This is a genomic window from Mycolicibacterium holsaticum DSM 44478 = JCM 12374 (genome assembly GCF_019645835.1).
Classification (GTDB): domain Bacteria; phylum Actinomycetota; class Actinomycetes; order Mycobacteriales; family Mycobacteriaceae; genus Mycobacterium; species Mycobacterium holsaticum.
The window spans coordinates 790971-904229 of sequence record NZ_CP080998.1 but is presented as its reverse complement, the minus strand read 5'-3'; the positions used below and the strand labels follow the sequence as shown (position 1 = coordinate 904229).

109 protein-coding genes, 4 tRNA genes and 1 riboswitch (2 of these 114 running past the window's edge) are annotated in these 113259 nt (G+C 67.9%); of the genes, 55 read left to right on the top strand and 58 right to left on the bottom strand.

All coding sequences use genetic code 11. The features are described from left to right. Window positions 1–51, top strand: the end of a protein-coding gene (locus K3U96_RS04480; RefSeq protein ID WP_220692198.1) for an epoxide hydrolase family protein. 1086 nt of this gene lie to the left of the window's left edge; only the last 51 of its 1137 coding nucleotides appear in the window; the start codon falls outside the window, past its left edge; its stop codon occupies window positions 49–51. A gap of 18 nt (window positions 52–69) precedes the next feature. Here K3U96_RS04480 and K3U96_RS04475 read toward each other — a convergent pair whose 3' ends face one another. From K3U96_RS04475 to K3U96_RS04465, 3 genes are all read right to left on the bottom strand, one after another. Continuing rightward, complete coding sequence (locus tag K3U96_RS04475) at window positions 70–1911, bottom strand: ABC transporter ATP-binding protein (RefSeq protein ID WP_069403230.1); 1842 nt, start codon at window positions 1909–1911, stop codon at window positions 70–72. Continuing rightward, the gene (locus tag K3U96_RS04470) at window positions 1908–3842 is read right to left on the bottom strand and encodes an ABC transporter ATP-binding protein (protein WP_220692197.1); all 1935 of its coding nucleotides are present in this window, start codon (window positions 3840–3842) and stop codon (window positions 1908–1910) included. The genes K3U96_RS04475 and K3U96_RS04470 overlap by 4 nt, the downstream gene beginning before the upstream one ends. Window positions 3843–3945: 103 nt before the next feature. After that, window positions 3946–5868: an ABC transporter ATP-binding protein gene (locus K3U96_RS04465; RefSeq protein WP_220692196.1), complete on the bottom strand. Its 1923-nt coding sequence runs from the start codon at window positions 5866–5868 to the stop codon at window positions 3946–3948. Between the two features lie 150 nt (window positions 5869–6018). Between K3U96_RS04465 and prrA the strand changes: the two genes are divergently transcribed. Next, window positions 6019–6720 carry a two-component system response regulator PrrA gene (prrA, locus tag K3U96_RS04460; RefSeq protein WP_069403227.1) on the top strand — a complete coding sequence of 234 codons (702 nt, stop codon included), beginning with the start codon at window positions 6019–6021 and terminating at the stop codon, window positions 6718–6720. Beyond that, window positions 6720–8063 carry a HAMP domain-containing sensor histidine kinase gene (locus K3U96_RS04455; RefSeq protein WP_069403226.1) on the top strand — a complete coding sequence of 448 codons (1344 nt, stop codon included), beginning with the start codon at window positions 6720–6722 and terminating at the stop codon, window positions 8061–8063. The genes prrA and K3U96_RS04455 overlap by 1 nt, the downstream gene beginning before the upstream one ends. Window positions 8064–8066: 3 nt before the next feature. Here K3U96_RS04455 and K3U96_RS04450 read toward each other — a convergent pair whose 3' ends face one another. Beyond that, window positions 8067–8450, bottom strand: a complete 384-nt coding sequence (locus K3U96_RS04450; protein WP_220692195.1) for an FKBP-type peptidyl-prolyl cis-trans isomerase — start codon at window positions 8448–8450, stop codon at window positions 8067–8069. Window positions 8451–8472: 22 nt separating this feature from the next. On the opposite strand from K3U96_RS04450, the gene K3U96_RS04445 reads away from it, so the two are divergent. Further along, the gene (locus tag K3U96_RS04445; RefSeq protein WP_069403260.1) at window positions 8473–8721 is read left to right on the top strand and encodes a DUF2630 family protein; all 249 of its coding nucleotides are present in this window, start codon (window positions 8473–8475) and stop codon (window positions 8719–8721) included. Between the two features lie 3 nt (window positions 8722–8724). Next, on the top strand, window positions 8725–10287 hold the full coding sequence (locus K3U96_RS04440) for a phytoene desaturase family protein (protein WP_220692194.1): 1563 nt from the start codon (window positions 8725–8727) through the stop codon (window positions 10285–10287). Here the strand turns inward: K3U96_RS04440 and K3U96_RS04435 are convergent. The 5 genes from K3U96_RS04435 to pdxH form a co-directional block, all read right to left on the bottom strand. Next, a complete protein-coding gene (locus tag K3U96_RS04435) occupies window positions 10284–13421 on the bottom strand; it encodes an AAA family ATPase (RefSeq protein WP_220692193.1) in 3138 nt (1045 codons plus the stop codon). The two genes, K3U96_RS04440 and K3U96_RS04435, sit on opposite strands and share 4 nt — an antisense overlap. A gap of 128 nt (window positions 13422–13549) precedes the next feature. After that, the gene (locus tag K3U96_RS04430; RefSeq protein WP_220692192.1) at window positions 13550–14962 is read right to left on the bottom strand and encodes an MFS transporter; all 1413 of its coding nucleotides are present in this window, start codon (window positions 14960–14962) and stop codon (window positions 13550–13552) included. A gap of 76 nt (window positions 14963–15038) precedes the next feature. After that, entirely contained in the window at window positions 15039–16346 is a 1308-nt protein-coding gene (locus K3U96_RS04425) for a citrate synthase (RefSeq protein WP_220692191.1), read from the bottom strand. 99 nt (window positions 16347–16445) lie between these two features. Continuing rightward, window positions 16446–17105 (bottom strand): TetR family transcriptional regulator, encoded by a 660-nt coding sequence (locus K3U96_RS04420; protein WP_220692190.1) that lies wholly within the window; start codon window positions 17103–17105, stop codon window positions 16446–16448. Between the two features lie 106 nt (window positions 17106–17211). Next, window positions 17212–17862, bottom strand: coding sequence for a pyridoxamine 5'-phosphate oxidase (gene pdxH / locus K3U96_RS04415; RefSeq protein WP_275085257.1), 651 nt, complete (start codon window positions 17860–17862; stop codon window positions 17212–17214). Window positions 17863–17967: 105 nt separating this feature from the next. On the opposite strand from pdxH, the gene K3U96_RS04410 reads away from it, so the two are divergent. The 4 genes from K3U96_RS04410 (at window position 17968) to K3U96_RS04395 (ending at window position 21167) form a co-directional block, all read left to right on the top strand. Beyond that, the gene (locus K3U96_RS04410; protein ID WP_069407119.1) at window positions 17968–19098 is read left to right on the top strand and encodes a citrate synthase 2; all 1131 of its coding nucleotides are present in this window, start codon (window positions 17968–17970) and stop codon (window positions 19096–19098) included. Beyond that, window positions 19095–19703 (top strand): maleylpyruvate isomerase N-terminal domain-containing protein, encoded by a 609-nt coding sequence (locus tag K3U96_RS04405; RefSeq protein ID WP_220692188.1) that lies wholly within the window; start codon window positions 19095–19097, stop codon window positions 19701–19703. Before K3U96_RS04410 ends, K3U96_RS04405 begins: the two co-directional genes overlap by 4 nt. A gap of 74 nt (window positions 19704–19777) precedes the next feature. Further along, window positions 19778–20593: a glycoside hydrolase family 16 protein gene (locus K3U96_RS04400; protein WP_220693391.1), complete on the top strand. Its 816-nt coding sequence runs from the start codon at window positions 19778–19780 to the stop codon at window positions 20591–20593. Window positions 20594–20714: 121 nt separating this feature from the next. Further along, entirely contained in the window at window positions 20715–21167 is a 453-nt protein-coding gene (locus K3U96_RS04395; RefSeq protein ID WP_220692187.1) for a VOC family protein, read from the top strand. Window positions 21168–21206: 39 nt separating this feature from the next. Here the strand turns inward: K3U96_RS04395 and K3U96_RS04390 are convergent, their stop codons facing one another. The 4 genes from K3U96_RS04390 to K3U96_RS04375 all read right to left on the bottom strand — a co-directional run bounded on the left by K3U96_RS04390 (window position 21207) and on the right by K3U96_RS04375 (window position 27472). Next, window positions 21207–24002: a family 1 glycosylhydrolase gene (locus tag K3U96_RS04390; RefSeq protein WP_220692186.1), complete on the bottom strand. Its 2796-nt coding sequence runs from the start codon at window positions 24000–24002 to the stop codon at window positions 21207–21209. 139 nt (window positions 24003–24141) lie between these two features. Continuing rightward, the gene (locus K3U96_RS04385; RefSeq protein WP_220692185.1) at window positions 24142–25821 is read right to left on the bottom strand and encodes an FAD-dependent oxidoreductase; all 1680 of its coding nucleotides are present in this window, start codon (window positions 25819–25821) and stop codon (window positions 24142–24144) included. 23 nt (window positions 25822–25844) lie between these two features. After that, window positions 25845–26870, bottom strand: a complete 1026-nt coding sequence (locus tag K3U96_RS04380; protein WP_069407177.1) for an AurF N-oxygenase family protein — start codon at window positions 26868–26870, stop codon at window positions 25845–25847. A 161-nt stretch (window positions 26871–27031) separates the two neighbouring features. Beyond that, window positions 27032–27472: a CAP domain-containing protein gene (locus K3U96_RS04375; protein ID WP_230982362.1), complete on the bottom strand. Its 441-nt coding sequence runs from the start codon at window positions 27470–27472 to the stop codon at window positions 27032–27034. Between the two features lie 211 nt (window positions 27473–27683). Between K3U96_RS04375 and serC the strand changes: the two genes are divergently transcribed. Both serC and sepH read left to right on the top strand, forming a co-directional pair. After that, window positions 27684–28796 carry a phosphoserine transaminase gene (gene serC / locus K3U96_RS04370; protein WP_220692183.1) on the top strand — a complete coding sequence of 371 codons (1113 nt, stop codon included), beginning with the start codon at window positions 27684–27686 and terminating at the stop codon, window positions 28794–28796. A gap of 86 nt (window positions 28797–28882) precedes the next feature. Next, window positions 28883–29677 carry a septation protein SepH gene (gene sepH / locus K3U96_RS04365; RefSeq protein WP_220692182.1) on the top strand — a complete coding sequence of 265 codons (795 nt, stop codon included), beginning with the start codon at window positions 28883–28885 and terminating at the stop codon, window positions 29675–29677. Between the two features lie 39 nt (window positions 29678–29716). On the opposite strand, the gene K3U96_RS04360 is transcribed toward sepH, so the two are convergent. After that, window positions 29717–29989 (bottom strand): DUF2537 domain-containing protein, encoded by a 273-nt coding sequence (locus K3U96_RS04360; RefSeq protein WP_220692181.1) that lies wholly within the window; start codon window positions 29987–29989, stop codon window positions 29717–29719. Next, window positions 29986–30834, bottom strand: a complete 849-nt coding sequence (locus tag K3U96_RS04355; protein ID WP_220693390.1) for a TrmH family RNA methyltransferase — start codon at window positions 30832–30834, stop codon at window positions 29986–29988. The genes K3U96_RS04360 and K3U96_RS04355 overlap by 4 nt, the downstream gene beginning before the upstream one ends. A gap of 30 nt (window positions 30835–30864) precedes the next feature. Here K3U96_RS04355 and K3U96_RS04350 point away from each other — a divergent pair, with 30 nt between their 5' ends. Both K3U96_RS04350 and K3U96_RS04345 read left to right on the top strand, forming a co-directional pair. Then, a complete protein-coding gene (locus K3U96_RS04350) occupies window positions 30865–31113 on the top strand; it encodes a DUF2530 domain-containing protein (protein WP_220692180.1) in 249 nt (82 codons plus the stop codon). A gap of 27 nt (window positions 31114–31140) precedes the next feature. Next, on the top strand, window positions 31141–31596 hold the full coding sequence (locus tag K3U96_RS04345; RefSeq protein WP_069407184.1) for an SRPBCC family protein: 456 nt from the start codon (window positions 31141–31143) through the stop codon (window positions 31594–31596). Here K3U96_RS04345 and K3U96_RS04340 read toward each other — a convergent pair. Next, on the bottom strand, window positions 31593–32363 hold the full coding sequence (locus tag K3U96_RS04340) for a DUF3027 domain-containing protein (RefSeq protein ID WP_069407186.1): 771 nt from the start codon (window positions 32361–32363) through the stop codon (window positions 31593–31595). The genes K3U96_RS04345 and K3U96_RS04340 overlap by 4 nt on opposite strands. Before the next feature lie 88 nt (window positions 32364–32451). Between K3U96_RS04340 and K3U96_RS04335 the strand changes: the two genes are divergently transcribed. Both K3U96_RS04335 and K3U96_RS04330 read left to right on the top strand, forming a co-directional pair. Further along, the gene (locus tag K3U96_RS04335; protein ID WP_220692179.1) at window positions 32452–34155 is read left to right on the top strand and encodes an MFS transporter; all 1704 of its coding nucleotides are present in this window, start codon (window positions 32452–32454) and stop codon (window positions 34153–34155) included. Beyond that, a complete protein-coding gene (locus tag K3U96_RS04330; protein ID WP_069408147.1) occupies window positions 34152–34634 on the top strand; it encodes a DUF2771 domain-containing protein in 483 nt (160 codons plus the stop codon). The genes K3U96_RS04335 and K3U96_RS04330 overlap by 4 nt, the downstream gene beginning before the upstream one ends. A 5-nt stretch (window positions 34635–34639) precedes the next feature. Here the strand turns inward: K3U96_RS04330 and K3U96_RS04325 are convergent, their stop codons facing one another. Further along, window positions 34640–35653 carry a glutathione S-transferase family protein gene (locus K3U96_RS04325; RefSeq protein ID WP_069408148.1) on the bottom strand — a complete coding sequence of 338 codons (1014 nt, stop codon included), beginning with the start codon at window positions 35651–35653 and terminating at the stop codon, window positions 34640–34642. A 72-nt stretch (window positions 35654–35725) separates the two neighbouring features. After that, window positions 35726–36136 (bottom strand): cold-shock protein, encoded by a 411-nt coding sequence (locus K3U96_RS04320; protein WP_069408149.1) that lies wholly within the window; start codon window positions 36134–36136, stop codon window positions 35726–35728. 212 nt (window positions 36137–36348) lie between these two features. Between K3U96_RS04320 and K3U96_RS04315 the strand changes: the two genes are divergently transcribed. From K3U96_RS04315 to K3U96_RS04300, 4 genes are all read left to right on the top strand, one after another. Continuing rightward, window positions 36349–36762, top strand: coding sequence for a YccF domain-containing protein (locus tag K3U96_RS04315; RefSeq protein ID WP_220692178.1), 414 nt, complete (start codon window positions 36349–36351; stop codon window positions 36760–36762). Beyond that, window positions 36759–37817 carry a GTP 3',8-cyclase MoaA gene (gene moaA, locus K3U96_RS04310; RefSeq protein WP_220692177.1) on the top strand — a complete coding sequence of 353 codons (1059 nt, stop codon included), beginning with the start codon at window positions 36759–36761 and terminating at the stop codon, window positions 37815–37817. Before K3U96_RS04315 ends, moaA begins: the two co-directional genes overlap by 4 nt. Before the next feature lie 19 nt (window positions 37818–37836). Beyond that, complete coding sequence (locus K3U96_RS04305; RefSeq protein ID WP_230982361.1) at window positions 37837–38088, top strand: MoaD/ThiS family protein; 252 nt, start codon at window positions 37837–37839, stop codon at window positions 38086–38088. Between the two features lie 248 nt (window positions 38089–38336). Next, a riboswitch (cyclic di-AMP (ydaO/yuaA leader) is annotated at window positions 38337–38520 on the top strand. A 9-nt stretch (window positions 38521–38529) separates the two neighbouring features. Continuing rightward, the gene (locus tag K3U96_RS04300) at window positions 38530–39924 is read left to right on the top strand and encodes a transglycosylase family protein (protein ID WP_220692176.1); all 1395 of its coding nucleotides are present in this window, start codon (window positions 38530–38532) and stop codon (window positions 39922–39924) included. Window positions 39925–39938: 14 nt separating this feature from the next. Here K3U96_RS04300 and K3U96_RS04295 read toward each other — a convergent pair whose 3' ends face one another. From K3U96_RS04295 to K3U96_RS04280, 4 genes are read right to left on the bottom strand one after another with little or no spacing between them, the layout of a single operon-like run. Next, window positions 39939–40364 carry a molybdenum cofactor biosynthesis protein MoaE gene (locus K3U96_RS04295; RefSeq protein WP_069408081.1) on the bottom strand — a complete coding sequence of 142 codons (426 nt, stop codon included), beginning with the start codon at window positions 40362–40364 and terminating at the stop codon, window positions 39939–39941. Beyond that, on the bottom strand, window positions 40361–40837 hold the full coding sequence (locus K3U96_RS04290) for a MogA/MoaB family molybdenum cofactor biosynthesis protein (protein WP_069408082.1): 477 nt from the start codon (window positions 40835–40837) through the stop codon (window positions 40361–40363). The genes K3U96_RS04295 and K3U96_RS04290 overlap by 4 nt, the downstream gene beginning before the upstream one ends. Beyond that, window positions 40834–41340: a cyclic pyranopterin monophosphate synthase MoaC gene (moaC, locus tag K3U96_RS04285; protein WP_268928467.1), complete on the bottom strand. Its 507-nt coding sequence runs from the start codon at window positions 41338–41340 to the stop codon at window positions 40834–40836. The genes K3U96_RS04290 and moaC overlap by 4 nt, the downstream gene beginning before the upstream one ends. A 2-nt stretch (window positions 41341–41342) precedes the next feature. Then, entirely contained in the window at window positions 41343–41543 is a 201-nt protein-coding gene (locus K3U96_RS04280) for a hypothetical protein (RefSeq protein ID WP_084223834.1), read from the bottom strand. Between the two features lie 59 nt (window positions 41544–41602). Here K3U96_RS04280 and K3U96_RS04275 point away from each other — a divergent pair, with 59 nt between their 5' ends. Together K3U96_RS04275 and K3U96_RS04270 are read left to right on the top strand one after the other, a co-directional pair. Next, window positions 41603–43852, top strand: a complete 2250-nt coding sequence (locus K3U96_RS04275; RefSeq protein WP_220692175.1) for a helicase-associated domain-containing protein — start codon at window positions 41603–41605, stop codon at window positions 43850–43852. Between the two features lie 98 nt (window positions 43853–43950). Continuing rightward, complete coding sequence (locus tag K3U96_RS04270; protein ID WP_220692174.1) at window positions 43951–45600, top strand: DNA repair helicase XPB; 1650 nt, start codon at window positions 43951–43953, stop codon at window positions 45598–45600. 10 nt (window positions 45601–45610) lie between these two features. Here K3U96_RS04270 and K3U96_RS04265 read toward each other — a convergent pair whose 3' ends face one another. Then, window positions 45611–45955, bottom strand: coding sequence for a cupin domain-containing protein (locus K3U96_RS04265; protein ID WP_069404280.1), 345 nt, complete (start codon window positions 45953–45955; stop codon window positions 45611–45613). Window positions 45956–46067: 112 nt separating this feature from the next. Here K3U96_RS04265 and K3U96_RS04260 point away from each other — a divergent pair, with 112 nt between their 5' ends. Beyond that, complete coding sequence (locus K3U96_RS04260) at window positions 46068–47090, top strand: nitronate monooxygenase (RefSeq protein WP_220692173.1); 1023 nt, start codon at window positions 46068–46070, stop codon at window positions 47088–47090. Here the strand turns inward: K3U96_RS04260 and K3U96_RS04255 are convergent. Next, window positions 47087–48079: an LLM class F420-dependent oxidoreductase gene (locus K3U96_RS04255; RefSeq protein ID WP_220692172.1), complete on the bottom strand. Its 993-nt coding sequence runs from the start codon at window positions 48077–48079 to the stop codon at window positions 47087–47089. The genes K3U96_RS04260 and K3U96_RS04255 overlap by 4 nt on opposite strands. Window positions 48080–48090: 11 nt before the next feature. Beyond that, window positions 48091–49503: an amidase gene (locus K3U96_RS04250; protein WP_220692171.1), complete on the bottom strand. Its 1413-nt coding sequence runs from the start codon at window positions 49501–49503 to the stop codon at window positions 48091–48093. A 386-nt stretch (window positions 49504–49889) separates the two neighbouring features. Here K3U96_RS04250 and K3U96_RS04240 point away from each other — a divergent pair, with 386 nt between their 5' ends. Next, window positions 49890–50315 (top strand): pyridoxamine 5'-phosphate oxidase family protein, encoded by a 426-nt coding sequence (locus K3U96_RS04240; RefSeq protein ID WP_069404283.1) that lies wholly within the window; start codon window positions 49890–49892, stop codon window positions 50313–50315. Window positions 50316–50339: 24 nt separating this feature from the next. Then, entirely contained in the window at window positions 50340–50780 is a 441-nt protein-coding gene (locus tag K3U96_RS04235; protein WP_069404284.1) for a TIGR03618 family F420-dependent PPOX class oxidoreductase, read from the top strand. A gap of 95 nt (window positions 50781–50875) precedes the next feature. On the opposite strand, the gene K3U96_RS04230 is transcribed toward K3U96_RS04235, so the two are convergent. Together K3U96_RS04230 and K3U96_RS04225 are read right to left on the bottom strand one after the other, a co-directional pair. Then, window positions 50876–53023: a 3-hydroxyacyl-CoA dehydrogenase NAD-binding domain-containing protein gene (locus K3U96_RS04230; RefSeq protein WP_220692170.1), complete on the bottom strand. Its 2148-nt coding sequence runs from the start codon at window positions 53021–53023 to the stop codon at window positions 50876–50878. Window positions 53024–53032: 9 nt separating this feature from the next. Then, window positions 53033–54244, bottom strand: coding sequence for an acetyl-CoA C-acetyltransferase (locus K3U96_RS04225; RefSeq protein WP_220692169.1), 1212 nt, complete (start codon window positions 54242–54244; stop codon window positions 53033–53035). Between the two features lie 250 nt (window positions 54245–54494). On the opposite strand from K3U96_RS04225, the gene K3U96_RS04220 reads away from it, so the two are divergent. Beyond that, on the top strand, window positions 54495–55976 hold the full coding sequence (locus K3U96_RS04220; protein ID WP_220692168.1) for an FGGY-family carbohydrate kinase: 1482 nt from the start codon (window positions 54495–54497) through the stop codon (window positions 55974–55976). Window positions 55977–55995: 19 nt separating this feature from the next. Next, window positions 55996–57168, top strand: coding sequence for a pyridoxal phosphate-dependent aminotransferase (locus K3U96_RS04215; RefSeq protein ID WP_220692167.1), 1173 nt, complete (start codon window positions 55996–55998; stop codon window positions 57166–57168). 32 nt (window positions 57169–57200) lie between these two features. On the opposite strand, the gene K3U96_RS04210 is transcribed toward K3U96_RS04215, so the two are convergent. Together K3U96_RS04210 and K3U96_RS04205 are read right to left on the bottom strand one after the other, a co-directional pair. After that, a complete protein-coding gene (locus tag K3U96_RS04210; RefSeq protein WP_069404289.1) occupies window positions 57201–57671 on the bottom strand; it encodes an SRPBCC family protein in 471 nt (156 codons plus the stop codon). Window positions 57672–57729: 58 nt separating this feature from the next. Next, window positions 57730–58806 carry a CaiB/BaiF CoA transferase family protein gene (locus K3U96_RS04205; RefSeq protein ID WP_220692166.1) on the bottom strand — a complete coding sequence of 359 codons (1077 nt, stop codon included), beginning with the start codon at window positions 58804–58806 and terminating at the stop codon, window positions 57730–57732. Window positions 58807–58907: 101 nt separating this feature from the next. On the opposite strand from K3U96_RS04205, the gene K3U96_RS04200 reads away from it, so the two are divergent. From K3U96_RS04200 to K3U96_RS04185, 4 genes are all read left to right on the top strand, one after another. Further along, complete coding sequence (locus tag K3U96_RS04200) at window positions 58908–62078, top strand: ATP-binding protein (protein ID WP_220692165.1); 3171 nt, start codon at window positions 58908–58910, stop codon at window positions 62076–62078. A gap of 6 nt (window positions 62079–62084) precedes the next feature. Continuing rightward, window positions 62085–63992 (top strand): AAA family ATPase, encoded by a 1908-nt coding sequence (locus K3U96_RS04195; RefSeq protein WP_220692164.1) that lies wholly within the window; start codon window positions 62085–62087, stop codon window positions 63990–63992. Further along, on the top strand, window positions 63989–64489 hold the full coding sequence (locus K3U96_RS27200; RefSeq protein ID WP_220692163.1) for a hypothetical protein: 501 nt from the start codon (window positions 63989–63991) through the stop codon (window positions 64487–64489). Before K3U96_RS04195 ends, K3U96_RS27200 begins: the two co-directional genes overlap by 4 nt. A gap of 78 nt (window positions 64490–64567) precedes the next feature. Beyond that, a complete protein-coding gene (locus K3U96_RS04185; protein WP_220692162.1) occupies window positions 64568–68098 on the top strand; it encodes a cadherin-like domain-containing protein in 3531 nt (1176 codons plus the stop codon). Here the strand turns inward: K3U96_RS04185 and K3U96_RS04180 are convergent. Further along, window positions 68095–70671 carry a helix-turn-helix transcriptional regulator gene (locus K3U96_RS04180; RefSeq protein WP_220693388.1) on the bottom strand — a complete coding sequence of 859 codons (2577 nt, stop codon included), beginning with the start codon at window positions 70669–70671 and terminating at the stop codon, window positions 68095–68097. The genes K3U96_RS04185 and K3U96_RS04180 overlap by 4 nt on opposite strands. An 88-nt stretch (window positions 70672–70759) precedes the next feature. Next, window positions 70760–71203, bottom strand: a complete 444-nt coding sequence (locus K3U96_RS04175) for an SRPBCC family protein (RefSeq protein ID WP_220692161.1) — start codon at window positions 71201–71203, stop codon at window positions 70760–70762. Between the two features lie 61 nt (window positions 71204–71264). On the opposite strand from K3U96_RS04175, the gene K3U96_RS04170 reads away from it, so the two are divergent. Genes K3U96_RS04170 through K3U96_RS04160 form a run of 3 tightly spaced genes read left to right on the top strand, consistent with a single transcriptional unit; the run spans window position 71265 to window position 72276 of the window. Further along, window positions 71265–71708: a nuclear transport factor 2 family protein gene (locus K3U96_RS04170; protein WP_069404294.1), complete on the top strand. Its 444-nt coding sequence runs from the start codon at window positions 71265–71267 to the stop codon at window positions 71706–71708. 39 nt (window positions 71709–71747) lie between these two features. Continuing rightward, window positions 71748–72095 (top strand): UBP-type zinc finger domain-containing protein, encoded by a 348-nt coding sequence (locus tag K3U96_RS04165; RefSeq protein ID WP_069404295.1) that lies wholly within the window; start codon window positions 71748–71750, stop codon window positions 72093–72095. Window positions 72096–72114: 19 nt separating this feature from the next. Continuing rightward, window positions 72115–72276: a hypothetical protein gene (locus tag K3U96_RS04160; RefSeq protein WP_164890149.1), complete on the top strand. Its 162-nt coding sequence runs from the start codon at window positions 72115–72117 to the stop codon at window positions 72274–72276. On the opposite strand, the gene K3U96_RS04155 is transcribed toward K3U96_RS04160, so the two are convergent. From K3U96_RS04155 to K3U96_RS04145, 3 genes are read right to left on the bottom strand one after another with little or no spacing between them, the layout of a single operon-like run. Further along, complete coding sequence (locus tag K3U96_RS04155; protein WP_220692160.1) at window positions 72273–73253, bottom strand: NAD-dependent epimerase/dehydratase family protein; 981 nt, start codon at window positions 73251–73253, stop codon at window positions 72273–72275. The two genes, K3U96_RS04160 and K3U96_RS04155, sit on opposite strands and share 4 nt — an antisense overlap. A 53-nt stretch (window positions 73254–73306) precedes the next feature. Beyond that, the gene (locus tag K3U96_RS04150) at window positions 73307–74869 is read right to left on the bottom strand and encodes a phytoene desaturase family protein (RefSeq protein WP_220692159.1); all 1563 of its coding nucleotides are present in this window, start codon (window positions 74867–74869) and stop codon (window positions 73307–73309) included. 54 nt (window positions 74870–74923) lie between these two features. Further along, entirely contained in the window at window positions 74924–75538 is a 615-nt protein-coding gene (locus tag K3U96_RS04145; protein ID WP_069404298.1) for a TetR/AcrR family transcriptional regulator, read from the bottom strand. 73 nt (window positions 75539–75611) lie between these two features. Between K3U96_RS04145 and K3U96_RS04140 the strand changes: the two genes are divergently transcribed. Genes K3U96_RS04140 through K3U96_RS04130 form a run of 3 tightly spaced genes read left to right on the top strand, consistent with a single transcriptional unit; the run spans window position 75612 to window position 77368 of the window. Next, window positions 75612–76100, top strand: a complete 489-nt coding sequence (locus K3U96_RS04140) for a DUF2834 domain-containing protein (protein ID WP_220692158.1) — start codon at window positions 75612–75614, stop codon at window positions 76098–76100. A gap of 27 nt (window positions 76101–76127) precedes the next feature. Continuing rightward, a complete protein-coding gene (locus K3U96_RS04135) occupies window positions 76128–76580 on the top strand; it encodes an ester cyclase (RefSeq protein ID WP_220692157.1) in 453 nt (150 codons plus the stop codon). Beyond that, window positions 76577–77368 (top strand): MBL fold metallo-hydrolase, encoded by a 792-nt coding sequence (locus K3U96_RS04130; protein ID WP_069404301.1) that lies wholly within the window; start codon window positions 76577–76579, stop codon window positions 77366–77368. Before K3U96_RS04135 ends, K3U96_RS04130 begins: the two co-directional genes overlap by 4 nt. Window positions 77369–77371: 3 nt before the next feature. Here the strand turns inward: K3U96_RS04130 and K3U96_RS04125 are convergent, their stop codons facing one another. The 5 genes from K3U96_RS04125 to K3U96_RS04105 form a co-directional block, all read right to left on the bottom strand. Further along, a complete protein-coding gene (locus K3U96_RS04125; RefSeq protein WP_220692156.1) occupies window positions 77372–78217 on the bottom strand; it encodes an SDR family NAD(P)-dependent oxidoreductase in 846 nt (281 codons plus the stop codon). Between the two features lie 76 nt (window positions 78218–78293). Further along, a complete protein-coding gene (locus K3U96_RS04120; RefSeq protein WP_069404308.1) occupies window positions 78294–78878 on the bottom strand; it encodes a TetR/AcrR family transcriptional regulator in 585 nt (194 codons plus the stop codon). 10 nt (window positions 78879–78888) lie between these two features. Then, window positions 78889–78965, bottom strand: a tRNA-Phe gene (locus tag K3U96_RS04115). 41 nt (window positions 78966–79006) lie between these two features. Further along, a tRNA-Asp gene (locus K3U96_RS04110) sits at window positions 79007–79083 on the bottom strand. 36 nt (window positions 79084–79119) lie between these two features. Continuing rightward, window positions 79120–79192: transfer RNA gene (locus tag K3U96_RS04105), tRNA-Glu, on the bottom strand. 121 nt (window positions 79193–79313) lie between these two features. Between K3U96_RS04105 and K3U96_RS04100 the strand changes: the two genes are divergently transcribed. Beyond that, window positions 79314–79386, top strand: a tRNA-Lys gene (locus tag K3U96_RS04100). A 38-nt stretch (window positions 79387–79424) separates the two neighbouring features. Here the strand turns inward: K3U96_RS04100 and K3U96_RS04095 are convergent. Together K3U96_RS04095 and K3U96_RS04090 are read right to left on the bottom strand one after the other, a co-directional pair. Then, window positions 79425–80609: a serine/threonine-protein kinase gene (locus K3U96_RS04095; protein WP_220692155.1), complete on the bottom strand. Its 1185-nt coding sequence runs from the start codon at window positions 80607–80609 to the stop codon at window positions 79425–79427. A gap of 45 nt (window positions 80610–80654) precedes the next feature. Then, complete coding sequence (locus K3U96_RS04090; protein WP_230982461.1) at window positions 80655–81692, bottom strand: oxygenase MpaB family protein; 1038 nt, start codon at window positions 81690–81692, stop codon at window positions 80655–80657. A gap of 73 nt (window positions 81693–81765) precedes the next feature. On the opposite strand from K3U96_RS04090, the gene K3U96_RS04085 reads away from it, so the two are divergent. Further along, window positions 81766–82350: a TetR/AcrR family transcriptional regulator gene (locus tag K3U96_RS04085; RefSeq protein WP_069405802.1), complete on the top strand. Its 585-nt coding sequence runs from the start codon at window positions 81766–81768 to the stop codon at window positions 82348–82350. A 3-nt stretch (window positions 82351–82353) separates the two neighbouring features. Here the strand turns inward: K3U96_RS04085 and K3U96_RS04080 are convergent, their stop codons facing one another. The 3 genes from K3U96_RS04080 to K3U96_RS04070 all read right to left on the bottom strand — a co-directional run bounded on the left by K3U96_RS04080 (window position 82354) and on the right by K3U96_RS04070 (window position 83882). After that, the gene (locus tag K3U96_RS04080; protein WP_230982360.1) at window positions 82354–82764 is read right to left on the bottom strand and encodes a hypothetical protein; all 411 of its coding nucleotides are present in this window, start codon (window positions 82762–82764) and stop codon (window positions 82354–82356) included. A 114-nt stretch (window positions 82765–82878) separates the two neighbouring features. Then, window positions 82879–83277, bottom strand: a complete 399-nt coding sequence (locus tag K3U96_RS04075) for a hypothetical protein (protein WP_230982359.1) — start codon at window positions 83275–83277, stop codon at window positions 82879–82881. Between the two features lie 158 nt (window positions 83278–83435). Next, window positions 83436–83882 carry a hypothetical protein gene (locus K3U96_RS04070; protein WP_069405823.1) on the bottom strand — a complete coding sequence of 149 codons (447 nt, stop codon included), beginning with the start codon at window positions 83880–83882 and terminating at the stop codon, window positions 83436–83438. A 204-nt stretch (window positions 83883–84086) separates the two neighbouring features. On the opposite strand from K3U96_RS04070, the gene K3U96_RS04065 reads away from it, so the two are divergent. From K3U96_RS04065 to phoU, 4 genes are all read left to right on the top strand, one after another. Continuing rightward, window positions 84087–85085 (top strand): acyl-ACP desaturase, encoded by a 999-nt coding sequence (locus K3U96_RS04065; RefSeq protein WP_069405805.1) that lies wholly within the window; start codon window positions 84087–84089, stop codon window positions 85083–85085. A 38-nt stretch (window positions 85086–85123) separates the two neighbouring features. Beyond that, the gene (gene dusB / locus K3U96_RS04060) at window positions 85124–86257 is read left to right on the top strand and encodes a tRNA dihydrouridine synthase DusB (RefSeq protein WP_220693387.1); all 1134 of its coding nucleotides are present in this window, start codon (window positions 85124–85126) and stop codon (window positions 86255–86257) included. 191 nt (window positions 86258–86448) lie between these two features. Then, on the top strand, window positions 86449–88473 hold the full coding sequence (locus tag K3U96_RS04055) for an LCP family protein (protein ID WP_220692152.1): 2025 nt from the start codon (window positions 86449–86451) through the stop codon (window positions 88471–88473). A 92-nt stretch (window positions 88474–88565) separates the two neighbouring features. Further along, a complete protein-coding gene (gene phoU / locus K3U96_RS04050) occupies window positions 88566–89234 on the top strand; it encodes a phosphate signaling complex protein PhoU (RefSeq protein ID WP_069405807.1) in 669 nt (222 codons plus the stop codon). Between the two features lie 95 nt (window positions 89235–89329). Here phoU and pstB read toward each other — a convergent pair whose 3' ends face one another. The 6 genes from pstB to K3U96_RS04020 form a co-directional block, all read right to left on the bottom strand. Next, window positions 89330–90106: a phosphate ABC transporter ATP-binding protein PstB gene (pstB, locus tag K3U96_RS04045; RefSeq protein WP_220692151.1), complete on the bottom strand. Its 777-nt coding sequence runs from the start codon at window positions 90104–90106 to the stop codon at window positions 89330–89332. 9 nt (window positions 90107–90115) lie between these two features. Further along, window positions 90116–91042, bottom strand: a complete 927-nt coding sequence (gene pstA, locus K3U96_RS04040) for a phosphate ABC transporter permease PstA (protein ID WP_069405809.1) — start codon at window positions 91040–91042, stop codon at window positions 90116–90118. Beyond that, window positions 91039–92082 carry a phosphate ABC transporter permease subunit PstC gene (pstC, locus tag K3U96_RS04035; RefSeq protein WP_220692150.1) on the bottom strand — a complete coding sequence of 348 codons (1044 nt, stop codon included), beginning with the start codon at window positions 92080–92082 and terminating at the stop codon, window positions 91039–91041. The genes pstA and pstC overlap by 4 nt, the downstream gene beginning before the upstream one ends. A 46-nt stretch (window positions 92083–92128) precedes the next feature. Beyond that, window positions 92129–93256 (bottom strand): phosphate ABC transporter substrate-binding protein PstS, encoded by a 1128-nt coding sequence (gene pstS, locus K3U96_RS04030; protein WP_220692149.1) that lies wholly within the window; start codon window positions 93254–93256, stop codon window positions 92129–92131. A gap of 105 nt (window positions 93257–93361) precedes the next feature. After that, window positions 93362–94267 (bottom strand): mycothiol synthase, encoded by a 906-nt coding sequence (mshD, locus tag K3U96_RS04025; protein ID WP_220692148.1) that lies wholly within the window; start codon window positions 94265–94267, stop codon window positions 93362–93364. Beyond that, entirely contained in the window at window positions 94264–95046 is a 783-nt protein-coding gene (locus tag K3U96_RS04020; RefSeq protein ID WP_069405812.1) for a winged helix-turn-helix transcriptional regulator, read from the bottom strand. The genes mshD and K3U96_RS04020 overlap by 4 nt, the downstream gene beginning before the upstream one ends. Before the next feature lie 159 nt (window positions 95047–95205). Between K3U96_RS04020 and lmeA the strand changes: the two genes are divergently transcribed. The 8 genes from lmeA to K3U96_RS03985 all read left to right on the top strand — a co-directional run bounded on the left by lmeA (window position 95206) and on the right by K3U96_RS03985 (window position 99532). Next, entirely contained in the window at window positions 95206–96021 is an 816-nt protein-coding gene (gene lmeA, locus K3U96_RS04015; protein ID WP_220692147.1) for a mannan chain length control protein LmeA, read from the top strand. After that, complete coding sequence (locus K3U96_RS04010) at window positions 96018–96440, top strand: thioredoxin family protein (protein WP_069405814.1); 423 nt, start codon at window positions 96018–96020, stop codon at window positions 96438–96440. The genes lmeA and K3U96_RS04010 overlap by 4 nt, the downstream gene beginning before the upstream one ends. 59 nt (window positions 96441–96499) lie before the next feature. Beyond that, the gene (locus tag K3U96_RS27130; RefSeq protein ID WP_350355538.1) at window positions 96500–96586 is read left to right on the top strand and encodes an Ms5788A family Cys-rich leader peptide; all 87 of its coding nucleotides are present in this window, start codon (window positions 96500–96502) and stop codon (window positions 96584–96586) included. A gap of 92 nt (window positions 96587–96678) precedes the next feature. After that, entirely contained in the window at window positions 96679–97155 is a 477-nt protein-coding gene (locus tag K3U96_RS04005) for a DUF4395 domain-containing protein (RefSeq protein WP_220692146.1), read from the top strand. Window positions 97156–97191: 36 nt separating this feature from the next. Next, the gene (locus K3U96_RS04000) at window positions 97192–98025 is read left to right on the top strand and encodes a sulfurtransferase (RefSeq protein WP_069405815.1); all 834 of its coding nucleotides are present in this window, start codon (window positions 97192–97194) and stop codon (window positions 98023–98025) included. 1 nt (window position 98026) lies between these two features. Further along, entirely contained in the window at window positions 98027–98329 is a 303-nt protein-coding gene (locus K3U96_RS03995; protein WP_069405816.1) for a DUF1416 domain-containing protein, read from the top strand. 100 nt (window positions 98330–98429) lie between these two features. Further along, window positions 98430–98750 carry a DUF732 domain-containing protein gene (locus K3U96_RS03990; protein ID WP_084223276.1) on the top strand — a complete coding sequence of 107 codons (321 nt, stop codon included), beginning with the start codon at window positions 98430–98432 and terminating at the stop codon, window positions 98748–98750. A gap of 152 nt (window positions 98751–98902) precedes the next feature. Then, window positions 98903–99532, top strand: a complete 630-nt coding sequence (locus K3U96_RS03985; RefSeq protein ID WP_069405818.1) for a heme-binding beta-barrel domain-containing protein — start codon at window positions 98903–98905, stop codon at window positions 99530–99532. 14 nt (window positions 99533–99546) lie between these two features. Here the strand turns inward: K3U96_RS03985 and K3U96_RS03980 are convergent, their stop codons facing one another. Together K3U96_RS03980 and K3U96_RS03975 are read right to left on the bottom strand one after the other, a co-directional pair. Further along, window positions 99547–100389 carry an ABC transporter substrate-binding protein gene (locus tag K3U96_RS03980; protein ID WP_069405827.1) on the bottom strand — a complete coding sequence of 281 codons (843 nt, stop codon included), beginning with the start codon at window positions 100387–100389 and terminating at the stop codon, window positions 99547–99549. Window positions 100390–100717: 328 nt separating this feature from the next. Then, window positions 100718–101596 (bottom strand): aminodeoxychorismate lyase, encoded by an 879-nt coding sequence (locus K3U96_RS03975; protein WP_220692145.1) that lies wholly within the window; start codon window positions 101594–101596, stop codon window positions 100718–100720. Between the two features lie 33 nt (window positions 101597–101629). On the opposite strand from K3U96_RS03975, the gene ygfZ reads away from it, so the two are divergent. Then, window positions 101630–102703, top strand: coding sequence for a CAF17-like 4Fe-4S cluster assembly/insertion protein YgfZ (gene ygfZ, locus K3U96_RS03970; RefSeq protein WP_220692144.1), 1074 nt, complete (start codon window positions 101630–101632; stop codon window positions 102701–102703). A gap of 126 nt (window positions 102704–102829) precedes the next feature. Then, window positions 102830–102997 carry a DUF3073 domain-containing protein gene (locus K3U96_RS03965; RefSeq protein ID WP_084223278.1) on the top strand — a complete coding sequence of 56 codons (168 nt, stop codon included), beginning with the start codon at window positions 102830–102832 and terminating at the stop codon, window positions 102995–102997. Window positions 102998–103001: 4 nt separating this feature from the next. Here K3U96_RS03965 and purM read toward each other — a convergent pair whose 3' ends face one another. Then, the gene (gene purM / locus K3U96_RS03960) at window positions 103002–104075 is read right to left on the bottom strand and encodes a phosphoribosylformylglycinamidine cyclo-ligase (protein ID WP_069405821.1); all 1074 of its coding nucleotides are present in this window, start codon (window positions 104073–104075) and stop codon (window positions 103002–103004) included. 108 nt (window positions 104076–104183) lie between these two features. Here purM and K3U96_RS03955 point away from each other — a divergent pair, with 108 nt between their 5' ends. Together K3U96_RS03955 and K3U96_RS03950 are read left to right on the top strand one after the other, a co-directional pair. Next, window positions 104184–104615, top strand: coding sequence for a cupin domain-containing protein (locus K3U96_RS03955; protein WP_220692143.1), 432 nt, complete (start codon window positions 104184–104186; stop codon window positions 104613–104615). Between the two features lie 25 nt (window positions 104616–104640). Next, entirely contained in the window at window positions 104641–105603 is a 963-nt protein-coding gene (locus K3U96_RS03950; RefSeq protein ID WP_230982358.1) for an NAD(P)H-binding protein, read from the top strand. Here the strand turns inward: K3U96_RS03950 and purF are convergent. Next, complete coding sequence (gene purF / locus K3U96_RS03945; protein ID WP_069407421.1) at window positions 105600–107117, bottom strand: amidophosphoribosyltransferase; 1518 nt, start codon at window positions 107115–107117, stop codon at window positions 105600–105602. The two genes, K3U96_RS03950 and purF, sit on opposite strands and share 4 nt — an antisense overlap. 94 nt (window positions 107118–107211) lie before the next feature. Then, complete coding sequence (locus K3U96_RS03940; protein WP_220692142.1) at window positions 107212–107613, bottom strand: sterol carrier family protein; 402 nt, start codon at window positions 107611–107613, stop codon at window positions 107212–107214. Between the two features lie 16 nt (window positions 107614–107629). On the opposite strand from K3U96_RS03940, the gene K3U96_RS03935 reads away from it, so the two are divergent. Continuing rightward, on the top strand, window positions 107630–108835 hold the full coding sequence (locus K3U96_RS03935; RefSeq protein WP_220692141.1) for an MCE family protein: 1206 nt from the start codon (window positions 107630–107632) through the stop codon (window positions 108833–108835). Between the two features lie 97 nt (window positions 108836–108932). On the opposite strand, the gene K3U96_RS03930 is transcribed toward K3U96_RS03935, so the two are convergent. The 3 genes in view from K3U96_RS03930 to purL are tightly spaced (each overlapping or abutting the next) and all read right to left on the bottom strand, a layout consistent with a single transcriptional unit that may run on beyond the window. Next, entirely contained in the window at window positions 108933–109559 is a 627-nt protein-coding gene (locus K3U96_RS03930) for an Rv0804 family intramembrane glutamic endopeptidase (RefSeq protein WP_220692140.1), read from the bottom strand. Beyond that, the gene (locus K3U96_RS03925; RefSeq protein ID WP_220692139.1) at window positions 109559–111289 is read right to left on the bottom strand and encodes an alpha/beta hydrolase; all 1731 of its coding nucleotides are present in this window, start codon (window positions 111287–111289) and stop codon (window positions 109559–109561) included. Before K3U96_RS03925 ends, K3U96_RS03930 begins: the two co-directional genes overlap by 1 nt. Further along, on the bottom strand, window positions 111286–113259 hold the 3' portion of the coding sequence (purL, locus tag K3U96_RS03920) for a phosphoribosylformylglycinamidine synthase subunit PurL (RefSeq protein WP_220692138.1). Its footprint extends 321 nt past the window's final position; 1974 of the gene's 2295 nt are visible here — the last part of the coding sequence; the start codon falls outside the window, past its right edge — the gene reads right to left on this strand; it ends in the stop codon at window positions 111286–111288. Before purL ends, K3U96_RS03925 begins: the two co-directional genes overlap by 4 nt.

The window sequence follows — 113259 nt, the reverse complement described above, 5'->3', positions numbered from 1 at the left end:
GAACTGTTTGTCGAAGACGTCAGCACGTTCTTCGGCGGTATCACGGGTTGACGCCGCGGCGCGGCGAGCTCAGGCCAGTGACTGCACCCACGCGCGGTGCAGCGCGGCGTAGTGGCCGTCGTCGCGGGCGATGAGGTCGGCCGGGGCACCGTCCTCGACGATGTTCCCGTGCTCGAGCACCAGCACCCGGTCGGCGATCTGCACGGTGGACAGCCGGTGCGCGATGACCAGTGCGGTGCGATCGGCCAGCACCGTCTCCAGCGCCCGTTGCACCATCCGTTCGCTGGGAATGTCCAGCGAGGACGTCGCCTCGTCGAGGATCAGCACCGCGGGGTCGGCCAGAAACGCCCGGGCGAACGCGACCAGCTGACGCTGACCGGCCGAGAGCCGCCCGCCGCGCTTGGCGACGTCGGTGTCATAGCCCTCGGGCAGCGAATCGATGAAGCCGTCGACGCCCACCGCCGCGGCCGCGGCCGCCACCTCGGCGTCGCTGGCATCGGGCCTGCCGAACCGGATGTTGTCGGCGATGGTGCCGTCGAACATGAAGTTCTCCTGGGTGACCATCACGACGTGCCTGCGCAGCTCCGACTGCGAAAGATCGCGCAGGTCAACGCCGTCCAGCGTGACCGAACCGGCCGTCGGGTCATAGAACCGGGCGATCAGCTTGGCGATGGTCGTCTTGCCCGCACCGGTGGTGCCGACCAGCGCGACGGTCTGACCGGCGGGCACGTCCAGCGTCATGCCGGGCAGCACGGGACGCCCCGGCACGTATTCGAACCGCACGTCGTTGAACGCGATCTCGCCGCGCACGTGCCGCAACGCGACGGGGTTGGCGGGGTCCTTGATGCCGGGCCGCTGCGCCAGCACACCGGCCAGCTTCTCCAGCGCTGAGGCGGCGGACTGGAAGGTGTTGAAGAACTGGCTGATCTCCTGCATCGGTTCGAAAAACATCCGCAGGTAGAGCAGGAACGCGGTCAGCGTGCCGATCGTCATCTGATCGTTGAGCACCAGGTAGCCGCCGTAGAGCAGTACCACCCCGGTGGTGATGTTGCCGACCAGTTTGACGCCGGGCATGAAGACCGCCAACAGCCGGAAGGTCTTCTCGTTGTCGTCCTTGTAACGGTCGGCGATCTCTTCGAAGATCTGTTGGTTGCGCGGCTCACGGCGGTACGCCTGCACGGCCTTGATCCCGGTCATGGTCTCGACGAACTGCACGATCACCAGCGCGGCGCTCTCACGGACCTTGCGGTAGGTCTTGGCCGACTCCTCGCGGAACCACCACACCAGCCCGACCAGTACGGGGAAGGCGCCCAGGCACATCAGGCCCAGTCGCCAGTCGAGTGTCACCAGCAGGATCGCGGTGCCGAAGAGCGTGAGCACGGCGGTGACGAGGCTGTCGAAACCGGTTTCCAGCATGTCCTGGATGGCCTCGACGTCGTTGGTGGACCGGCTCACCACCCGCCCGGACGTGTAGCGCTCGTGGAAGGCCACGTCGAGGCGCTGGAAGTGCCGGAAGACCCGGCGCCGCAGTTCCAGCAGCACCTTCTGTCCGATGCGCCCTGAGCGCCGCAGAAAGAACATCCGGCTGGTCGCCTGGATCAGCACCACCGCACCGAGCGCCGCGACGATCATCAACAACGTGTGCGCCGGGCCGCCCTGGACAATCGGCGGGATGCCGTGGTCGATGCCGCGTTGCACAAGAAGTGGAACAGAAAGGCGCGCAAGGTTTTCCACCACAACGACCAGTGCGAGCAAACCGACCGTCAGCCGGTAGGGCCGCAACAGCGACCACAGCAACGTGCGCGCCTCTCGACGCCGAGGCACGCTCTCGTCGATCGGCAGGTCGTCGGGTTGCTGCTCGTCGAACTTGCCGCGCCATCCCGGGTCGGCCCGGCCCGCCACGCTGGTCATCGGCCCTCGGACTCGGTGGTGACGAAACGCTGGACGACGCGATCGCGGTCCAGCGCCTCCTGCTCCTCGTAGGCCAGGCTCAGCCGGGCGCGGTCCTTCTCGCCCTGCCAGGCGCCGACGCGTTCGGCGCCGTCGGCGAGTTCGTCGTCGGCGGCCAGCAGATAGCGGTACTGCGGCACGGTGGCGAGCAGTTGGGCGTGCGTGCCGACGTGGGTGATCGTGCCGTTCTCCAGCAACGCAACCTTGTCGGCCAGCAGCACGGTCGACGCGCGGTGCGCGACGACGATGGCGGTCACGTTGTGCAGCACCCGGCGCAGCGCCTCTTCGACGACGGACTCGGTGTGCACGTCCAGCGCCGAAAGGGTGTCGTCGAGCACCAGGATCTTCGGCTGCGCGAGGATCGCCCGGGCGAGCGAAAGACGTTGCCGCTGACCGCCTGACAGGCTCATGCCCTGCTCGCCGATACGGGTGTCCAGGCCGAAGGGCAGGTCGTAGACGAACTGCGCGGCGGCGATCTCGATGGCCTGCGCGAGTTCCTCGTCGGTTGCCGGGTTGTCCGCGGAGCGGCCCAGCGCCAGGTTCTCGGCCACCGACATCGAGAACAGCGTCGGGTCCTCGAACGCGGTGGCCACCGTCTGGCGCAGCGCGGGCAGCGTGAACTCGCGGATGTCGCGGCCGTCGATGCAGATCTCGCCCTCGGACACGTCGTAGAGCCGCGACAACAGCGCGACCAGCACCGATTTGCCCGATCCGGTGGAACCGACCAGCGCCATCGTCTCGCCGGGTTCGACGACAGCGTTGACATGGCGCAGGGCCCAGTCATCGGGCTGCGCGCCGGGAAAGCGGAAGCCCACGTCGATCAGCTCCAGGCGCCCGCGCCGGGGTGCCTGGTCGCATGGGCCGTCGACGATCTCCTTTGGCGCATCGAAGATCTCGGCGATCCGGTTGGCCGCGGTGAACGATTCCTGCGTCATCGACAGCAGAAAGCCCAGCGACGCGATCGGCCAGACCAACGACAGCATCATCGTGATGAACGCGACCAGCGTGCCCATCGTCACGTGGCCGTGGCCGGCGGCGTACGCGCCGAAGCCCAGCACCACGATCAGCGTCAGGTTCGGGATGATCTCCAGCAGCGTCCAGAACTTCGCCGACACCCCCACCCGGCTGACCTGCGTGTCGTAGAGATCGGTGAGCTGTTCGTCGAACCGGTCGTAGACGTAGTCCTCGCGGCCGAAGGACTTCACCACCCGCAGCCCGAGCGCGGACTCCTCGACATGCGTTGCGACGTGCCCGGATTGGTCCTGCGCCAGCCGTGACAGCCGGGTGTACTCGCGCTGGAAGTGCAGCACGGTGCCGGCGATCGGCACGATCGACACCACCACCACCACGCCCAGCGGCCAGTACATCGCCAGCAGGATCGCGGTGACCACGGTGATCTGCAGCACGTTGAGCAGCAAAAACAGCAGACCGAACGACATGAACCGCCGAATTGTGCCGAGGTCGTTCATGATTCGCGAGAGCAGCTGTCCGGACTGCCAATTGCCGTGGAAGCTCATCGGCAGGATCTGCAGGCGCGCGTAGAGGTCCTTGCGGATGTCGGCCTCCACCCCCATCGTGGCGCGGGCGGCCAGCCAGCGGCGGATGAACCACAGCACCGCCTCGCACACTCCGACGCCCATCGCCGCGCTGCCCAGCAGCCACAGCGCCTGCTGGTCCTGCTCGCGCACGGGCCCGTCGATGACGGCCTTGGTCATCAGCGGTATGGCGATGGTGGCGGCCAGGCTGGCGATGGCGACGGTGACCATCGCGATCCAGCGCACCCGGTAGGGCAGCAGGTACGGCAATAGCCGCCACAGGTCCGAACTGGTACGTCGGCGCTGGGGTGGCGGGGCGATGGCGGGCGCGGAGCGCAGGGTTACGGGGTCAACCACTTAGTCAATCTTCCCACGGCGAGCAATCCGATAACCGCCTCCGCGAGATGCACGTTAACGAGACAAAGTGCGAGTAGGCCCCTCGCTAACGTACGTTTCGCGGTCATGCGGCGGTGCTCTCGCGGGCGGCCTGGTCACCGAACTGGGTCACGTACAGCTCGGCGTAGCGGCCGTCGCGGGCCAGCAGTTGCTCGTGGGTGCCCCGCTCCACGATGCGGCCGTCCTCGACGACGAGAATCATGTCGGCCGCGCGCACCGTGGACAGCCGGTGGGCGATCACGATCGACGTCCGCCCGGCCAGCGCCTCGTTGAGCGCTTGCTGAACAGCCGCCTCCGACGACGAGTCCAGCGATGCGGTGGCCTCGTCGAGCACCACCACCCGCGACGTGCCCAGCAGCAGGCGCGCGATGGTGAGCCGCTGCCGCTGACCGCCCGACAGCCGGTAGCCCCGCTCGCCCACCACCGTGTCGAGCCCGTCGGGCATCGCGGCGACGACGTCGGCCAGCCGGGCGCGTTGCAGCGCGTCCCACAGCTGCTCGTCGGTGGCGTGGGGGGCGGCGAGCCGCAGGTTGGACCGGATCGACTCGTGAAACAGGTGCCCGTCCTGGGTGACCACCCCGACGGTGTCCTTCAGCGACGCGAACGTCACGCCGCGCACGTCGACGCCGTTCAATCTGATGGAGCCGGCGCCTCCGTCCGATGTCGTCGCGTCCGCGGCGTCCACGTCGTAGAGCCGCGCGATCAACGACGCGATCGTCGACTTGCCCGCGCCTGAGGAGCCGACCAGCGCCACCACCTGGCCCGGTTGCGCGGTGAACGAAATCCCGTGCAGCACTTCCTCGCCGCCGCGCGAGTCCAATACCGCCACCTCCTCCAGCGAGGCCAGCGACACCTTGTCGGCTGAGGGGTAGGAGAACCGTACGTCATCGAACTCCACGGCGACGGGGCCGTCGGGCACGTCGACGGCATCGTCGCGCTCCTGGATCAGCGGGACCAGGTCGAGCACCTCGAAGACCCGCTCGAAGGACACCAGCGCGCTGGCGATCTCGACATGCGCATTGGCCAGCGCGGTCAGCGGCGCGTACAGCCGGGTCAACAGCAGTGCCAGCGCCACGATCGCGCCCGCCTGCAGGTGCCCGCCGATCGCCAGCCAGCCGCCCAGCCCGTACACCAAAGCCAGCGCCAGCGCCGACATCAGCGTCAGCGAGTTCATGAAAACCGCCTGCAGCATCGAGGTTTTCACCCCGATGTCGCGTACCCGCCCGGCCCGCACCGCGAACGCGTGCGATTCGGTCGCCGGGCTGCCGAACAACTTCACCAACGTCGCCCCGGGTGCGGAAAACCGTTCTGTCATCTGGGTGTTCATCGTCGCGTTGTGGATGGTCGTTTCACGCGACAGGTCGGCCATCTTGGCGCCGATGCGCCGGGCGGGCACGATGAACAACGGGGTGAGCAACAGCGACAGCACGGTCACCTGCCACGAGATCGACAACATCACCGCCAGCGTCAACGTCAACGTCACCACGTTGGACACCACGCCGGACAGCGTGTCGGAGAACGCCCGCTGCGCGCCGATCACGTCGTTGCCCAACCGGCTGACCAGGGCGCCGGTGCGGGTGCGGGTGAAGAACGCGACCGGCATCTTCTGTACGTGGTCGAACACCGCGGTGCGCAGATCGAAGATCAGCCCCTCCCCGATGTGCGACGACAGCCACCGCGTCACCAGCGTCACCGCCGCTTCGGCCACGGCGACCAGGGCGATCACGGCCGCGAGCAGCACCACGATGCGCGGGGCGCCGCCGTCGACGATCGCGTCGACGACCTTGCCGGCCAGCAGCGGCGTCGCCACGGTGAGCAACGCGCTGACGACGCTCACCGCGACGAACGCCCACAGTTTGCGGTGGTGCCGCGCTGCGAACCGCCAGATGCGGCTCAGCAGGGCCCGGTTCGCCAGCGAGCGCAGGTCGCCGCCGCGGGCACGCGTCTGCCGGTACAGCGTTTGCCGAGCGACCGTTTCGATACTCATGAATTCACCGTAGAACCTCAACAAAAGATGAGGTCAAATGTTCCTGCGCGCCGGGTGGCGGGCCGTTCACCCAGATCTCAATGCCAATCGCGCCGGGCCATACCCGCAGGTTCCCGCGGTTCACCCATGGTTTCAGGCAAGATTGTGGATATGGACAGTGCTGCTGCATCGCCGCGGGTACTCGTAGTCGACGACGACCCCGACGTGCTGGCTTCGCTCGAGCGCGGCCTGCGGCTGTCCGGGTTCGACGTGGCCACCGCCGTCGATGGCGCCGAGGCGCTGCGCAGCGCGACCGAGACCAGGCCCGACGCGATCGTGCTCGACATCAACATGCCGGTGCTCGACGGGGTCAGCGTGGTCACCGCGCTGCGGGCGATGGACAACGACGTCCCGGTCTGCGTCCTTTCCGCGCGCAGTTCGGTCGACGACCGGGTCGCCGGGCTGGAGGCCGGCGCCGACGACTACCTGGTCAAGCCGTTCGTGCTGGCCGAGTTGGTCGCGCGGGTCAAGGCGCTGCTGCGCCGGCGCGGCTCGACGGCGACGTTCTCCTCGGAGACCATCCAGGTCGGCCCGCTGGAGGTCGACATCCCGGGCCGGCGGGCCCGGGTCAACGGCGTCGACGTCGACCTGACCAAGCGCGAATTCGATCTGCTGGCGGTGCTGGCCGAGCACAAGACCGCGGTGCTGTCGCGGGCCCAGCTCCTCGAGCTGGTGTGGGGTTATGACTTCGCCGCCGACACCAACGTCGTCGACGTGTTCATCGGGTATCTGCGCCGCAAGCTGGAGGCCGGCGGCGCACCGCGGCTTCTGCACACCGTGCGCGGCGTGGGGTTCGTGCTGCGGACCCAGTGATGGACGTGCTGTCGCGGATCTTTCGCCGAACGCCGTCGCTGCGTACCCGTGTCGCGCTGGCCACCGCGATCGGCGCCGCGATCGTCGTGGTGATCGTCGGCACCGTGGTCTGGATCGGCATCACCAACGACCGCAAGGAGCGGCTGGACCGCCGCCTGGACGAGGCGGCGGGTTTCGCGATTCCGTTCCTGCCCCGCGGCCTTGACGAGATCCCCAAATCACCCAACGACCAGGACGCCGTCATCACGGTGCGTGACGCCGACGGCGACGTGACGTCCAACTCCAACGTCGTGCTGCCGCAACTGGAACCCGGCTACGCCGACACCCATGTCGACGGGGTGCGCTACCGGGTGCGCACGGTCGACATCCGGATTCCCGAGCCGATGTCGGTGGCCGTCGGCGCGACCTATGACGCCACCATCGCCGACACCAACAACCTGCACCGCAGGGTGATCATCATCTGCGTGTTCGCCGTCGGCGCCGCATCGGTGTTCGGCTGGGTGCTGGCGGCGTTCGCCGTGCGCCCGCTCAAACGGCTGGCCCGGCAGACCCGCCAGATCGATGCGGGCGACGAGGCGCCCGATATCGAGGTGCGGGGCGCCACCGAGGCCGTCGAGATCGCCGAAGCGGTCAAAGGCCTGCTCGAGCGGGTCTGGAATGAGCAGGACCGGACCAAGTCGGCGCTGGCGTCGGCGCGTGATTTCGCGTCGGTGTCCGCGCACGAACTGCGCACGCCGCTGACCGCGATGCGGACCAACCTCGAGGTGCTGTCCACCCTGGATCTGCCCGAGGAGCAGCGCAAAGAGGTGGTCAACGACGTCATCCGCACCCAGTCGCGCATCGAGGCCACCCTGGCCGCCCTGGAACGGCTCGCCCAGGGTGAGCTGTCGACCGCCGATGACCACGTGCCCGTCGACATCACCGAACTGCTCGACCGTGCCGCCCACGACGCGATGCGGGTGTTCCCCGAGCTGGAGGTGTCGTTGGTGCCCGCGCCGACGGTGATCATCCTCGGCCTGCCCGCCGGGCTGCGGCTGGCGGTGGACAACGCGATCGCCAACGCGATCAAACACGGCGGCGCCACGAGGGTGCAGCTGTCGGCGGTCAGCTCGCGCGCGGGGGTGGAGATCGCCATCGACGACGACGGCGTCGGTGTTCCCGAGGAGGAACGCAAGGTCGTGTTCGACCGGTTCTCCCGCGGGTCGACGGCGTCGCACTCGGGTTCGGGGCTGGGCCTGGCGCTGGTTGCGCAGCAGGCCGAATTACACGGCGGCACCGCCACGTTGACCGAAAGCCCGCTGGGCGGCGCCCGGCTGCTGCTGCAGCTACCCGGCGTGCGCTAGTGGTTAGCGGGTCGCGAGCAGGTCGATGACGAAGATCAACGTCTTGCCGGACAGCCGATGCCTGCCGCCGGCGGGACCGTAGGCCTGCTCGGGCGGGATGACGAGCTGGCGCCGCCCGCCGACCTTCATACCGGGAATGCCGTCCTGCCATCCCTGGATCAGCCCGCGCAACGGAAATTCGATCGACTCGCCACGGTCCCACGAGCTGTCGAACTCTTCGCCGGTGTCGTACTCGACGCCGACGTAGTGCACCTCGACGGTGCCGCCGGGCACGGCCTCCGCACCATCGCCGACGACGACGTCGGTGATGGCCAGGTCAGCCGGCGGGGGTCCGTCGGCAAATTCGATCTCGGGCTTTTGCCCTGAAGTTGCACTCACCGTGTTCACGCTAGTCGGGCAGACTGGATGCGTGGCTACGGACCAAGACATTCTCGCTCAGGTCAACAAGCTGGTCGCCGAGGAGCAGGAGCTGCGCACCAAGCTTCAGCACCACGAGATCGACGAGTCCGAGGAGCACAGCAGGCTGCGCGCCGTGGAGGTCGCGCTCGACCAGTGCTGGGATCTGCTTCGGCAACGCCGGGCGCTGCGCGACGCGGGCGGTGATCCACGCGAAGCCGAGGTCCGTCCTCCAGACGAGGTCGAGGGCTACCTTGGCTGAGCCGTGACCTCAGCCGCCGGTGCCGCTGCGGCGGCGACGTACGACGCAGTCATCGTCGGCGGCGGACACAACGGGCTGGTGGCCGCGGCCTATCTGGCCCGCGCCGGCCGCCGGGTGCAAGTGCTGGAGCGTCTCGACCATGTCGGCGGCGCGGCGGTGTCCGCGCACGCCTTCGACGGCGTCGACGCGCGGTTGTCCCGCTACTCGTATCTGGTCAGCCTGCTGCCCCGGCGCATCGTCGAGGACCTCGACGCCCGGGTGCGCCTGGTGCGTCGCCGCTATTCCTCCTACACGCCCGACCCGGCCACCGGTGGGCGCACGGGGCTGCTGGTCGGTCCGGCGTCGACGTTCGATGCGATCGGCGCGGCCGCCGACGAGGCGGGCTTCGCGGAGTTCTACCGCCGCTGCGGTGCCGTCACGTCACGGTTGTGGCCGACGCTTCTGCAGCCGCTGATGACGCGCGGTGAGGCGCGCGACCTCGTCGACGACGACACCGCCTGGCATCCGATGGTCGAGGAACCGATCGGGCGTGCGATCACCGGCGCGGTGTCACACGACCTGGTGCGCGGCGTCATCGCCACCGACGCGTTGATCGGCACGCTCGCGCGCACCGACGACCCGTCGCTGACCCAGAATGTCTGCTTTCTGTACCACCTGCTCGGCGGCGGCACCGGCGACTGGGATGTGCCGATCGGCGGGATGGGTGCGGTCAGCGGCGCGCTGGCCGCCGCGGCCGCTGGGTATGGTGCGGAAATCATCTGCGGTGCAGAGGTTTACGCGATCGACCCAGATGCAGAGGTGCGCTACCGCCGCAACGGCGAGGAGCATCGGGTACATGCCGATGCGGTGTTGGCCAACGTGACACCGGCGGTGCTGGCGCGGCTGATGGGTGAGCCTGAACCCGACGTGACGCCAGGGTCTCAGGTCAAGGTCAACCTGATGCTGCGCAGGCTGCCCGGTCTGCGCGACGAGACCGTCACCCCTGAGCAGGCGTTCGGCGGGACGTTTCACATCAACGAGACGCTGGCTCAACTGGATCTGGCCCATACCCGCGCGAGCCATGGGGTGGTTCCCGATCCGCTGCCCTGCGAGATCTACTGCCATTCGCTGACCGATTCGACGATCCTGTCCGACGAACTTCGCGCCGCGGGTGCGCAGACGATGACGGTGTTCGGCCTGCACACACCGCACGGGCTGATCGCCTCGGGCGGGCCTGACCGGACACGGGATGCGCTGACGTCGGCCGTGCTGAAATCACTGAATTCCGTTCTTGCCGAACCTATCCAGGACGTGGTGATGGAGGACTCGGCGGGCCGGCCGTGCATCGAGACCAAGACGACGGCCGACTTGGAGCGTTCGCTCGGCATGACGGCGGGCAACATCTTTCACGGCGCGTTGTCGTGGCCGTTCGTCGAGCACGACGAACCGTTGGACACCCCCGCGCGGCGCTGGGGCGTGGCGACGGCGCACGACCGGATTCTGTTGTGCGGATCGGGATCCCGCCGCGGTGGTGCCGTCTCGGGCATCGGCGGGCACAACGCCGCGATGGCGCTGCTGGAACGCTAGGGCATTTCCGCGGCCAGCGATATATGCCCCTCGAAGCCGAGGTCGTTGGCCATCTCGCCGTAGCGCCGTTTCAACTCGCGATATGTCGGCTCGTCACCGCGGGCCCGGGCCAACAGCGCACGGAGCCGAAGCACCACAACGTCCCGGACGACCAGTTCAGCTTCCGGGAGCGTGCCCGAAAGCTTCTCGATCGCGGCCTCCGCCTCGGCCACATCCTCGTTCGTCGCACGCGCGAGCAGCAGTTCCACCAGGGTCTGCGTGCAGCCCTCGCCGTTTGAGAAGTTGCCTGACGCGAACACGTCGTCCGTCGCCTGGCGTATCCGCTCGATTGCGCCGTCGATGTCCTTCTCGGCATCCTGGACAGCGAGAACCACCTCCAACGGCGGCACGATGTTCATTGCGTACTGCTCCCGCACACACGTCTCGCGAAGCTCGGCGAGCATCGTGAGTCCCCGCGCGCGAGCGGCGGTATCGCCGTGTGTCAGAGCTATACCGAGCGCCATGCGCAGGAGTACCAGGGGCAAATCCTCGGTGCTCCGCTCGGCCAGGTGGTAAATCTCGGTGAGCTCGTCGAGGGCTGAGTCAGTGAACGGCAGAACGCGTCGACCGATACCGACGTACTTGTACGCGCTGGCCACCGCGAGCGACGTCGGATCGGCGCTTCGCGCCATCGCCAGCGCGGTGTCCATGTCTTCCCGCCATCCGTTCTGCCCCATGCTGCAGCGGGCGAATCCGCGGAACACATAGGCCAGCGCCAACGGCGACCCGAGCATGAAACTTCCGGCCGTGCAGTCGCCGTCGGCGACGTCGATGACAGCTTGCGCCCAGCGCAGCGCATCCTCCATCTCTGCGGCTTGCAATTTGGCGACGCATGCGGGAATGGCGAGGCCGATTGTCAACGTCGGGTCGCCGATGGACTCGACGAGCGCCATCTGTTCGGACGCCTGTGCGGACGAATCGAAAATCCGTCCCCGGATCAGGTGTTCCATGGCCAGACCCGCCATCCCGATGGCGAGCGACGCCTTGTCGCCCGCCTCAATGCACAACGTACGAAGTTCGTCGAATCGCTCCGACATGTCGGGATGGAAGCGCCGGAACGCGCTGCTGCACAACAAACTCCGCGGTGTGATTCTGAGGTTCAGGCGATTCGGAAAGTCGGGCGGCAGCGCGTCTGCCACTCGGCGTGCCCGTTCCCAACTCAGCTGCGCCGCAACGTTGTCGCGATTGTTCGACCACGCGCCCGCGCGCATGTGCCAGTCGTAGGCGCTACCCAGTTCACCGGCCGACTCGAAATGCTCAGCGATCAGCACCGCGTTCTGGTCGTTTTGCTCGATGGTGGTCGCCACCCGTCGGTGCAGCCGCGCCCGCTCGGACTTGAGCTGTGACTCGTAAGCCACCGCCCGGATCAACGCATGGCGAAACGTGTAGCGGGGATCCGGACCGAACATGGTCTGATCGATCAGCTCCGCCCTGAGCAGGTCGTCGAGTGCCGGTTGAATCTCCAGCGCTTCCAGCGTCTCAGGGCTGAACTCGATGCCGATTACCGCTGCGCCGTTGAGCGTCCGCTTCGCCGCCGGATCGAGGCGGTCGATGCGTGCCGCAATCACCGCCTGCAGCGTCTGGGGGACATTGACGTCGCTTGTCGGTTCAATGCAGAGATAGCACCCCCGCGCACCGATCAGCACCTGGCGCTCGGTGAGGTCACGAACGATCTCTTCGGCGAAGAACGGATTGCCTTCGGCCCGTTCGGTGACCAGATCGGCGAGTTCTGTCACCGAGCCGTCATTGCCCAGCAATTCGGTGCTGAGCTGCGACATCTGTGAACCATCCAGCGGCTCGAGCGCGATGGTCTGTGACCGGGGCGCATGAGCGAGCGGACCGTCGTATTCCGGCCGGTAGGTGACGAGCACGAAGAAGTGCGTACGCGGCACGACGGTCAGGAAGTCGGCGATCATCGATTCGCTGAGCCCGTCGATCCAGTGCGCGTCCTCGATGACGTACATCGTCGGGCTGGTTCTCGCGAGCGCGGCGGCATTGACCAGCGCCGCGATCCGGCGCCGGCGTGCGTCGGGATCGATCTGGGGCAGTGCCGCGGCGGGATCACCGATACCCAGCAGATCTTCGACGAGAAGTAGGTCCTCCTGATCGGCGCCGGGGAATCCCGCGCGTACCTGTTCTCTTGCGGCCCAGGCATCCAACCCGCTCGATCCGGTAGCCGCCCGAAGTAGATTGGCGGCGGCATGGAACGGAATGTCTGCGGTGTGGGACTCGCAGAACGTGGTGAACACCTCGGCGCCGGCATCCGTGGCCCGCGCCGTGATTTCCTGGACCATCCTGCTCTTGCCGATGCCGGGCGGACCCACCAGCCCCACGACGCCGCCGTTCCCCCTGACCGCGCGGTCGAGGAGTCCGGTGAGTGCGGTCATCTCCCAGTCTCGGCCGATGAACGTCGTCTGCATCCGGGCCGGCCGCCGGCCGGCGGCGAGTCCCAGTAGCCGGCGGGCCCGCACCGGCGCCTGCATTCCCTTGACATGCACCGACTCCGGTTCGGCCAGTACGGCACCGCTTTCCACCAGCCGCGCGGTCGACTCGCTGACCATCACGCCGCCGGGTGGCGCGACCGCCTCCATTCGCTGCGCCATGCCGACCTGCTCGCCGACCGCGGTGTAAGACAATGGGCCCGAACCGATCTCGCCGGTGATCACCACGCCGGAATTCAGCCCGATGCGAAGCTGCAAGGCGATCCGATCACGGTCTGCGATGACGGCGGCCAGCCGCTTGGCATCTTCCTGGATGTCCAGCGCCGCCCGGCAGGCGAGCAACGCGTGATCCTCGAGCGCGATCGGAGCGCCGAACTCGGCCATGATCCCGTCGCCGGTGAATTTGTCGACCGTGCCGCCGTAGCGCTGAACGACCGCTGAGGACCGGTTGAACAACTCCGTCATGATCTCGCGCAGCCGCTCCGGTCCCAGCTTGGCGGCGATGTCCATGGACCCCACCACATCGCCGAACAGCACGGTCACCTGCTTGTACTCGGCGTTGGAGGCCGCGGTGGCAACCGAGGACCCACAGGCGTCACAGAAGCGGGCGCCGTCGCGCAGCCCGGCACCACATGACTGGCAAGAGACCGCCACCGTCTAATCGTGCGCCGAGACAGTGCCCATGGCCGCGAATTCGCCGCAATTGGGTCCGGGACCGCTATTTCGGCGCCAGCTTGGCCAGGATGTCGCGCATTGCGCGTCACACCTCGTCGGCCACACCGTTACCTGACATCGGCGGCCACCAGCGGCGCGAGACGATTCGCCGAGCGCAATGCCCGGCCCGACGTCGAGTAGAAGCCGAGCACGATGATCACCACCCCCAACGCGGCGCAGATCAACCACAGCGGTCGAGCCGCGGTGGCGAAGTCCGTGCCGGCGGCCGACAGCGCGGACCCGGCAACCGAACCACACAGCGCCACACCGACACTCACGCCTACCTGCCTGCTGGTCGAGGCAATCGCCGACGCCGCACCGGCACGGTCTGTCGGCATCCCGCTGACCGCGGCGTTGGTCACCGGCGCGTTGACCATCGAGAACCCGATGCCGAACACCGCGAAGATGATCAGCATCTGCCACACCGGCGTCGTCGCGGACAAGCCGGCGAGCATCACCGTCGCCGCCGTGATCAACGTGCCCGCGATCAGCAACGACGGTCGGCTGCCGAACCGACCCACCATCCGGCCGGACAGCGGCGAAAACAACAGCGCACCAAGGGCAATCGGCAGATAGATCAGTCCGGTGTGCAGGGCGGAGAAGCCCCGCTCGTCCTGCAGGTACAGCGACATCATGAACAGAAACGCCCCCCAAGCCGCGAACGCGCACACCGCGATCACGGTGGCCGACGTGAACGGGATGCTGCGGAAGAACCGAAGGTCGACGAACGGATCGCGACGGCGCCCCTCATAGACCAGGAAGCCTGCGAAGGACAACGTCGCCGCGACCAGCACCGCGATGGTGCGCCCGTCGGTCCATCCCATCACCGGGCCTTCGATGAGCACGTAGACGACGCCGAACAAAAACACCATGCCCAGGCCCTGGCCGATCGGGTCGAGATCGCGCATCGTCAGCGACTTCGATTCGGGCACAAAGACTGCCGTCAACACAATGGCGAGCGCGCAGATCGGCAGGTTGATCCAGAACACCGAGCGCCAGCCGACGAACTCGATCAGCGCACCGCCGACGATCGGGCCCAGCGCCATCGAGATGCCCACCACACCGCCCCAGATGCCGATCGCGCGAGCCCGCTCGACGCGCTCGGTGAAGACCTGCGTGATGATCGACATCGCCACGGGGTTCATCATCGAACCGCCGATGGCCTGCAACAGGCGCGCGGCGATCAGCGTCTCGATGCTGGGTGCGATGCTGCACAGCAGCGATGCCAGCGCGAACACCGTGAGTCCCAGCTGAAAGGTGCGTCTGCGGCCGAACCGGTCGGCGGCGGCGCCGGAAAGCAGCAACAGCGACGCCAGCACCAGGGTGTAGATGTCGATGACCCACTGCAGGTGGGATGCGGACGCGTTGAAGTCCGCGCGGATGCTGGGAATGGCGACGTTGACGATCGTCGCGTCCATCGACACGATCAGCAGGCTCAGGCAGCACGACACCAGGATGATGGCCTTGCGCCGAGCGGTCACGATGTCACCGAGCAGCCGCGAAAACCCCCTGACGCACCCGCAATAGGGAGGCCAAGTGACTTCTCGCGGAGAGGAATCAGCGGGTGTCGGCGGGGGCGTAGTCGCGTTCGGTGTAGCCGGTGTAGATCTGACGCGGGCGGCCGATCTTGCCGCTGCCCTCGTCGTGCATCTCGCGCCAGTGTGCGATCCATCCGGGCAGCCGGCCCAGCGCGAACAGCACGGTGAACATCCGCGTGGGGAAGCCCATCGCGCGGTAGATCACGCCGGTGTAGAAGTCCACGTTCGGATAGAGCTTGCGCTCGACGAAGAAGTCGTCGGTGAGCGCGACCTCCTCCAACGACTTGGCGATGTGCAGCAGCTCGTCGTCGCCGCCGATCTTGCCGAGGATCTTGTCGGCCTGCTCCTTGACGATGCGTGCCCGCGGATCGTAGTTCTTGTAGACCCGGTGCCCGAAGCCCATCAGCTTCACGCCGTCCTCGCGGTCCTTGACCTTCTTGACGAAGTCGTTCACGTCGCCGTCGGCCTGGCGAATCTTCTCCAACATTTCCAGCACGGCCTGGTTCGCGCCGCCGTGCAGCGGACCCCACAGCGCGTTGATGCCGCCGGAGATCGAGGTGAACAGGTTGGCCTGCGAGGAGCCCACCAGTCGCACGGTCGACGTCGAGCAGTTCTGCTCGTGGTCGGCGTGCAGGATGAACAGCATGTCCAGGGCCCGCACAAGTTCGGGATCGACCTCGTAGGGCTCGGCGGGCAGCCCGAACGTCATCCGGAGGAAGTTCTCGACGAGGCTCATCGAGTTGTCCGGATACAGGAACGGCTGCCCGACCGACTTCTTGTAGGCGTAGGCCGCGATGGTCGGCAGCTTGGCCAAGAGCCGGATGGTGGACAGCTCCACCTGCTCGTCGTCGAACGGGTCCAACGAATCCTGGTAGTAGGCGCTCAGCGCGTTGACCGCGCTGGAGACCACCGGCATCGGGTGCGCGTTGCGCGGGAAACCGTCGAAGAACCGTTTGAGGTCCTCGTGCAGCAGGGTGTGCCGCTGGATCTGGCCGGTGAACTTGTCGAGCTGCTCGGGTGTCGGCAACTCGCCGTACACCAACAGGTAGCTGACTTCGATGAAGTTCGACTTCTCCGCGAGTTGCTCGATCGGGTAGCCGCGGTAGCGCAGGATCCCGGCTTCACCGTCGATGTAGGTGATGGAGCTCTTGGTGGACGCGGTGTTGACGAAGCCTTCGTCGTAGGTGGTATAGCCCGTTTTCGCCAGCAGCGAACCCAGCGCGATGCCATCGGACCCTTCGGTTGCAGAAACGATGTCGAGGTCAATCTCGCCGCCGGGGTAGGAGAGGGCGGCTTGCTTGCCTCCACTACTTGGGTTATCGGCCACGGGGATCCCTTCTTCGCTGCGGGGAATGAACGACAGACAGTATGTCCTACAAAAGGTAGTCCCATCCGGGCCGTCGTGCCCGGGCGGGGGCGGCATTAGTCAGACCAGTTGCACAACCTCTGACATCAGGCTGGTGAACGCGGCGTACGTGTCTTCCAGACGGGTGATGATGTCGTCGAGGCCGATCTGATCCCAGTCCAGGTCGTTGTCGGTGAGGTCGGCCAGCGCGGTCATGGTGATCGAGCCCCACACCGAGGCCACCAGCTGCAGCGCGCGGGCGTCGGCGCCCACGCCCATACGCTTGGCCAGCTCGATGTTGAGGGCGTTGGGACGGTAGTCCGTGGCCGCCTGGCGCAGTGTCGGTGACGTCATGATGATCCGCATGCTGCCGAGCAGGCGGTGGGCGGACAACCCCCCCGACCCGCCGCTCTTGGCGCTGGTACACATCCCCAGGTATGCCCGGTGCATGGCCTCGAGGTGGTTGATGTCTGCGGGCTGGGCGGCCAGTTCGACGGCGGCGACGTCGAGCGCCTCCTCGATCAACGCGAACGCGATGGCTTCCTTGGTGGCGAAGTACCGGCTGAAGGTCCGCGGTGAGACGTCGGCGACCGCCGCGATCTGGTCCACGGTCGTTCGCTCGAAACCCTGCCGCCTGCACAGGTCGATGGCCGCGTCCAACAGCATTGCCCGGGTGCGTTGTTTCTTGCGCTCACGCAGGCCGAGTCGCGGTTCCCCCTTCCCATCAGCCACGAAGGGCATGCTAACCGGCAAAAATGTGAACAGCCTTAGAAATTTGGCGACACCGGACAGGTGCCCCCGGACAACGTTTGACAGCCCCGGCCATGTGGTTGCCGGGGGCCGCGAGTCAGGGCTGTAACCGCTCGACGCGCACGACGGCGCCCAGGGTCACCCGAATCCTGTTATGCAGCCGGTCTTCCCGGCCCTGCCAGAACTCGACGACCTCAGGTGCGATGAGATATCCGCCCCAGTTCGGCGGGACCGGGATGGCCGCTTCACCGGCGAACCGCTCGGTGACCTCGCCCATCTGCCCCAGCAGCGCCGCGCGTGACGCGATCGGCTTGGACTGATGTGACGCCCACGCGCCCAGCTGCGAACCGCGTGGCCGCATCGTCCAGTAGTCGGCCGTCTGCTGCGCCGACACCTTGCTCACCGGCCCGCGAACGTGGACCTGGCGGCCGAGCAGAAACCACGGGAAGGTTGCCGACGCGTACGGGGCGGTGGCCAGATGTTCGCCCTTGGCCGAATCGTAGTTGGTGAAGAACGTGATCCCCGCCTCGTCGATGCTCTTGCACAGCACCGAGCGGGTGACGGGCCTGCCCCGGTCATCGACCGTGCCGATCACCATGGCGTTGGGTTCGGCGACACCGGCGCGTTCGGCGTCGGCCAACCAATTGCACAGCAGCTCAACCCACCCGGTCCCCGGCTCCGGGCCGAGCCAGTCGGTATCCAGATCGGGGCTGCCGTCTTTTTCCACCGAGCCGTACTCCACCCGCATCCTCGCCAAGTGCTCGTCGTCCTGCTGTGTCACGCGGTTACGTTACGCCGCGAGGTGCGGCGAACCGGTAGACGGCAGGGCCGACGGTGGTGCGAGAATCGGCCCATGAGTAGCCCGTCGCCTCTGGTACCGGAGGACTTCGTACCCGGACTCGAAGGCGTCGTGGCCTTCACCACCGAAATCGCCGAACCGGACAAGGACGGCGGTGCGCTGCGGTATCGCGGGGTGGACATCGAGGATCTGGTCGGTCAGCGGGTGACGTTCGGCGAGGTGTGGGGATTGCTGGTCGACGGCAAGTTCGGTCCGGGCCTGCCGCCCGCCGAGCCGTTCCCACTGCCGATCCACAGCGGCGACGTGCGCGTCGACGTGCAGGCGGGTCTGGCCATGCTGGCGCCGATCTGGGGCTACTCCCCGCTGCTGGACATCGACGACGCGACCGCCCGGGACCAGCTGGCCCGCGCGTCGGTGATGGCGCTGTCCTACGTCGCGCAGTCGGCCCGCGGCATCTACCAGCCCGCCGTGCCCCAGCGCATGATCGACGAATGTGCCACGGTGACAGAGCGATTCATGACGCGCTGGCAGGGGGAGCCCGACCCCAGGCACGTCGAGGCCATCGACGCGTACTGGGTGTCGGCCGCCGAACACGGGATGAACGCGTCGACGTTCACCGCGCGGGTGATCGCGTCGACCGGCGCCGACGTGGCCGCGGCGCTGTCGGGGGCGATCGGCGCGATGAGCGGCCCGCTGCACGGCGGCGCACCGGCGCGGGTCATCCCGATGATCGAGGAAGCCGAGAACACCGGCGACGCCCGAGCGGTGGTCAAGGGCATCCTGGACCGCAGCGAGAAGCTGATGGGCTTCGGCCACCGCGTGTACCGCGCCGAGGATCCGCGCGCGCGGGTGCTGCGCGCCACCGCCAAGCGGCTGGACGCGCCCCGCTACGAGGTGGCCGCCGCGCTGGAACAGGCCGCGCTGGCCGAGCTGCGTGAGCGCCGACCCGACCGGGCCATCGAAACCAACGTCGAGTTCTGGGCGGCGGTGATTCTGGACTTCGCGCAGGTGCCGACCCGGATGATGCCCGCCATGTTCACCTGTGGCCGCACCGCGGGCTGGTGTGCGCACATCCTCGAGCAGAAGCGGCTGGGAAAGCTGGTGCGGCCGTCGGCGATCTACGTCGGGCCCGCTCCGCGCCCGTTGGCGGCGGTCGAGGGCTGGGACCAAGTCGTCACGTCGTGAAGACGGCGGTCTTCGCCTCTGCGGCAAGGTGTTTCGTCCATCTTGTCGCCGAGATCCCGCGGGCCGCGTGGCAGCGACCCGGTCTGGGCGATTGGGACGTGCGCGCGCTCGTCGGGCACACTTCCCGTTCGCTGAGCACCGTCAGCAGCTACCTGAGGACCACCGCCGAACACGAAGACATCACCACACCGCAGGAGTACTACGCGCGGGTCACCCCGTCGGCGCTGGGTATCGACCCGGCGGCGGTCGCCGAACGGGGTCGACAGGCCGGTGTGGCGCTCGGCGAGGATCCGGCGGCCGCCGTGGACGCGTTGATGGCCAACGCCCTGCGCGACGTGCAAGCGGTCGACGATCCGCTGATCGAGGTCATCGGCGGGCTGGGCATCCGGCTGCACACCTACCTGCCGACCCGGGTGTTCGAACTGGCCGTACACGGGCTGGATATCGCTCGGGCCGTTGATATTCCGTTCTCGCTGCCGCCCGACGTGCTCAGCGAGGCGGCGGTGTTGGCGACACGGGTGGCCGTCACGACGGGGCAGGGTGCGCCGGTGCTGCTGGCGCTGACAGGCCGCGCGGGCTTACCGCCGTCGTTCTCGGTGGTCTGATCCGGCGACACTTGCGCGCGGCGAAATGCAGCGAAAACCCCCACTGTGGCTTCTAAGGTGGTCAGGTGCCCCAGATTGACCGTCGCAGCATGATGATGATGACCGGATTCGGGCTCTTGGCAGCCGCGATTCCCTTGCCGAAAGTTCACGCGCAACCGGCCCCGGCAGGCCACGCGCAGACGTTCCTGTTCTCCGACGAGTTCGACGGACCTGCGGGTTCGGCGCCTGATCCGGCGAAGTGGTCGATCGCCAAGGCCCGCGAAACGATCAAGAACCCGGTGTTTTGGGACCGGCCCGAGAACATGGGCCAGTACCGCGACAGCCCCGAGCACGTGTTCCTCGACGGCAACTCCAACCTCGTCATCCGCGCGACGCGCAACGACGACGGCAAGTACGTCAGCGGCAAGGTGCAGGGCCGGTGGTGGGGTCCGATCAACACCACCTGGGAGGCCCGCATCAAGCTCAACTGCCTGACCAACGGGTGTTGGCCGGCGTGGTGGCTGATGAACGACCACCCCGAGGTCGGCGGTGAGGTGGATCTGGTCGAGTGGTACGGCAACCAGGATTGGCCCTCGGGTTCCACGGTGCACGCACTGCTCGACGGCACGTCGTATGCGACCCACCCCTACCCGGTGGACGGCGACTGGCACACCTGGCGGATGACCTGGACCGATGCGGGGATGTACTTCTGGCAGGACTACACGCCCGGCAAAGAGCCGTATTTCGAGGTGCCGGCGTACTCGATCGAGCACTGGCCGTTCAACTTCCCCGGATATTCGATGTTTCCGGTGCTGAACCTCGCGGTCGCCGGCTCGGGCGGCGGAGATCCCGCAGGCGGCAGCTACCCGGCCGAAATGCTCGTCGACTGGGTGCGCGTCTTCGCCGGCTGACGACGGCGCCGGTTTGTCGGTGCCCGGTGATTGCATGGGCCCTGGCGCGATGAGATCTGCCCGCGCGGCCGGTCTACCTATCGTCGCCCGCACGGGAACACACACATCTGCAGGAGTGCTCATGGCAATTGAAATCCAGCCCGCGGTGTCGCCGATGCTGACCGTCAGCGACGGCGCGGCAGCCATCGACTTTTACGTCAAGGCGTTCGACGCCGAGGAACTCGGCCGGGTGCCCGGCCCCGACGGCAGGCTGTTCCACGCCGCGCTGCGGATCAACGGGGCGACGGTCATGCTGAACGACGACTTCCCCGAGATGAACGACGGCAAGTCGGCGACCCCGCAGGGGTTGGGCGGCTCGCCGGTCACCATCCACCTCACGGTCACCGACGTGGACGCGAAGTTTCAGAAGGCGCTCGACGCCGGCGCCACCGTCGTCATGCCGCTCGACGACATGTTCTGGGGAGACCGGTACGGCGAGCTGCGTGACCCGTTCGGTCACCTGTGGTCGTTGGGCCAGCCGACGCGCGAGGTCAGCCAGGAGGAGATCGACCAGGCGGTCAAGCAGATGCAGTGATGCTCAGAACACCGTCTTCTGAACCTGGTCGGGCCCGACCTAGACCGCGCTGGGGATGTACTGCGCCAGCAGATCGATCGGCAGCGCGTTGGCGCCGGTGATGGCGCTGATCGCCGCGATGCTGTCGGGTTTGGGCGTGCGTTCCAGTTCGGGCGTCGACGGGTCGGATCCGTAAAGACCGAAGTGCAGGTCGTAGCCGTGCGCCCATTCGAGGTTGTCGACGAACGACCAGTACGTGTAGCCGCGGATGTCCACGCCGTGCGCGACCAGGTCCTGTACCACCGCGATGTGGGTGGTCAGATACGGCGGTCGTTTCGAGTCACCCGCGTCGGCGATGCCGTTCTCGGTGATCCAGATCGGCTTGCCGTAGGAGGCCGCGTCTTCGAGCACCTCGCGGAAGCCGCCCGGATCGGTGGGCTGGTTGAAGTCGCTGCAGGTCGGTGAGCTCGCCGAGCAGCGCACGGGCAGACCCTGCAGGAACGGGATGCCGGGTATCGGCGCCAACCCGAAGCCCTGCATCGGTTGCGACCCGTAGTACTGCACGCCCAGGAAGTCGACCTTGTCCATGAACTCGGGGTGGATCTCGTCGAGTGTCTTGATGCCGTCGAAGTTGGCGTCCACCCACCCGTCGATCACGGCGTTGGGGAACCAGTGGTTGTAGTACCGGTTCCATGCGTCGGCGGCCTGCACGTCCAGCGGGTTGTTCGGGTTGGCCGGGCGTGCGGGAATCATGTTGTTGCTGAAGCCGACGAACGCGGCGGGCTGACCGTCGGTGGCCGAGGTGGTGTCCCAGGTGTGGATCGCGTCGTAGGCCGCCACATGGCCCTTGGCCTGGTTGACCAGGAAGGTGGCCGCCAGGTCGGGACGCACGATCCCCGGTGGCCAGTACGGGATGGGGCTGCCGGGGATCGGCGGTGACAGGTATTGGGTGAGGATCGGCGGGAACGGCTCGTTGAGCGTCACCCAGTAGTCGACCTGATCGCCGTATTTCCACGCCAGATACGCCGCGTACTTCTCGAACTCGACGGGCGTGGACGACGACAGCCAGCCCGCCGATTGAGCGGGCAGGCCCACCTGGACCAGCAGCCGCGTCATAGCGGGGTCGTGCACCCACACCGGCAAGGTGAAGTGGGTGACGGTGATCATCGGCTCCAGGCCGTGTGCGCGCAGCGAGGCCAGCACCTCGCGGTAGTGCTCGACCTCTTCCTGGTTGGCCAGCGCGTCGAGCGCCTCGAGGTCGGCCAGGCTGACCCCGCCGCCTTCATCTGAAATATCCACCGAGGCAGTGGATTCCGGGAAGATACGGCTCCACTCGATGCCCATCCGGAAGGTGTTCATGCCGAGTTCGTCGTGCGCAAGCGCGGCGTCGGCGTCGTAGTTGAGGTAGGCGCCCGGCCCGTCCTCGGGCACACCTTTGGTCAACCCCAACTTCTGGTTGAACGGGTCGTGCGTCCAGCGGTACCAGTCGGAGTTGGTGTCCATGGGGACCCCGGGCCCGCCCTCGGCCTGAAATCCCGAATGCGCGACGCCCCAATGGAATCCGTCGGGAAACGACAGGTCGACGCCGTCGACCGGGGTGACATTGACGGTGATGGTGCGGGTGGCCCGGTGACCGCCGCCGGGGTAGACGAGTTGGCCCACGATCGGCACGAACTGCAACAGTCCCCTGGGTCCGTGGAGGTGGAAGCCGGCGGCCTGGTCGTCGGCCACCACGATGAACGAATCCCAGCCGCCGACGGCCGCCATCGCGTTCATCGGCCGGTAGGTGAAGTTGCCGTCGGCGTCGACCTCGACCACACCGCCGTTGAGCGGCCTGCCGATGACGGTGTAGGTCATCGGGTCCCCGTCGCGGTCGGTGATGCCGACGTTGCCGGTGATGATCACCTCGCCGTCGACGAGGCTCTGGGTGTAGGGCGGTAGTTCGGCCGAAACCCTTGGCGTGGAGTTGAACAGTTCGCGCCGCACCCACGCCAGCAACGTCCACAGGGTCGGCGGGCCGCTCGGCGGTGCGGGCAGGCCGGCAGCGAAGGGCGCCAAAATGGCGTGGGCGAGGCTGAACACGATGCCCGTCACGTAGGTGATGGCGGTGGCCGGGTCAAAGGCGGTGGGCCACGGCCGAAGCGACGGGAACGCCGGCGCGTTCCACGTGGTGGTCGTGGCAGCGGTCGGTGAGGCCGCCCGGGCCGTGAGGGAGGTGATCGTCATCTCCGTGGTGTCGGTGTCGGAGGTGCGCACGTTCGCGGGCTCGTCGGGCCGGGCGATGGTCGCCGCCGCCGCCGCGACGAAATCTTCGGTCTCGGGCGCGTCGGAGGTCCCCGACTGCGCAGGCGCGTTCTGTGGTGCCGGCTCCGGCTCGCCCGTCGCTTCGGTTTCGGGCTCGCCCGTCGCTTCGGTTTCGGGCTCGCCCGTCGCTTCGGTTTCGGGCTCGACGCCGGTTTCGGGTTCGGGTTCAGCTTCGGCGTCAAGCTCGGCTTCCGCGCCGGGTTCGGATTCCGCGTCAAGCTCGGCTTCCGCGTCGGGTTCGGATTCCGCATCGGGCTCGGGCTCGGGTTCGGCCTCGGGCTCGGCGTCAGGGTCGGACTCGGCCTCGGGTTCGGGCTCGGCGTCAGGGTCGGCGTCCGTTTCGGTTTGGGTGCTGCTCGCATCGGCCTGAGCGGACTCGGCGTCGCTGCCCGTCGAGGTGTCGGAGGACGCTGAGGACTGCGCGTTCGATGCCCCCGCCCCGGCGGTGTCTGCCCACGCCATTCCCGACCCGTAGCCGGTGGCCACGGCGATGCCGACCCCCAGGGCGACCGCCAAACTTCCGACTCGACCGACGTATGCCGCAGCGTTCATGCTGTTTGCTATACCGCCGAACGCGCCGTTTATCAGGCGATTCGGGGTATTCGTCAACGACCCCGACGGCTGACCATTGCGTTCGCGATACGGCGCTTCCGCAGTGACGGTTCGGTGGCAACCTGCGGAAACGCCGGGGTTAGCGGCGCAATCCGGCGAGCACTCGCTGGTGCAGCGGCGGTGTTGGCGCGTCCGCCGCGGCGGCAAGCATGCCGGCGGCGGTGGTGAACTTGTTGCGTGGCCGGTCGTCGCCGCCGCGGGCGATCTCCGCGGAGTTGATCGCCTTCCACCCCGCCGAGTCCACCACGTCGGGTGCTCGGCTGCGGACCAGCCCGTCCAGCGCGGAGGGTTTGGCGGGATCGGGCAGCAGCCCGGCGTTGTAGTCGGCGACCAGATTGTGCACGGTCTGGGCGGCGCAGGACTTGTTGGTGCCGATGAAGCCGGTCGGTCCGCGTTTGATCCACCCGGCCACGTAACTGCCGCGCACCGGCGCACCCGTGCGCGGATCGACGACCCGGCCGCCGTCGTTGGGCACCACGGCGCCGTCTTCGTCGAACGGCAGATCACGAACGGGCTTGGCGCGGTAGCCGATTGAGGTCAGCACCAAGCCGGCCTCGATACGGCGGACCGCGTCGTCCTCGCCGGTGACGGTGAACTCCACACCGTCTGCGCGCCGCTCGCCGAACACGCGCTTGGGCGTCAGGTGGTAGGCCAACCGGATCCGGGGCCGGGCGGCCGGCGCCGCCGCATCACCGAGCCTGCTGAGGACCTCCAACTTGTTGCGCGTCAACGGATCTGTGGCCGCAGCCAGATCCCTGGCGACACGTTCATGGTCGGCAGCGTCGAGCACCACATCGCAGGACGCCGTCAGCCCGATCAACTCCGGCAGCGTGAAGGCCGAGTTTGCGGGCCCGCGGCGGGCGGCGATCACCACCTCGGAGACCTTCGACGCGCGCAGCGCGGCCAGCGCATGGTCGGCGATGTCGGTACGCGCGAGTGTGTCGGGGTCGGTGGTGAGGATGCGGGCGACGTCCAGTGCGACGTTGCCGTTGCCGACGAGCACCACCCGCTCATGTCCGAGATCGGCTGGCACCGAGGCGAATTCGGGATGGCCGTTGTACCAGGCCACGAATTCGGTGGCGGTGCCGGTGCCCGGCATCCCCATCCCGTCGATGTCGAGGCGACGGTCGTCGGGCGCTCCCACGGCGTAGAGCACGGCGTGGTGGTGGGCCAACAGTTCGGCGTGGGTGAGGTCGGTGCCCACCTCGACGTTGAGGTAGAACGTGAACCCGCGCTGGTCGGCGATCTTGTCGAACAGCCGCGTCACCTGTTTGGTGCTCTGGTGATCGGGCGCGACACCGGCGCGTACCAGCCCGTACGGGGTGGGCAGCCGTTCGAAGACGTTGACCCGCACGCCGCGCTGGGTGAGCAGCTCGTCGGCGGCGTACATGGCCGCGGGCCCGGAGCCGACGATCGCGACCGTGAGCGGCCCCCCGGGTCGCGACTGGACCTTCGGCGCGTCGGGCACGGGTGCCAGCTTCGACGTGGGCGGCACCTTGCCCTCCCGCTCGGGGTAGAACGCGGCGTTGAGCGCGACGAACGGCTGCTGCTCGGGCGTCAACTGCGTGTGGGGTGCGATCGCCCCGACCGGGCAGGCCGACACGCATGCACCGCAGTCCACGCACGCCGCCGGGTCGATGTAGAGCATCTCGGCGGTGGCGAAGCCCGGTTCGTCCGGTGTCGGATGGATGCAGTTAACCGGGCACGCGAAGACACACGACCCGTCGCTGCAACACGACTGGGTGATCACATGGGGCACGAAAGTCTCCCGCGTCCTTGGGGTTACGCGGCGGCGACGACGTGCTGGCGGGCCGGCTCGCTGCGGTAGCGACTCGGTGGGCCGTCGATCTTGCAGATCCGCCACATCAGCTTGGCGACCGGGTTCATCAACCCGGTGTCATGGCACAGCATCCGCACGTCGCCGAACATGTCGCGCAGCATCTGCCGCGACTCCGGCGAGCGGAAGAACACGTCCTTGCGCACCGAGCGCGGGATGTCGAATTTCTTCCAAAACGCGCGCGGCGGAACGATGATCGCCGAGCACAGGATCCGCATGGTCAGCGGAACATAGATCGACAACCAGAACCGCTTGCGGCGCGGCAGGTGCGGAAGGCGCTTGCGCAGGTACTCGTGCGCGAACGAGATGTGGCGAGCCTCCTCGGCGACGTGAATGGCCATCACGCGTTCCATGATCGGGTGCAGCTTGCGCCCCTCGCGCAGTACGTTTTTCTGCGTGTGGTCGATGGGCTCCTCGCCGGCGAGGATGCCGAACCAGAACGGGATCGGCAGCGGCCCGGCGACCAACGGGATCACCGGCTGGACCCACTTGAGCAGGCGCGGCATTCCGGGCACGTCGGCGCCGATGCGGTTCACCATCTCCTGAAACATCATGGTGTGGTTGCACTCTTCGACCGCCTCGTGCAGGCAGTACCGATACTCCGGTGACCCGTTGGGCGTCCAGAACGCGTACTCCATCAGGCCGCGGATCAGAATCGACTCGAAGTGCAGGCCCACCTTGGCGACGTTGGCCTGACGCCACATCCCGATCTCGATCTGCCGCTCGACCGGCTGCGCCTGATACCAGGGGTGTCGCCCGAACGGGTCGGTTCCCGGCAGGATCCAGCGCGGGTCGTTGTCGACGACTTCGAATTCGGGGGAATCCCAGTCGATGTCGGTGTACGGGTTGAAATTTCGTCGCACCGACCCCTCGGAGAGGGTGTTGAGCATCTCGACGTAGGCCTTGTCTTCGGGGCTGTCGCCGATCTCCATGTTGCGACGCCAACGCCTGACCATGCGTGTCCTGGCCATTCGAAGCCTCCCTGGGCGAGGTTTACATCTACCGGGCAGATGTACACAGTACCGCAGGTATCGCATATTTGATAGACCCCGTCGGGTCGATGTGATCCAGGGAGTGCATAGATCGACGAGTGACGTAGGTCACATATGGATTACGGCGCGGGTAGCGGCGTCTAGCGCTTGCCGAAGTCCCCCGCCGCCGACATCTTGCGGCCGTTGCTCACCGCGGAGAAGCCCGCCTCGGTGTATCCGCAGTCGGTGATGATCGCGCGATGGCCCGGGCTGTTCATCCACCACGTGACCGCGGCGGCCGGGTTCCGGGCCGCGCCGGTGCCCCAGAAGACGACCTCTCCGATCGTCGCGTTCGCGGCATAGCCGGCGTCCTTCACCCGCTGCGAAATCGATGACCCGTCCGAGCCGACGTGGCCTTCTGCGCCGTTGACCAGCACATCGTTGGCGTGCCGCGCGGCGGCAGCCGCCAGTTGAGGGTTGGGTGCGAGCGGCCCGCACCCGTTCGCCGCGCGGGTGGCGTTGATCAGGTTCAGCACCGCGCCGCCTTCGTCGCCGCCGGCCTGAGCCGGCGCGGCGGCGAGCGTCGAGACAAACACGATCACGGCCGCGGCATATGCCGGCGGGGTCCAAAAACTCCGTCTGATCACGTGCCCCCCAGAACGGGTTCGAAATTTCGGTCCCCCGACCTGCGATCAAGTATGACCGAACGAGCACCGATGAATAACATTTTGGCAACATTTCTTAGACTCCCGGCGTTTCTGCCGACCCTCCCTCGGGCCGAACCCCGCAAGTCCGGTCACTACTCTTGACCCCATGGCCGAACTGACGATTCCCAACGACCTCAAGCCCGGCGATGGACGGTTCGGCTGCGGGCCCTCCAAGGTTCGCCCCGAGCAGTTACGGGCGCTGGCCGACGCGGGTGACCTGTTCGGGACCTCGCACCGGCAGGCGCCGGTGAAGAACCTCGTCGGCCGGGTCCGCGACGGGTTGCGCGCGTTGTTCTCCGTGCCCGACGGCTACGAAGTGGTCCTCGGCAACGGCGGCACCACCGCGTTCTGGGACGCGGCCGCGTTCGGGTTGATCGACAAGCGCTCGCTGCACCTGACCTACGGAGAGTTCAGCAGCAAGTTCGCCTCGGCGGTGGCCAAGAACCCGTTCGTCGGCGACCCGATCGTCGTCACCGCCGACCCGGGCAGCGCCCCCAAGCCGCAGGCCGACCCGGGCGTCGACCTGATCGCCTGGGCGCACAACGAAACCTCAACGGGCGTCGCGGTTCCCGTGCAGCGGCCCGACGGTTCCGGAGACGCGTTGATCGCGATCGACGCGACGTCCGCGGCCGGCGGTCTGCCGGTGGACATCCGCGACGCCGACGCCTACTACTTCGCGCCGCAGAAGAACTTCGCCAGCGACGGCGGCCTGTGGGTGGCGATTCTCTCGCCTGCCGCGCTGGCGCGCGTCGAGGCCGTCGCCTCCTCGGGCCGCTGGGTGCCCGAATTCCTGTCGCTGCCGATCGCGATCGACAACAGCCTGAAGAACCAGACCTACAACACCCCGGCGATCGGCACGCTGATCATGTTCGCCGATCAGCTGGAATGGATGCTGGGCAACGGCGGCCTGGACTGGGCGGTCAAGCGCACCGCGGACTCCTCGCAGCGGCTGTACGGATGGGCGGAGGCCGCCCAGTTCGCCACGCCGTTCGTCACCGATCCGCAGCTGCGCTCACAGGTCGTCGGCACCGTGGACTTCACCGACGACGTGGACGCCGGCGCCGTCGCGGCCACATTGCGCGCCAACGGGATCGTCGACACCGAGCCGTACCGCAAGCTCGGCCGCAACCAGTTGCGCATCGGGATGTTTCCGGCTGTGGAACCCGACGACGTCAGCGCGTTGACCGCGTGCGTCGACTGGGTGGTGGAACGGCTCTGAGCTCACCGCGTGTCTGCGCGGTAACGGGGAGATAACGCAGTAGGGTCCGGTTGATCGGGCTTGGCGCTAGCCCTGAGGAGGTCGGCATGCGAGAACTCAAGGTCGTTGGGCTTGACGTCGACGGCAAACACATCGTCTGCGAGGCCGCCGACTCTTCAGAGAAGTTCGCCCTGCTCTCCGATGACCGGTTACGTGCCGCGGTGCGTGGCGACAGGACCGGGTCGAGCCAAACACGAAGCGATTCAGAGGTTCCAAACGTGTTGCGTCCCAAAGAGATTCAATCCAGGATTCGGGCGGGCGCATCCGTCGAACAAGTCGCGGCCTCTGCGGGCGTGGACGTGGAACGCGTCGAGCGGTTCGCGCACCCCGTACTCCTTGAGCGTTCCCGCGCCGCCGAGCTGGCCACCGCAGCGCATCCGGTACTCGCCGACGGTCCCTCGGTGCTGACCCTGCTGGAGACGGTGACGACCGCGCTGATCGCCCGCGGGCTGGATCCGGACGCGACGAACTGGGACGCGTGGCGCAACGAAGACGGCCGCTGGACCGTGCAGCTGGCGTGGAAGGCCGGCATGTCCGACAACGTGGCGCACTTCCGGTTCACCCCCGGTGCGCACGGCGGCACGGTGACCGCGTTCGACGACGCCGCCTGTGAGCTGATCGACCCGGACTTCGCGCGTCCGCTGCGACCTGTCGCCCCGGTCGCCGACCTCGAGGTCGAACCCGAGGAGCCGACCCTGCCCGACACGGCGCCGGCCTCAGCGGCCGCACCCGAACCCGAACCGCCCGCCACCGCGAAGCCCGCGCGTGCCCGCAAGGGTAAGCCGCCGGTGCCGGCCTGGGAGGACGTACTGTTGGGCGTGCGCTCCAGCGGCCAGCGGTAGCGCTTAGCGTCGCGCTTTCCGCACGCGAACAGGGGAACCTCACCCGTTGACGGCGACGGCCAGCAGCGCGATCCACGCCCCGGCCACCCCGACACCCGAACCCAGCACGAACCAGCGCCATACCGGCAGCCTGCGCCATCCCCACACCGTCGGCGCCAGACCGCCGACGGCCACGAGGTTGAGACCGACGGCCAGCAGCGGATGCACGCGCATCAACCCCAGGCTGAGCACCACCACCGCGGCCGCGGTGACCGCCCCCACGAACGCGGCGACCGTCAACCCCATGGCCCACGGCGTCGAGTCGTCGGTCACGAAACCAACCTAGCCCGTTCGTAGAACGCCAGCGCGGCAGCGGTCGCGACGTTGAGCGAGTCGGTGCCCCGTGACATCGGGATCCGCACCCGCAGATCGCTGGCCCGCATCGCGCGCTCGGTGAGGCCGGGGCCCTCCGCGCCGACGAGGACGGCCAGCTTCTGGTCCGCGAGCGCGGGCATCGCCTCGGCAAGAGTGCGCGCGCCTGGGTCGGGTGTCATGGCCATCAACCGAAATCCGTTGTCGCGCAACAGATGCAGCTCGTCGGGCCAGTCGGTCGCCCACGCGTAGGGCACCAGCAGCGCATGGCCCATCGACACCCGCACGGCGCGCCGGTAGAGCGGATCGGCACACCCGGCGCCGAACACCACCGCATCGACGTCGAGGCCCGCAGCGTTGCGGAAGATGGAGCCGAGGTTCTCGTGATCGTTGACGCCCTCGAGCACCGCGATGGTGCGGGCACACCTGCCCGACGTCGCCGGCCCCACGGCCCCGGCGAGCACCTGCGTGATCGACAACTCGCCCGGACGCGACGCCGAGGCCAGCACGCCGCGGTTGAGGTGAAAACCGACCACCTCGGCCATCACGTCAGGCTGGACCCGGTAGTACGGCGCGCTGACGCCGTCGAGGTCCTCGGCGAGCTCGGCGAGCCGGCGGTCGGTGCCCATCATCGCGCGCAGAACGAAGCGCGATGCCAGCATCCGCTGGACCACCAGCACCCCCTCGGCGATCACCAGACCCTTGCCGGTTGGCAGGTCGGGCCTGCGGTCCACGCTGTTGAGATCCCGAAAGTCGTCGAGCCGCACATCGGCGGGGTCAGCGACGTCAACGACGTTCACGTGCAGAAGAGTAGCGATCGGTTACGTTGAACAACGATGTCCGCCGACGATCCGCTGCCCCCACCGTTGCCGCAGGCCCTGCTCAACCCGTGGCCGGTGATCGCGGTGATCGCCGCGGGCTGGGCGGTCGCCGCGGTGTTGTCGTTCACCGTGCCGGGGTTGGCCGACTGGCGGCCCTACACTGTGGCCGGGCTCGGCGTCGGCGCGCTTGGCACATCGATCTTTCTGTGGCAACGTTCCGCTGTGCGCCGCGGCGCCCGGGGCGCACAAAGCGGGCTGGACTGAATTCCGGGGCCAGACAAGGGGATCACCATGGCAGCTCCATTGCTACAGACGCAGATCGACATCGACGCCCCGGTCTCCAAGGTCTGGCAGTTGGTCTCGGACCTGCGCCGGATGCCGCAGTGGAGCCCGCAGTGCCGGCGCATGATTCCGCTTGGCGGTGCGCCGCGCCAGGGCAGCCGGACCATCAACATCAACCGGCGCAACAGGCTGATCTGGCCCACCACGAGCCGCATCACCGAGTTCGTTCCGGAAAAGAAGCTGGCGTTTCAGGTCAACGAGAACGGCACGGTGTGGAGCTTCGAACTCGAACCCACCGACACCGGTACCCGGTTGGTGCAGTCTCGGCACGCCGAACACGGCGTCAAACCCATCTCCACCAAGCTGGTGAACGCGTTCATGGGCGGTGTGGAAAGTTTCGAACATGAACTCGTCGACGGCATGAACCAGACCCTGACCCGGATCAAGGCCGCCGCCGAGGGTTAGTCGGCCGGTTCGGTCAGATCCAGCACGCCGTCGTCGTACGGCGGGTACTGCGGAGACCCGCTGCCCGGCGGCTGCGGGGTGTCCGAGTGCGCACCGCACCCGTATTCGGAGTCCACAACGTGCCCGTCGGCGGAGAACTCGTTGGCGCACACCCCGAACATCACGCCGAGCGATCCCGACAGCGGAACATAAAAACCGCAGTCGCGACACACCCGCCGCGTCGAACGGGCCATCGGCGAGTTCGGGCCGAAGTCCCCGTCGTGCCAACGCTGCGCGGCCGCCCCGCGTCCCCAGGGTCCGAGCACCTGCCGTCGGCCCAGGCCGATGTCGGCGGCGACCTCGTCGACCATCGGGTCACCGCTGGACATGTAGCCCGGCACGAGGCGAGGGTCGTCGGTCGGCGGGGCCAGCAGATCGCCGGGGCTGAGGTCGCCGGGTTTGATGCGGTCCTCCCACGGCACCCATTTGGGCGCCAGCAACGCCGTCGGGCCCGGTACCAGGACGACTTCGCTGATGGTGGCGTGTTCGGAACCCGGGCAGGCCGCGACGACGACGGCCCACTGCCAGCCGCGGTAACCGGGCATGTCGGCCAGGAACCGGTGGGTCGCCGAGGTCGGATCCTCGAAGCTGGCCCCGAGGTACTCCCCGACGGTGTCCTCGCCGCTGTGCTCGACGATCGCCGCGCGCGCTTCATCGACGGCGCCCAGAAGCACCGTCTCCAAGTCCGGGGCCGCGCCGGGCCCGGGGAATTCGGTCACGCTGTCCATCGCCATTAATACTGCCTGACCGGCGCACCGGTAGCCACACCGGTCGGCTACCGGCCCACTGTCGCACTGATGGTGGAGAATCGACATCGTGACCGGACCGCGGCGTGACCACCGGGACCCGGCGGGTCGGCGTGACCCTCGCTACTACCCGCCTCGTCCGCCCGCCGATGCCGACGACTGGGCCGATCCGCCCGCCGAAGAGCACCCGGGGATGGCCAACTACCCCAGCGACGGCATCTACCGTCGCGCGCGCCGAGCCAACCCCACCCCGAGCGCCAATCGCTGGCTGCCGCCGCTGGACGAACCGACGCACCACTACCGCTACTCCGGTCCGCCGCCGGGCGCGGGCGCCGGCGAGAAGGTCACCGTGACGAGGGCGGCCGCGCAGCGCAGCCGCGAAGTCGGGTCCAAGATGTACGGCCTTGTGCACCGGGCCGCGACGGCCGACGGCGCCGACAAATCCGGGCTGACCGCGCTGACCTGGCCGGTGGTCGCGAACTTCGCCGTCGACGCCGCAATGGCCGTCGCCTTGGCCAACACCTTGTTCTTCGCGGCCGCCACCGCGGAGAGCAAGAGCAAGGTCGCGCTCTACCTGCTGATCACGATCGCGCCCTTCGCGGTCATCGCCCCCCTGATCGGACCCGCGCTCGATCGGTTGCAGCACGGCCGCCGCGTCGCGCTCGCGATGTCGTTTCTGCTGCGCACCGTGCTTGCGGTGCTGCTGATCGCGAACTACGACGGGGCGACGGGCAGTTTCCCGTCGTGGGTGCTCTACCCGTGTGCGCTGGGGATGATGGTGCTGTCCAAGTCGTTCAGCGTGCTGCGCGGCGCGGTGGCACCGCGGGTGCTGCCGCCGACGATCGACCTGGTCCGGGTGAACTCTCGGCTGACGATCTTCGGACTGCTCGGCGGAACCATGGCAGGCGGTGCGATCGCCGCCGCCGCGGAGTATCTGTTCAACCTGTTCGAGGTGCCCGGCGCGCTGTATGTCGTGGTCGCGGCGACGGTGGCCGGTGCGGTGCTGGCGATGCGGATCCCGAAGTGGGTGGAGGTCACCGAGGGCGAGGTGCCCGCGACGCTGAGCTACCACGGCCGCACCGGCGAGTTGCGCCGCGGACCCGAGCAGCAGCCCGCCGGCGGTGCGGCACGGCAGCCGTTGGGCCGCAACACGATCACCGCGCTGTGGGGTAACTGCACGGTGAAGGTGATGGTCGGGTTCCTGTTCCTGTACCCGGCGTTCGTCGCCAAATCGCACGACGCCAGCGGGTGGGAGCAACTCAAGATCCTCGGCTTGATCGGCGCCGCCGCGGCGATCGGCAACTTCGCGGGCAACTTCACCAGCGCCCGGCTCAAACTAGGCCACCCGGCGCAGTTGGTGGTGCGCTGCGCCATCGCGGTCACCGTCAGCGCACTGCTCACCGCGGTCAGCGGCAACCTGCTGGTGGCCGCGGCCGCCACGCTGATCACGTCGGGGGCGAGCGCGATCGCCAAGGCCTCGCTGGACGCGTCGCTGCAGGACGACCTGCCCGAGCGTTCACGTGCGTCGGCGTTCGGGCGCTCGGAGTCATTGCTGCAGTTGGCCTGGGTGGCAGGCGGAGCCATCGGGGTGCTGATCTACACCGAACTGTGGGCCGGGTTCACCGCGATCACCGCGGTGTTGATTCTGGGCCTGGCCCAGACGGTGGTCAGCTACCGCGGTGATTCGTTGATCCCGGGCCTGGGCGGCAACCGTCCGGTGCTCGCCGAGCAGGAAGGCGGCCAGGTCGCTCCCGCGGCGGTGAGGCGTCGGTGAAACGCGTCGTCGCCGCACTGGCGGTCGTGGCGGTCCTCGCATCGATCGGCACCGGGGTGCTGATCTGGCGGCTGGCCCAAGACCCGCGACCCGCGCATCCCGAGATCAGCGCGTACACCGACGGCCAGCTCACCAGGGTCGGCCCGTACCAGTACTGCCAGGTGCTCGACCCGACCGATTGCCAAACCCCGCGCGACGGTGGTCAACTCAGGGTCGACGCCGAGCACACCGTCCAACTGTCGGTGCCGCCGGCCATCTCCCGCGCGCCGTGGGTTTTGGTGCGCACCTACGAGGGCGCCGACGTCGTCGACGAGTTCCGGCCCGGCAGCAGAAACGCGGTCACCATCCCCACCGTCGACCCGCACCGCGGCAAGTTGTTCGGCTTCGCCGTGCAACTGCCGACGCTGGTGCGCGACCAGGACGGCAACGAGTTCCCGGTGCCGCACGCCGAGTGGTCGGTGCGCACGGTCTGGCCGTAGCGGGGTCAGGCGCCGTGACCCGGCAGCACCCGCTCACCTTCCACCGGCGGGCCGGGCGGGGTGCCGTCGCCGAACGGCCTGCCGCCCAACGCTTCCCGGCCGTGCGGGGTGAGCCAATTCGACAGGTCCGGGCCTTTCGGCACGATCTGTGTCGGGTTGATGTCCTTGTGCACGATGTAGTAGTGCTGCTTGATCTGCACGAAGTCGATGGTGTCGCCGAAGCCGGGTGTCTGGAACAGGTCGCGCGCGTACGCCCACAGCACCGGCAACTCGGACAGCTTCTGCCGGTTGCACTTGAAGTGCCCGTGATAGACCGGGTCGAAGCGGGCCAGCGTGGTGAACAGCCGCACGTCGGCCTCGGTGACGGTGTCGCCGACCAGGTACCGCTGCTCGCTGAGCCGGTCCGATAACCAGTCCAGCGCGGTGAACAACCGGTCGTAGGCCTTGTCGTAGGCCTGTTGGGTGCCGGCGAACCCGCACCGGTACACCCCGTTGTTGACCTCGGTGTAGATGCGCTGGGACACCTCGTCGATCTCGTCGCGCAACGGTTCGGGATACAGCTGGGGTGCGCCGTCGCGGTGGTACGTGGTCCACTCGGTGGAGAAGTCCAGCGTCATCTGCGCGAAGTCGTTGGTGACCACCTCACCGGTGGGCACGTCGACGACCGCGGGCACGGTGATCCCCTTCGGATAGCCAGGAAACCGCTTGAAGTAGGCGTCCTGCAGCCGCGGGATGCCGAGGACCGGATCCACCCCGCCGGGGTCGAGGTCGAAGGTCCAGCTGCGCTCGTCGTGGGTGGGGCCGCAAAAGCCAATGGACAGCGCATCTTCCAGACCCAGCAGCCTGCGGACGATGATGGTGCGGTTGGCCCACGGGCAGGCCCGCGCCACGATCAGCCGGTAGCGGCCGGACTCGACGGGATAGCCGTCGCGGCCGTCGGCCGTGATGCGGGTCGTGATGTAGTCGGTGTCGCGGTTGAACTCGCCAGCTGACTTGGCCTTGTCGGCGACATAGCTCACGCCTTCGGTTCTACCCGAATTTGCACAGCCGTAAGCCGGGATCGGCTCCCGACAGCATCGGCCGTGGCCCGCTCAGGCCTCCAGTTCGCGGGCGACGGCGCGTACCACCTCGGACACCCGGCGCGCGGCCTTGCGGTCCGGGTAGCGCCCCTTGCGCAGGTCCGGCTGCACGGCGCTTTCCAGCAGCGTGATCATGTCCTCGATCATCCCGTGCAGCTCGTCGGGGCTGTGCTTGCGTTCGGCGGCGGCCGCCTCGCGACGGGTACGGGTCAGGCTCGGCGGCGGGTCGATGATCTTCAGGCTCAGCGCCTGGGGGCCGCGACGGCCCGAGGCGATACCGAACTCCACCCGCTGGCCGGCCTTGAGGGTCTCGACGCCGGCGGGCAACGCCGAGGACCGGACGTAGACGTCCTCGCCGTCCTCCTGCGACAAGAACCCGAAACCCTTCTCGGCGTCGTACCACTTCACCCGGCCGGTCGGCACTGGTCTCACCTACTGTCTTTGGGAAGCTCTCACATGACGAACGCGTCCCGGCTGCGTCGGGACGCGATGGAGCGATCTTACTCGGCAACTCCGAGCGTCAGCATCCTCATTCATCCGCGGGATCGGACGCGCAATGAGATGTTGGGTGCGATCACCTACCCGGGCCAACGGTACGCCCGGCTGGGTAGGCTGAAACGACCGCTGGAGGTGAAATGCGCCTGATCCTGAACGTCATCTGGTTGATCTTCGGCGGCCTGTGGCTGGCGCTGGGTTATCTGCTGGCGGCCCTGATCTGCTTTGTCCTGATCATCACGATCCCCTTCGGGTTCGCCTCCCTACGCATCGCCTCCTATGCGCTGTGGCCGTTCGGCCGCACCATCGTCGAGAAGCCGGGCAGCCGTACCGGCGCGCTGATCGGCAATGTCATCTGGGTGGTGCTGTTCGGGATCTGGCTGGCGATCGGTCACGTCGTCAGCGCGGCCGCGATGGCCGTCACGATCATCGGCATTCCGCTCGCGCTGGCCAACCTCAAGATGATCCCGGTGTCGCTGGTGCCCCTCGGTAAGGAGATCGTGCCGGTCGACCAAGTGGGTTCGGCGTTCAATTCGACGCGAGCGGCCGCATGACCCTCATCGACCTCGGTGTGCCCTCGCTGAGCCGGCCGGCGCCCGCACCCACCTCCGGGCCGCTCATCGACACGTTCGGCCGGGTCGCCACCGATCTGCGGGTGTCGCTGACCGACCGGTGCAATCTGCGCTGCACCTACTGCATGCCCGCCGAAGGCATGGACTGGTTGGACACCGACGCGCTGTTGCGCCACGACGAGCTGGTCCGGCTGCTGGGTATCGCCGTGACCCGGCTCGGCATCACCAGCGTGCGCTTCACCGGCGGTGAGCCGTTGGTGGCCAGACGCCTCGAGGACGTCGTCGCCGCGACGGCTGCCTTGCAGCCCCGCCCGGAGATCACGTTGACCACCAACGGAATCGGCCTCGACAAAAGGGCGGCGAAGCTGGTGCAGGCGGGCCTGGACCGGATCAACGTGTCACTGGACACCGTCGACGCCGCCCACTTCGCCCGCATCACCCGACGCGACCGGCTGCCCGACGTGCTCGCCGGCCTGCGCGCCGCCAAGGCCGCGGGCCTGGACCCGGTCAAGGTCAACGCGGTGCTCGACCCGGTCACCGGCCTCGACGACGCCGTCGCGCTGCTGCGGTTCTGCCTCGAGCACGGATACCAGCTGCGCATCATCGAGCAGATGCCGCTGGACGCCGGCCACCAGTGGCAACGAAACCGGGCCATCAGCGCCGACGAGGTGCTGGGCGCGTTGCGCCGGCATTTCGAGCTGACACCGGATACCGTGCCGCGCGGTTCGGCGCCGGCAGAGCTGTGGCAGGTCGCCGACGCGTCCGGGATCGTCGGCAGGGTCGGCATCATCGCCTCGGTCTCCCACGCGTTCTGTTCGGCCTGCGACCGCACCCGGCTCACCGCCGACGGTCAGGTCCGCAACTGCCTGTTCGCGCGCGAGGAGACCGACCTGCGCAAACTGATCCGCACCGGCGCCGACGACGACGCGCTCGAGGCGGCGTGGCGCGCGGCGATGTGGGTCAAGGCCGCCGGCCACGGCATAAACGATCCCGGTTTCGTCCAGCCCGACCGGCCGATGAGCGCGATCGGCGGATAGACCGATGACGTCGGCCACGATGGTGCAGGTGACCGTCCGCTATTTCGCCGCCGCGCGGGCCGCGGCGGGTCACGATGTGGAGACGATTCGGATCGAACCGGGCACGACCGTCGCCGAATTGGTCGATCGGCTCGGCGCGCGGAATGCGGATTTGGCGAAAGTGCTGATGCGCTGCACTTTTCTCTGCGACGAAGTCGCCGTGCGGAACACGTCGATGGTGCTGCGTGACGCGCAGACCGTCGATGTTCTTCCCCCATTCGCCGGCGGCTAGCGGTGATTTACATCACATAACGAAATGGTCACAGGCTGGCTACGACCGGATGTACCGCCATACAGTCCTGCGAAAACGCGTTACTTTGCTGGGCCTTTAGAGCCCTTTTAGAGTTTGCCACCTCAGGAAACGCCGTCTCGGGCAAAAGATGACGCGCCCGCGGAGAGCCGTTACGGTTCAGCCCAAGCCGTCGACCTCTAATCGAATGGCCCGCCGTGCCCGGTCGCGCCGAGCTCCATCCGCTGGTGCACGACACAACGACGAACAACTTGGATGGAGGCGGGGGACCCAACCGGTCCGCCGAAAAGCTAACGGACCTGGAGCCTTCGGGCTCCTTGGGGTGAAGCCGTCGTCGTCACCGACGATGCCGGCCGGGCGACCTCTCCAGCCCGAACCCGACAGCTGACCTCGCGGGCGCCGAAGAGAGGACCTAGCGCACGCATGAGTGGACGACACCGCAAGCCCACTACATCGGCCGTACACGTCGCTAAAGTCGCCTTCACCGGCGCAGTCATCGGCGGCGGAAGCCTTGCTCTTGCCGGGCACGCAAACGCAGCCACCGACCAGGAATGGGATCAGGTCGCCCGGTGTGAGTCCGGCGGCAACTGGGCCATCAACACCGGCAACGGCTATCACGGCGGGCTGCAGTTCTCGCCGGGCACCTGGTCGGGCCACGGCGGCAAGGAGTTCGCACCCACGGCGTACCTGGCCACCAAGGAAGAGCAGATCGCGGTCGCCGAGCGCGTGCTCGCCACCCAGGGCAAGGGCGCCTGGCCGTCGTGCGGTGGCCCGCTTTCCGGCCACACGCCGCGCAACGTCGTCAACGAACCTCAGCCGCTGGACGCCCCGGCTCTCAACGGCGTGCTGCCGCCTCCGCCGCCGATCGATCCGTTCGCGCCGCCGCCACCGCCGGCGCCGCTGGCCGCACCCCTGCCCGAAGCCCCACCGCCACCGCCACCGCCACCGCCTCCGGCGCCTCCCGCGTCGGCCCCGGTCGACATGCTGGCCGCACCCCTGCCGGAGGCACCGCCGCCACCCCCGCCGGTCGACCCCTTCGCCCCGCCGCCACCACCGGCGCCCGCACCGGTCGACGCGCTGGCCGCACCCCTGCCCGAAGCCCCACCGCCACCCCCGCCGGTCGACCCCTTCGCCCCGCCGCCACCACCGGCGCCCGCACCCGTCGACGCGCTGGCCGCACCCCTGCCCGAAGCCCCACCGCCACCCCCGCCGGTCGACCCCTTCGCCCCGCCGCCACCACCGGCGCCCGCACCCGTCGACGCGCTGGCCGCACCCCTGCCCGAAGCTCCGCCGATCGAGGACACCCTCACCCAGACCATCGGCGACTGGGATGTCCTCGACGACGGCCTGGTGCCCAGCGCGCAACCGCAGCTGTGGTCGTTGCATGCCGGCGCGCCGCAGACCCCGGCATCGCTGGACCCCGCTCAGCCTCCGGCTCCCCCAGCGGCGCCCGCGCCGGCTCCCGCCGATCCGATGGCCGCGCTGGACACCGTGGACGTCCCTGCCCCGGCGGTCAACGCCGCCAACCAGGTAGTCAGCGAGGGTGTGCCGCATCTGGCCAGCCCGCAGAACCTGCCTCCCGGCACGACGACCGACCGGTCCCAGATCCCGACGCAGAGCCCGAACGTGGGCTACCTCAAGGAGATCTGGCACGCGATCCAGACCCAGGAGATCACCGGATCGGATGCGCTGCTGGCGCTGACCCAGCGTCCGCTGACGACTCCGGACACCCCGGGTGGTCCGGCCCCGGCGCTGCCGGTCGTCCCGGCCGCGCCGACCGCGCCGGTCGCTCCGGCTCCCCCGCTGCCGCCGGCCTGACCGGACAGCAGGCCCTAGGCCGAGCCGACCCACTCCTCGGAGCCGTCGGCGAAGAACTGGTGCTTCCACACCGGCAGCCGCTCCTTGACCAGGTCGACGAGCCGCGCGCACGTCTCGAACGCGGCCGCTCGGTGATCGGCGGCCACAGCGGCGACCAGCGCCGCGTCGCCGATCTGTAGCGGACCGACCCGATGGCTGACCGCGATCGCCCGCACGCCGTGACAGTCGGCGGCGATCTCGGCGGCCACCTCGGCCAGGGTCTGCTGCGCGGCGGGATGCGCGGAGTACTCCAGCCGCGTCACCGTGCGTCCGCCGTCGTGGTCGCGCACCACACCGGCGAACGCGACGACCGCGCCGGCCGCCTCGTGAGCCACCAGCGCCTCGTGCTCAGCCAGCTCGATGGGGTGTTCGGTCACCTCGGCACGCAGCACGTCGGTCATCTCGGGTGGTCTCCGCCCGCCAGTTGATCCAGGGCGTGCTCGAGGACGTCATCGAGAACTCCCAGGCCGTCCTTCACCCCGCCGGGTGAGCCCGGCAGGTTGATGATCAAGGTGCGGCCCCGTACGCCGCACACCCCCCGCGACAGGATCGACGTGGGCACCTTCGGAAGTCCCGAGCGCCGGATCGCGTCGGCCAGCCCCGGGATCTGGTAGTCGACGATGTCGGCGGTGACGTCCGCGGTGCGGTCGGTGGGCGAGACACCGGTGCCGCCAGAGGTGATCACCACGTCGACGGTCGCGTCGACCGCGCTTCGCAGCGCCGCGGTGACTTCGGGTCCGTCGGCGACGACGACAGGGGCCGGGGTGGCGATGTGGCGGTCGTTGAGCCAGTCGACGACGATCGGTCCGCAGCGGTCCTCGTACACGCCGGCCGCCGCCCGTGTCGACGCGATGACGACCCGCCCGGTTCTCACCTGGTCCACGTCCCGGTCTTGCCACCCTCTTTGCGCAGCACCCGAACATTGTCGATGCGCGCGGCGGGGTCGACGGCCTTGATCATGTCGTAGAGCGTCAGCGCGGCCAGGCTGACGGCGGTCAACGCCTCCATTTCGACGCCGGTGCGGTCGGTGCTGCGCACGGTCGCGGTGATGGCCACCTCAGCGTCGCCGATCTCGAAATCCACGTCGACGCCGGTGAGGGCCAGTTGGTGGCAGAGCGGGATGAGGTCACTGGTGCGTTTGGCTGCCAGGATGCCCGCGATGCGGGCGGTGGCCAGCGCGTCGCCCTTGGGCAGCCCGCCCGATGCGATCAGCGCGATGACGTCGGCCCTGGTGCTGACGGTGCCCGCAGCGACCGCGGTGCGCAAAGTGGCATGTTTGGCGGTCACATCGACCATGTGCGCCGCACCCGTTTCATCGACGTGGGAGAGGCGACCCCCGGCCGAGCCGGGCGGTTGACCCTCAGCGCCGTTGGACACCGTTATCTGTTGACGACGGTGACCGGATGCAGATAGGGAAGTTCGTCGGACGGCAGCGGGAACTCGAGGTCCCCGAAGGGCGACAGCGCGCCGGTGCGGTCGGTCGCGAGCTCGCTCACCGCATGGTCGTCCTCACCGTCGATCGCCGGCCAGCCTGGGTCGACGTACTGCTTCTTCTGCCGCTTGTTGTCTGCCACGCCCACATTGTGGCAAATGCGGTGGCCAGTGGCGACACCGGCGTGCTGGCATACGCTGGTCGACGATGTCCGAGAACCCACCAGTCGTCCCGCTGGGCGCCTGGTTGGCCGATCTGCCTGACGAGCGGCTCATCCGGCTGCTGGAGCTGCGACCCGACCTCACGCAACCGCCGCCGGGCACGATCGCCGCCTTGGCCGCCCGTGCGCAGGCACGACAGTCGGTCAAGGCCGCCACCGATGACCTCGACTACCTGCAATTGGCGGTGCTCGACGGCCTGCTGGTGCTGCATGCGGACACCACCGCCGTCCCGCTGACCAAGCTGCTGGAGTTGTTGGGTGACCGGGCCGACCAGGACACCGTCGGCGCGGCCGTCGACCATCTGCGTGAGCGCGCGCTGGTGTGGGGCGACACGGCGGTGCGAGTGGTCGCCGAGGCGGCCGCCGGGCTGCCCTGGTTCCCCGGGCAGGCCACCGTCGAAAACGCCGATCCCGCCGATCTCGCCGACCGACTGGCCGTCTTGGACGAGGCCCAGGACGAGCTGCTGCGCAAGCTGCTGGAAGGTTCGCCCGTCGGCCGCACCCGCGACGCCGCGCCGGGCACCCCGTCGGACCGCCCGGTGCAGCGGCTGCTGGCGGCCGGGCTGCTGCGCCAGTTGGACTCCGAGACGGTGATCCTGCCGCGGCTGGTCGGCCAGGTGCTGCGCGGTGAGCTTCCCGGACCGGTCACGCTGACCCCGCCTGACCCGGTGGTCTCCACCACCTCCGCCGCCGACGTCGACGCGGTCGCGGCCGGAGCGGTGATCGATCTGCTGCGTGAAGTCGAGGTGTTGCTCGACACGCTCAGCGCTGCCCCGGTTCCCGAACTGCGCAGCGGCGGCCTCGGCGTACGCGACCTCAAGCGGCTGGCGAAGAACACCGGGATCGAGGACCGCAGGCTCGGCCTGATCCTCGAACTGTCGGTTGCGGCCGGGCTGATCGCGGCGGGCATCCCCGAATCGGAGCCGCCAGGCGATGCCGGCGCGTACTGGACCCCCACCGTGCCCTCCGACCGGTTCGTCGAATCATCGACGGCCGACAAATGGCACCTGCTGGCGACGACGTGGCTGGAGCTGCCGGGCAGGCCCGGGCTCATCGGCGCCCGCGGCCCGGACGGCAAACCCTATGCGGCGCTGTCTGATTCGCTCTTTTCGACCGCTGCGCCGCTGGATCGGCAACTGCTGCTCGCGGTGTTGGCGGACCTACCGCCCGGTGCGGGCGTCGACGCGAAAGAGGCGTCGCAGGCGATGATCTGGCGCAGACCCCGCTGGGCGGTGCGGCTGCAGCCGGGACCGGTGGGTGATCTGCTGGCCGAGGCGCACGCGCTGGGCGTGATGGGCCGCGGCGCGATCACCACCCCGGTGCGGGCGCTGCTGTCGGGTGACTCCCCCGACGGCGTCGTCAAGGCGATGGACAAAGTGCTGCCGAAGCCGATCGACCATTTCCTGCTCCAGGCCGACCTCACGGTCGTCGTGCCCGGCCCGCTGGAACGCGGTCTGGCAGAACAGTTGGCGGCGGTGGCCAATGTCGAGTCCGCGGGTGCGGCGATGGTGTACCGCATCAGCGAAGCGTCGATCCGGCGTGCGCTGGACACCGGTTGCACCGCAGGCGAACTGCACTCGCTGTTCGGCCGACACTCCAAAACCCCGGTGCCCCAGGGGCTGACCTATCTGATCGACGATGTCGCCCGTCGGCACGGGCAGCTGCGGGTCGGCATGGCCGCCTCGTTCGTGCGGTGTGAGGACGCCGCGCTGCTGGCGCAGGCCGTCGCGGCCCCGGCGACCGACCGCGTGGAGTTGCGGTTGCTCGCGCCGACGGTCGCGGTGTCGCAGGCACCGATCGCCGAGGTGCTCGCCGCGCTGCGGGCCGCCGGCTTCGCACCGGCCGCCGAGGACTCCACCGGGGCCATCGTCGACATTCGCGCCAGGGGTGCGCGGGTACCGGCGCCGACCGGCCGGCGCCGCTCGTATCGTCCGCCGACACCCACCACCCAGACGCTCGGCGCGATCGTCGCCGTGCTGCGCAAGGTCGCCGCCACCCCCACCGGCAACATGCGGTTGGACCCCGCCGTGGCGATCTCCCAGCTGCAAGAGGCCGCGTATCACCAGACGTCGGTGGTGATCGGCTACGTCGACCCCGCAGGCGTGGCCACCCAGCGGGTGGTGGCGCCGGTCAACATCCGCGGCGGGCAGCTGACCGCCTACGACCCGGCCTCCGGCCGGATGCGTGAGTTCGCCATCCACCGCGTCACCTCGGTGGTCTCCGCCGACCCCCAGTAGCCGCGAGTGCCCGCAAAATGCGCAGCATTTGCGGCGTGTCGAGGTGCAGGCGCGGTCGGTCGCCGGGTGGGGTCTGTGGAACCTGGATAATGGACAAAATGACCGATGGCCCCTTGATCGTGCAGTCCGACAAAACCGTGCTGCTCGAAGTCGACCACGCCCAGGCAGGCGAGGCGCGCGCAGCCATCGCGCCGTTCGCCGAGCTCGAACGCGCGCCCGAACACATCCACACCTACCGCATCACGCCGCTTGCGCTGTGGAATGCGCGTGCGGCAGGCCACGACGCCGAGCAGGTGGTCGACGCGCTGGTGAGCTTCTCGCGTTACGCGGTGCCGCAGCCGCTGCTCGTCGACATCGTCGACACCATGGCCCGCTACGGGCGCCTGCAGCTGGTCAAACATCCGGCCCACGGGCTGACGCTGGTCAGCCTGGACCGCGCGGTGCTCGAGGAGGTGCTGCGCAACAAGAAGATCGCACCGATGCTCGGCGCGCGTATCGACGACGACACCGTCATCGTGCACAACAGCGAACGGGGCCGCGTCAAGCAGATGCTGCTCAAAATCGGCTGGCCGGCCGAGGATCTGGCCGGCTACGTCGACGGCGAGAAGCACCCGATCAGCCTGGCCCAGGACGGTTGGCACCTGCGCGACTACCAGGAAATGGCCACCGAGTCGTTCTGGGCGGGCGGCTCAGGTGTCGTGGTGTTGCCGTGCGGGGCGGGTAAGACGCTCGTCGGCGCGGCCGCGATGGCCAAGGCCTCGGCCACCACCTTGATCCTGGTCACCAACACAGTCGCGGGTCGGCAGTGGAAACGCGAGCTGATCAACCGGACGTCGCTCACCGAGAACGAGATCGGCGAGTACTCCGGGGAGCGCAAGGAGATCCGGCCCGTCACCATCGCGACCTATCAGGTGATCACCCGCCGCACCAAGGGCGAGTACCGCCACCTGGAGTTGTTCGACAGCCGCGACTGGGGGCTGATCATCTACGACGAGGTGCACCTGCTGCCCGCGCCGGTGTTCCGGATGACCGCTGACCTGCAGTCCCGACGCCGGCTGGGCCTGACCGCGACGCTGATCCGCGAGGACGGCCGGGAGGGCGACGTGTTCAGCCTGATCGGGCCCAAGCGCTACGACGCTCCGTGGAAGGACATCGAGGCCCAGGGCTGGATCGCCCCCGCCGAGTGCGTCGAGGTTCGCGTGACGATGACCGACAACGAGCGCATGCTCTACGCGGTCGCCGAACCCGACGAGCGCTACAAGCTGTGCTCGACGGTGCACACCAAGATCGCGGTGGTGAAGTCGATTCTGGACAAGCATCAGGGCGAACAGACGCTGGTGATCGGCGCCTACCTGGACCAGCTCGAAGAGCTCGGCGCGGAGTTGAATGCCCCGATCATCCAGGGCTCGACCAAAACCGCGGAACGCGAAACGCTGTTCGACGCGTTTCGCCGCGGTGAAATCTCCACCCTGGTGGTCTCGAAGGTGGCCAACTTCTCAATCGACCTACCCGAAGCCAGTGTGGCGGTTCAGGTTTCAGGAACGTTCGGTTCCCGTCAAGAGGAGGCTCAGCGGCTGGGCCGGCTGTTGCGCCCCAAGGCTGACGGCGGCGGCGCCATCTTCTACTCGGTGGTGTCGCGCGACAGCCTGGACGCCGAGTACGCCGCGCACCGTCAGCGTTTCCTCGCCGAACAGGGCTACGGATACGTGATCAAAGACGCCGACGACCTACTGGGCCCGGCCATTTGACGCCACCGGATCAGGTGTGTCGCCCGACGTCCTTGGCGACGGTCAGCAGCACCGCGGAGTCCTCGAGGGCTTCCAGCGCGTGGCGGCTGCGCGGAATGACGATCTGGTCACCCGTCGACCCCTCCCAGCCGTTGTCCGCATCGGTCACCCGCACGCGGCCATGCAACACATACAGCGTGGCTTCGCCGGGGCTCTCGTGCTCGTCGAGGCTGACTCCCGCCGTCAGCGCGATCAACGTTTGACGCAGCGAGTGCTCGTGTCCGCCATAGACGGTGTGCGCAGCGCGCCCGCTCTTGGCAGCGCGGGCTTTTTCAAGCTGCTCGCGAGCGAGGGCGACGAGTGACATCTTCTCCATGCCCTGATCCTGCCACCTCGCATCCACGCAGCGCTGCCGGGTCGCCGGCCACCGTCGTGAACGCCTGCGCCAGTGCCGACACTCGGTGCAGACTCGATCCGGAAGGGACGCTATGACATCACCACTGACAAGCCTGGGCCTGACCATCCCCGTCATCGCGGCGCCGATGTCGGGCGGACCGACCACCACCGCCATGGTCGTCGCCGCCGCCCACGCGGGCGGGCTCGGGTTCGTGGCGGCCGGATACAAGACACCACAGGCGGTCGCCGCCGAAATATCGGCGGTGCGCGCCGCCGGGGTGCCGTTCGGCGTCAACCTCTTTGCCCCCAACCCGGTTCCGGTGACCGCCGACGCCTACGCACGCTACGCAGATGCGCTGGCGCCCGAGGCGGACCGGTTCGGAATCACCCTGCCTCGCGAGCCGATCGAGAACGACGACCAGTTCGGCGCCAAAATCGATCTTCTGCTCGCCGAACCCGTCCCGGTCGCCAGCTTCACCTTCGGAATTCCGGACACCGCCGTGATACGCGATCTGCGGCGCACAGGCACCGTCGTCGTGCAGACGGTCACCTCGACGGCAGAGGCCGAAGAAGCCGCGGCGGCCGGCGTCGATATGCTCGCCGTCCAATCACACGTTGCCGGAGGGCATTCCGCGACGCTGCACCCGCAGCGGGCACCCGAAACGCTCGACCTCGGCCAGTTGGTGCGCGCGGTGATCGACACGACGGAGCTTCCGGTGATCGCGGCGGGCGGGTTGTCGACGGCCGCGGACGTCGCCGGTGTCGTTCGGGCCGGCGCGGCGGCGGCGATGGTGGGCACCGTCCTGTTGCTCGCCGACGAAAGCGGCGCGTCGGCAACCCATCAGCGCGCGCTCACCGATCCGGCCCGCACCGAAACGGTCGTCACGCGCGCATTCACCGGCCGGCCCGCCCGCGGTCTGCGCAACACGTTCATCGACACGTACGAAACCCGGGCCCCACTGGGCTATCCGGCGGTCCACCACCTCACCAGCCCACTGAGAAAGGCCGCGGCCGCAGCCGATGAGCCCGAGCGACTCCACCTGTGGGCAGGTACCGGCTACCGCGATGCGCGACGGGCGCCGACCGTGCAGATCCTCACCGCGCTGGCCGGTTAGCCGTTCAGCGCCGGGATGACCTCACGTTCGAACAGCTCGATACCGGTGCGGTCGTAGGCGGCCTCGGGGAAGTACAGGATCGCGTACTCGCAGCCGAGCTCGCGCATGCGCTTGAGCTTCTCGACGACCTGTCCGGTTGTGCCGCTGGCGGCTTCGGGTGAGGTGACCGAGCCCAACATGGCATCCACGGCCGCCGCGTCAGCCTTGGTCACCTGCCTGTCTCGGAGCCGCTCCAACCGAGACTCGACGTCGGCTTGTGACTCCCCGATCACCGCGTTGAAGTTGGCCGACCGCACGATCGCGTCGTAGTCGGTACCCACCGCCCGACAGTGCTCGGCCAGCACTTCGGATTTGTGCGCGAACCCCTCGGGTTCGGAGGTGAAGTTCGTGTACTGCGCATACTGCGCGGCGATGCGCAGCGTCACCTTCTCGCCGCCGCCGGCGATCCACAGCGGAATCCCACTCTCCTGCAACGGCTTTGGTGCCACGATCGCACCGTCGACCTGGTAATGCTTACCGTGGAAGGTGACCTGCCCGTCGCGCCAGGCATCGCGCATGATCTGCACGCCCTCATCGAGGCGGCCGAGCCGTACACCTGCGGAAGGAAAGCCGTATCCGTAGGCGCGCCATTCGTGTTCGTACCATCCGCCGCCGATACCCATCTGCACGCGGCCACCGGAGATGATGTCGGTGGTGGCGGCGATCTTGGCCAGGTAGACCGGGTTGCGGTAGCTCATCGCCGTGCACATCTGACCGAGCTTGATGCGTGACGTCGCTGCGGCGTACGCCGCCATCAGCGTCCACGCCTCGTGAGTGGCTTCGGCAGTGGGGACCGGAACGGTGTGGAAGTGGTCGTAGACCCACAGCGAGTCCCACGCGCTGTCATCGGCGTATGCGGCGAGGTCACGCATCACCGGCCAGTGCTCTTCGGTGGGGATATCCACCAGATCCAGTCGCCAGCCCTGCGGGATGAACAGTCCGAAGCGCATGGCATCCGACTCTATGCGACCGACCCCACCGTCGGCGGGGAACGCCACCCTCCGAAAAGCTCCTCCAGATGGGCCGCCACCGCAAGCGCTGTCGCGTCCTGCCACGGCCGGGCGACGATCTGCACACCGATCGGCAGACCCGCGTTCGAGGTGCCGCAGCGAACGACGGCCGCCGGCCAGCCGGTCAGGTTGTGGACCATCAGGTGGGAGAAGTCGTAGACCTCGACCAGGCCGTGATGGTGCGGCTTGGCCGCGGTCGGCATGGCGGGCCCGACGATGACGTCGTAGTCGGCCATGAACGTGAGCATCTCGATGCGGTACGCGTCGATGTCCGTCAACCGCCGCCTCGCCTCTGACAACGAGAAGTCGACACCGCGGGCCTGTTCGAGGAACTCGGCGAGTTCTTCGGACGGATCGGTCGCGCCGATCGCCGCCAGGTCGGCTTCGAAGCCCAGCCCGCGGTCACCGCCGAGGAAGACCGACTCCCACAGCAACGTCATCGTGCGCGCGAGGCAGCCGGGGGCGTCGTGTTCGACGGTGCGCGCGACGTCAGACAGCGCACGGGCCGCGTCGGTGACCACCGCGGCGACATCGGCGTCGGGTGGCGAGATGCCGTCGTCGAGGTAGGTGGCGATCCGCAGGTCCGCCAGGTCGACGTCGTCGGGGTCCCCGAGCGGGGCGGGCACAGCGTAGGGGTCGCGCAGGTCGGGACCGGTCATGATGGACAACCCGAGATACAGGTCGCGCACCGACCGTGCGAGCGGGCCGTAGCAGTTGAACTGGCCGAAGATGCCCGGCGCGTCGCCGAAGACGCTGCCGGTCCTGGGGATTCGCCCGTGTGTGGGTTTCAGGCCGGCGAGCCCGGTGTTGTGGCACGGCTGGCGGATGCTGCCGCCGCCGTCGGATCCCACGCTCAGCGCGGCACCCCCGGCGGCGACCAGCGCGGCCGACCCACCGCTGCTGCCGCCGGGCGTCCTGGCCAGGTCATACGGGTTGTTGGTGCGGCCGTAGAGGTTGTTGTTCGATTCACCGCCTCGGCCCATCTCGGGAACGTTGGTGAGCCCGAGCACGATCGCGCCCTCGTCGCGCAGCCTCGCCACCGCCGTCGCGTCCTGGTCGGCTCGCGCGCGCAGCGCCGGGCTGCCGCCGGAGCACTCGAGCCCGGCCACCAACATGACGTCCTTGACGACCACCGGCAGTCCATGTGCCCGGCCGAGCGGCGCGCCGCGCGCGGCCCGGTCATCGGCGTCGGCCGCGGCCGCCAGGCAATCCTGCGGGTCTGTCGCCTGCACCAGCGCGTTGAGCGCGGGGTTGACCGCGTCGATGCGGGCCAGGTGGGCCTCGACGACGTCGCGGCACGCGATGGTGCCCTCTGACATCAGACGCACCAGTTGATGGGCCGGTAATTGGCACAGGTCCGTCATGCTGGGCTCGTCTCGACATTCAACGGATACGTCGGTGGCAGTTTCCATCACGGCCACCGCGGTTGACGCCTGATCGCCACACTGCTGGTATATGGTGTGGGTCACATGAAGCCATTCGTGTGAACTTTGTCACAGAGGAGCGCGGTCGTGGGCAGAGAGTTCGAGACGCATCCAGTACGTGCAGGTGGGGCCGTCGGCGTCCGTTGGTTTTATGTTCTTCTTCTTGTCGTGATCGCCATTGCGGCCGTCGCGGGCATCGTGAGCACCGCGGCGATGGGGCAGACCCAGGTCGCGATCATCATCGGGCTCGTCACCGTGGCGTTCTTCTCCCGGGTGGCCGCCTGACGCTCCGCGTCCTTGCCGGGACCCGCGGCTAGCCTGGCCTAATGGCCCTTTCCAAGGACGAACGCGAGCAGTTTCTGGCAGAACCGCACATCGCGGCGTTGTCGGTGAGCGCGGGCGACAAGCGCGGTCCGCTGACCGTGCCGATCTGGTATCAGTACCGCCCCGGAGGTGAGCCGTGGGTGCTCACCGGCGCCGGCTCACGCAAACATCGCCTCATCGAGACGCAGGGTGAGTTCACGCTGATGGCCCAGCGCCTCGAGCCCACGGTGCGCTATGTCGCGGTCGACGGCCCGGTCAGCCGCATCGAGCCGGGCACCGACGACCAACTGGTCGAGATGACCAAACGCTATCTGCCGCCCGAGCAGGTCGACGCGTACCTCGCGGTCGCTCGCCGCGAACACGGCGAGGCCGTGGCGATCTTCCTCAAACCCCAACACTGGCTGTCGGCCGATCTGGGCTCATTGTGACGGCGGTGCCAGGAAGGATCAGTTGTGACCGACATGTCCGCGTTCGCGGAGTTGCTCTCGCGTGATCACGGGTTGTGCGTACTGAACACCCTGCGCCGTGACGGCAGCGTGCAGTCCTCGGTGGTCAACGCCGGCGTCATGGCGCACCCGCGGACCAGCGATCGGGTCGTCGCGCTCGTTGCGATCGGCGGCTCGCTGAAACTGCGGCATCTGCGCGCCGATCCGCGGGCCACCGTCGTCGCCCGCGCCGGCTGGGAGTGGGCCACGGTGGAAGGCACGGCCGAGATCATCGGGCCCGACGACGGCAGCGTCGGCCCCGAAGAACTCCGACTGTTGTTGCGCGCGGTGTTCGAGGCCGCCGGAGGAACCCACGACGACTGGGACACCTATGACCGGGTGATGCGCGACGAACGGCGCGCCGCGGTGCTGATCACGCCCACCCGCGTGTACTCGAATCCTCGCTGATCCCGCGACCGCGCTGCCCGGCAGCCACGAAGTGCCCCAAACCCTCCGGATTTGGGGCACTTACGTGTCCACTCGCGCTTACCGGGCGCGACAGGTCATGACCCCAGCGAGGCGGGCGGCAGGAACCGGTCGCCGTAGCGGGCGGCCAGTTCCTTGGCGCGTGCCACGAACGCGGCCTTGCCGACGCCCAGCGGGCCTTGGTAGCCGACGATGAACTGTGCGCTGCCGCCGGTCCACGGCGGGAAGCCGATCCCCATGATGGACCCGATGTTCGCGTCGGCCGTCGACGTGAGCACACCCTCGTCGAGACACTTCTGGGTCTCCAGCGCCTCGGCGAACAGCATGCGGTCGATCATGTCCTGCAACGGAATATCGGCGCTGCCGGACTTGAACGTCTCGCGCAGCCTCGGCCACAGACCGCTGCGCTTGCCGTCGACGTACTCGTAGAAGCCGGCACCCTTGAGCCGCGACGGACGGCCGATCTCGATCATCTTGTTCACGACGGCTTCGGCCGGGTGGGCCTCGTAGGTGCCGCCTGCGGCCTCGGTGCCCTTGCGGGTCTCGGTCGCGATCTTCTGCATCAGCTCGAGGTTGAGCTCATCGGAGAGCTGCAGCGGCGGGGCCGGGTAGCCCGCCTGCGAGCCGGCAGCCTCGATGCTGGCCGGCTCCACACCCTCGCCGAGCATGGCCAGCGCCTCGTTGACGAACGTGCCGATGACGCGGCTGGTGAAGAAGCCGCGGCTGTCGTTGACGACGATCGGTGTCTTGCCGATGGCCAACGTGTAGTCGAACACGCGGGCCAGCGCTTCGTCAGATGTTTTCTCGCCCTTGATGATTTCCACCAGCGGCATCTTGTCCACCGGTGAGAAGAAGTGGATGCCGATGAAGTCCTCCTGGCGCTTGACCCCGGTGGCCAGACCGGTGATCGGCAGCGTGGAGGTGTTCGAGCCGAGCAGCGCGTTGGGCTCGACGACGTCCTCGATCTCCTGGAACACCTTGTGCTTGAGGTCCTGGTTCTCGAAGACGGCCTCGATGACGAAGTCGACGCCCTTCAGGTCGGCGGCGTCACCGGTCGGGGTGATCCGGTCCAGCAGCGCCTTACTCTTCTCTTCGGTGGTGCGGCCCCGCTCGAGCGCCTTGGCCTCCAGCTTCTCGCTGTAGCCCTTGCCCTTCTGCGCGGCCTCCTGGGACACGTCCTTGAGCACGACGTCGAAGCCGGCCTTGGCGGACACGTAGGCGATGCCCGCGCCCATCATGCCGGCGCCGAGCACCCCTATCTTGGTCGGCAGCTTCTTGTCGATGCCGTCGGGACGCGACCCACCGCCGTTGATGGTCTGCAGGTCGAAGAAGAACGCCTGGATCATGTTCTTGGCGACCTGCCCGGTCACTAGCGAGGTGAAGTAGCGGCTCTCGATGCGCGATGCGGTGTCGAAGTCGACCTGCGCGCCCTCGACGGCCGCGTTGAGGATCGCCCGCGGGGCGGGCATCGGCGCACCCTTGAGCTGCTTTTTCAGCAACGCCGGGAACGACGGCAGGATGCCGGCCAGCCCGGGGCTGCTCGGCGTGCCGCCGGGCATCTTGTAGCCCTTGGCGTCCCACGGCTGGGTGTGACTGTCCGGGTTGGCTCTTATCCAGGCCTTCGCCGCCGGGACCAAATCGTCGACGCTGTCCACCAATTCGTCGACCAGGCCGGTTTCCTTGGCCTTGGCGGGCTTGAACCGGGTGCCTTGGCTCAGCACCTCCATGAACGCCTTCTGGATGCCGAACATCCGCACGGTGCGGGCGACGCCGCCACCGCCGGGCAGCAGGCCCAGGGTCACCTCGGGCAGCCCGATGACGGAGCCCTTCACATCGGCCGCGATGCGGTGGTGACATGCCAGCGCGATCTCCAGGCCGCCGCCGAGCGCGGCGCCGTTGATGGCTGCGACGACGGGCTTGCCCAGCGTCTCCAGCTTCCGCAGGTCGGCCTTGATGAACTCGACCTCTTCGAACGCGTCGGCGGCGTTGTCGGGGCCGACGTTCATCATGCCCTTGAGGTCACCGCCTGCGAAGAAGGTCTTCTTCGCGCTGGTGATGACAACGCCGGTGATCGAATCCTTCTCTGCCACAAGGCGTTCTACGGCCTTGTGCATGGACTCCTTGTAATGCTCGTTCATCACGTTGGCCGAACCCGTCGGATCGTCCAACGTCAGGGTGACGATGCCGTCGTCGTCCTTGTCCCACTGAATCGTGTTCTCTGCCATGTGTCTTCCTTAAACTCGCTCGATGATGGTGGCCACGCCCATGCCGCCGCCCACGCACAGCGTGATCAGCGCGCGACGCGCACCGCGGCGCTCGAGCTCGTCGACCATGGTTCCGGTGATCATGGCGCCGGTGGCGCCCAGCGGGTGGCCCATCGCGATGGCGCCACCGTTGACGTTGAGCTTCTCGTCGGGGATGCCCAGGTCCTTCTGGAACTTGAGCACCACCGACGCGAACGCCTCGTTCAGCTCGAACAGGTCGATGTCATCGACGGTCAGCCCGGCGCGGTCGAGGACCTTCTGGGTCGCCGGGGTCGGCCCGGTCAGCATGATCACCGGATCGGCACCGCTGGTCGCGGTGGCCACGATGCGGGCGCGCGGGGTGAGGCCCTGCGACTGGCCGGCCTTTTCGCTGCCGATGAGCACCAGAGCGGCGCCGTCGACGATGCCCGAGCTGTTACCGCCGGTGTGCACATGGTTGATCTTCTCGACGAAGTGGTACTTCTGCAGCGCCACATCGTCGAAGCCGCCCATCGCGCCGATGCCGTCGAACGCGGTCTTGAGCTTGCCGAGCCCTTCCAGGGTGGTGTCGGGGCGCATGTGCTCGTCGTGGTCGAGGATGACCAGACCGTTCTGGTCGCGGACCGGCACCACCGACTTGGCGAAGTAGCCGCCCGACCACGCCGCGGCGGCCTTCTCCTGGCTGCGCAGCGCGAACCGGTCGACGTCCTCGCGGGAGAAGCCCTCGATGGTGGCGATCAGGTCGGCGCCGATGCCCTGCGGCACGAATCCGACGGTGTAGTTGGTCTCCGGGTCGATGGCCCAGGCGCCGCCGTCGGAGCCCATCGGCACGCGGCTCATCGACTCCACACCCCCGGCGAGCACCAGGTCGTCCCAGCCCGAGCGCACCTTCTGGGCAGCCATGTTGACCGCTTCCAGGCCCGAGGCGCAGAACCGGTTGAGCTGCACGCCGCCGGTGGTCTCCGGCATGCCGGCGGCCAGCACCGCGGTGCGGGCGATGTCGGCGCCCTGGTCGCCCACCGGTGAGACGACACCGAGGATGACGTCGCTGATCAGCGTTTCGTCGAGGTCGGGATGGCGCCGCCGCAACTCGTCGATCAGGCCGGTGACCAGGTTGATCGGCTTGACCTCGTTGAGCGCGCCGTTCTTGTTCTTCCCGCGTGGGGTGCGGATGGCCTCATAGATGAAGGCGTCTTCAGACATGAAGATATTTCCTGTTCAGGTTGGCGGACGGAATGCCTGTCCAATGGACGGTAGCCCTGTATCCGCAGCCTAACAGTTTCGGCCAACCTGTTGGTTGGGCAGCCTGTGCGCCCAACGGACGCCCGCGGTGCGCCCAAAGGGACAAACGGGTGGAAAAGTGCGAGTAGCTCCCGCCATGACGTCGATCTCGGCCCGTTCCCCGTGAACGAACCGGCCGTCCGGCGAGGGCACCGGCGGCTACCGTGACCGGGTGGACGTCCTCCTCGGCATCGACATCGGGACCGGAAGCACCAAAGGCGTCCTCACCGACACCGGCGGCACCGTGCTGGCCGTCGAGACGCTGTCGCACACGATGGATTTGCCGCGACCAGGGTGGGCGGAGTTCGACGCGGAAGCGGTGTGGTGGCGCGAAGTCTGCGCGATCAGCCGCGCGCTCATCGATCGCCTGCCCGAGCGCGGTTCGCTGGCCGGAGTGTGCGTCAGCGGGCTCGGGCCCTGCCTCGTGCTGTGCGACGAGGACCTGCGGCCACTGCGGCCGGCGATCCTCTACGGCATCGACACCAGGGCGGTCGCCGAGATCGACTCCCTGACCGCAGAATTCGGCGAACAGGACATTCTGGAACGCGGCGGCAGCCTGCTGAGCAGCCAAGCCGTCGGCCCGAAACTGGAGTGGATCCGCAACCATGAACCCGAAGTGTTCGCCGACGCGAGAATGTGGTTCAGTTCGAACTCCTACATCGTCGCCAAGCTCACCGGTGAATACGTCATCGACCACCACACCGCCAGTCAATGTGATCCGCTGTATGCGACCCCGGCGTTCGAGTGGAATCTCGCATGGGCCGAACGGATCTGCGCACACCTTCGGCTGCCCCGGCTCGCCTGGCCGGCCGAGGTGGTCGGCGGTGTCACCGGCGCGGCGGCCGCGATGTCGGGGATCCCCGCCGGAACCCCCGTCGTGGCGGGGACCGTCGACGCCTATGCCGAGGCGTTCTCCGTCGGCGTCCGCAGGCCCGGCGACCTGATGCTGATGTACGGCTCGACGATGTTCATGGTGCAGATCGTCGCGGACTACCACTGCGACCGAACGCTGTGGACGACCGCCGCAGTGGAACCCGGCAGCTACGCGCTGGCCGCGGGCACCGCCACCGCAGGCAGCCTGATCACCTGGTTGCAGTCGATGACCGGTAACGCGTCGTACGAGGAACTGAGCGCAGAAGCCTTGGCGGTGCCGCCCGGCAGCGAGGGTCTGCTCATGCTCCCGTACTTCAGCGGCGAACGGACCCCGATCTTCGACCCGAACGCCCGCGGCGTGCTGGCCGGGCTGACGCTGCGGCACGGACGCGGCCACCTGCTGCGAGCCGCCTACGAGGGCATCGCCTTCGGCGTACGCGACGTGCTCACGCGCTTCGACGACGCCGCGCCGGGTGCCCGTCTCGTCGCTGTCGGCGGCGGGCTGGACAGCCCGGTCTGGCCGCAGGCGGTCAGCGACATCACCGGTCGCACGCAGTTGAGGCCCGCACAGACGATCGGCGCCGGCTTCGGCGATGCACTCCTGGCGGCGATCGGCGTCGGACTCGTGCCACCGGAAACCGATTGGACCCGCATCGCCGGCCGCGTCGAGCCTGACCCGAAGTACGCTGCGCGGTACGCGGATATGCACCGAACCTGGGCCGAGCTGTACCTGGCCACCAAGCCGCAAGTGCACCGGCTGTCGGCGATGGATCCGCAGTGACCGCATACCCTCGACGGCTATGACGGTTCGCCGGCTGCAGCCCTATGCGGTGACGATCTTCGCCGAAATGTCGGCGCTGGCCGCCCGCATCGGCGCCGTCAACCTCGGACAGGGCTTTCCCGACGAGGACGGCCCGCCCGCGATGCTGAAGATCGCCGCGAACGCGATCGCCGACGGCGTCAACCAGTACCCGCCAGGGCTTGGCATTCCGGCCCTGCGTGAGGCGATCGCCGCGCAACGCCGGCGGCACTTCGGCACCGAATACGATCCCGATACCGAGGTGCTCGTGACGGTCGGCGCCACGGAGGCGATCGCCGCCGCGGTCCTCGGTCTGGTCGAACCCGGCAGCGAAGTGCTGCTGATCGAGCCGTTCTACGACTCCTACTCCCCCGTCATCGCGATGGCCGGCTGTCAGCGGCGCGCAGTGCCGCTGGTGCAGGACGGCCTGGGGTTCCGCATCGACGTCGAGGGCCTGCGTCGTGCCATCACCCCGAAAACCAAGGCGCTGATCGTCAATTCGCCGCACAACCCGACGGGCATGGTCGCCGGCGACGACGAACTGCGGGCGCTGGCCCAGCTCGCCGTCGACGCGGACCTGCTGGTGATCACCGACGAGGTGTACGAGCATCTGGTTTTCGACGGTCACCGCCATCTTCCGCTGGCCAACTATCCGGGCATGGCGCAGCGCACGGTGACGATCTCCAGCGCGGCCAAGATGTTCAACGTCACCGGCTGGAAGATCGGTTGGGCTTGCGGCCCGGCCGATCTCATCGCCGGCTTGCGCGCGGCCAAACAGTACCTGTCCTATGTCGGCGGGGCGCCGTTTCAGCCCGCGGTGGCACACGCGCTCAACGCCGAAGAGGCCTGGGTCGCCACGCTGCGGGAATCCTTGCAGGGCAAGCGAAACCGGTTGGGCGCCGCGTTGACAGATCTGGGGTTCGTGGTGCACGACAGCTTCGGCACCTACTTTTTGTGCGCCGATCCGCGCCCGCTCGGCTATGACGACAGCAGCGAGTTCTGCGCCCAGCTGCCGCATAGGGCCGGCGTCGCCGCCATCCCGATGTCGGCGTTCTGCGACCCCGGCGCCGAGCATGCCGGTGCGTGGAACCACCTGGTGCGCTTCGCGTTCTGCAAACGTGACGACACGCTCGATGAAGCGATCCGGCGGCTGCAAGTGCTGCGCCAGCAATAGCCCGCGGTGCCGAGATCGATGTTAGGCGCGATCTACTCGCACGATTGCGTCGAAATGTCCCTTTGGGCGCTTTGGGCGTTGACCCGCTGGCGCAGGTTTTCGGTGGCGACGTCGAGCACCATCTTCTTCGCCCGCCGCAGGAGGAACTCGGGAACCGGCGCGGCCAGGTCGATGACGATGTCAAAGCGCACCCGCGTGCGGTCCTCCCCGACCGGGGTCAGGTTGTACTCCCCGTGCTGACCGCGTTGCTGCATGGTGGCCTTGGCGTCCCAGACCACCCAGTCATCACCCCAGTGGTACTCGAGCAGTTCTTTGTCGGTGATCCCCATGATCTTGAAGGTCGCCTTGACGTGGTGCGGACGCCCGTCGGGATGCCGGTCGAGGACCTCTGCGCGCTTGTGCACCGACGACCACGACGGCACCGCCTCGATGTCGGCCAGGGCGTCGAGGATCGCGTCTTTGGGCGCTTCAAAGACCACTTCTCGCGATGCGCGGACCGCCATGGAGCAGATCGTAGCTAACCCGTCGCGCTTGTGTCGCGGGTTTGACAGCTAATTGACGCTACCAACCGATCTCATCGATCGGCGTGGTCGCCTGCGGCGGCGCACCGATCGCAGGGGCCGGGGTGCGCGAGAACCGCGGTGCGGGCGCTGCCTGGTCGACGCCGTTGGCAGCCACCATCGTTGACCGGGCGCGCAGATGTTCGTTCTGCGCGGCTTCGGTCCAGGTGAGCACCGGCGTGACGCAGGCGTCGGTGCCGGCGAAGATTTGGGCCCACTCGGCACGGGTTTTGCTCGCAAAGCGTTCGGCGAACAGGTTGTGCATTTTGGGAAACGCCGTGGCGTCCAGCTGGTTGGGCACCTCCTCGGCCGTCAGGCCCAGACCGTCGAGCAGTTGCGCGAAGAACTGCGGCTCGATCGCACCGACCGCCATGTACTTACCGTCGGCGGTCTCATAGGTGCGGTAGAACGGTGCCCCGCCGTCGAGCAGAAACGACTCGCGTTCGTCGCGCAGCGCGCCGGTGGATTTCATCGTCCACGCGATCTGCGCGAGGATCGCAACGCCGTCGACCATGGCGGCGTCGATCACCTGCCCCACGCCGGAGCGTTCCCGTTCATACAACGCGGACACGATGCCGAGCAGCACGAACATCGATCCGCCACCGAAGTCGGCGACCAGGTTGAGCGGCGCGACGGGCGGCCGGTCCCGAAACCCGATGGCCGACAACGCCCCGGTCTGCGACAGGTAGTTGATGTCGTGCCCGGCGGTGTGGGCCAGCGGTCCGTGCTGGCCCCACCCGGTGATGCGGGCGAAGATCAGCCGCGGGTTGACGGCTGCGCACTCGTCGGGCCCGATGCCGAGCCGCTCGCAGGTGCCCGGCCGAAACGCGTCGATCAGCACGTCGGCCTTGGCGGCGAGGCTCAGCAACGCCCCCGGGTCCTGCTTCACATCCAGGTCGACGACGCGCTTGCCCCGGTGCAGCAGGTCGACGTTCTCCGCAGGCATCTGCAGCCCGCCGGGTCGACGCACCCGCACCACGTCGGCCCCCAGATCCGCCAGCACCATCCCCGCGTGCGGACCGGGGCCGATTCCGGCGAGCTCGATGACCTTCACCCCGGCCAGGGGTCCGCTGTTCACCGAAGCAACGTAACGCCAAAGATGTCACTTCGCCGGTGCCGAGGTCCTACGCTGGGCCGATAACCCAGCCAGTTGAGGCCACCGCGTCCGCGGAGAACACCTTGGCACCGACAACACAGGTTTGCCGGTCTTGTGGAGCCGCGCCTCACGCAGGCGCCCGGTTCTGCCACCGGTGCGGGTCACAGGTCGCGACGTCTACCGATCCGGCGGAATACAAACAGGTGACGGTGCTCTTCGCCGACGTCGTGCGATCGATGGGCATCGCCGCGGTGCTGGACCTCGAACGGTTGCGCGAGGTGATGACCGACCTGGTCGAGCGATCGGCAACGGTGGTGCATCATTACGGCGGCAGCGTGGAATACACCGGCGACGGCGTGATGGCGATGTTCGGCGCCCCGATCGCATTGGAAGACCACGCTTTTCGCGCATGCGTCGCCGCGCTGGCCATTCAGGAAGAGGCGAGCCGGCTGGCGGCCGAAGTGCACGCCCGCGATGGTGTCGCGCTGCAGTTGCGGGTCGGCCTGAACTCCGGGCGGGTGATCGCCGGTGAGATCGGCTCGGGATCGTTGGGATACGCCGCGACCGGTGAATCGGTCGGTTTCGCGCAGCGGATGGAATCGGTGGCACCGCCGGGCGCAGTGCTGCTGTCGGAATCGACCGCCCGGCTGGTCGAACATCTTGTGGTCCTTGCCGAACCGGAATTCGTGCACATCAAAGGGACCGACGAACCGGTGCGGGCGCGCCGGCTTCTGGAGATCAGTGTGCGGGCCGGTCCGGTCGGTCGCGCCGAAGTGGGTTTCGTCGGCCGCCGCTGGGAGTTGGCGGTCCTGGACGCCCTGCTGGGCTGCACTGTCGACGGCCGCGGCGGTGTGGTCAATGTGGTGGGACCCGCAGGTATCGGTAAGAGCCGGGTGGCGCGCGAGACCGTAGCACGTGCGGCGAGTCGCGGGGTACGGGTGTTCTGGACGTTCTGCGAATCACACGCCAGCGACATTCCCTTCTATGCCGTGGCCCGCCTGCTGCGCGAGAGCACCGGTGTCACCGGACTCGACGACGAAGCCGCCCGCAGGCAGCTTCGGATCCGGTTGCCCGGCGCCGACCCGCAGGATCTGCTGCTGCTCGACGACCTGCTCGGCATCGCCGACCGCGAAGTGCCGCTACCTTCGATCGACCCGGACGCGCGGCGGCGCCGGCTGACCGCCCTGATCAACACCGCGTCGCTGACGGACACCGAACCGACGCTTTACATCATCGAGGACGCGCATTGGATGGATGCGGTCAGCGAGTCGATGCTGGCCGATTTCCTGAGCGTCATTGCGCGCACCTCGTCGATGGTGCTGATCACCGCCCGGCCAGAATATCGCGGAACACTGACCCAAGTGCCTGGAGCGCAGACGATAGCGCTTGCCCCCCTCACTGATTCGGATACCGCCGTGCTGCTCGAAGAGCTGCTCGGGTCAGATGTTTCGGTCAGCGAGCTGGCGACCATCATCACCGAGCGGGCGGCAGGCAATCCCTTCTTCGCCGAGGAGATGGTGCGTGAGTTGATCCAGCGCGGGGCGCTCACCCCTGGGCGCGACGGTTACGTCTGTGGAGCGGATATCGGTGAGCTGACCGTGCCCGCCACCGTGCAGGCCGCCATCGAGGCCCGCATCGACCGGCTCAGCGTCCCGGCTAAACAGACCCTCTACGCGGCGTCGGTGATCGGCACTCGCTTCGAACAGCGGCTGGTTGCTGCGCTGGGCGTCGATGCCCTGTTCGACGAACTTCTCGGCGCCGAACTGATCGATCAGGTGCGGTTCACCGCCGACGCCGAGTTCGCCTTCCGCCATCCGTTGATCCGGACGGTGGCCTACGAATCCCAGTTGAAATCGGATCGCGCCGAATGGCATCGGCGGCTGGCCACCGCAATCCAAGAATCCGAGCCGGATTCGGTGGAAGACAACGCGGCGCTGATCGCCGAACATCTGCAGGCCGCCGGCGACCTACGCACCGCCTACGGCTGGCACATGCGAGCAGCCACGTCATCGGCCACCCGCGACGTCAGCGCGGCCCGGGTCAGCTGGGAACGCGCACGTCGCATCGCCGACGCACTGCCCGACGACGGCCCCGAAGGATTTTCGATGCGCATCGCCCCGCGGACGATGTTGTGTGCCACCGACTGGGCAGCCCCAGCGGTCGAGGAAAGCCAGGGTCGCTTCGCGGAGATGTGCGAGTTGTGCAGCGCAGCCGGGGACAAGGTTTCGCTGGCCATCGCCATGACTGGGCGGGCCGGTGAGCTGCTGTACGCGGGGCGCCCGGGTGAGGGGTCGCAGCTGGCATCCGAACAGATGGCGCTGCTCGAGTCGATCGGCGATCCGACCTTGACCATCGGGTTGTCGTTCGTCGCGTTCGTCAACTGGTTCAACGTCGGCAGATTCGCCGAGATCTTGCGGTGGTCGCAGACCATCATCGACTTGGCTGCCGGCGACGCCGCCAAAGGGGCGGGCTTTGGTATGGGATCACCGTTGGCGATCGCGGTGGCATTTCGCGGCCTCAGCCGATGGTGGCTGGGGCGTCCCGGATGGCGGCAGGACCTGAACGACGCTCTCGCGATGGGCCGAAACAGCGACCCCACAACCTTCGGCTTCGTCGTCGCCTGGACCTACGGTCTGGCGATACCTTACGGCGTCCTTCGGGCCGACGACTCCACGAAACGCACGGTCGAGGAGACGGTGCAGATCGCTGATGCGGCCGGCAACGACGGCGCACTGAGCGGAGCCCAGTTCAACCTGGGCGCCGTGCTGCTGTATCGGGACGCCGAGGCCGACCGTCGTCGCGGGCTGGCGATGATGACGCACGCCCACGATGTGTTGATGCCTCAGCGTGTGCCCTCGCTGGTCCCGGTCGCCAAGGTGTTAACAGCCCGGGAAAGGGCCAGGCGCGGCGACCGCGATGCCGCAATACCGGTAATGCGCCAAGCCGCGGACGAACTGCACCGGGCAGGCCGGTTCGGATGGGACGTTCTCGGCAGCGGCCTTCTGGTGGAGACCCTGCTGGAGCGTAGCTCCGAGCGGGACCTGACCGAAGCCAAAGAGACGATCGACCGGTTGACGAACGCGCAGGCCGATCAACGATGGGCGATACTAGAGATCACGCTGTTGCGGCTGCGCACCTTGTTGGCGCGAAAACTCGGTGACCATGACGCCTACCGCGACTTGGCGAGCCGCTACCGCGCGACGGCGGAATCACTTGGCTACGAAGGCCATATCGCAATGGCTCGAGCGACGTGAGGCCCGATGACGACGGATGTGGCATGCAGATCATGCGGGACCGAACTCAGGCAGAGCGCCAAGTTCTGTGACGAATGCGGTTCCGCGGCCACGGTTTCGGCTGATGCGGCGAAGTACAAGCAAGTGACGGTGTTGTTCGCCGACGTGGTGCGGTCCATGGATATCGCGGCTGCACTGGACGTGGAGCGGTTACGCGAAATCATGGCCGAGCTGGTGCAGCGCTCTGCCGCGGTGGTGCAGCGCTACGGCGGCGGCAGCGTCGAGTACACCGGTGATGGCGTGATGGCGATCTTCGGCGCACCAGTTGCCTTGGAAGACCATGCGTTTCGTGCATGTTTGGCGGCGCTGGGGATCCAGGAAGAGGCGAAGCGGTTGGCGAATGAAGTGCAACGCCGTGACGGCGTGGCGCTGCGGCTGCGGGTCGGCCTCAACTCGGGTCGGGTGATCGCCGGCGCGCTTGGCGGTTCCGGGGCGCCGCGGTACGCAGCGATCGGCGAACCGGTCGGATTTGCGCAGCGGATGGAATCGGTGGCGCCAGCGGGCGGGGTGATGCTGTCGGATTCCACCGCCCGCCTGGTCGAACACCTGGTGGTGCTTGCCGAACCGGAATTCGTGCACATCAAGGGCGCCGACGAACCGGTGCAGACACGCCGGCTGTTGGAGATCAGCTTGCGCGACGGCCTGGTCGGCCGCGACGAAGTCGATCTGGTCGGTCGCCGCTGGGAGTTGGCGGCTCTGGGCGCGCTTCTGGGCTGCACCATCGACGGGCGCGGCGTGGTCAACGTCGCGGGACCGCCCGGTATCGGTAAGAGCCGAGTGGCCCGCGAGACCGCAGCGCTCGCGGCAAGCCGCGGCGTGCAGGTGTTCTGGGCGTTCTGCGAATCCCACGCCAGCGATATTCCGTTCTATGCCGTGGCGCGGCTGTTGCGCGCCAGCAGCGGGGTGTCCGGCCTCGACGGTGAAGCCGCCCGCGCGCAGCTTCGGATCCGGTTACCCGACGCCGACCCGCAGGATCTGCTGCTGCTCGACGACCTGCTCGGCATCGCCGACCGCGAAGTGCCGCTGCCCCCGATCGACCCGGACGCGCGGCGACGCCGGCTGACCGCCCTGATCAACACCGCGTCGCTGACGACCACCGAACCGACGCTCTACATCATCGAAGACGCCCACTGGATGGATGCGGTCAGCGAGTCGATGCTCGCCGACTTCCTGACCGTCATTCCGCGGTCACCCGCGATGGTGCTGATCACCGCCCGGCCCGAATATCGCGGAACGCTGACCCAAGTGCCTGGAGCGCAGACGATAGCGCTTGCCCCCCTTACTGATTCGGATACCGTCGCGCTGCTCGAAGAGCTGCTCGGGTCGGACGTTTCGGTCGCTGACCTGGCGAGGGTCATCGCCGAGCGGGTCGCGGGCAATCCGTTCTTCGCCGAGGAGATGGTGCGTGAGTTGGGCCAGCGCGGCGTACTGGCCGGCGAATCGGGAAAGTACGTTTGTCGCGCGGACGCCGCCCACGTCGCGGTGCCTCCGACAGTCCAATCGGCCATCGAGGCACGCATCGACCGGCTCGACACCGCTGCCAAGCGGACCTTGAACGCGGCGGCCGTCATCGGTGCGCGCTTCGAGGCGGAGTTGCTCACGGCGTTGGGGATCGACCCGGTGGTCGACGAACTGCTGAGCGCGGAGTTGATCGATCAGGTGCGGTTCACTCCGCACGCGGAATACGCCTTCCGCCACCCGTTGATCCGGGCGGTGGCCTACGAATCGCAGCTGAAATCGGATCGCTCTGAATGGCACCGGCGCCTGGCCGCCGCGATACAAGACCGCGACCCGGACTCGGTGGAGGAGAACGCCTCGCTGATCGCCGAGCACCTGCAGGCCGCTCACGAACTGCCCGCGGCCAGAGGCTTTTGACCGAGATCAGCGACATCTTCGAGCGGCGGGGACACAACCTGGGCGAGTTACCGATCGTCAACGTCTATCTGGCGCGTGAGGCGGCCCGGCGCGGAAACCCCGACGAGGCGATACCGCTCCTTCGCGCCGCCGTCGACCATCTCTTCCGCGAGGGACGGCTGCTGGTGTGGACGGTCGCGGCAACAGCGGTGCTGACCGAAACCCTGCTCGGCCGCGACGCCGACGGCGACGTGGCCGAGGCGCAGGCGCTGATCGAACGGTTGGCCGCGGCACCCGCCGGAGACGGTGCAGCGATGCGGGACATCTGGCTGCTGCGACTGCATACGCTGCTGGCTCGGGCTACCAGTGACGCCGAGACGTATGCGCGTCTGCGCGAGCGTTATCGCGTGACGGCCGAGTCACTCGGCTTCGAAGGGCACATCGCCTGGGCCGAGGTGTTGGCCGAAACCGGTCTCTCGCCGGACCCGCCTACGTGGTCGCAGCCGAAGCCCGCGTAATTGCAGTGGTGCACTACTGAGGCCGTCGCGTCTGCGTACCGCCACGATCTCCCACAGGCGCGAACTGGGGAGGTTGTCATGAAGGCATCACGTGTCATCGGACGTGTCGGCGGTTTGGCGGTGGCGCTCGGGGTGGGCGCGGCGGTGTCGCTGGCCGGCCCCGCGGCGGCGTGGGCCGACGATTCCGGGTCCACCACTTCGGGTGAGACGGCTACCAGCGCGACGGACACCGGCCGGACCGACGACACCGCGGCTGCCCAAGACGGCTCTGCCAGCACCACCACGACAACCACGGACAACGAACAGACCGCAACCACCGACGCCGACGCCGAAAGTTCGGCCGAACCCGTCGAACATCACACCTCGACGCCGATGGGCGAGTTGGTGCGGCGGATGCCGCGGGGACTGGTCATCGCCACCGGTGGTGCACACACCTCGAAGCCGGGCCGCAAGGGCGCGGCGCTCAACGACGTCACTGACGAATCAGCCACGGTGACAAAGGAACCGGCAGGTCGATCGGCCTGGCAGGAGAGGAGGCTCGAGGTGGCGGGTTCACAGGGCGAGGACGCTGACGCGACCGCGGTGGTGCGACGGGCGCAACGTTCGTGGCAGGAGATCTCGCCACCCCAGCCGGACACCGCCGCCGCAGACGACCCGGCCCCGGCCGTTGTCGAGAAGAACCCCGTGACATTCGAGACGACCACGCTTGCCGCAGCGCCCGTCGAGGTTGAGACGCAGAAGATCTCGACCCCCGCCACGGAGCCGACCCAACCTCCCAACACGTTGGGCGCGGTTGTGCTGGCCGCGTTGGCCCGGGTGGGCGGGGCTCCGCAGGCACCCGAGGATCCGCTGACACCGGCGAACTCGCCGTTCGAACTGGCGCTGCTGGCCCTCGGTGCCCGGCCACGCCCCTTCGGCCCGTCGGCCAACGGCGTAAGCGCCGTCGATTCGGCGGTGATCACCGCGACCGCGGCACCTCGGTTTGTGAACAAGCCGTCGATACCGGTCGGTGTCAACCCCACCGGCGTGGTGATCAGCACGGATGGTCGGATGTTCGTGGCCAACACCGGCAGCGGCACCGTGTCGGTCATCGACACCGCAACCGGCCAACGGATCGACGCTGCCCCGAACTCGTCATCGTCGATGGACATCCGGGTGGGGTCCGCACCGAGCGCCTTGGCGCTGAGCCCCGATAACACGCGGTTGTATGTGGCCAACACCGGCAGCGGCACGGTGTCGGTGATCGACACCACCACCTACGTGCGTGTCGACGCCAACCCGAGCGTCTTGTCGATGGACATCAGGGTCGGAATCGCGCCAAGCGCGCTGGCCTTCGGTTCCGACGGTCGGCTGTACGTGGCCAACCGCGCCGGCAAGAGCGTGTCGGTGATCGACACCACCACCAACAGCCTGGTCGACACCAACCCGAACGCGCGCGGAGTGCAGTCGATTTCGGTGGGCTCCTCACCGAGCGCGCTGGCGGCCGGCCCCGACGGCAGGGTCTATGTCGCCAACCGCGGCAGCAACTCGGTGTCGGTGATCAACACGACGAACTTCAGCGTCACCAAGACCGTCGCCGTCGGAAAGCAACCGTCCAGCGTGGCACTCGGCGCCGACGGCAAGTTGTTTGTCGTCAACCAGGGCAGCAACACGGTTTCGGTGATCGACACCGCTACCGACACCGTTGTCGACGTCAACCCCAACGCCGCTGGGGTGAACCATGTTTCGGTTGGGCCCTCGCCCAGCTCGGTGGCGTTGAGCCCCGACGGCCGATTTGCCTACGTCACCAACACGAACGACACCATCTCGGTGATCGACACCGCCGCCTACGCCGTCGTCGGCACCGAAGCGATCGACACCGACCGCATCGGTGCGCACGTTGTCGCCGTCGGCGCCGACGGCACCGTCTACGTCACCGACGCCGCCGACCGCACCGTGCGCGTCCTGGCCCACCAGGGCAACACCGCACCCAGGGCCGACACACCTACCGTCGGCACGCCCGACACCACCACAGGCGCGGTCAGCGGAGCACTGAACTTCACCGACCCCGACGGAGACCCCCTGTCGTACAGCGTGACTCAACCCACCAGCGGTACCGTCACCATCACTCCGACCGGCGCCTACACGTACACCCCCACCCAAGCGGCACGAGAACAGGCCACGCAAACCCCGGGCCGGGATTCCGCCACATTCGTCGTCAACGCCAGCGACGGCGAAGCCACCGCAACCGTTACCGTCACCGTGCCCGTCGCACCGCTCAGCGCCGAGCCGGGTGGGCCCCCCATCGACGTCTCCTTGCCCGGCACACTGTCAGGCACCTTCGCGAACACCGACGGCACCCACGCCGTCATCACCTCGTATGCCATCGACGAGGACGGCAGCGAAACCACATGGGCCGCCGTGGTCAACCTCGTCACCGGCGACCAGATCGGCACCACGATCACCTTGCCGGGCTCTCAGGCGGGCACAGTCGTGACCAACGACGGCACCCGGGCTTTGATCGTGACCTACGACGCCGATGCGACCCGGGGCGTAATGATCGATCTGGCCAACGGGACCCAGGCGGGCCCCACGATCACGCTGACCGACAGGCTCACCTCCGTTGAGTTGAGCCCTGACGGTAGCCGCGCTCTACTGGGCGGTGTAACCATAGACGAGAACACCGGGGTCCACACCAACCGCATAGCGGTCATCGATCTCGCGACCGGCTCCCAGAAGGGAACCACCGTCACATACACCGGCGACCTATCCCTCATTCTTCCGGTTACCGCCAACGCAGACCATGTTCTGCTCAGCATCAACTTTTACGATGGCCGAACAAGCACGAATACGCTGCGGGTCATCGTGATCGACAGCACCACCGGCGCCCAAATCGGCGCCGGCCTGGAACTGACCGGTCACCAGTCACTGGGCGCGGCTCTGATAAGCCCCGACGGAAGCCGCGCCGTGTTCTCCACGAGCCACGTCACCAGCACCGCCAACACCACTTCGGTGGCGGTGATCAACACCGCCACCGGCAATCAAGTCGGCACTACGCTGACGTTCAGCGGCTACGGCTATATGCAAATGAGCGACGATGGCAGCCGGGTTGTCGTTGCGACGATCACGTCGACCAACACGCCGGACCTCAAAACTCAAGTGGCGGTTTTGGATACGGCTGCCGGCAGCGCCGTGCGCACCACCCTCTCCGGCGGGGTGTGGCGAGAACCGGTATTCACCGCCGACGGCACCCGCGTATTGGTCAAGACCGTCGTCTACAGACTGTTCGGTGGCGGCCAAGCCACCCGACTCACGGTTCTTGACACGAGGACCGGTAGGCCGATCAACCTGGCCCTCACCGTGGCCGGGTCGCCGATCTCGGAAGTATCGACCCCGGACGGCACCAGGGCGGTGATCGTGACCTGGACGCTTGAGAACGACTTCACATCCACCTATCGGGTGGCGGCGATCAACACCATCACCGGCAGGCAGGTCGGCACCACCCTCACATTCACCGGGGGCAGCGCGGGCCTACCGCCTACGGCCGAACTGAGCGCCGACGGTAGCGAGGCCCTGATCACCACGTTCATCGACGGCGTCCCCGAGGTGACAGTGCTGCGGATTGTCTAGCGCTCGTCGAGATTGCGACGCGGCAGGAGGGTGGCCAGTTCGTCGCGGCTGGCCGTCCCGGTCTTCATCATGGCCCGGTAGATATGGCTCTCGACCGTGCGAACGGACAGCGTCAGCCGTTCGGCGATCGCCCGATTGGGCAGCCCCTCACCGACAAGCATCACGATCTCCGCTTCCCGATCAGTCAGCGGCAGCGCTTCTGAGGCCTGGCGAAGCGCCGGGGTTCTGATGCCGTATTGAGCCGCGAGTGATTCCGCTCGCGCCGAGGATCCCAGTGCCGACCCGCGTTTGTCCTGCCGTCGGTACGCCAGCGTGGCATGGGCAGCCGCGTCAACCGCGGCGACGTGGTCACCCATGCGTTCAAACTCCCCTGACAGTGAGGCCAGTTGAGCCGCATCGCCGTCGCCCAAGGCCGCGGCGAACCGTGCCGCCAGAGCCGCTCTCGGACCATCGACCATCGACTCGAGCTGATGCAACCGCGCGGCACCGGTGCGGTCCCCGAACTGCACCGCGGTCTGCAGACAATGCACCTCGGCGCCGAACTGTCCCTTCGCCGAACATCGTTCGGCTGCTGCCAACATGTCGGCGATGGCTTCGCTGACAGCGCCCTGGCCGGCGGCCACCCACGCCCGCGCGAGAGTCCGCTCGAAGTCCAGCGGCCGAAACCGGCGTGACACATTGTCCACCGCGGCAAGCGCGGCTGCCGCCTCCGCCGTCGATCCGCGCATCGCCAGCGCGATCGCCAGAGGAATGCGGTAGCGGTAACCCCAACCACGAGGATGCGATACGGACAGTCCTGCGACCGCGTACTCCAGCAACGAACAAGCGCTCGCCAGATCCCCCGCACCGAGCGCCGCCCGACCGGCGATGGCAGCACCGAGCAGTTGCGCGGCCCCAGGCAGATCAGCCGCCTGCTGCCGGGCGCGCTCGGCCACCTCGCGCGCCCGGCCCACGTCACCGGCCAGCATCAACGCGCTGACTTCCGCATCGGCGATGTTGAACCTCATGTGCGGAGCATCCAGCGTCCGGGCGGCGACGGCATGGCCCGCTTCAGCAGTCGAAACTGCCTCGTCGGCACGACCCGCGTCGGCTGAGATCTGCGTCAGGACCCACGACACCTCGGCACCGACAACGGGGATATCCTCCAGCGCAAGCTGTTTGGATACCTCGATCGCCTTGTCCGGCTGATCCATCGCAAACCAGTAGACCGTGACAAAGGCGTCGATATAGGCGCGCCCATCTGCAAGTGAGCTGCCAACGGCCTCATCGATCAACTCCTTGGCCCGTGCGGGATCGCCCAACGCCCACAATGTGTTCGAGCACCTCAGGAACGCCAGTTTGGCGCGGTCGCGGCCAGTGAGCTGATCGGCGCGTATTCCGGCAAGCACCGACTCTGCGTCCTCGCCGCGGCCCAACCATGACAAGGCATGCGCGCGAACAAAATTGGGCTCAGCACCCGCCCCTTCCTTGATCGCAGCCTCCGCAAGCCGATCCGCCAAGGCCAATTCTCCCAACCACACGGCGCCGTACGCCGCTTTCACCAGCAGCGTCGTGTCCGGAGCGAGGTCGGATTCGAGGCTCAACGTCGCACGGCGCACGACGCCTCGGATGTCGTCAGGATCGGTTGAGGCGGCGAGTTCCGTTGCGACAAGTCCGCGTAACCGTCGCAGCCGGCTCAGAGGCGCCCGCCCGCGGCGCACCTCGCCGTACAACGGATGCGCCAGCCGCGCTTCGATGCCGTCGCCTGCGACCTCGAGCGTGACAAGGCCTCGGGTTTCGGCATCTTCGACGGCGACAGCATCGGTGATCCGCGCCAACGCAGCGAGTTCGAGGGGTTCCCCGACAGCGAGGATGTCGATGACGTCGCTGACCGCAGCGGGAAGGGCTCCGATGCGGGACTCGAGCAGTTCGACCAGTCCCGGAGGCATGACAGGATCACCGGTCCAGCGCCAGCGCTCGTTCTCCCGGACGAGCCGACCGCCCGCCACTTCCTGCTCGACGATGTTCTTCAGATACAACACATTGCCGCGGGTCAGCTGCCACAGTCGTTGTGCGGAGTCGGGATCCACCGGTCCCGCCAGCGTCGTCGCCAACAACGCGGTCGTTTCGTCGAGCGTCAGTTGTTCCAGATCAATCCGGTCGAACCGGTTCTTCGTCCATATCTCCTGAATCCCAGGAGGAATCGATTCCCCGTCTCGAACTGTGAAAATCACTTTCGCCGCGTCGCGCTGCACGATCTGATGCACGACAAAGGTCGACAGGTCATCGAGCAGGTACACGTCGTCGACGCCCAGAACCACCGGGGCGCTGTCCGATGTGGCGGTCAGCGACTCGATCACCCCACGCAGCAGCGCGAAGGTGTCGGCGACATCCGACGGAGCCCACGCCGTGAAGGCACCGAGCGGTATCGCCCGTGCCGACGCCGCACCGCCGGTCCAGCGCGTCTCATATCCGTGTGAGGCAGCGGCCGACAACGCCTCGCGGGCGATCCGGCTTTTCCCTGCGCCCTCCGGTCCGCAGATGAGTACACCCGAGACGTCCGGCGCCGAGATGGCCGCCTCGATGGCGAGCATCTGCTTCGTGCGGCCGACCAGCGGCCAGGTCAACTCCACTTAGCGAGCCTAGAAGCGGCCAAACCACTTCGCGCCGTATTTCTCGACTTCAGCCGCCCTTCTTTACCTTGAGAACCTGCTTGCGCAGCCCGTCGGTGGCCGTCTCCATGGCGCCCTTGATGGCGCGTTTGAGGACGAACCCGGGTAGCGGCACCGCCAGGTCGATGCTGATGTCGAACCGGACCTTGGTCTTGTCGCCGTCGGGGGTCAGCGTGTACTTGGCGTCCTGGGCCTTCAACTGTCCCGCCGAGATCAGCGTCCAGCTGGCGCTGGTATCGGTCCAGGTGTACTCGACCACCTGTTCGTCGGCGATGCCCGCCGACTTGACCTTCATCTTCACCCGACGCGGCCTGCCGTCGTCGTAGGACTCCATAACCTCGGCGCCTTGATGCTGCGAGGACCAGGTCGACGTCGCTTCGACGTCGGCGATGACGTCGAGAATCTCCTCGGGACTCGCCTCGATCACGATCTCACGGGAATCGCTGGTAGCCATGGCGTGACGATAATCGCGCCGCTGGGCCACCGGGCGGCTTTGGACCGCTTACGGTCGGGGCATGGAGATGTGGGAATTGGTGGCGCGCGAGCGGATCAGAGACACGCTTGCCCGGTACAACTGGTCCGGCGACGCGATGCGGCTCGACGACCTCGCGGCGGCGTTCTGCGAGGACGGCGAGCTGGAGTTGCGGGGCGCGAAGCCGGTGCGCGGCCGGCGCGCCATCGTCGACTTCCTCGGCGGCGCCGTCGCCGTCCCCAAAGCGGCGGCCGAGGCTTCCAGCATGAAGCGCATCGTGCGGCACAACGCGGCGAACATCCGCTTCACCGAAGTGACGCGGCAACAGGTGCGGGTTGCATGCTACTTCACCGTTTTCACCGAGGTCGGGCTCGACCATTTCGGCCGCTACCGTGACGAGTTCGTACCCGTCGACGGGGACTGGTTGATTCGCCATCGCTTTGTCTCCACCGACTGGAGCGCACCGAACTCGACGATGGCGCGCTGATGCGCGGCGCAACGGCGGGCGATCGGTTAGTTTGCGACCATGGACGTCGATCCCACTGTTCTGCCGAGCGGTACGGGCTGCGTCGAGTGTGACGCCGTGGGCGGCTGGTGGGTGCATCTACGCCGCTGCGCGGCCTGCGGTCACATCGGCTGCTGTGACGACTCGCTGGGCCAACACGCCACCGCGCATTGGCGCGACACCGGCCATCCGGTCATTCGGTCTTTCGAACCCGGCGAGGACTGGTTCTGGAGCTACGCCACGGACGACTACTACGACGGCCCGCGGCTTGCTCCACCCGATTGCCACCCAGCCGAACAACCCGTCCCCGGACCGCGCGGCAGGGTGCCCAAAGACTGGATGAAGCGGCTGCAGAGTCGCGGGCGCTGACTTTGGGTACTCCGCGGGCATGAAGAAGGACAGCCCCGACACCGTGGAATCCAACAAGGGCCCGGCGGACGCCGACGACGACGTGCTCAGCGATCCCGCGAAGGGTTCTGAGGATCGGTCCGACTGGTCCGATGAAGGCGGCGCCACCCCCAGCGGGCCCGCCGAGGACACCGAGAGCTAGAGCGAGGCCGACAGCGCCGACAATGTTTCGGCGGCAGTGTGTTTGGGCGTCCAGCCCAGCTGGGATTTCGCCTTGGAGGTGTCCATCACCACCGACGTACGGCCGACGTGCAGCCACTCCAGCGCAGACGGCACGAACGGCAACCGGGCGATCACCCCCGACGCCGTCGACGCGGCGACGTGGGGCACCCGCACCGGCCGGGCGCCCAGCGCTGCGGCCATCTGCGAGACGGACAACACCCCGTCGCCTGCGATGTTGTAGGCGCCCGGCGGCGCAGAGGTGGTGGCGGCCAGCGCGATTGCGCTCGCGACATCGTCGTGGTGAACCAGCTGCAAGGGTGTTCCCGGGTCGGGAAATGGCGGCTTCAGCAACGGCAGCGCCTGCGAGATCCGTTTGACCGGGCCGGGTAACTGGTTCCACGGCATCGCCTCGGCCAGCGCGGGGGCCTTCGGGCCCGCGACGATGCAGGGCCTGAGCACATAGACCTCGAGATCGGATCCGGCGGTGACCTCGGCCAGCAGGGCTTCGCACGCGGCCTTCTGCTCGGAGTAGTAATGCTCGGGCGAACCGCGCGGCGGTACGTCCTCGGTGATGGGGACCGGGTTGTCGGAGTGATAGCCGTAGGCGGCGACCGACGAGGTGTACACCAGCCGTCGCGGCCGCTGCGCCGCGATGGTGGCCTCGAACACGTTGCGGGTGCCCTCGATGTTGACCTGGGCACTCTGTGACCGCGAGCCCATGATGATGAACGCCAGGTGGATGACGACGTCGGCGTCTGCGACCAGCGCGTCGACGGCGCCGCGGTCCAGGATGTCGCCCTGCTGATAGCGGGTCTTGGTCCAGCCGTGTGCCGCGGGGTCGAACGGGCGCCGCGCCATCCCGACGATCCGCTCGACATCGGGGTGGGCTTCCAGCGCCTCGACCGCCGAGAGCCCGATGTCCCCCGTCGGTCCGGTGACGGCCACCGTCAGCGCCATGCCGGAAGGCGTTCCCCGCCGGGGCGAATCCGAAACGGCCGCCGCCGCGCGGGTCAGCCCGCGTCGGCCAGCGCCGCCTGGGCCGCGTTGTAGCCGGGAATGAACGTGATACCGGGCCCGCCGTGGCATCCGGCGCTGCCCAGGTAAAGCCCGTCGATGGGAATCGGTTGGTCCACATAGCCTTTCGGGCCGGGCCGGTTGGGACCCATCTGATCGGGGTGGATCAGCCCGTGACAGTAGTCGCCGCCGGGAGCACCGAACATCGTGCCCATGTGCTTGGGGGTGAAGGTGGTGTGCCGGATGATCAGGTCTTCGAAGTTCGGAGCCAACCGGGTGACCTTCTCGATGACGCGCCGGCCCATCTCCACCTTCATGTCGCCATAGCTGGACTGGCTGTCCTCGACGGGAAACCACAGCGAGAACGCTGAGGCGGCGTGTTTACCCTCGGGAGCCAGTGCCGGGTCGTTGACCGACGGGATCTGCAGCGCGATGGAGGGGTCGGCGGGCACGATGCCGCGGCGGCAATCCTCCCACTGCTGCTGCAACTCCTCCGGCGTGCTGAAGATGCCGATGTTCGACTGCATCGCCGGGTCGTTGAGCAGTTCGTAGGGCGCCGCGAACTCCGGGACGCCGTCGAGTGCGAAGTGCATCTGCAGGTAGCTGCCGCGGTGGTCGACGCGGGAGAACCGTTGGCGCACATCGTCGGGAACCGCCGCGGGCGCGATCATCTCGGTGATGGTGAAGTCCGGTGCGATGGCCGACACGACGACGGCCGCGGTGAAGGTCGTGCCGTCCTCAAGACGCACGCCGCGCACCCGGCCGTCGACGACGGTGATCTCCTCGACCTTGCTGCGCAACCGCAAGTCGCCGCCGTCGGAGGTGAAGACGTCGCACAGATGCTGGGTGAGCGCACCGATGCCGCCGCGCACCTTTTTCACGAGCAGCGCGTTCTCGTCGGGCACGGCGAAGCCGTACGCCAGCGCGGCGGCGGTGCCGGGGGTCGCAGGTCCGCGGTAGGTGGTGTTGCACGCCAACAACGACAGCATGCCGCGCAACGCGCCGTGCTTCTCCCGGTCGGGCAGGTAGCGGTCCACCACGTCGGTGACCGACGCGAACAGCAGGTCGGTGATGCTCGATCGCTCGAATTCGTTTGTGGCACAGGCGTACATTTCGTCCAGCGTCTTGGGCGGCTGGCCGGCGTCGAAGCGGCCCAACGCCCGCGTCGGCGCCTGGCACCAGGCCATCAGCCCGGCCATCCCATTGACGGCTTCCGCGCCGTGCACCTCGTTGATGTGCGTCATCAGCTTCATCGGGTCGGTGTAGTAGACCAACGGTTCGTCGCCGACGCCGCGCAGCGACACCGACATGACATCGAGGTCGACGGTCGGCAGTTCGTCCAGGCCCAGTTGCCGGCTCACCGTGGCTGAGGTCGGGATCTGCACCGAGCCGGCGATCTCGAAGGAAAACCCGTCGAACAACTCGACGGTGGATGCCATCCCGCCGGCATAGAGCTTGGCATCCAGGCACAGCGTGCGTCGGCCCGCCTTCTGCATCAGTGTTGCCGCCGTCAACCCGTTGTGACCTGCGCCGATGACAATTGCGTCGAAGTCCGTCATTGGCTGAGGCTGGCACGCCCGCCTGGGTTTTGTCAATATTGACAAAACTTTGGATCAGAGGGTGTCGCCGATGCCCGACCACAGCGTTTCCAGCGCCTCCCGGCACAGCCGCGCGAGCTCAGGCAGCGAGTTCTCGCTGCCGGAGTAGCCGAGCATCCAGACCTCCATCGCCCCGAACACCGCGGCCGCGATACACCGGGCGGTGACGGTGATGTGCATGCGCTGGTCGGTGCCGGGGGCGGGCGCATCGTCGCGGGTGAGGTGCTCCTCGATGGCGTCGGCGAACTCGGCCTCGACCTGGCGCATGTGCCGCACGATGCGTCCGGAGTCGAGCTCTTGGGCACGCAACGCCGCCGTGCGCACCACCGCCCAGTCGTCGTAGGGCGACGCCATGATCGCGGCGAGCACGGATTCGATGAGCGGCTCATCGGGCGAGCGTGCCGCCAGCGCGGCCCGAAACCACTGCAGCCCTGCGTCATAGTCGGCGAACAGCAGCTCGTGCTTGGAGGCGAAGTGGCGGTAGAAGGTCCGCAGCGACACCCCGGCATCCTCGGCGATCTGCTCGGCGGAGGTGTCCTCGACGCCTTGGGCGAGGAACCGCACCAGGGCGGCCTTCCGCAGCGCTTCGCGGGTGCGCTCACTGCGCGCGGTCTGGGCAGCCCGGGCCATCTGGGTAAGCTACCCCAGCCGGACTTATGTCAATATTGACAAAACTTCGGGATTTGGTGAGAGACTCCCCGGCATGGTTTCCCTTCTTGTGCACGCCGTGCTCGGGGTGGCGGTCGTCTGGTTCACCATCGCGGCCAACCCCAAGATCTTCAGTCGGCCCCCCGTCGGACCGCGGTTCTCCGCAATCGAAATCGTCTTCTGGGCAGTGGGCCTCGCGTCGATTCCGTTGCTCTGGTACCACAACATCCAGTTCGTCAACGAGTATGCGACGGCGTCGTCGAATCCCATCTGGGGCCCTGGCAGCTGGCAGGAGTTCATCGCCCTGGGCTACACCAACCCGGCGGCCAGTTCGGCGAGCGCGGACTACACGATCATCAACGTGATCCTGCTACCGCTGTTCACGATCATCGACGGGCGGCGGCGCGGGATCCGTCATCCATGGCTGTACTTCGTCTCGAGCCTGTTCACCAGCTGCGTCTTTGCCTACGCCTTCTACTTCGCCACGATGGAACGCCAGCGCCGCCATCAGCTGGCGGCCGCGGAGCTCAAGTCGCCTGCCTGAGCGCCGCGCCGGTCGTACAGTGCGAACATGACCGACAACCTGCGCCAGCGTCGCCTCGAGGTGATCCGCGAGCACATGGACACCGAGGTGAGCAAGGAGTTCGACCGGACCCTGGCGACCTTCAAGGGCCATCCGCATTACGAAATCATGGCCACCGGACAGGTTTTCGACGGCGACGACGAGGTCATGGGCTACTACCGGACCACCCGCACCGCGTTTCCCGACCAGCGCCACGACAACGTGCGCTACCACGTCGCCGACGACGCCGTGATCGTCGAGTTCGACCTGCTGGGAACCAATCTCGGCGAGTTCTACGGACTGCCGCCGACCGGTAAGGCGTTCCGCGTGCCGATCGCGGCGGTCTTCTTTTTCGACGGTGACCGTATCGTCAACGAGCGCATCTACTTCGACTCTGCCAGCCTGGTCACCCAGATCGGACGCGGCGAGCTGCTCTCCCTGGTCGGCACGGGCGAACTGTGAAAGTTCATCACCTCAACTGCGGGACCATGCATCCGCTCGGCACACCGGAATTGGTGTGTCATGTGCTGCTGGTGGAGACCGACAACGGGCTGGTGCTCGTCGACGCGGGTTACGGGCTGGCCGACTGCGACGATCCGGTTCGCCGCATCGGGCCGGTACGCCATCTCATCCGGCCGGTGTTCGACCGCGCGGAAAGCGCCGTGCGCCAGGTTGAACGACTGGGGTTCGCCCGCGACGACGTGCGCCACATCGTCTTGACCCACTTCGACATCGACCATATCGGTGGTATCTCCGATTTCCCGGACGCCGCGATCCATTGCACCGCAGCCGAAGCGCTCGGGGCGATGCACCGGCCCTCGCGCACCGAGCGGATGCGTTTTCGGCCGGTGCAATGGAGCCACGGCGCCACGATCGTGGAACACGAGCCCGACGGCGAGGCCTGGCGTGGATTCGCCGCGGCCAAACCGCTGACCGATATCTCACCGGGCATCGTGCTGGTCTCGATGCCCGGACACACCCGCGGTCACACCTGCGTCGCCGTGGACGCCGGTAACCGCTGGCTGCTGCACTGCGGTGACGCGTTCTTCCACCGCGGCTCTGTCGACGGCAGCACACGAGGACCGCGGGCGCTGATGACCTTCGAGAAGGCGGTGGCCTACGATCGAAAGCGGTTGCGGGACAACCATTCACGTTTGGCCGAACTCTACCGTCGCAACGAACCGGATTTGCTGCTGGTGTGCGCGCACGATCCCGCGCAGTTCGAGCACGCGCGGGCCACGGCCCGCTGATCCCTACTTGGCGGTGCGTCGCTGCTGGTAGGACTCGATGCGCTTGAGTATGTCGTAGTAGCGGGTGGGCGCCAGCCGCCCGAGCAGATCGAACATGCGGGCGTCGGGCCCGATGAGAATCCGCGCCCTGCCTGCCTCCACACCGCGGTGGATGACCTCGGCCGCCTCGTCGGGCTTGGTCATGGTGTGCGCGGCGAAGTCCTGCGCCATCTCTTCCTGGGTGCGGCCCCGGCCATCGGGATCCTTGCGGTAGCGGGCGTTGCGCACGATGTTGGTGTCGACGCCGCCCGGATGCACGGTGACGGCGCTGACCCCGGTGCCCCGCAACTCCTGGCGCAGCGACTCGGTGAACCCGCGAACCGCGAATTTCGCCGAACAGTAAGCGCTTTGGCCCGGCATGCCGACCAGACCGAAGACGCTGGACGTGTTGACAATGACCCCGTCGTCCTGCTCGACGAGGAGCGGCAGGAACGCCCGCGTGCCGTTGACCACGCCGCCGAAGTTGATGTCCCAGAGCCACTGGTCATCCTCGGGCACCGCGTCGAGCACGGTCGACCCCACCGTGACGCCGGCGTTGTTGAACACCGCCGCGATAGGTTGCGGCGCCCATTGCCGAACCTGATCGGCGAAGTCACGGTGGGCGGCGGCATCCCGCACGTCGAGCACCCGCAGCAGCGTCGGCCCGCGCAACGACGCCTCGGTCTCCTTCAGACCGTGCTCGTCGATGTCGGCGATGGCCACCGGACAGCCGTGCGCGGACAGGCGTTGCGCCAGCGCGCGGCCGATCCCGGACGCTGCGCCCGTGATGACCGCGGTGCGACCGCTGATCGTGATCCGCTGTTTGCTCACTGTGCCCTCCGCGTGCAGTCCCCCAGGTAGCGATAAGGTACGCCCTGGTACCGAAGTTGACAAGGCACAGACCGCGTCAGTCTGTCGGCTGGGCTGGGGCGAGAAGTGCGATCGAGGCCTCGACGGCCTCGTCGGCGATATCGGTCATGCGGCCGCCCTCCTCCACCGTGATGGCAACCAGTTCGCGCAGTCCGCCCAAGAGCATGATGATGCGCTGGCGTGAGACCGGGCCGATGCCCGCGGCGCGGAACTCATTGGTGTCGCCGAGGGTGTGCACCATCGCGATGAAGTTCTCCATCGCTTCGCGTTGCAGTCCGCGCGCGGCGCTGCCGAGGGCGGGTACGTCGCGAATCCAACTGAGCATCAGCGCCGCTCGCGATTCGCCGGAGGCGATCCAGGCCTCGATGGCCTGGCGCACCTGGGTACGCCACGGCGCTTCGGCGTCGACCGCGGCGGCGATCTTGAATACCTGGTCGGCGTTGGCGTCTGTGAGCAGCGCGATGAAGCAGGCGTCCCTGCTCTCGAAATGCTCGTAGAAGGTGCGCCGCGAGGTCTTGGCCCGTCGCACGATGTCGGCGACGGTGGTCTTCGGGTAGCCCTCTTCGGCGATGCACTCTTCGAGGGCGTCGAGCAATCGCTGGCGGAAATCGGCCGTCGTCACGCTTTCATTCTGGTGGCCAGGGCCGGGATCGAACCGGCGACCTTCCGCTTTTCAGGCGGACGCTCGTACCAACTGAGCTACCTGGCCGGATGGCACCGGTCGTCGATAAACCGACGTGCCCGCCGTTCTGGCGACCCTGACGGGACTCGAACCCGCGACCTCCGCCGTGACAGGGCGGCGCGCTAACCAACTGCGCCACAGGGCCTTACTACTGCGACTCCCATCGTACGTACGTCGCGTGTACCCCCTACGGGATTCGAACCCGCGCTACCGCCTTGAAAGGGCGGCGTCCTAGGCCGCTAGACGAAGGGGGCCAGCCGAATCTCTCCGGGGTACTCACAACGCCATGTCGTTGGGAGCCTCGATAGCTTAGGGTACCGGCAGCCCAATCCTCAAACGAGAGGGCCGTCGGGTAACCAGTATCCTGTTGCTCGCGCCCCTATAGCTCAGTTGGTAGAGCTACGGACTTTTAATCCGCAGGTCCTAGGTTCGAGTCCTAGTGGGGGCACTTTTCAGGCCTGATCGGGCACCCCGGCGTCGTCACCGTCAGCCCCTGGGCCCTTTCGGACCCTTGGGCCTCTTTGGCTCCTTAGGCCCCTTCCCGTTCTCGCGGCTGTGCCCCGGCGGACCCTGCTCGACCGGCGCTGGTGCCGGCGGCGGCGGCGGGGGCAGCAGCGACGGTGCCTGCGTGGTGGGCACCGTCGTGCTGGTGCTGGCCGGGGTCGGCGGCGGCGGGCGCGACGCCGACTCGGCGATCATCGCCGCCAAGACGATCACCACGGCGACCAGAGCGGCGGCCACCCCGAGCAGGACGCGGGTGCGGCTTCTGGGCGCGGGCGGGCGCACTGCCATGGTCGTCGGCGCGGGCAGCGGCGCGGCCAGCACCTTGGTCGGCGGCCGATGCCCCGTGGGTGCGGGCGGTTCGAACCGACCCGCCAGGGCCGCGCGCATCGCCTGCGCGCTGGTGAAGCGCCATCCCGGGTCCGGGGCCATCGCCCGCTCCACGACCGCGGCCAGCACGGGTTGCACGTCCGGGCGCAGCACGCCGACCGGTACCGGCGTGCTCTCCGCGACGGCGCGCGCCAGCTCGGCGAGGTTCTCCTGAGGGTAAGCCCGGCGGCCGGTCAGCGCCTCGTAGCCGACCACGCCGAGCGCGTAGAGGTCGTCACACGCCGTCGCGGGCGCCCCGGCGATGCGCTGCGGGCTGAGATAAGCCATCGTGCCGATGATCTGGCCGGTCATCGTGTCGGGTGTGGCGGCGCTCTTCGCGATGCCGAAGTCGGCGACCTTGGTGTGGCCAGAATCGGTGAACAGGATGTTGGCCGGTTTGATGTCGCGGTGCACGATCCCTGCGGCGTGGGCCGCGGCCAGGGCCGACAGCGCGTCGTCGAGGATCGACTGCACCTGCGGCTGCGGAAGCGGTCCGCGAGCGATCATGTCGGCGAGGGTGTACCCCGACAGCCGCTCCATCACGATGTAGGGCGTTCCGTTCTGCTCACCGCTGTCGTGCACGGCCACGATGTGCGGATGGCTCAACGCGGCGGCCGCCCGCGCCTCGCAGTCGAAGCGTGCGCGGTTGACCGGGTCGGCGAGGAACACCGGGTGCAGCAACTTGATCGCGACCGGCCGGTCGAGTCGGGTGTCCCAACCGTCGTGCACTTCCGACATCCCGCCCCGGCCCAGGACGCTGCGCAGTTCGTACCGGCCGCCAAGATTTTCTGGCGCCTGCATACCGGTAAAGCTAGCCCGCAAGGGCCCAATACAAACCTCTGCGGATCAGACCTTGGGGCTGTAGTAGTGCGGGTTGTCGCGGTATTCCAGCGGCGGCAAGTTGCGCGCCGGGGTCTCTACCAGCGGCGCATCCGCCGGTAGCCGCCCGTGGGCGCGGTCCCACGCCGACCGTTTCCGCGGGTGCATCATCACGCGCTTGGGCAGCAGTTTGGTGATCCGGTAGACCATGTTGCCGAACTGCCGGTGCAGCCACGCTTGGCGCGGTGACCAGTTGTAGCCCATCAACTCGCGCACCGGCGGGTCATACAGCCCCACGGCGAAGAAGGTCAGGACCCGTTGCATGACCTTCAAATTGAGCCGCCATGCCCAATCCGGCACCCATTCCAGCGAGGGATGCTTGGGCATCGTGGAAAGATCCATGACTTCCCTTGCCGCCCAGTTGTTTTCCAGGACGTTGGAACACATGTGGTCCCAGTACTCCTGGAACTCCTCCCAGGTCGCCGGGACCGGGCGCATGCTCATCCCGTACATCCGGTACCACGCGACGTGCTCGTCGAACAGCTGGCGCTTCTGGGCTTCGGTGAGCCCGCCGCCGAGCCATTCGGCGGCCAGCAGCGTCGACTTGAAGAACGTCGCATGGGCCCAGTAGAAGACGTCGGGGTTGAGCGCGCTGTAGCGGCGGCCCTGGTCGTCGACGCCCTTGATGCCGATGTGGTAGTCGCGCACCTGTGCTCCGGTACGCGGCGCGCGATCACCGTCGAAGACAACGCCGCCGATCGGATAGACCGACCGGAACAGCCGGGGCATGCGCTCCAGAAAGAAGATCGAGTGCTGCTGCACGGCCGCGCCCAGTTGCGGGTGCATGTTCTGCATCGAACCGGCCCAGGGACCTTGCAGCATGCCGGTCCACTGCCCGAAGTACTTCCAGGTCAGCGAGTCGGGGCCGAGCGGCTCCGGTAAGGCGTCGTATCCCCCGCTGGTCACCGGGCAGCCGGCCGCCAGCTCGGATGATTCGTCCTCCTGCCCTGCGGGCGGGTGGTGCCCCCAGGACACCGGGCATAGATCGGACGTATGTTGAGTCACTGATGAGCTTCCCATCCAGCCAGAGGGTAAATTTCTGACTACAGGCGTTGTCATCACCGAGCTTAGGAGGGATGTGGCTTCGGGTCAACGACGCGGTCGATGGTCCGGCGTTCCGCTGCAGGACCGCCAGGCGCTGCGCCGCGACGAACTCGTCTCCGCCGGGGTGGCGCTGCTGGGCAGCGAGGACGGGCCCGCGCTCACCGTGCGCGCGGTGTGCCGGGCCGCCGGCCTGACCGAGCGCTACTTCTACGAGAGCTTCGCCGACCGTGACGAGTTCGTCCGCGCGGTCTACGACGACGTGTGCGCACGGGCGATGTCCACGTTGACGACGGCCGAGACGCCCCGCGAGGCCGTCGAGCGCTTCGTCGAGTTGATGGTCGACGACCCCACAGGCGGCCGCGTGCTGCTGCTGGCGCCGGAGGTGGAACCGGTGCTGGTGCACTCCGGCGCGGAGTGGATGCCCAACTTCATCGAGCTGCTGCAGCAGAAGCTCACCCGCATCACCGAACCCGCACTGGCGACCATGGTGGCCACCGGCCTGATCGGCGCGCTCACCGCGCTTTTCACCGCGTACCTGGACGGTCGGCTGACCGCCACCCGCGACCAGTTCATCGATTACTGCGTCGGCATGCTGCTCGGCCGGGTGCCGACCTACTGACCGCTACTCGTCGGGCGTGACGACCGCGGCGAGTTCTTTTTCCTCCTGATCGGCCGCTTGCTTCTCAGCTTCGGACTTGGCTGCCCGCCCCAGCGGATGCTGTACCGACGCACCGGGATTCGTCTCCGATGCGTAGGCACCCGAGCAGTTCAACGACACCATCATCTCGCCGTCGGAATGCTCGAAGCCATCTCCGACTCCGCGAAGGAACGACGGCGCCCACGCGCCGGTGACAATGCACTCGTCCTGCGCCAACTTGTCACCGACCCGCGTGGCAATGATCGGATTCAGACCGCTCTCACCCATCGCATCGGACGCGTCAGCGAATTTCTGTCCGACGTAATCGGCTGCCGCCGTGGGTGTTCCGAGTAGCACGAGCGCCCCCGCCGCGACGGCTGCGGCGGCGACACGCAACACACGTTTCGTCCTCGACCTCATACCCGCCACACTCGCCGGGCGAGATGAACTCGGTAGAACGCCCGGATGACGTCGGTGTGAATTCCGTCGCGGCGACGTAACGATCAGAAGCTAGCCGCCGGGCGTCGACGGCACGGAAAGCTCGTTGAACTCTTCCTTCTGCGCCTTTGCTTCATCCGCAGACTTGGCCTCCCTGCCGAGCGGATTCTGGATCGAGGCGCCGGGATTCGTCGCCGTTGCGTAGTCGCCGTTGCAGTTCAACGACACCATCACCTCGCTCTTGTCGGTACGACCGTTGCGCAGGAACGATGCATCCCAAGCGTTGGTGACGATGCAGCTGGACTGCGAGAGCCGGTCACCCACCCTGGAGGCAACCACGGCGGTGCCGCCGCTGCTCTTGATTTCCTTCGTGGCATCGGAGTACTTCTTGCCCACCACGTCAGGGTCATCGTCGGCGCTGGCGACACCGGCGCCCATCAACACTGCACCGCCGACCGCGGCCGCGAACACGGGCCCGGACCCGAGAATTACGAACTTCTTCACGTCTGCTGACCTCCATATATCCGAGCGAAAAACCGCCGGAGTGATATATGGAAAGCGTATGGCGCGCAGACCAGGGCCGCCACTCGAGCAGCCCGTCTATCAGCAGTTACGTGGACCGGGCGGGGTTATTGCCCTTGCTGCGCGGCGGCAGCGGCCGCTTGCCTTGCGGCCCTGTCCTTGGCGGCCTTGGCCGCCTTGCGTTCCTGCTCCTGCTTTGCTGCGCGCCCGGCGGGGCTGGCGGCCGAGTTTCCTGGGGAGCCGGGTTCCGCCAGTGCACCGTTGCAGTTCAGCGCCACATGTACTTCTTTGTTTTTCACCGGCCTGCCGCGCCGGTTGGGGCGGCGGACCGCCGCATCCCACGCGTTGGTGACCAAGCACTTCGACTCGGCCAGGGTGGTACCCGTCCGCGTCGCCACCACGGCTTTGCCGCCTGAGCGCTGGATGATCCGCTTGGCGTCCTGGTAGGTGCGGTTAACCACATCGGGAGCAGCCTCTGCGGTGGGCGCCCCGGCGAACAGGGCGCTGCCGGCCACCGTCGCTGCGGCGACCGCGCTCGCGACAATCCTGACCATCTTCACTACCGGGCGAACCTCCGCGTCGTCGCGTGTGCTGAGTGCGAGCCCAACGATTTGCTCGCCGCACAATTAGGAGGCATCGTACCGCCTGAAAATGAGCCTCGTGATGCAGATGTGACAAGTGCGTGGCGTGACTTGAATGTCACCGGGGTACACAGATACTCTGAGTGCTACTAACAGGTACAGATAACTGGAGGCGGTATGCACGAGAACCTGACGGACCTCCACCTGCTGCGTGAACTTGAGCCTGTGGTGGAGAAGAACCTCAACCGGCATCTGTCGATGCGCAAGGACTGGAACCCGCACGACTACATCCCGTGGTCAGACGGCAAGAACTATTACGCCCTCGGCGGCCAGGACTGGCACCCCGAGGAGTCGAAGCTTTCCGAGGTCGCCCAGGTCGCCATGGTGCAGAACCTGCTGACCGAGGACAACCTGCCCTCCTATCACCGCGAGATCGCGATGAACTTCGGCATGGACGGCGCCTGGGGCCAGTGGGTCAACCGCTGGACCGCCGAGGAGAACCGCCACGGCATCGCCCTTCGCGACTATCTGGTCGTCACCCGCTCGATCGATCCGGTGCAACTCGAGCAGCTGCGCCTCGAACAGGTGACCCGGGGCTTCTCCCCCGGCCAGAACCAGCAGGGCGACCTGTTCGCCGAGAGCCTGTTCGACTCGGTCATCTACGTCACGTTCCAGGAGCTGGCCACCCGCGTATCGCACCGCAACACCGGCAAGGCGTGTAACGAAACCGTCGCCGACCAGCTGCTGGCGCGGGTCTCAGCCGATGAGAACCTGCACATGATCTTCTACCGCGACGTCTCAGAAGCGGGCTTCGATATCGCGCCCGACCAGGCGATGCACTCGCTGCACCGGGTGCTGCGCAACTTCAAGATGCCCGGATACACCGTTCCCGAGTTCCGCCGCAAGGCCGTGATCATCGCCGTCGGCGGCGTCTATGACCCGCGCATTCACCTCGACGACGTGGTCATGCCGGTGCTCAAGAAGTGGCGCATCTTCGAGCGCGAGGACTTCACCGGCGAGGCCGCACGGATGCGCGACGACCTCGGCAAGCTGGTCGAAGAGCTCGACGAGGCCTCCCAGAAGTTCGAGGAATCCAAGCAGCGTCGACTCGAGCGCGAGGCTCGTAAGGCCGAGAAGCTGGCCGCCAAGAAGGTGCTCGCCTCCAGCTCTACGTGACGGGCGTCATGGCGCCGGTGGTCGAGACGCGCGCGCAGCTGCGGATCGGCCCGATCGCATTGCCCAGCCCCGTCGTCCTGGCCCCGATGGCCGGGGTGACCAACGTCGCGTTCCGCACCCTGTGCCGCGAACTGGAGCTGGCCAGGGCCGGCACCGTCAGCGGGCTGTACGTGTGCGAGATGGTCACCACGCGGGCGCTTGTCGAGCGTCACCCGGCCACCATGCACATGGTCACCTTCGGCCCCGACGAGTCGCCGCGGTCGCTGCAGTTGTACTCGGTGGATCCGCAGCACACCTACGCCGCGGCCAAGATGATCGTCGACGAGGGGCTGGCCGACCACATCGACATGAACTTCGGCTGCCCGGTGCCCAAGGTGACGCGGCGCGGCGGAGGTGCCGCGCTGCCGTACAAACGCCGGCTGTTCGGCCAGATCGTCCGCGCCGCGGTGAGCGCGACGGACAACACCGACATCCCGGTCACCGTGAAGTTCCGCGTCGGCATCGATGACGAACATCACACTTTCCTCGACGCCGGGCGCATCGCCGCCGAGGAAGGTGCGGCCGCCGTCGCGCTGCACGCCCGCACCGCGGCCCAGCGGTACTCCGGAAAAGCGAACTGGGAACACATCGCGGCGCTCAAAGCCCACGTCACCGGCATTCCGGTGCTGGGCAACGGCGACATCTTCGAAGCCGACGACGCCCTGGCGATGATGGCGGCCACCGGATGCGACGGGGTGGTCATCGGCCGCGGTTGCCTGGGCCGGCCGTGGCTGTTCGCGGAGTTGTCGGCAGCCTTTGGCGGGCGACCGCTGCCCGTCGCGCCGACGCTCGGTGAGGTCGCCGAGATCGTGCTGCGCCACGGCCAACTGCTGGCCGCCCATTTCGGCGAGGACAAAGGCATGCGTGACATGCGCAAACACATCGCCTGGTATCTGCACGGTTTTCCCGCCGGCGCCGAGTTGCGGCGGGCGTTGGCGCTGGTCAAGACCGTCGCCGAGCTCGAAGACCTGCTGGGTCAACTGGACGCGACGGTGCCGTTCCCCGACGCGGCGCAGGGGCCCCGCGGCCGTCAGGGCTCATCGGCATCCGTAGCGTTGCCCGAGGGCTGGCTGGCCGATCCCGACGACTGCACGGTGCCTGCCGGTGCCGAGGTCATGCACTCGGGGGGCTGACGGCGTCTCGAAGTCGTCTCGATACTGAGACGACTCTGACATCACAACTCTCAGGATGTCTCAGTACGATATGGATCTTGTTCGGTATGGGCTCCGCTCGGAGCCACGCAGTGCTGTGAGACGGCATGCGGCGCTGCGGACGTTCATGCGCAACGAAGTGCGACGACTAAGGGTCGGAGGCCGGTGGGATCATGAGTGACGGCGATAACGCCACTCCTGGCCCGCAGGATCCGTCGGAGCCGGACCCGACAGCCGACGCCAACCATTGGCTTACCCGAAGTTCGCACCCATCGCCACCCGCCGCGCCGTGGGAACGCAGCCGCCGCGCGCGGCGCGCCGATCCCGAGGACACCGGCAGCCACACCGACGGCGTCACCGTCGCCGACCTGATCGCCCGCGTCAAGGGCGATACCGCCGTCCCTGAGGCGCTGCGCCGCCACCGGGCCCAGCCCGACCAGCCAGCCCCACCCACCGAGGTCATCGAGGCGGTATCCGACCCCGACGACGAGCACGACACCGAGATCATTCCCGCGCTGGGTGCATCGGAGTTGCCGGATCTGGCCGCGGTTCGCCGGCCTGCGCGGGTGCCGCCGACGCACGTGGTCGCCCGGCGCGGCAGCGTCGGTCCCGATCGACCGAAGCGACACCGTGGCCTGCGTTCCACGATGGTGGCGGGCCGGGCGGCCGCCGCGCTGATGGCGGTGCTGGCCCTGGTCCTCACCGGCGGCGCGTGGCAGTGGCAGACCTCCAAGAACAACATGCTCAACCGGATCTCGGCGCTGGATCCGGACTCCCGCGACATCCTCGACCCCAACGCGCAGTTCGGCGACGAGAACTTCCTGATCGTGGGGGTCGACAGCCGCATCGGGGAGAACAGCGACATGGGCGCGGGCACCACCGAGGACGCGGCGGGCGCCCGGTCGGACACCGTCATGCTGGTGAACATCCCCGCCAACCGCGAACGCGTCGTCGGGGTGTCGTTTCCCCGTGACCTCGAGATCGAACCGATGAAGTGCGAACCGTGGGATCCACGCACCCGCGAATACGGGCCGATCACCGACCCGGACTCGCCGATGTACGGAGCCGACGAGGTCTACACCGAGTACAAGCTGAACTCCGCCTACGCCGTCGGCGGGCCCAAATGCCTGGTGAAGGTCATCCAGAAGATTTCCGGGCTTTCCATAAACCGTTTCATGGCAGTCGATTTCGCCGGTTTCTCCAAGATGGTCGACGCGCTGGGCGGCGTTGAGGTGTGCAGCACCACCCCGCTGGAGGACTACGAGGTCGGCACGGTGTTGCCGCGTGCCGGCCGTCAGATCATCGACGGCCAAACCGCGCTGCAGTACGTGCGCGCCCGCCAGATCACCACCGAAAACAACGGTGACTACGGGCGCATCAAACGCCAACAGCGGTTCCTGTCCTCGCTGCTGCGCTCGCTGATCTCCAAGGAAGTGTTCTTCTCGCTGTCCAAACTCAACAACGTGGTCAACATGTTCATCAACGACAGCTACGTCGACAACATGGACACCAAGGACCTCGTCACCCTCGGCCAGTCGATCCAGGGCATCGCCGCGGGCCGGATCACGTTCTTGACCGTGCCCACCACCGGATATATGGACGAGTGGGGTAACGAGCACCTGCGCGAGGAGGACACCCGCGCGATCTTCGATGCGATCATCAACGACGACCCGCTGCCCGAAGAACGCAACTCCGACAACACGCCCGTGCCGGGTACACCGGAGGCGTCGACCGACGCCGACGCGATGAACCAGAGCCACGGGCCCACCGACTCCAGCGAGCTGGTCGACGCGGTCACCACCAACCCGCAGGACATCACCGTGCAGGTGTCGAATTCCACCGGCCAGGACGGTCTGGCGGCCAGCGCGGCCAGCGCACTGCAGACCCACGGCTTCAACGTCACCACGCCCAACGACTATCCCGGTCCGCTGGACGAGACGACGGTGTTCTTCTCCCCCGGCAACGAGGAGGCCGCTGCGACGGTGGCCTCGGCGTTCCCCAACCCGACCATCGAGCGGGTGACGGGCAAGGGCGACACCGTGCAGGTGGTGCTGGGCAGCGACTTCTCCTCGGTGAACCCGCCGTCGCCCAGCGGATCGACCGTGCAGGTCCACGTGGTACGCGGCACCAACAGCACGCCCACCGCACTGCCCGACGACCTGGCCGTGACCAACGCCGCCGACACCACCTGCGAGTAGTCGCACCCGACAGCGTTTTGCCAGGTGGGATTCACCTGGCGTTCACCGCTCGCGTCGTGACGCCGGGGGTGAAGAGACCGTAGGCTGGCCGCATGCGTACCGCGTACCACGAGCAACTCGAAGACTTGACGGCGCTACTCGGCGAAATATGCGGGCTGGCAGGCGCTGCGATGGAACGCGCGACCCAGGCCCTGCTGCAGGCCGATCTGGTGCTGGCCGAACAGGTGATCACCGACCACGAGCAGATCGCCGCGATGAGCGCGCGCGCAGAAGAAGCGGCGTTCGTGCTGCTGGCGTTGCAGGCGCCGGTCGCGGGTGATCTGCGGGCCATCGTCGGCTCCATCCAGATCGTCGCCGACGTCGACCGGATGGGGGCGCTGGCCCTGCACGTGGCCAAGATCGCGCGCCGCCGCCACCCCCAGCACGCGCTGCCCGAAGAGGTCAACGGCTATTTCGCCGAGATGGGCCGCGTCGCAGTCGAATTGGGCAACAGCGCCCAGGAGGTGCTGATCACCCGCGATCCGGAGAAAGCCGCCAGGATCCAAGAAGAAGACGATGCGATGGACGATCTGCACCGGCATCTGTTCACGGTGCTGATGGATCGTGAGTGGAAGCACGGTGTGGCCGCCGCTGTCGACGTGACGCTACTCGGCCGGTTCTACGAGCGCTTCGCCGACCACGCGGTCGAGGTGGCCCGCCGGGTCATCTTCCAGGTCACCGGCAAACACCCTGACGAGGAAGGCCTTCCGGCGTCCCGCTGAGCCGAAGTACCGCTCCGAGTGTGCGGTTTCATCCGCCGTGCGCGGCGTGTTGCGGATGAAATCGCACAGTCGCGAAGACGGCGAAATTGCGCGGTTTACCCGAACCGCCCGGAGATGTAGTCCTCGGTGGCCTTCTTGCTCGGGTTGGAGAAGATTTTCTCGGTGTCGTCGATCTCGATGAGCCGGCCCGGTTTACCGGTGGCCTCGAGGTTGAAGAACGCGGTCTGATCGCTCACCCGGGCGGCCTGCTGCATGTTGTGCGTGACGATGACGATGGTGAATTCCTGCTTCAGCGTGGCGATCAACTCCTCGATCGCCAGCGTGGAGATCGGATCCAGCGCCGAGCACGGTTCGTCCATCAGCAGCACGTCGGGTTGCACGGCGATGGCACGCGCGATGCACAGCCGCTGCTGCTGACCACCCGACAGCCCACCGCCGGGCTTGTCGAGCCGGTCCTTCACCTCGGTCCACAGGTTCGCGCCCCGCAGCGAACGTTCGGCGACCTCGTCGAGCGTCTTCTTGTTGCGCACGCCCTGCAGCTTGAGTCCTGCCACCACGTTGTCACGAATCGACATGGTGGGAAACGGGTTCGGCCGCTGGAACACCATGCCGATGGTCTTGCGCACCCCGACCGGATCGATACCTGCACCGTAGATGTCCTCACCGTCGAGCAGCACCGAGCCCTCGACGCGGGCACCGGGGATCACCTCGTGCATCCGGTTCAGCGTGCGCAGCACCGTGGACTTGCCACAGCCAGACGGGCCGATGAAGGCCGTCACGTTACGCGGCGGCACGGCCAGCGACACGTCGGCGACGGCGTGGAAGGCGCCGTAGTAGATGTTGACGTCTTTGAGGTCCAACCGCTTGGCCATGAAAAGCTCCTAAACCTTCTTGGGCGCGAACAGCTTTGCCAGCAGCCGCGCTCCCACGTTGAGGACGGCGATCAACAGGATCAGCGTCAGGGCGGCACCCCAGAGCCGGTCGGTGGGCACCGGGTTCGCGCCTGCTCCCGCCGACGTCTGGTCGTACATCATGCCCGGCAACGACCCCATGAAGCCGCTGAACATGTCGAAGTTGATGGCCTGGCTGTAGCCGACGAGGATCAGCAGCGGCGCGGTCTCGCCCATCACCCGCGCCAGCGCCAGCATGATGCCGGTGACGATGCCTGACAACGCCGTCGGAACGACAATGCGCACAATGGTTTTCCACTTCGGCACACCCAACGCGTAGCTGGCCTCCCGAAGGTCCATCGGCACGATGCGCAACATCTCCTCGGTGGCGCGCACGATGACCGGAATCATCAGCAGCACAAGGGAAAGCGAAACTGCGAGGCCCGACCGCTCGAATCCGAGCGTGGCGACCCACAGCGCGTAGATGAACAGGGCCGCCACGATCGACGGGACGCCGGTGAGGATGTCGACCATGAACGTGGTGAGCTTGCCCATTCGCGTGCCGCCGCCGTACTCGACCAGATAGATGGCGACGAAGATACCGATCGGGATCGAGATCACCGCACACACCAGGCCCTGCAGCAGGGTGCCCACGATCGCGTGGTACGCGCCGCCGCCGGCCATGAAGGCCGTCATGCCGGCCTGCGAATGCCACCACCACGCGGTGTCGGTGATGACGCCGAAACCCTTGACGACCACCGAGTAGAGCACCCACAGCAGCGGGATCAGCGCGACCACCACCGACAGCGTGACCAACACCGTCGCAAAGTGGTTGGTGACTTTCCGGCGCAGGCTCACACCCTGGAACGTGGTGGCTTTGACCGGCCGATCGAACGTCATGGTCGGTTGGGCTGTCATTTGGCACCTTTTCCTGCGACCGCAGCGCGGGCCAGCGAGTTCACCACGAACGTCAGCACGAACAGGACCAAACCGGCGGAGATGTAGGCGCCGGCCTTGAACTGGTCGTTGAATTCCGAAGCGGCGGAGGCGATCAGGCTGGCGAAGGTGAAACCGCCGTCGAACAGTGACCAGCCGAACGCCTGCTGGGTGCCGCGCAGGATGATCAGCAGCGCGATCGTCTCACCCAGCGCCCGACCCAGCCCGAGCATGCCCCCGCTGATGTAGCCCGACATGCCGAACGGCAGCACCGTGGTGCGCACCACCTCCCAGCGGGTGGCGCCGAGCGCCAGCGCGGCCTCGATCTGGCCGCGCGGTGTCTGGACGAACACCTCGCGGGTGACCGCGGTGATGATGGGCAGGATCATCACCGCGAGCACGATGCCCGCCGTGAAGATCGTCCCGCCGCCGACCACCGAGGCCGTACCGGTCTTGAACAAGAACAGCCAGCCGAGGTTGGTGTTGAGCCACTTCGCGACCGGCGCGATCACCGGCGCCAGCACGTACAGGCCCCAGACGCCGTAGATGATCGACGGTACCGCGGCCAGCAGGTCCACCATGTAGGCCAGCGGACCGGCCACCCGCCGCGGCGAATATTGCGTCAAGAAGATCGCGATCCCCAGGGCCACGGGCATCGCCAGCACCAGCGCGAACACCGACACGAACACGGTCACCTGCAGCAGGTCCAGCACGCCGAAGTGCATGGCCGACGTGTCGGTGGTGATCCAGTTGCCGCCGTAGAGGAAGAAGTTCTCCTCGTTGCGGGCCAGCGCCGGTATCGCGCGCCACAGCAGGAAGAACCCGATCGCCGCGATGAGCACGACGATGAAGCCCCCGGCGCCCTCGGCAAGCCCGCGGAACACCCGGTCCCCCAGCCGCACCTTCGCATTGCGCGACGGATCGATGGAGATGGGTTGCGGTTCGCCGAACGGTTGAGCCATCGCCTCGCCGGAACCTGCGTCCGACGGATTCGGCGTTGTCACATCGACCCCATCACTCATCGATTTGGTGTCCATCCTCGCCGCTCCAGTATCGGTCGCAGCCCGACTACTGTATTGCGCCCACGGCGGTCAGCAACCGCTCCTTGAACCGGTCGGGCAGCGGAACGTAGCCTGCGGCGGGCAGACCGGCCTGGCCCTGCTCGGATGCCGCCGCGGTGAGGAAGGACTTGACCGCAGCCGAGGTGCTGGCGTCGTAGCCGGCCGAGCAGACGACGTTGTAGGTGGCGAGCACCAGCGGGTAGGCGCCGGGCTCCTTGGTGCCGTACAGCGAGTTCAGGTCCAGCACCAGGTCGTTGCCCTCCGAGAGGAACTGGGCGGCGTCGATCGCCTTACCCGTTGTGTCATCGGTCAATTCGACCGCGCCCGCCCCGCTGTCGATGGCCGCGAACGGTAGGTCGGCCTGTTGGGCGAAGCCCTTCTCCACGTAGCCGATCGCTCCCGGGGTGGCCTGGACGGCCTGCACGACGCCCGCGGACTTCTGGGCGCCCTCCCCGGCGCCGCCCTGGAACTCGCTGCCCGCCCCCTTGGTCCAACTCTGCGGCGCGGCGGCGGTCAGATACTTCTGGAAGTTGTCGGTGGTGCCCGACGAATCCGACCGGTAGATCGGCGTGATCGGGGCGTCGGGCAGCGTGGATGCGCCGTTGACCGCGGCGATCGCCGGATCGTTCCAGTTGGTGATCTGCCCCTGGAAGATCTTGGCCAGCAGATCCGCATTGAGCACCAGGTTGTCGACGCCGTCGAGGTGGTAGGCCATCGCGACCGGCCCGAAGACCAGCGGCAGGTGCCAGGCCGGGTTTCCGCCGCACCGCTGGGCGGCCGGCTGGACCTGCTCTGCGGACAGCGGGGAGTCGGTGCCTGCGAAGTCGACCTGGCCCGCGATGAACTGCTGTCGCCCGGCGCCCGACCCGGTCGGGTTGTAGGACATGTTCTTGCCCGCGCACATCTGACCCCACACCTGGTTGAACACCGCGACGGCGTTCTGCTGTGCGGTGGAGCCCTCGCCCGTGATCTGGTTCTTGCCGTCGCACTGCGCCGACGCGCCGCCGGTGCCCGTCGTGCCGGGCTGCAGCGTTCCGGTGTTGTCGTCGGTGCCGCACCCCGACAGCGTCAGCGCGGCGATCGCCGTCGCCGACAGAATTTTGCCCAGCGACACGCCGGTGTACACGAACTTCACGAATCCCACTTTCGGTCGACGACATTGAGTCCTCCGGCAACGTATGCGGCCGTGGTGGATATCGCGCAGATGGAAGGTGAACGGACGGTAAACAGGTGCGGCCAGTCACTGGTTGGCCGCGTAGGCGGCGTCGACGGCGACGATCTCGAACCCCAACTTCTGGTAGGTCGTTACCGCCGCGGAGTTATCTGCTTCGACATAGAGCATCACCGTCGGTTGTGAGCTGTCCGACAGTCGTTCGGCAAGGTGATGCAGGCCGATCAGGGTGAGCACGCCGCCGAGCCCGCGGCCCTGGGCGGCGGGGTCGACGCCGACGACGTAGACCTCGCCGAGATCGGCGTCGTGCACTTCGCCGCGGGGCGCGGCATGGACCTTCGTCCAATGGAAGCCGAGCAGCGCGCCGGTCTGGTCGTCGAAGGCCAGGAACAACCCGGCGGGGTCGAACCACGGTTCGGCGCGGCGCTCGGCGATGTCGGATTCGGTCCACCCGCCCTGTTCGGGATGCCAGACGAAGGCGGCGTTGTTCACCCGCAGCAATTCGGCGTCGTCGTCGGGGCCGGAGTAGGTGGCGATGCGCACATCGTCGGGGATCGTGACGGGCGGCAAGTCGGTCAGCGGCCGGCGCATCTGCAGCAGTTCACGCACCACCGTCAGCCCGAGCGCGGCGGCGGTGGCGCGCGCGGGCGCCAGGTTGCCGTGCGCCCAGATACGTGTTCCCGCACCCCCTTCGGCGAGTCCGGCGCGCACCATCTCGGCTCCGATACCGCGGCGCCGGGCTAGCGGATGTACGACGAGCTCGGCCATGGCCGGTTCCGGCACCAGGTTGAGGTAGCCCACGATGGCGCCGTCCTCGACGGCGACGAGATGTCGGGTCTGATCGCGCGGCAGCTCGCGCAGCACCTGATCCCCCACCGGGGCCACCCCGTCGACGGCGGTGGCCGCGTCGATCAGCTCGCGAATCCGCTGCTGGTCCTGCGCGGAGAGATCAGCGCGCCACTGCAGTTCGGTCACTGACTTCGCAGCGGGTCGGCAAGCGTGTCGGGCACGGAGTCGGGCATGGCTTCGTGCGGGGGCTCGTCGACGTCGTCGGACAGCTCGGCCGGTGCCGCCTGCTGACGGCTGCGGGCCGGACGCACGGCCTTGTAGCCGACGTTGCGGACCGTGCCGATCAGCGACTCGTATTCGGGGCCGAGCTTGGCGCGCAGCCGCCGCACGTGCACGTCGACGGTGCGGGTGCCGCCGAAGAAGTCATAACCCCACACCTCCTGAAGCAGCTGCGCGCGGGTGAACACCCGGCCGGCGTGCTGGGCCAGATACTTCAGCAGCTCGAACTCTTTGTAGGTCAGGTCGAGCGGCCGGCCGCGCAGCCGCGCGGTGTAGGTGCCTTCGTCGATCACCAGCTCACCGAGGGTGATCTTGCCGGAGTTCTCCTGGTTGGCCACGCCGCCGCGACGGCCCACCAACAACCGCAGCCGGGCGTCGATCTCGGCGGGTCCGGTGCTCGGCAGCAGGATCTCGTCGAGCCCCCACTCGACGTTGACGGCCACCAGGCCGCCCTCGTTCACCACGGCCACCACCGGAACGGTGGTGCCGGTGCTGCCAAGGAGACGACACAGCCCGCGGGCGGCCGCCAGGTCGGTGCGCGCGTCGACGATGGCCACGTCCGCACTGCCGGCCTCGAGCAGTGAGGAGACCTCGGTCGGGGCGGTGCGCACGCTGTGCGGCAGCAGCGCCAACGACGGCAGCACCGACTCTGGTCGCGGGTCGACGGTCAAGAGCAGTAGATCCAACTGGCCCTCCAGCAGCCATTGGGGACCACGCCGTGACAACGGTGTCGCTGGTGACTTCCCAGATTCATGCCTGTCATGTGGCCGTTACCCGGCCGTTAGTCACCTAACGATAGCGTGCCACCTGCTGATTGGCCGCGCCGAACGGGTCGATCGACCGCGGTGGGCCAGAATGTGCGGGTGCGCAAGCTGCTGATCGGGGTCCTGACGACCGTGACCGCCGTCGTCGTCGGCGCGGTCGGGGTGGATTTCGGCGCCGCGATCTACGCCGAATACCGCCTGGCCAGAAGCGTGCGCACGGCCGCGGACCTGCATTTCGACCCGTCCGCGGCGATTCTGGGGTTCCCGTTCCTCACCCAGGCCGCCGACCGGCGCTACGACGAGATCGAGATCCGCGCGGCAAGCGTCGATCACCCCGTCGTCGGCAAGGCATCGCTGGAGGCGACCCTGCACGACATCGACCTCACCGAGGCGTCGTGGCTGATCGGACCGGACGCCAAACTGCCGGTCGGCAAGGCCGAGAGCCGCATCATCATCGACTCCACGCACATCGGCAGGTTCATGGGCATCACCGACCTGCTGGTCGAGGCTCCGACCCGGGAAAGCAACGACTCCACCGGCGGCACCACCGAATCGGGTATTTCCAGCAACGAGGGGCTGGTGTTCACCGGAACTCCCGACCAGGCCGGGTATTCCGAAAAAGTGAGCATCGCGGTGGATCTCGCGATCGCCGGTCCCGACCAGACCACGTTGGTGATGACGGCCACCGGCGTGCTGACCGGCCCGGGGACCGCCGACCAGGAGGTTCCCGACGACAAGCTGGCCGCGGTGCTGGCCGCGTTCTCCACCCGGGTGCCGGGCCAGAAGCTGCCGTTCGGGCTGGCGCCGACGGCCGAGGGTGCGCGGGGCTCCGACATCATCATCGAGGGCATCGCCGAGGGAGTAACGATCGCGCTCGACGAGTTCAGATTGTCATGAGCTCTTCTTGGGTGCTGGTGGTCACCGTGCTGGTGGCCGCCTTCGGCATCGCCTATGTGATCAGCCGCTTGTTGGCGTTGCGCACGCAGTTGCGCGAAGCGGGCGAGAAAGCCGCCAACATCGATACCAGCGGCCTCGGGTTGTCCGAAACGGGGCCGACGGTGCTGCACTTCAGCGCCCCGTGGTGCGGACCGTGTGCGGGGGTACGACGGGTGGTCGAGCAGGTGTGCGCGGAGCTGCCGCAGGTTTCGCACGTCGAGATCGACATGGACGCCGATCCCGAAGCGGCCAAACGGCTTTCGGTGCTGTCGCTTCCGACGACGATCATCTTCGACGCCGACGGGCGGCCGCGCTACCGGACGTCGGGGGTGCCCACAGCGCGAGACCTCCGTTCGGCGCTGACACCGCTGTTGGCCTGAGCACCGTGTCATTGGGTAAGCTGTGCGGCGTGTCCGCCCGCACCGAGCTTCAGCTCGCCATGCGCCGTGAGCCGATGCTCACCAAGCGCCGCGCAGTCGATCTGTGCCGCGTCGCGGGTTCTTGCTGTTGTTGTTGTAGCTGCTGAGCGCAGCTGCGCGATCTAGCGCGCTCGCTCGGGGCAGCCGTTTCGGCTTGCTCGCAATCAGCCCGGCCCAACCGCAACAGGAGTGTGACTCGATGTCGACCGACACCCGCCCCGCCGTCACCCAGGTGGACGTGCGCGGACCCAGGTTCACCGCATGGGTGACCACCGCCGTCCTGGTGATCGCGCTGCTGGTGTCGACGGTCAGCCAGCTCGGCGCCGCGGTGGTGCTCGGCGTGCAGGCCGTGGTGTTCGCCGTGGGCGCGGCGTTCGGCCCGCGCCGTCACCCCTACGGTCGGGTGTTCGCACGCCTGATCGCGCCGCGGCTGAGCCCGGTCACCGAGCGCGAACCGGTACCGCCGCTGAAGTTCGCGCAACTGGTCGGGCTGGTGTTCGCGGCGGCCGGCGCCGTCGGGTTCGCCACCGGGCTCTCCGCGCTGGGCCTGATCGCCACCGGCCTGGCGCTGGTGGCGGCGTTACTCAACGCGGCCTTCGGCATCTGCCTGGGCTGTCAGCTCTATCCGCTCGTCGCACGGGTCCGTAGGAACCCGCGCGTTCCCTCACCCGTGTAAGGGTCCAAAGCCCAAGCAACCGAAAGGATTTCATACATGGCACGCTCCGACGTCCTGGTCACCGCAGACTGGGTGCAGAGCAATCTGAACACACCGAACATCGTGTTGGTCGAGGTCGACGAGGACACCAGCGCCTACGACGACGGCCACATCGAGGGCGCTGTCCGGCTGGACTGGAAGACCGATCTGCAGGACCAGGTGCGCCGCGACTTCGTCGACGCCCAGCAGTTCTCCAAGCTGCTCAGCGACCGCGGCATCGCCAACGACGACACCGTGGTCCTCTACGGCGGCAACAACAACTGGTTCGCCGCCTACGCGTACTGGTACTTCAAGCTGTACGGCCACGAGGACGTCAAACTGCTCGACGGCGGCCGCAAGAAGTGGGAGCTCGACGGCCGTCCGCTCGTCAAGGATGCGCCGAACCGGCCGTCGACCAGCTACACGGCCAAGGCCCCCGACAACAGCATCCGCGCGTTCCGCGACGAGGTCATCGCCGCGATCGGCACCAAGAACCTCGTCGACGTGCGCTCCCCCGACGAGTTCTCGGGCAAGATCCTGGCCCCGGCGCACCTGCCGCAGGAACAGAGCCAACGGCCGGGGCACATCCCGAGTGCAATCAACGTGCCGTGGAGCAAGGCCGCCAACGACGACGGCACGTTCAAGTCGGACGAGGACCTGGCCAAGCTGTACGCCGCAGCCGGCCTCGACGGCGAGAAGGAGACCATCGCCTACTGCCGGATCGGTGAGCGCTCGTCGCACACCTGGTTCGTGCTGCAGGAACTCCTCGGACACCGCAACGTGAAGAACTACGACGGCAGTTGGACGGAATACGGCTCCCTGGTGGGGGCCCCGATCGAGTTGGGAAGTTGATATGTGCTCTGCACCGAAGCAAGGTTTGACGTTGCCCGCCAGCGTTGACCTGGAGAAGGAAACGGTGATCACCGGCCGCGTCGTGGACGGCGCGGGTCAGGTGGTCGGCGGCGCGTTCGTGCGTCTGCTGGACTCCTCCGAGGAGTTCACCGCCGAGGTCGTCGCCTCGGCCACCGGTGACTTCCGGTTCTTCGCCGCGCCCGGCACCTGGACGGTGCGCGCGCTGTCGCCGGCAGGTAACGGCGACGCCAGCGTCGCGCCGTCGGGCGCGGGCATCCACGAGGTCGACGTCAAGGTCGCCTGACGACGGCGCGCTCTTCTCGGCGAACCGCTGCGAAGAGCCACCGTCGCGGTCCACCATGGATCAGTCCTGCGCTACCGCAGGCTGAGGGGGAGGACCGTTCATGAGATTTGCCCGTGCCGCAGGCGTCACCGCCGCGGTGGCCGTGCTCGCCCTGGCCGCCGCGCCGCTGGCCGGCGCGGACGCCGACGATGATTTCCTCGACGCGCTGGCCGACGGCGGCCTGTCGTTCCCGCCCGCGGCGGTCGACAACGTCATCGGCGGCGGGCACAGCGTGTGCCAGGGCTGGTCGGCCGGCGACAGCTACTCCGACCGGGTCACCGACGTCGCGGCCAACATCGGCGGCAGCCAGAGCCTCGCCAGGATCTTCGTCGACGCCGCGACGAACACGCTGTGCCCGGAGTACCAGTCCGAGTTGCCCTGATTACATTCGGCCGTGGCCCCTGCCCAGCGGGGGTACCGGGCAACTAGACTCGACGCCGTGGTGCTGTTCTTCGAGATTCTGCTGGTCGCAGCGGTTGTGGTGATCACCTGGTTCGCGCTGTACACGCTGTACCGGCTGGTCACCGACGAGTCGTGACCTCCGGCGACGACGCGGTAGCGGCGGCCGCCGAGCGGGCCAAAGCCACGGCGGCGCGCAACATCCCGGCCTTCACCGACCTGCCCGGCCCACGCGACACCGCCAACCTGCGTGAGGGCGCCGACCTCGACGATGCGCTGCTGGCGCTGCTGCCCCTCGTCGGGGTGTGGCGCGGGGAAGGCGAAGGCCGCGACAGCGGCGGCGACTACCGGTTCGGCCAACAGATCGTGGTCTCCCACGGCGGCGGCGACTACCTGATCTGGGAGGCCCGCTCCTGGCGGCTGACCGAGGCCGGCGAGTACGAGCGGCCGTGGTTGCGCGAATCGGGCTTCTGGCGCTTTGTCAACGACCCGGCCGACCCGTCGGAGTCCCAAGCCATCGAACTGCTGTTGGCGCACTCCTCGGGCTACATCGAGTTGTTCTACGGCCGTCCACTCACCCAGTCATCGTGGGAAATGGCGACCGACGCGCTGGCCCGCAGCAGGTCCGGGGTGCTCGTCGGCGGCGCCAAACGGCTCTACGGCATCGTCGAGGGTGGCGACCTCGGCTACGTCGAGGAACGCGTCGACGCCGACGGCGGTCTGGTGCCGCATCTTTCGGCCCGGCTGTCGCGCTTCGCCGGATAGCGCGCACAGCCCGCTCAGGTCAGCACCGGCGCCTTGCCCGCGTCGGTCAGCCACGTCGTCTGCAGCGCGGCCAGCGTGCCGTCGGCGCGCAGCGCATCGATGACCGAGGACACGCAGCGCGTCAACGGGCTGCCCTTGTCGAGCACGATCCCGAACTGCTCGGCGTCGTCTGTGGTGGCCGGCAGCTGACCGACCATCACGCCGTCGCGGATCTCGTCGGCCACCGCGAACGCGGTCGGAAGATCGGCCACCAACGCGTCGATCTCACCTTCCCGCAGCGCCAACTTCGCGTCGCCGTTGGTGTTGTACACCTCGACGGGATTGGCGCTGCGCATCGCCATGGCCGCGGTGTAGCTGGTGGTGCCCACCTGCGCGCCCAGCTTGAGCGGCTTGAGGTCTTCGAGGCTGGCCGCATGGGCCGCAGGTGAGGATTTGACCGTCACGACGGCCTGGGTGACGTCGAAGTAGGGCGACGAGAAGTCGACGACGGCCCGGCGCTGGTCGGTGATGGAGAACTGGGAAAGGTTGGCGTCAAAGGACTTCGGGCCGTTGGAGAGCGCTTCGCTGAACGGCACCCGCACCCAGCGGACGTCCTCGCCGGTGTAGCCCATCCTGGCCGCGACCGCGTACGCGAGCGCGGATTCGAACCCTTCACCGTTGGTCGGGTTGTCGCCGATGTACCACGGCGGGTAGACCGGCTGGTCGGTGCCGAAGGTGAAGACGCCCTTGTACAGGGTGGCCAACTGGTCTTCGCTGCAGTCCTCAACGCGCGGCGCGGCGTCACGGGCGATCGGGGCGCATGAGGTGAGCGCGACGAGCACGGCGAGCAGCGCGCCGAGCTTCCAGGCGATGCGCATGGCCGCATCATCGCCCAGCGCGCGACGCAAGCCAAGCTCGATGCGACAACGGTTTCCTACCGATCCGGGCCCAGAGATGGGTCGGCCCCCGAGCCGCGTGTACCTGGTTGGACAAGACCAAGGGGCTCGGGGGCCGGGTGACTGCGGGGAATTCGCCAGCGCGCGCAGGGCGCGAAGAGCCTCAGCTCATTCCCCTGGCGCTGCTAGCTCGCAGCCACCTCACACGTCCATATGTCACTCAAAATCTCGGACCACCTCCTTCCCTGTGTACGAGCGAAGGTACCCGTGCACCACGGCGGCGACAAGCGATTTTCCGCCGGTTACGCGCTCAGCGATCGCTGACGATGGCGGCGTCGATCAGCTCGGCGAACTCGGCGGCCAACGGCGACGGCGCCAGCGCCTTGCCGTCCAGGGTGTGCACCCGCGCGGCCAGCGTGATGCTCGACACCAACCAAATCCCCTGCGCGGTAAGCAGATCTGCCGGCCGCAGGGCCCGGTAATCGCAGTCGTAGCCCTTGTTACGGGCCACTTCGAACAGCGCCTGCTGGGTGGTGCCGCGCAGAATCGGAAACCACGGCGGCGGCGTGAAGAAGGCCAGACCGTCGTCGGTGTCGGTGGCGATCACCACCGTCGAGCGCGGACCCTCCAGCAGGTAGCCGTCGGAGCCGACGAAGATCACGTCGTCGGCGCCGCCCCGTGCGGCGTGCCGCAACGCCGCCATGTTCACCGCGTAGGACAGCGTCTTCGCCCCGGCCAGCAGCCACGGCATCTCGGCGGTGCCCTTCGCGGGCAACCCGCGCGGCAGGATCACCGCCGCCGCGCCGTGCGCCCGCGCGGCGGCCACCCGGGCGGGCAGCACCCCGATCGTCGCGTACCCGGTGGGCGCCGAACCGCTCTCCCGGCCCCGGCTGTAGACCAGCCGCAGCACGCCCTCCTGGGCCCCCCAGGCGCGCCAGCGTTCGACCGCGATACCCACGGCATGCCGCCACTGCGGCAGGTCCGGTGCGGGCAGATCGGACAGGTGCGCCGAATGGACCAGGCGGGCCAGATGGGCCTCCAGCAGACACGGGCGGCCGTCGCGCACGAGCAGAGTCTCGAAGATGCCGTCGCCACGCACCGCGGCCAGATCGTCGGCGTACAGCAGCGGTTGGGCCGGGTCGTGCAGTTCTCCGTCGAGCGTCACGACGACGGCGTTTTGGCTCGCCATGGCCAAGAAGCGTAGCGCCGTAAGGTTGACGACATGTCAGCCGTTTCTGCACCCGATGCCGGACCCGACGCCGGCGCCGTCTGGCACTACGGCGATCCGCTCGGCGAGCAACGCGCCGCGGCCACCGAGGCCGTCGTCGTCGACCGCTCGCACCGGGCCGTGCTCACGCTGTCCGGCGCCGACCGCAAGACCTGGCTGCACAACCTGTCCACCCAGCACGTCAGCGAGTCGCCGGACGGCGCGGTCACCGAAAACCTGAGCCTGGACGGGCAGGGCCGTGTGGAAGATCACTGGATTCAGACCGAGCTCGGCGACGTCACGTATCTGGACACCGAGGCCGGGCGCGCCGAACCGCTGCTGACGTATCTGCGCAAGATGGTGTTCTGGGCCGACGTCAGCATCGAAACCGCCGACCTCGCCGTGTTGTCGCTGCTCGGTCCGCGGCTGGCCGATCCGGCGCTGCTCGCCGCGCTTGGCATCGATTCGCTGCCGGCGGAAGCCACCGCGGTCGCGCTTGCCGACGGCGGCTTCGTGCGCAGGCTGCGCGGGCCGGACCTGGAAGTCGACGTCGTGGTGCCGCGGGAGAGCGCCGCCGCGTGGCGCCGGCGCCTGGTCGACGCGGGCGTGCATCCGGCCGGGGTGTGGGCCTACGAGGCGCATCGGGTGGCCGCGCATCGCCCCCGGCTCGGCGTGGACACCGACGAGCGGACCATCCCGCACGAGGTCGGCTGGATCGGTTCGGCGGTGCACCTGGACAAGGGCTGCTACCGCGGTCAGGAAACCGTCGCACGCGTCCACAACCTGGGCAAACCGCCCCGCATGCTGGTGTTGTTGCACCTCGACGGCTCCTCGGACCGGCCCGCGACGGGTGATCCGGTGCTGGCCGGCGGACGCACGGTCGGCCGCATCGGCACGGTCGTCGACCACGTCGACGAGGGGCCGATCGCGCTCGCCCTGCTCAAACGTGGGCTGCCCGCCGACACCGAGTTGGTCACCGGCGGGGAGTCGGCGGTCGCGGCCGCGATCGACCCGGATTCGATGCCGGCCACCGACGCTGTCGGCGCCGGCCGCCGCGCCGTGGAGCAGTTACGCAGCGGCAGGCGCTGACCGCATGACACCCTGCCAGCACGCCGCAGCCAGGCACGGTAAAGTGTTGGCAGGACGATAAACGACATTCAGACCGGAGCCGCCTGTGAATTGGGCCGCTCCGTTATTGCGCAAGGGGGTTCCCCCATGGGCCGCGGCCGGGCTAAGGCAAAGCAGACCAAGGTTGCTCGTGAGCTCAAGTACAGCTCTCCACAAACCGACTTCGAACGGCTTCAGCGAGAGCTGTCGGGAGCACCCGACGACGACAGCCTCAACGGCGACGATTGGGTCGACGAGGACGAATGGCGGCCCTAGCCCGCTAAAAGCGCGGGTGACGCCCCACCAGCTTGGCTCTGGGAGCGTCCTTCCCACCCTTCTTGATGGTTCCTAGCGTCCAGCAGGTCAGGTGGCGCGCGGTCAGGATCGCCAGCGCGCGGTCGGTGTCCTCCGGCGCGACGATGGCGGCCATGCCGACACCCATGTTGAACGTCTTCTCCATCTCGGACCGCTCGATGCGGCCGCGCTGGGCGATCATCCCGAACACCGGTGCGGGCGTCCAAGTGCCACGGTCGATTTCGGCCACCAGGCCGTGCGGGATCACGCGTTCCAGGTTGCCCGCCAGCCCGCCACCGGTGACGTGGCAGAACGTTCGGACCTGGGTTTCCGCGGCGAGCGCCAGACAGTCCTTGGCGTAGATGCGGGTCGGCTCGAGCAACTCCTCACCGAGGGTGCGGCCGAACTCCTCGACGTGACCGGCCAGGTTCATCCGGTCGATCTCCAACAGCACCTTGCGCGCCAGCGAGTAGCCGTTGGAGTGCAGCCCGGTCGAGGCCATCGCGATGATCACGTCGCCGGGCTTGACGCGGTCGGGGCCGAGCACGTCGTCGGCCTCCACCACCCCGACGCCGGTGGCCGAGACGTCGTAGTGATCGGGCGCCATCAGCCCGGGATGTTCGGCGGTCTCACCGCCGAGCAGCGCGCAGCCGGCGATCACGCAGCCGTTGGCGATCCCGGAGACCAGCTCGCTGATCCGCTCGGGCACGGTGCGGCCGACAGCGATGTAGTCCTGCAGGAACAGCGGTTCGGCGCCGCACACGACGAGGTCGTCGACCACCATCGCGACCAGGTCGATGCCGACGGTGTCGTGCTTGTCCATCGCTTGCGCGACGGCGAGCTTGGTGCCGACCCCGTCGGTCGAGCACGCCAGCACCGGTTCGCGGTAGCCGCCGCGCAACGCGAACAGCCCGGCGAAACCGCCGATTCCACCCCGGACCTCTGGTCGGGTGGCCTTTTTGGCCAGCGGTTTGAGTAGTTCGACGGCGCGGTCCCCGGCTTCGATGTCGACTCCGGCAGACGCGTAGGAGATGCCGACAGGTTCGGCGCGTTCGGTCATCGAGAGCAAGGCTACCGTCGCGGCGCTCGGTGCGGTAACCGCCTTCGCAGATAGCTCCTGGCGCGTCGGCGCGGGAAAAAGTCGTCGGCCGTGACAATCTGCTCGTTCATGACAGCATTTCGCCCGGCGCTGACGTCCGCGCTCGCGCTCACCGTGACGTTCGGTACCGCTCCGCTTGCCACGGCCACCCCGTCGGTCGGCGTCGAGGCGGTGACCCTGTCCCAGTCGACCGAGGACGGCGTCGACTACGTCATCCGCGAGATCACCATCGCCCCCGGCGGCAGCACCGGATGGCATTACCACCACGGGCAGGTATTCGGGATGATCCGGCAGGGCACGCTCACCCACGACGCGGCGAACTGCACTGCCGACGGGAGCTATCCGCCGGGCGCGTCGATCAGCGAGGCCAGCGGACCCGAGCACGCTCACATCGGACGCAATCTCGGCCCGGAACCGCTGGTCATGGTGGTGGTCTACATCCAACCCGAGGGCACCCCGCTGGCGTCGGAGGTACCGGATCCGGGTTGCGGGTTTGCCTGAGGCCTAAAACGGCCATAGAGCCGGAGTGCCTGCCAACGACGAGGTCCGCGCCCTGGTGACCGGGGCGACCGGCTACATCGGTGGCCGGTTGGTCCCCCGGTTGCTCGAGCGCGGACATCGCGTGCGGGCGTTGGCGCGCAACCCCGACAAACTCGCCGACGTGCCCTGGCGTGAGCAGGTGGACATTGCGCGCGGTGATCTCGGCGACGCGGCGTCGCTGCGCAGTGCCTTCGACGGCGTCGACGTCGTGTACTACCTGGTGCACTCGATGGGGACCTCGTCGGACTTCGTCGCCGCCGAAGCCGCCGCGGCGCGCAACGTGGTGGCCGCGGCCGCCGACAGCGGTGTACGCCGGCTGGTGTACCTGGGCGGTCTGCACCCGCACGGCGCGGAGCTGTCGCCCCATCTGCGTTCGCGCGTCGCGGTCGGCGACATTCTGTTCGAGTCGGGCATCGAGACGGTGGTGCTGCAGGCCGGCATCGTGGTCGGGGCGGGTTCGGCGTCGTTCGAGATGCTGCGACACCTCACCCACCGGCTGCCCGCGATGACGACACCGAAGTGGGTGCACAACAAGATCCAGCCGATCGCCATCGACGACGTGCTGCACTACCTGACCGAGGCGGCCACCGCTGCCGTGCCGGAATCGCGGGCCTGGGATATCGGCGGACCCGACGTGCTCGAGTACGGCGACGCGATCCAGGGCTACGCCGAGGTGGCGGGTCTGCGACGGCGGTTCATCGTCGCCCTGCCGTTTCTGACCCCGACGATCGCCAGCCTGTGGGTCGGGCTGGTCACGCCGATGCCGCCGGGTCTGGCGCGTCCGTTGATCGAATCGCTGGAATGCGACGCGGTGATGGACGACCACGACGTCGACAGCGTCATCGCGCCGCCGCGCGGCGGGCTGACCGGATACCGCGACGCGGTGGCAAACGCGTTGCAGCGCGGACCGTTACCGACCGATCCGCGCTGGGCGCACGTCGGGCGTTAGGGCCTGCGCAGCGCCGAGGCGTTGTCGTTGTCGGCCTGCACCGGGATGCCGGTGCGCGCCGCGGTGGCCAGCATGTGCTCAATGACGTTCTTGCCCAGCGCCGTCTCGCCGGGAAGCTCGATCGGATAGTTGCCGTCGAAGCAGGCGCTGCACAGCCGCGAGGCGGGTTGTTCGGTGGCCGCGATCATGCCGTGCTGGCTGACGTAGCCCAGCGAGTCGGCGCCGATGGCGTGCCGCACCGCCTCGAGCATCTCGCCTTCGGATTCGACAGCGTTGGCGATCAGCTCGGCCGGGGTGGCGAAGTCGATGCCGTAGAAGCACGGCCACCGCACCGGCGGCGACGCGATGCGCACGTGCACCTCGACGGCGCCGGCCTCGCGCAACATCCGGACCAGCGCCCGCTGGGTGTTGCCGCGCACGATCGAGTCGTCGACGACGACCAGCCGCTTACCGCGGATCACTTCCTTCAGCGGGTTCAGTTTGAGCCGGATGCCCAGCTGGCGGATGGTCTGCGACGGCTGGATGAACGTGCGCCCGACGTAAGCGTTCTTGGTCAGCCCCTGCCCGAACGGGATGCCGGACTCCTGTGCGTAGCCGACCGCCGCCGGGGTGCCTGACTCCGGAACGCCGATGACCAGATCGGCCTCGACGGGGTGCTCGCGGGCCAACGCGCGGCCGATGTCGACCCTCGTCTTGTGCACCGAGCGGCCGACCAGCGTGCTGTCCGGTCGGGCCAGGTAGACGTATTCGAATACGCAGCCCTTGGGTTCGGGGTTGGCGAAGCGGGTGGAGCGCACCCCGTCGGCGTCGATGGCCAGCAGCTCACCGGGTTCGATGTCGCGGACGAACGAGGCGCCCACGATGTCGAGGGCCGCGGTCTCGGAGGCCACCACCCAGCCGCGGTCCAGCCGGCCCAGCACCAGCGGCCGCACCCCGTACGGGTCGCGGGCCGCGTAAAGCGTGTTCTCGTCGAGGAAGGTCAGGCAGAACGCGCCGCGTACGGTCGGCAGCAGCTCGAGCGCGGCCTGCTCCAGCGTCGCGTCGGCGGCGCCGTGGGCCAGCAGCGCACCGAGAATGTCGGAGTCGGTGGTGGCTGCGGGTGCGCCGCGGGTGTCCAACAGCCCGGCCTCACGTGCCCGGCCGGCCAGTTCGGTGGCGTTGACCAGGTTGCCGTTGTGGCCGAGCGCGACCCCGGTGCCCGCCGAGGTGTTGCGGAACACCGGCTGGGCGTTTTCCCAAGTTGTGGACCCGGTGGTCGAATACCGGCAGTGCCCGATCGCGACGTGGCCCTCCATGGCGGCCAGCGTCTGCTCGTCGAAAACCTGGCTGACCAGCCCGAGATCCTTGAACACCAGCACCTGCGAACCGTCGGCGACGGCGATGCCCGCGGCTTCCTGCCCGCGGTGCTGTAGGGCATAGAGGCCGTAATAGGTGAGTTTGGCGACTTCTTCACCGGGCGCCCAGACACCGAATACGCCGCATTCTTCTCTGGGCTCGGGTTCGGGGCCGGTCACGATAGGGCTGCTCCATGGGGGCGGGGGTGACGCCTCCAGCTTACGGGCTACTGCGGCCAAATCCGCCATCGCCGCCGAGTGTCACCGGACACACCTAACCCTGCGGGCGATCCGGCGTCACTACCGGTAGCCACTGCGCGATCTCGCCGGCCCTGGCCCCCGACAGCCGCAGCGCCCCGCTCGCGGCGGCGTCGGCCACGGTGAGCAGTCCGGTGGCCAGCAGCAGCCAGGTGCGCGGATCGGTTTCCACCACGTTGGGCGGGTTGCCACGTCGGTGCGCGGGGCCTGGAATGCATTGCACGGCAACGAACGGCGGCACGCGGACCTCGACGCTGGAGCCGGGCGCCGTCGCGGCGAGCGTGCGCGCGGTCAGCCGCACCGCTTCGGACAGTTCGGCGCGTGTCGGCGCCGGGCGAGCCTCGTCGCGCAGCCATTCTGCGAGCGCCGCGACGACGACACGCGTCTTCTCAGGATCGGTACCACGGCGCCCGGTCATACCCTAGATTCTCAAAATGGCTTTCGACCGCCACCACCCGCCGTACAAGGTGGGCGGCGCGGTCCTGCTGATCGTCGCCGCGATCGCGGCAAGCCTCATCTACCTGCAGTTCCGCGGCGACTTGGCGCCGAAGGCCTCGTTGACGGTGCTGTCGGACCGGGCCGGCCTTGTGGTCGAACGAGGCGCAAAGGTGACGTACAACGGCGTCGAGATCGGCCGGGTCGGCCGCATCGGCATCGTCGACGAGCACGGCACGTCGAAGGCCGGCCTCGCGCTCGACGTCGATCCGCGCTACCTGGAACTGATCCCGGTCAACGTGCACGCCGAGATCCGCGCGACGACGGTGTTCGGTAACAAGTACGTCTCCTTGGCCGCACCGGAAAATCCGTCCCCCGAACGGATTTCGAACCACGGCGTAATCACCGCGGCGGCGGTGACGACCGAGTTCAACACGCTGTTCGAAACCGTGCTGGAGATCTCGCAGCAGGTCGACCCGGTGAAGCTGAACCAGACGCTGGCCGCGGCGGCCGAGGCGTTGACCGGCCTGGGTACCCGGTTCGGCGAATCGCTCATCGACGGCGACCACATCCTGACCGACCTCAACGACCGGATGCCGCGCATCCGCGACGACACCCGCTTGCTGGCCGATCTGGGCGAGGTGTACGCCGACGCGGCGCCGGACCTGTTCGACGGGCTGGATCACGCGGCCACGTCCGCGGCCACGTTCAACGACCACCGCGCCGAGTTGGACGCCGCGCTGATGGCGGCGCTGGGCTTCGGCGACGTCGGCGCGGACACCTTCGAGCGCAGCGCGCCCTACTTCCAGCGCGGCGCCGCCGACCTGGTGCCGACCACCAAGCTGCTCGACGACTACCGCGGCATGCTCTTGTGCACCATCCGAACGTTCAACGAGATGGAAACGGTGGTGTCGAGAACCCTTGGTGGCAACGGCTATTCGCTGGCCACGTCATCGGGCACCATCGCCGGTGGCGCCAACCCCTACATCTATCCCGACAACCTGCCGCGGGTGAACGCACGCGGCGGACCCGAAGGCCGGCCGGGCTGCTGGCAGAAGATCACCCGCGAGCTGTGGCCTGCGCCCTACCTCGTGATGGACACCGGCGCCAGCATCGCGCCCTACAACCACCTCGAGCTCGGCCAGCCGATGTACATCGACTACGTGTGGGGCCGGCAGGTCGGCGAGTTCACCATCAACCCCTGACACAGCCGGCCCGCACCACCGCACCGGTGACGAGTGTGCGTCTTCATACCCGCGCTGCGGCGTGTCGCGGATGAAACCGCACCGTCGAAGGGAAGTTTCAGCCGCGCTGCGCCGAACGTTGTACCGACAAGGCGGCGACGGCGCCGGATTCGTTGACGGCCAGGTGCACCAGCATCGGCGCCAGCAAGCTGCCCGTGCGATCGCGCAGCCACCCGAACAGCCAGCCCGCCGCGCCGGTCGCCAACACCGTGGGCACCACGGGTGTGCCGGTACCGCGCGCGTCGGCGACATGGGACAGCCCGAACGCCGCCGACTGCAGCAGCCTGCCACCTGTAGGCCCGAACGCGTCGGCCGCGACGGTGCCGAGTACACCCCGGTACGCCGCCTCCTCCGACCACACCGTGCCCAGCGGAATCCCGAGCAGCAGCCAGCGCCGCACCCCTGCGGGCAGCGCACGGCCGTTGAGCTCCTTTCGCGTCCTCGGCAGCGCGGTGCCCGCGGCGACGCCGGCCGCCACCGACGCGGCCGTCGCCGCGCCGACCCGAAGACCCGACCACACCTGCGGCGGGCGCAGCCCCAGCTCGGGCCGGGTGAGCGCGGCGAGCGTGGTCGCGACGAACGCGTGCGGGACGGGATTCCAGCGCGACGGGAACCGGGGCAGCACCAGACTCCATCCGACCAGCCCGGCGGCCAAACCGAGTGCTGCTGCGCGTTTACGGTTCATCACTTCGAGGTATCTTCGGCGGCCGCGGTGACCTTGTGCAGCGCGACGCGCATGCGTTCGGTGTCCTCGGAGGTCCAGCCCTGCGGCGGCGCGACGGCCGCCCAGCCGTCGAGGATGTACTCGCCGTAATTGTGGCCGTGCCCGTCCGGCACGGAGCTGGCGTTGGTCATGTCCGCGGCGACCTGCCAAAACGTCACGATCGGGTACCAGCGCATGACCGCGGTGCGGTCGATGCCCGGCGGCTCCTTGAGCCAGTCCGGCCGGGTGAACAGCAGGTCTTGGGACCACCACACGATCGGATCGGAGGGGTGCTGCAGGAACAGCACCCGGGTGCCCTGCCACGGTTGCTGGGTGACGGCGGCGATCTGGGCGGTGTCGGTGCCCTGGGAGAAGCGCACCGTGCGGCCGTTGTCGTAGCGCGGTTGAACCTCGGGTGTGCCGGGGTCGCGCCGATCGATGAGCGCCCGCCACAGCGGGCTGGCGTTCGGCGGGCCCACCCACAGCACCGACGAGAAACCCATCCGGGAGATGTCGGGCAGCCAGTCGAACGCGCCCTGGCCCGCCATCGAGCCGAGGCTCTCCCCGTACAGCATGAGCTTGGGCCGCCGGTCCGGCGGCAGCTGCGCCCACCGCTTCTGCACGGCGTCGATCATCAGCCGCCCGGATTGCATCGACTTCTGTTGGTCGCCGACAAACGAAATCCAGCTCGGCAGAAACGAATACTGCGATGCGACCAACGCCGTGTCGCCGTTGTACATCATCTCCACCGCGCGCGCGGCGATCGGGTTGACCCATCCGGTGCCGGTGGTCGGGATGATCACCAGCATCTTGCGGTCGAAGGCGCCGGTGCGCTCGAGTTCGCTGAGCAGCACGGCCATCCGCTGCTCGTCGGTGTCGGCGGTCTGCAGGCCGACGTACACCCGGATGGGCACTTTGGCCGGTGCGCCGTTGAGCCGCGTCAACTCATCGGCGTCGGGCCCGGTGCCGACGAAGTTCCTGCCCTGATACCCCAACGTGTCCCACGCGGCGAAAGATGCTGGGCTGCCGGATCTTTCGGGATCCATCGGCTGGGTGACGCCTTCTCTGGTGGTGGTGTTCTGCGGCTGGAACACCCGGTTGGCCCCGGCCAGAAAACCGCGGATGAGCACGCCGTTGACCAGCAGGATGACCAGCACGACGACGATGGCCGTCCCGATGAACAGCGCCACTTCGTCGTTGAGGCGCCAGCGCCGGATGAAGAACCGCGCCATGGTCTTGATCACGTCGAGCAGCAGCCGAGACACCGACACGCATAACGCGCCGACGAGGACGGCGACCGTCAGCGTGCGCAGGTAGGCCGGTGTCTCGGGTCCTTCGATACCCATCACCGCCGATATCTGGCGCTGCCAGGCCGCCGCGGGGATCAGCATCAGCAGGCAGGCCGCGATCGAGCCGACGACGACGACGGTCTTGAGCACCCACAGCACCCGCTTGGGCGGCGGCCACCACCGTAGGCGCCGTAATACGAAGCGGTGCAGCATACTTCCGGTGAACACGCCGATGCCGTAGCCGATCGCGGCGTTCAGACCGCCGATCCCGCCCTGGAAAAGCCAGTCGCGTGGCAGCAACGACGGGGTCAGCGACAGGCAGAAGAACAGCGCGCCGAAGGCGATCCCGACGAAGTCGAGGCGAACCAGGTGCCAAGCCCAGACGTATACCGGATGTCGTTCGTCGTCGGTGCGCTGATTCACCCGAACAACCCGGGTAGCACGCCCTCCGACGTGCTCCGCAGGTCCTCCAGACTGACCGTGAACAGGCCCTGCACCTCCACGGCTTGGCTGCCCTGGTCGACGACCCCGATGCGGGTGGCGGGCAACCCGCGGGCCTCGCACATGGCCCGGAACCGGCTCTCCTCGGTGCGCGGCACCGCGACGAGCACCCGTCCCGCCGATTCGGAGAACAGCGTGACGAATCCATCCGCGTCTTCGGGAAGCACGATGCGGCAACCGGTTTCCCCCGCCAGCGCCGACTCGACCACGGCCTGGATCAGCCCGCCTTCGGACAGGTCATGGGCCGCCGACACCAGCCCGTCGCGCGAGGCGGCGGTGAGCACGTCGGCCAGCAGCTTTTCGCGTTCCAGGTCGACCTTCGGCGGCAGCCCGCCGAGGTGGTCGGCCGTGACTTGAGCCCAGACCGATCCGTCGAACTCGTCGTGGGTGTCACCGAGCAGGATCAGGGTCTCCCCCGGCTCCGTGCCGAATCCGGTCGGGATCCGGCGCTTGACATCGTCGATGACGCCGAGCACGCCGACGACGGGGGTCGGCAGGATCGGGGTGGAGCCGGTCTGGTTGTAGAAGCTGACGTTGCCTCCGGTGACCGGAATGCCAAGCGTCACACAGCCGTCGGCCAGCCCGCGGACCGCCTCGCTGAACTGCCACATCACCCCGGGGTCCTCGGGCGATCCGAAGTTGAGGCAGTTGGTCACCGCGACCGGGGTGGCGCCGGTGACGGCGACGTTGCGGTACGCCTCGGCCAGTGCCAGTTGGGCGCCGGTGTAGGGGTCCAGCGCGGTGTAGCGGCCCGACGCGTCGGTGGACACCGCGATGCCGCGGCCGGTCGTCTCGTCGACGCGCAGCACACCGCCGTCGGCGTTCTCGGCGAGCACGGTGTTGCCGCGCACGTAGCGGTCGTACTGTTCGGTGATGAACGCGCGGCTGCACAGGTGCGGGCTGCCCAGCAGCGTAAGCAACGTCGCCTTCAGCTCGGCACCGGTGGACGGCCGCGGCAGCTTCGCCGACGAATCGGCGTTCAACGCGTCCTGGGTGCCGGGACGCTCCACCGGGCGTTCGTAGACCGGACCCTGGTGCGCGACCGTGCGCGGTGGCACGTCGACGACGGTGTGGCCGTGCCAGCTGATCTTGAGCCGGTCCCCGTCGGTCACCTCGCCGATGACGGTGGCCAGCACCTCCCACTTGCGGCAGACCTCGAGGAACTTCTCCACGTTCTCCGGCGCGACGACCGCGCACATGCGTTCCTGCGACTCGCTGGACAGAATCTCGGCCGGCGTCATGTTCGCCGCGCGCAGTGGCACCCTGTCCAGCTCGATCGTCATCCCGCCGTCACCCGCTGACGCGAGTTCCGAAGTGGCGCAGGACAACCCGGCACCGCCGAGGTCCTGGATGCCGACCACCAGATCGTTGGCGTACAGCTCAAGGCAGCACTCGATGAGCACCTTCTCCATGAACGGGTCGCCGACCTGCACGCTGGGCAGCTTCTTGCGCCCGGGACCGGTCTCGTCGCCGCCGAACGTCTCGGAGGCCAGCACCGACACGCCGCCGATCCCGTCGAGGCCGGTGCGCGCGCCGAACAGGATGATCTTGTTGCCGGTGCCCGAAGCGAACGCCAGGTGCAGGTCTTCCTTGCGCAGCACCCCGACGCACAGCGCGTTCACCAACGGGTTACCGGCATAGGAGGCGTCGAACACCGTCTCGCCGCCGATGTTGGGCAGGCCCAGTGAATTTCCGTAGCCGCCGATGCCACGCACCACACCGTCGAGCACCCGGCGGGTGTCGGGCGCGTCGGCGGCGCCGAACCGCAGCTGGTCCATCACCGCCACCGGCCGTGCACCCATCGCCATGATGTCGCGCACGATGCCGCCGACGCCGGTCGCGGCGCCCTGGTACGGCTCGATGTAGGACGGGTGGTTGTGCGACTCGACCTT

Excerpts from the sequence above, each read along its gene's own strand:
- K3U96_RS04475 (WP_069403230.1), bottom strand. The coding sequence starts at position 1,911 with ATGACCAGCGTGGCGGGCCGGGCCGACCCGGGATGGCGCGGCAAGTTC.
- K3U96_RS04465 (WP_220692196.1), bottom strand. The coding sequence starts at position 5,868 with ATGAGTATCGAAACGGTCGCTCGGCAAACGCTGTACCGGCAGACGCGT.
- prrA (WP_069403227.1), top strand. The coding sequence starts at position 6,019 with ATGGACAGTGCTGCTGCATCGCCGCGGGTACTCGTAGTCGACGACGAC.
- K3U96_RS04455 (WP_069403226.1), top strand. The coding sequence starts at position 6,720 with ATGGACGTGCTGTCGCGGATCTTTCGCCGAACGCCGTCGCTGCGTACC.
- K3U96_RS04420 (WP_220692190.1), bottom strand. The coding sequence starts at position 17,105 with ATGCCCTTCGTGGCTGATGGGAAGGGGGAACCGCGACTCGGCCTGCGT.
- pdxH (WP_275085257.1), bottom strand. The coding sequence starts at position 17,862 with ATGCGGGTGGAGTACGGCTCGGTGGAAAAAGACGGCAGCCCCGATCTG.
- K3U96_RS04410 (WP_069407119.1), top strand. The coding sequence starts at position 17,968 with ATGAGTAGCCCGTCGCCTCTGGTACCGGAGGACTTCGTACCCGGACTC.
- K3U96_RS04395 (WP_220692187.1), top strand. The coding sequence starts at position 20,715 with ATGGCAATTGAAATCCAGCCCGCGGTGTCGCCGATGCTGACCGTCAGC.
- K3U96_RS04390 (WP_220692186.1), bottom strand. The coding sequence starts at position 24,002 with ATGAACGCTGCGGCATACGTCGGTCGAGTCGGAAGTTTGGCGGTCGCC.
- K3U96_RS04380 (WP_069407177.1), bottom strand. The coding sequence starts at position 26,870 with ATGGCCAGGACACGCATGGTCAGGCGTTGGCGTCGCAACATGGAGATC.
- serC (WP_220692183.1), top strand. The coding sequence starts at position 27,684 with ATGGCCGAACTGACGATTCCCAACGACCTCAAGCCCGGCGATGGACGG.
- sepH (WP_220692182.1), top strand. The coding sequence starts at position 28,883 with ATGCGAGAACTCAAGGTCGTTGGGCTTGACGTCGACGGCAAACACATC.
- K3U96_RS04350 (WP_220692180.1), top strand. The coding sequence starts at position 30,865 with ATGTCCGCCGACGATCCGCTGCCCCCACCGTTGCCGCAGGCCCTGCTC.
- K3U96_RS04345 (WP_069407184.1), top strand. The coding sequence starts at position 31,141 with ATGGCAGCTCCATTGCTACAGACGCAGATCGACATCGACGCCCCGGTC.
- K3U96_RS04340 (WP_069407186.1), bottom strand. The coding sequence starts at position 32,363 with ATGGACAGCGTGACCGAATTCCCCGGGCCCGGCGCGGCCCCGGACTTG.
- K3U96_RS04315 (WP_220692178.1), top strand. The coding sequence starts at position 36,349 with ATGCGCCTGATCCTGAACGTCATCTGGTTGATCTTCGGCGGCCTGTGG.
- moaA (WP_220692177.1), top strand. The coding sequence starts at position 36,759 with ATGACCCTCATCGACCTCGGTGTGCCCTCGCTGAGCCGGCCGGCGCCC.
- K3U96_RS04305 (WP_230982361.1), top strand. The coding sequence starts at position 37,837 with ATGGTGCAGGTGACCGTCCGCTATTTCGCCGCCGCGCGGGCCGCGGCG.
- K3U96_RS04300 (WP_220692176.1), top strand. The coding sequence starts at position 38,530 with ATGAGTGGACGACACCGCAAGCCCACTACATCGGCCGTACACGTCGCT.
- K3U96_RS04295 (WP_069408081.1), bottom strand. The coding sequence starts at position 40,364 with ATGACCGACGTGCTGCGTGCCGAGGTGACCGAACACCCCATCGAGCTG.
- K3U96_RS04275 (WP_220692175.1), top strand. The coding sequence starts at position 41,603 with ATGTCCGAGAACCCACCAGTCGTCCCGCTGGGCGCCTGGTTGGCCGAT.
- K3U96_RS04270 (WP_220692174.1), top strand. The coding sequence starts at position 43,951 with ATGACCGATGGCCCCTTGATCGTGCAGTCCGACAAAACCGTGCTGCTC.
- K3U96_RS04265 (WP_069404280.1), bottom strand. The coding sequence starts at position 45,955 with ATGGAGAAGATGTCACTCGTCGCCCTCGCTCGCGAGCAGCTTGAAAAA.
- K3U96_RS04260 (WP_220692173.1), top strand. The coding sequence starts at position 46,068 with ATGACATCACCACTGACAAGCCTGGGCCTGACCATCCCCGTCATCGCG.
- K3U96_RS04255 (WP_220692172.1), bottom strand. The coding sequence starts at position 48,079 with ATGCGCTTCGGACTGTTCATCCCGCAGGGCTGGCGACTGGATCTGGTG.
- K3U96_RS04250 (WP_220692171.1), bottom strand. The coding sequence starts at position 49,503 with ATGACGGACCTGTGCCAATTACCGGCCCATCAACTGGTGCGTCTGATG.
- K3U96_RS04240 (WP_069404283.1), top strand. The coding sequence starts at position 49,890 with ATGGCCCTTTCCAAGGACGAACGCGAGCAGTTTCTGGCAGAACCGCAC.
- K3U96_RS04230 (WP_220692170.1), bottom strand. The coding sequence starts at position 53,023 with ATGGCAGAGAACACGATTCAGTGGGACAAGGACGACGACGGCATCGTC.
- K3U96_RS04225 (WP_220692169.1), bottom strand. The coding sequence starts at position 54,244 with ATGTCTGAAGACGCCTTCATCTATGAGGCCATCCGCACCCCACGCGGG.
- K3U96_RS04215 (WP_220692167.1), top strand. The coding sequence starts at position 55,996 with ATGACGGTTCGCCGGCTGCAGCCCTATGCGGTGACGATCTTCGCCGAA.
- K3U96_RS04210 (WP_069404289.1), bottom strand. The coding sequence starts at position 57,671 with ATGGCGGTCCGCGCATCGCGAGAAGTGGTCTTTGAAGCGCCCAAAGAC.
- K3U96_RS04195 (WP_220692164.1), top strand. The coding sequence starts at position 62,085 with ATGACGACGGATGTGGCATGCAGATCATGCGGGACCGAACTCAGGCAG.
- K3U96_RS04185 (WP_220692162.1), top strand. The coding sequence starts at position 64,568 with ATGAAGGCATCACGTGTCATCGGACGTGTCGGCGGTTTGGCGGTGGCG.
- K3U96_RS04180 (WP_220693388.1), bottom strand. The coding sequence starts at position 70,671 with ATGCTCGCCATCGAGGCGGCCATCTCGGCGCCGGACGTCTCGGGTGTA.
- K3U96_RS04175 (WP_220692161.1), bottom strand. The coding sequence starts at position 71,203 with ATGGCTACCAGCGATTCCCGTGAGATCGTGATCGAGGCGAGTCCCGAG.
- K3U96_RS04170 (WP_069404294.1), top strand. The coding sequence starts at position 71,265 with ATGGAGATGTGGGAATTGGTGGCGCGCGAGCGGATCAGAGACACGCTT.
- K3U96_RS04165 (WP_069404295.1), top strand. The coding sequence starts at position 71,748 with ATGGACGTCGATCCCACTGTTCTGCCGAGCGGTACGGGCTGCGTCGAG.
- K3U96_RS04160 (WP_164890149.1), top strand. The coding sequence starts at position 72,115 with ATGAAGAAGGACAGCCCCGACACCGTGGAATCCAACAAGGGCCCGGCG.
- K3U96_RS04155 (WP_220692160.1), bottom strand. The coding sequence starts at position 73,253 with ATGGCGCTGACGGTGGCCGTCACCGGACCGACGGGGGACATCGGGCTC.
- K3U96_RS04150 (WP_220692159.1), bottom strand. The coding sequence starts at position 74,869 with ATGACGGACTTCGACGCAATTGTCATCGGCGCAGGTCACAACGGGTTG.
- K3U96_RS04145 (WP_069404298.1), bottom strand. The coding sequence starts at position 75,538 with ATGGCCCGGGCTGCCCAGACCGCGCGCAGTGAGCGCACCCGCGAAGCG.
- K3U96_RS04140 (WP_220692158.1), top strand. The coding sequence starts at position 75,612 with ATGGTTTCCCTTCTTGTGCACGCCGTGCTCGGGGTGGCGGTCGTCTGG.
- K3U96_RS04135 (WP_220692157.1), top strand. The coding sequence starts at position 76,128 with ATGACCGACAACCTGCGCCAGCGTCGCCTCGAGGTGATCCGCGAGCAC.
- K3U96_RS04095 (WP_220692155.1), bottom strand. The coding sequence starts at position 80,609 with ATGCAGGCGCCAGAAAATCTTGGCGGCCGGTACGAACTGCGCAGCGTC.
- K3U96_RS04070 (WP_069405823.1), bottom strand. The coding sequence starts at position 83,882 with ATGGTCAGGATTGTCGCGAGCGCGGTCGCCGCAGCGACGGTGGCCGGC.
- K3U96_RS04065 (WP_069405805.1), top strand. The coding sequence starts at position 84,087 with ATGCACGAGAACCTGACGGACCTCCACCTGCTGCGTGAACTTGAGCCT.
- K3U96_RS04055 (WP_220692152.1), top strand. The coding sequence starts at position 86,449 with ATGAGTGACGGCGATAACGCCACTCCTGGCCCGCAGGATCCGTCGGAG.
- phoU (WP_069405807.1), top strand. The coding sequence starts at position 88,566 with ATGCGTACCGCGTACCACGAGCAACTCGAAGACTTGACGGCGCTACTC.
- pstB (WP_220692151.1), bottom strand. The coding sequence starts at position 90,106 with ATGGCCAAGCGGTTGGACCTCAAAGACGTCAACATCTACTACGGCGCC.
- pstA (WP_069405809.1), bottom strand. The coding sequence starts at position 91,042 with ATGACAGCCCAACCGACCATGACGTTCGATCGGCCGGTCAAAGCCACC.
- pstC (WP_220692150.1), bottom strand. The coding sequence starts at position 92,082 with ATGAGTGATGGGGTCGATGTGACAACGCCGAATCCGTCGGACGCAGGT.
- K3U96_RS04010 (WP_069405814.1), top strand. The coding sequence starts at position 96,018 with ATGAGCTCTTCTTGGGTGCTGGTGGTCACCGTGCTGGTGGCCGCCTTC.
- K3U96_RS27130 (WP_350355538.1), top strand. The coding sequence starts at position 96,500 with ATGCGCCGTGAGCCGATGCTCACCAAGCGCCGCGCAGTCGATCTGTGC.
- K3U96_RS04005 (WP_220692146.1), top strand. The coding sequence starts at position 96,679 with ATGTCGACCGACACCCGCCCCGCCGTCACCCAGGTGGACGTGCGCGGA.
- K3U96_RS04000 (WP_069405815.1), top strand. The coding sequence starts at position 97,192 with ATGGCACGCTCCGACGTCCTGGTCACCGCAGACTGGGTGCAGAGCAAT.
- K3U96_RS03995 (WP_069405816.1), top strand. The coding sequence starts at position 98,027 with ATGTGCTCTGCACCGAAGCAAGGTTTGACGTTGCCCGCCAGCGTTGAC.
- K3U96_RS03990 (WP_084223276.1), top strand. The coding sequence starts at position 98,430 with ATGAGATTTGCCCGTGCCGCAGGCGTCACCGCCGCGGTGGCCGTGCTC.
- K3U96_RS03980 (WP_069405827.1), bottom strand. The coding sequence starts at position 100,389 with ATGCGCATCGCCTGGAAGCTCGGCGCGCTGCTCGCCGTGCTCGTCGCG.
- K3U96_RS03975 (WP_220692145.1), bottom strand. The coding sequence starts at position 101,596 with ATGGCGAGCCAAAACGCCGTCGTCGTGACGCTCGACGGAGAACTGCAC.
- ygfZ (WP_220692144.1), top strand. The coding sequence starts at position 101,630 with ATGTCAGCCGTTTCTGCACCCGATGCCGGACCCGACGCCGGCGCCGTC.
- K3U96_RS03965 (WP_084223278.1), top strand. The coding sequence starts at position 102,830 with ATGGGCCGCGGCCGGGCTAAGGCAAAGCAGACCAAGGTTGCTCGTGAG.
- purM (WP_069405821.1), bottom strand. The coding sequence starts at position 104,075 with ATGACCGAACGCGCCGAACCTGTCGGCATCTCCTACGCGTCTGCCGGA.
- K3U96_RS03955 (WP_220692143.1), top strand. The coding sequence starts at position 104,184 with ATGACAGCATTTCGCCCGGCGCTGACGTCCGCGCTCGCGCTCACCGTG.
- K3U96_RS03940 (WP_220692142.1), bottom strand. The coding sequence starts at position 107,613 with ATGACCGGGCGCCGTGGTACCGATCCTGAGAAGACGCGTGTCGTCGTC.
- K3U96_RS03935 (WP_220692141.1), top strand. The coding sequence starts at position 107,630 with ATGGCTTTCGACCGCCACCACCCGCCGTACAAGGTGGGCGGCGCGGTC.
- K3U96_RS03930 (WP_220692140.1), bottom strand. The coding sequence starts at position 109,559 with ATGAACCGTAAACGCGCAGCAGCACTCGGTTTGGCCGCCGGGCTGGTC.